This is a genomic window from Thermovenabulum gondwanense (genome assembly GCF_001601575.1).
GTDB classification, from domain to species: Bacteria; Bacillota; Thermosediminibacteria; order Thermosediminibacterales; family Thermosediminibacteraceae; genus Thermovenabulum; species Thermovenabulum gondwanense.
Genome location: NZ_LOHZ01000042.1, coordinates 57,672 through 158,811 on the forward strand (window position 1 = coordinate 57,672; position 101,140 = coordinate 158,811).

General features: G+C 34.6%; 111 protein-coding genes, 4 tRNA genes, 1 pseudogene and 3 riboswitches (1 of these 119 running past the window's edge). Of the genes and pseudogenes, 9 read left to right on the forward strand and 107 right to left on the reverse strand.

The annotated features are described in order from the left end of the window. The 24 genes from ATZ99_RS09710 to ATZ99_RS09825 all read right to left on the reverse strand — a co-directional run. Positions 1-390, reverse strand: partial view of a sigma-54-dependent Fis family transcriptional regulator gene (locus ATZ99_RS09710; protein WP_068749033.1) — the start only. It extends 1,521 nt beyond the left edge of the window; 390 of the gene's 1,911 nt are visible here — the first part of the coding sequence; the start codon lies at positions 388-390; its stop codon lies off the left edge, out of view. A 150-nt stretch (positions 391-540) separates the two neighbouring features. After that, the gene (locus tag ATZ99_RS09715; protein WP_068749034.1) at positions 541-1,734 is read right to left on the reverse strand and encodes an electron transfer flavoprotein subunit alpha; all 1,194 of its coding nucleotides are present in this window, start codon (positions 1,732-1,734) and stop codon (positions 541-543) included. A gap of 13 nt (positions 1,735-1,747) precedes the next feature. Further along, on the reverse strand, positions 1,748-2,548 hold the full coding sequence (locus tag ATZ99_RS09720) for an electron transfer flavoprotein subunit beta/FixA family protein (protein ID WP_068749035.1): 801 nt from the start codon (positions 2,546-2,548) through the stop codon (positions 1,748-1,750). A gap of 11 nt (positions 2,549-2,559) precedes the next feature. Then, positions 2,560-3,342 carry an enoyl-CoA hydratase/isomerase family protein gene (locus tag ATZ99_RS09725; protein ID WP_068749036.1) on the reverse strand — a complete coding sequence of 261 codons (783 nt, stop codon included), beginning with the start codon at positions 3,340-3,342 and terminating at the stop codon, positions 2,560-2,562. Positions 3,343-3,367: 25 nt separating this feature from the next. Next, the gene (locus ATZ99_RS09730; RefSeq protein ID WP_068749037.1) at positions 3,368-4,519 is read right to left on the reverse strand and encodes an acyl-CoA dehydrogenase family protein; all 1,152 of its coding nucleotides are present in this window, start codon (positions 4,517-4,519) and stop codon (positions 3,368-3,370) included. Positions 4,520-4,541: 22 nt separating this feature from the next. Continuing rightward, positions 4,542-5,399 (reverse strand): 3-hydroxyacyl-CoA dehydrogenase family protein, encoded by an 858-nt coding sequence (locus ATZ99_RS09735; RefSeq protein WP_068749038.1) that lies wholly within the window; start codon positions 5,397-5,399, stop codon positions 4,542-4,544. Positions 5,400-5,429: 30 nt separating this feature from the next. After that, on the reverse strand, positions 5,430-6,614 hold the full coding sequence (locus ATZ99_RS09740; protein ID WP_068749039.1) for a thiolase family protein: 1,185 nt from the start codon (positions 6,612-6,614) through the stop codon (positions 5,430-5,432). Positions 6,615-6,884: 270 nt separating this feature from the next. Next, entirely contained in the window at positions 6,885-7,088 is a 204-nt protein-coding gene (locus ATZ99_RS09750; protein WP_068749041.1) for an FmdB family zinc ribbon protein, read from the reverse strand. Between the two features lie 14 nt (positions 7,089-7,102). Next, positions 7,103-8,530 carry an adenylosuccinate lyase gene (gene purB, locus ATZ99_RS09755; protein WP_068749042.1) on the reverse strand — a complete coding sequence of 476 codons (1,428 nt, stop codon included), beginning with the start codon at positions 8,528-8,530 and terminating at the stop codon, positions 7,103-7,105. Between the two features lie 46 nt (positions 8,531-8,576). Then, positions 8,577-9,776 (reverse strand): pyridoxal phosphate-dependent aminotransferase, encoded by a 1,200-nt coding sequence (locus tag ATZ99_RS09760; protein ID WP_068749043.1) that lies wholly within the window; start codon positions 9,774-9,776, stop codon positions 8,577-8,579. A gap of 23 nt (positions 9,777-9,799) precedes the next feature. Further along, positions 9,800-10,528 carry a DUF6612 family protein gene (locus ATZ99_RS09765; RefSeq protein ID WP_068749044.1) on the reverse strand — a complete coding sequence of 243 codons (729 nt, stop codon included), beginning with the start codon at positions 10,526-10,528 and terminating at the stop codon, positions 9,800-9,802. Between the two features lie 106 nt (positions 10,529-10,634). Beyond that, positions 10,635-11,735 carry a hypothetical protein gene (locus ATZ99_RS09770; RefSeq protein WP_068749045.1) on the reverse strand — a complete coding sequence of 367 codons (1,101 nt, stop codon included), beginning with the start codon at positions 11,733-11,735 and terminating at the stop codon, positions 10,635-10,637. A 76-nt stretch (positions 11,736-11,811) separates the two neighbouring features. Further along, positions 11,812-11,973, reverse strand: coding sequence for a YpmA family protein (locus ATZ99_RS11705; RefSeq protein WP_083947456.1), 162 nt, complete (start codon positions 11,971-11,973; stop codon positions 11,812-11,814). 22 nt (positions 11,974-11,995) lie between these two features. After that, entirely contained in the window at positions 11,996-12,757 is a 762-nt protein-coding gene (gene surE / locus ATZ99_RS09775) for a 5'/3'-nucleotidase SurE (protein WP_068749046.1), read from the reverse strand. 14 nt (positions 12,758-12,771) lie between these two features. Then, positions 12,772-13,962, reverse strand: coding sequence for a tetratricopeptide repeat protein (locus ATZ99_RS09780; RefSeq protein ID WP_068749047.1), 1,191 nt, complete (start codon positions 13,960-13,962; stop codon positions 12,772-12,774). A gap of 124 nt (positions 13,963-14,086) precedes the next feature. Then, on the reverse strand, positions 14,087-14,392 hold the full coding sequence (locus ATZ99_RS09785) for a hypothetical protein (protein WP_068749048.1): 306 nt from the start codon (positions 14,390-14,392) through the stop codon (positions 14,087-14,089). A gap of 134 nt (positions 14,393-14,526) precedes the next feature. Beyond that, a complete protein-coding gene (locus ATZ99_RS09790; RefSeq protein ID WP_068749049.1) occupies positions 14,527-15,720 on the reverse strand; it encodes an aminotransferase-like domain-containing protein in 1,194 nt (397 codons plus the stop codon). Positions 15,721-15,738: 18 nt separating this feature from the next. Continuing rightward, positions 15,739-16,260, reverse strand: a complete 522-nt coding sequence (locus tag ATZ99_RS09795; RefSeq protein ID WP_068749050.1) for a 2-oxoacid:acceptor oxidoreductase family protein — start codon at positions 16,258-16,260, stop codon at positions 15,739-15,741. A 12-nt stretch (positions 16,261-16,272) separates the two neighbouring features. Next, positions 16,273-17,109 carry a thiamine pyrophosphate-dependent enzyme gene (locus tag ATZ99_RS09800; protein ID WP_068749051.1) on the reverse strand — a complete coding sequence of 279 codons (837 nt, stop codon included), beginning with the start codon at positions 17,107-17,109 and terminating at the stop codon, positions 16,273-16,275. A gap of 1 nt (position 17,110) precedes the next feature. Then, positions 17,111-18,238, reverse strand: coding sequence for a 2-oxoacid:acceptor oxidoreductase subunit alpha (locus ATZ99_RS09805; protein ID WP_068749052.1), 1,128 nt, complete (start codon positions 18,236-18,238; stop codon positions 17,111-17,113). Continuing rightward, positions 18,239-18,451 carry a 4Fe-4S dicluster domain-containing protein gene (locus ATZ99_RS09810; RefSeq protein WP_068749053.1) on the reverse strand — a complete coding sequence of 71 codons (213 nt, stop codon included), beginning with the start codon at positions 18,449-18,451 and terminating at the stop codon, positions 18,239-18,241. A gap of 148 nt (positions 18,452-18,599) precedes the next feature. Continuing rightward, entirely contained in the window at positions 18,600-19,577 is a 978-nt protein-coding gene (locus tag ATZ99_RS09815) for a M42 family metallopeptidase (RefSeq protein WP_068749054.1), read from the reverse strand. A gap of 1 nt (position 19,578) precedes the next feature. Continuing rightward, entirely contained in the window at positions 19,579-20,595 is a 1,017-nt protein-coding gene (locus tag ATZ99_RS09820) for a M42 family metallopeptidase (protein WP_068749055.1), read from the reverse strand. Next, on the reverse strand, positions 20,586-21,635 hold the full coding sequence (locus tag ATZ99_RS09825; RefSeq protein ID WP_068749056.1) for a M42 family metallopeptidase: 1,050 nt from the start codon (positions 21,633-21,635) through the stop codon (positions 20,586-20,588). The genes ATZ99_RS09820 and ATZ99_RS09825 overlap by 10 nt, the downstream gene beginning before the upstream one ends. Positions 21,636-21,764: 129 nt before the next feature. On the opposite strand from ATZ99_RS09825, the gene ATZ99_RS09830 reads away from it, so the two are divergent. From ATZ99_RS09830 to ATZ99_RS09855, 6 genes are all read left to right on the forward strand, one after another. Continuing rightward, positions 21,765-21,841, forward strand: a tRNA-Ile gene (locus ATZ99_RS09830). Between the two features lie 9 nt (positions 21,842-21,850). Further along, positions 21,851-21,926: transfer RNA gene (locus ATZ99_RS09835), tRNA-Thr, on the forward strand. Positions 21,927-21,936: 10 nt separating this feature from the next. Further along, a tRNA-Tyr gene (locus tag ATZ99_RS09840) sits at positions 21,937-22,022 on the forward strand. Between the two features lie 8 nt (positions 22,023-22,030). Further along, positions 22,031-22,106 (forward strand) — tRNA-Lys (locus tag ATZ99_RS09845). A 306-nt stretch (positions 22,107-22,412) separates the two neighbouring features. Next, entirely contained in the window at positions 22,413-22,997 is a 585-nt protein-coding gene (locus ATZ99_RS09850) for a LysM peptidoglycan-binding domain-containing protein (RefSeq protein WP_068749057.1), read from the forward strand. Between the two features lie 251 nt (positions 22,998-23,248). Next, complete coding sequence (locus ATZ99_RS09855; protein WP_068749058.1) at positions 23,249-24,676, forward strand: sigma-54 interaction domain-containing protein; 1,428 nt, start codon at positions 23,249-23,251, stop codon at positions 24,674-24,676. Here the strand turns inward: ATZ99_RS09855 and ATZ99_RS09860 are convergent. The 76 genes from ATZ99_RS09860 to cobO form a co-directional block, all read right to left on the reverse strand. Then, positions 24,671-25,444, reverse strand: coding sequence for a CheR family methyltransferase (locus ATZ99_RS09860; RefSeq protein WP_245641372.1), 774 nt, complete (start codon positions 25,442-25,444; stop codon positions 24,671-24,673). The genes ATZ99_RS09855 and ATZ99_RS09860 overlap by 6 nt on opposite strands. A 291-nt stretch (positions 25,445-25,735) precedes the next feature. Then, a complete protein-coding gene (speD, locus tag ATZ99_RS09865; RefSeq protein WP_068749060.1) occupies positions 25,736-26,110 on the reverse strand; it encodes an adenosylmethionine decarboxylase in 375 nt (124 codons plus the stop codon). A gap of 102 nt (positions 26,111-26,212) precedes the next feature. After that, positions 26,213-27,253 carry a type 2 isopentenyl-diphosphate Delta-isomerase gene (fni, locus tag ATZ99_RS09870; protein ID WP_068749061.1) on the reverse strand — a complete coding sequence of 347 codons (1,041 nt, stop codon included), beginning with the start codon at positions 27,251-27,253 and terminating at the stop codon, positions 26,213-26,215. Positions 27,254-27,308: 55 nt separating this feature from the next. Next, complete coding sequence (locus ATZ99_RS09875) at positions 27,309-29,300, reverse strand: bifunctional 4-hydroxy-3-methylbut-2-enyl diphosphate reductase/30S ribosomal protein S1 (RefSeq protein ID WP_068749062.1); 1,992 nt, start codon at positions 29,298-29,300, stop codon at positions 27,309-27,311. 31 nt (positions 29,301-29,331) lie between these two features. Then, positions 29,332-29,913, reverse strand: coding sequence for a lysophospholipid acyltransferase family protein (locus tag ATZ99_RS09880; protein WP_068749063.1), 582 nt, complete (start codon positions 29,911-29,913; stop codon positions 29,332-29,334). Between the two features lie 4 nt (positions 29,914-29,917). Next, positions 29,918-30,568, reverse strand: a complete 651-nt coding sequence (cmk, locus tag ATZ99_RS09885) for a (d)CMP kinase (RefSeq protein ID WP_068749064.1) — start codon at positions 30,566-30,568, stop codon at positions 29,918-29,920. Positions 30,569-30,580: 12 nt separating this feature from the next. Further along, complete coding sequence (aroH, locus tag ATZ99_RS09890) at positions 30,581-30,937, reverse strand: chorismate mutase (protein ID WP_068749065.1); 357 nt, start codon at positions 30,935-30,937, stop codon at positions 30,581-30,583. 8 nt (positions 30,938-30,945) lie between these two features. Next, the gene (locus ATZ99_RS09895) at positions 30,946-32,187 is read right to left on the reverse strand and encodes a BaiN/RdsA family NAD(P)/FAD-dependent oxidoreductase (protein ID WP_068749066.1); all 1,242 of its coding nucleotides are present in this window, start codon (positions 32,185-32,187) and stop codon (positions 30,946-30,948) included. Positions 32,188-32,212: 25 nt separating this feature from the next. Further along, a complete protein-coding gene (locus tag ATZ99_RS09900; RefSeq protein WP_068749067.1) occupies positions 32,213-32,674 on the reverse strand; it encodes a hypothetical protein in 462 nt (153 codons plus the stop codon). Positions 32,675-32,689: 15 nt separating this feature from the next. After that, the gene (locus ATZ99_RS09905) at positions 32,690-33,940 is read right to left on the reverse strand and encodes an ABC transporter ATP-binding protein (protein WP_068749140.1); all 1,251 of its coding nucleotides are present in this window, start codon (positions 33,938-33,940) and stop codon (positions 32,690-32,692) included. Positions 33,941-33,954: 14 nt separating this feature from the next. After that, on the reverse strand, positions 33,955-34,818 hold the full coding sequence (speB, locus tag ATZ99_RS09910) for an agmatinase (protein WP_068749068.1): 864 nt from the start codon (positions 34,816-34,818) through the stop codon (positions 33,955-33,957). Between the two features lie 14 nt (positions 34,819-34,832). Next, positions 34,833-35,657: a polyamine aminopropyltransferase gene (gene speE / locus ATZ99_RS09915; RefSeq protein ID WP_068749069.1), complete on the reverse strand. Its 825-nt coding sequence runs from the start codon at positions 35,655-35,657 to the stop codon at positions 34,833-34,835. 109 nt (positions 35,658-35,766) lie between these two features. Continuing rightward, the gene (locus ATZ99_RS09920; protein WP_068749070.1) at positions 35,767-36,225 is read right to left on the reverse strand and encodes a GNAT family N-acetyltransferase; all 459 of its coding nucleotides are present in this window, start codon (positions 36,223-36,225) and stop codon (positions 35,767-35,769) included. Positions 36,226-36,239: 14 nt separating this feature from the next. Beyond that, a complete protein-coding gene (locus ATZ99_RS09925) occupies positions 36,240-36,953 on the reverse strand; it encodes a pseudouridine synthase (protein ID WP_083947463.1) in 714 nt (237 codons plus the stop codon). Positions 36,954-36,984: 31 nt separating this feature from the next. After that, positions 36,985-38,265, reverse strand: coding sequence for an FAD-dependent oxidoreductase (locus ATZ99_RS09930; protein WP_068749071.1), 1,281 nt, complete (start codon positions 38,263-38,265; stop codon positions 36,985-36,987). Next, entirely contained in the window at positions 38,262-39,206 is a 945-nt protein-coding gene (locus ATZ99_RS09935) for a sulfide/dihydroorotate dehydrogenase-like FAD/NAD-binding protein (RefSeq protein WP_068749072.1), read from the reverse strand. The genes ATZ99_RS09930 and ATZ99_RS09935 overlap by 4 nt, the downstream gene beginning before the upstream one ends. 95 nt (positions 39,207-39,301) lie before the next feature. Further along, positions 39,302-40,390: a lysine 5,6-aminomutase reactivase subunit KamB gene (gene kamB, locus ATZ99_RS09940; protein ID WP_068749073.1), complete on the reverse strand. Its 1,089-nt coding sequence runs from the start codon at positions 40,388-40,390 to the stop codon at positions 39,302-39,304. 6 nt (positions 40,391-40,396) lie between these two features. Beyond that, a complete protein-coding gene (locus ATZ99_RS09945; protein ID WP_068749074.1) occupies positions 40,397-40,630 on the reverse strand; it encodes a hypothetical protein in 234 nt (77 codons plus the stop codon). 58 nt (positions 40,631-40,688) lie between these two features. Beyond that, positions 40,689-41,432 (reverse strand): FCD domain-containing protein, encoded by a 744-nt coding sequence (locus ATZ99_RS09950; RefSeq protein WP_068749075.1) that lies wholly within the window; start codon positions 41,430-41,432, stop codon positions 40,689-40,691. Between the two features lie 84 nt (positions 41,433-41,516). Beyond that, positions 41,517-42,641 carry a D-alanyl-D-alanine carboxypeptidase family protein gene (locus ATZ99_RS09955; protein ID WP_068749076.1) on the reverse strand — a complete coding sequence of 375 codons (1,125 nt, stop codon included), beginning with the start codon at positions 42,639-42,641 and terminating at the stop codon, positions 41,517-41,519. A gap of 79 nt (positions 42,642-42,720) precedes the next feature. Continuing rightward, positions 42,721-43,125: a nucleoside triphosphate pyrophosphohydrolase family protein gene (locus ATZ99_RS09960; protein WP_068749142.1), complete on the reverse strand. Its 405-nt coding sequence runs from the start codon at positions 43,123-43,125 to the stop codon at positions 42,721-42,723. Between the two features lie 76 nt (positions 43,126-43,201). Beyond that, positions 43,202-43,618, reverse strand: coding sequence for a GerW family sporulation protein (gene ytfJ / locus ATZ99_RS09965; protein WP_068749077.1), 417 nt, complete (start codon positions 43,616-43,618; stop codon positions 43,202-43,204). Continuing rightward, positions 43,599-44,219 carry a DUF2953 domain-containing protein gene (locus ATZ99_RS12380; protein ID WP_425428313.1) on the reverse strand — a complete coding sequence of 207 codons (621 nt, stop codon included), beginning with the start codon at positions 44,217-44,219 and terminating at the stop codon, positions 43,599-43,601. Before ATZ99_RS12380 ends, ytfJ begins: the two co-directional genes overlap by 20 nt. Positions 44,220-44,242: 23 nt before the next feature. Continuing rightward, the gene (scpB, locus tag ATZ99_RS09975; RefSeq protein ID WP_068749079.1) at positions 44,243-44,776 is read right to left on the reverse strand and encodes an SMC-Scp complex subunit ScpB; all 534 of its coding nucleotides are present in this window, start codon (positions 44,774-44,776) and stop codon (positions 44,243-44,245) included. Further along, on the reverse strand, positions 44,758-45,525 hold the full coding sequence (locus ATZ99_RS09980) for a segregation and condensation protein A (protein WP_068749080.1): 768 nt from the start codon (positions 45,523-45,525) through the stop codon (positions 44,758-44,760). The genes scpB and ATZ99_RS09980 overlap by 19 nt, the downstream gene beginning before the upstream one ends. Before the next feature lie 18 nt (positions 45,526-45,543). Beyond that, positions 45,544-46,530: a tryptophan--tRNA ligase gene (gene trpS, locus ATZ99_RS09985; protein ID WP_068749081.1), complete on the reverse strand. Its 987-nt coding sequence runs from the start codon at positions 46,528-46,530 to the stop codon at positions 45,544-45,546. Positions 46,531-46,556: 26 nt separating this feature from the next. Next, the gene (locus ATZ99_RS09990; RefSeq protein WP_068749082.1) at positions 46,557-47,168 is read right to left on the reverse strand and encodes a site-2 protease family protein; all 612 of its coding nucleotides are present in this window, start codon (positions 47,166-47,168) and stop codon (positions 46,557-46,559) included. A gap of 97 nt (positions 47,169-47,265) precedes the next feature. Next, on the reverse strand, positions 47,266-48,603 hold the full coding sequence (gene lysA / locus ATZ99_RS09995; RefSeq protein WP_068749083.1) for a diaminopimelate decarboxylase: 1,338 nt from the start codon (positions 48,601-48,603) through the stop codon (positions 47,266-47,268). Between the two features lie 130 nt (positions 48,604-48,733). Next, a riboswitch (Lysine riboswitch) is annotated at positions 48,734-48,923 on the reverse strand. 61 nt (positions 48,924-48,984) lie between these two features. After that, positions 48,985-50,016, reverse strand: a complete 1,032-nt coding sequence (locus tag ATZ99_RS10000) for an AI-2E family transporter (protein ID WP_083947459.1) — start codon at positions 50,014-50,016, stop codon at positions 48,985-48,987. Positions 50,017-50,060: 44 nt separating this feature from the next. Next, complete coding sequence (locus ATZ99_RS11940) at positions 50,061-50,237, reverse strand: hypothetical protein (protein WP_187694845.1); 177 nt, start codon at positions 50,235-50,237, stop codon at positions 50,061-50,063. A 120-nt stretch (positions 50,238-50,357) separates the two neighbouring features. Further along, the gene (mnmA, locus tag ATZ99_RS10005) at positions 50,358-51,434 is read right to left on the reverse strand and encodes a tRNA 2-thiouridine(34) synthase MnmA (protein ID WP_068749085.1); all 1,077 of its coding nucleotides are present in this window, start codon (positions 51,432-51,434) and stop codon (positions 50,358-50,360) included. A 3-nt stretch (positions 51,435-51,437) separates the two neighbouring features. Next, entirely contained in the window at positions 51,438-51,824 is a 387-nt protein-coding gene (gene nifU / locus ATZ99_RS11895; protein ID WP_068749086.1) for a Fe-S cluster assembly scaffold protein NifU, read from the reverse strand. 39 nt (positions 51,825-51,863) lie between these two features. Beyond that, a complete protein-coding gene (nifS, locus tag ATZ99_RS10015; protein ID WP_068749087.1) occupies positions 51,864-53,036 on the reverse strand; it encodes a cysteine desulfurase NifS in 1,173 nt (390 codons plus the stop codon). 290 nt (positions 53,037-53,326) lie between these two features. Further along, the gene (locus tag ATZ99_RS10020; protein WP_068749088.1) at positions 53,327-53,512 is read right to left on the reverse strand and encodes a hypothetical protein; all 186 of its coding nucleotides are present in this window, start codon (positions 53,510-53,512) and stop codon (positions 53,327-53,329) included. A gap of 26 nt (positions 53,513-53,538) precedes the next feature. Further along, positions 53,539-54,165 carry a sigma-70 family RNA polymerase sigma factor gene (locus ATZ99_RS10025; RefSeq protein ID WP_083947464.1) on the reverse strand — a complete coding sequence of 209 codons (627 nt, stop codon included), beginning with the start codon at positions 54,163-54,165 and terminating at the stop codon, positions 53,539-53,541. 54 nt (positions 54,166-54,219) lie between these two features. Further along, entirely contained in the window at positions 54,220-54,699 is a 480-nt protein-coding gene (locus ATZ99_RS10030) for a chemotaxis protein CheD (RefSeq protein WP_068749090.1), read from the reverse strand. After that, on the reverse strand, positions 54,677-55,309 hold the full coding sequence (locus tag ATZ99_RS10035) for a chemotaxis protein CheC (protein WP_068749091.1): 633 nt from the start codon (positions 55,307-55,309) through the stop codon (positions 54,677-54,679). Before ATZ99_RS10035 ends, ATZ99_RS10030 begins: the two co-directional genes overlap by 23 nt. 2 nt (positions 55,310-55,311) lie before the next feature. Further along, a complete protein-coding gene (locus ATZ99_RS10040) occupies positions 55,312-55,752 on the reverse strand; it encodes a chemotaxis protein CheW (RefSeq protein WP_068749092.1) in 441 nt (146 codons plus the stop codon). Between the two features lie 2 nt (positions 55,753-55,754). After that, positions 55,755-57,806: a chemotaxis protein CheA gene (locus tag ATZ99_RS10045; RefSeq protein WP_068749093.1), complete on the reverse strand. Its 2,052-nt coding sequence runs from the start codon at positions 57,804-57,806 to the stop codon at positions 55,755-55,757. A 22-nt stretch (positions 57,807-57,828) separates the two neighbouring features. Further along, entirely contained in the window at positions 57,829-58,464 is a 636-nt protein-coding gene (locus tag ATZ99_RS10050) for a flagellar brake protein (protein WP_068749094.1), read from the reverse strand. Beyond that, positions 58,465-59,340 (reverse strand): MinD/ParA family protein, encoded by an 876-nt coding sequence (locus ATZ99_RS10055; protein WP_068749095.1) that lies wholly within the window; start codon positions 59,338-59,340, stop codon positions 58,465-58,467. It lies immediately after the preceding gene. Further along, a complete protein-coding gene (gene flhF, locus ATZ99_RS10060) occupies positions 59,333-60,508 on the reverse strand; it encodes a flagellar biosynthesis GTPase FlhF (protein ID WP_068749096.1) in 1,176 nt (391 codons plus the stop codon). Before flhF ends, ATZ99_RS10055 begins: the two co-directional genes overlap by 8 nt. Then, on the reverse strand, positions 60,505-62,538 hold the full coding sequence (gene flhA, locus ATZ99_RS10065; RefSeq protein WP_068749097.1) for a flagellar biosynthesis protein FlhA: 2,034 nt from the start codon (positions 62,536-62,538) through the stop codon (positions 60,505-60,507). Before flhA ends, flhF begins: the two co-directional genes overlap by 4 nt. 3 nt (positions 62,539-62,541) lie before the next feature. Beyond that, a complete protein-coding gene (gene flhB / locus ATZ99_RS10070; RefSeq protein WP_068749098.1) occupies positions 62,542-63,612 on the reverse strand; it encodes a flagellar biosynthesis protein FlhB in 1,071 nt (356 codons plus the stop codon). Further along, entirely contained in the window at positions 63,609-64,394 is a 786-nt protein-coding gene (fliR, locus tag ATZ99_RS10075) for a flagellar biosynthetic protein FliR (RefSeq protein ID WP_068749099.1), read from the reverse strand. The genes flhB and fliR overlap by 4 nt, the downstream gene beginning before the upstream one ends. 21 nt (positions 64,395-64,415) lie before the next feature. After that, positions 64,416-64,685: a flagellar biosynthesis protein FliQ gene (fliQ, locus tag ATZ99_RS10080; protein ID WP_068749100.1), complete on the reverse strand. Its 270-nt coding sequence runs from the start codon at positions 64,683-64,685 to the stop codon at positions 64,416-64,418. A gap of 13 nt (positions 64,686-64,698) precedes the next feature. Beyond that, complete coding sequence (gene fliP, locus ATZ99_RS10085; protein WP_068749101.1) at positions 64,699-65,469, reverse strand: flagellar type III secretion system pore protein FliP; 771 nt, start codon at positions 65,467-65,469, stop codon at positions 64,699-64,701. Continuing rightward, entirely contained in the window at positions 65,466-66,011 is a 546-nt protein-coding gene (locus tag ATZ99_RS10090; protein WP_068749102.1) for a flagellar biosynthetic protein FliO, read from the reverse strand. Before ATZ99_RS10090 ends, fliP begins: the two co-directional genes overlap by 4 nt. 11 nt (positions 66,012-66,022) lie before the next feature. Beyond that, a complete protein-coding gene (locus ATZ99_RS10095) occupies positions 66,023-66,382 on the reverse strand; it encodes a response regulator (protein WP_281178185.1) in 360 nt (119 codons plus the stop codon). A gap of 20 nt (positions 66,383-66,402) precedes the next feature. Further along, positions 66,403-67,503 (reverse strand): flagellar motor switch phosphatase FliY, encoded by a 1,101-nt coding sequence (gene fliY / locus ATZ99_RS10100; RefSeq protein WP_245641373.1) that lies wholly within the window; start codon positions 67,501-67,503, stop codon positions 66,403-66,405. Next, positions 67,478-68,470 carry a flagellar motor switch protein FliM gene (gene fliM / locus ATZ99_RS10105; protein ID WP_068749105.1) on the reverse strand — a complete coding sequence of 331 codons (993 nt, stop codon included), beginning with the start codon at positions 68,468-68,470 and terminating at the stop codon, positions 67,478-67,480. The genes fliY and fliM overlap by 26 nt, the downstream gene beginning before the upstream one ends. Positions 68,471-68,484: 14 nt before the next feature. After that, positions 68,485-68,925: a flagellar basal body-associated FliL family protein gene (locus tag ATZ99_RS10110; protein WP_068749106.1), complete on the reverse strand. Its 441-nt coding sequence runs from the start codon at positions 68,923-68,925 to the stop codon at positions 68,485-68,487. Between the two features lie 24 nt (positions 68,926-68,949). Further along, positions 68,950-69,690, reverse strand: coding sequence for an OmpA/MotB family protein (locus ATZ99_RS10115; RefSeq protein WP_068749107.1), 741 nt, complete (start codon positions 69,688-69,690; stop codon positions 68,950-68,952). Continuing rightward, positions 69,662-70,480, reverse strand: coding sequence for a flagellar motor protein (locus ATZ99_RS10120; protein ID WP_068749108.1), 819 nt, complete (start codon positions 70,478-70,480; stop codon positions 69,662-69,664). The genes ATZ99_RS10115 and ATZ99_RS10120 overlap by 29 nt, the downstream gene beginning before the upstream one ends. Beyond that, positions 70,480-70,674, reverse strand: coding sequence for a flagellar FlbD family protein (locus ATZ99_RS10125; RefSeq protein WP_068749109.1), 195 nt, complete (start codon positions 70,672-70,674; stop codon positions 70,480-70,482). The genes ATZ99_RS10120 and ATZ99_RS10125 overlap by 1 nt, the downstream gene beginning before the upstream one ends. A 71-nt stretch (positions 70,675-70,745) precedes the next feature. Then, positions 70,746-71,963, reverse strand: coding sequence for a flagellar hook protein FlgE (locus ATZ99_RS10130; RefSeq protein WP_068749110.1), 1,218 nt, complete (start codon positions 71,961-71,963; stop codon positions 70,746-70,748). Between the two features lie 105 nt (positions 71,964-72,068). Continuing rightward, positions 72,069-72,470, reverse strand: a complete 402-nt coding sequence (locus tag ATZ99_RS10135) for a TIGR02530 family flagellar biosynthesis protein (protein WP_068749111.1) — start codon at positions 72,468-72,470, stop codon at positions 72,069-72,071. 19 nt (positions 72,471-72,489) lie between these two features. Next, the gene (locus tag ATZ99_RS10140) at positions 72,490-72,879 is read right to left on the reverse strand and encodes a flagellar hook assembly protein FlgD (RefSeq protein WP_068749112.1); all 390 of its coding nucleotides are present in this window, start codon (positions 72,877-72,879) and stop codon (positions 72,490-72,492) included. 15 nt (positions 72,880-72,894) lie between these two features. Continuing rightward, the gene (locus tag ATZ99_RS10145; RefSeq protein WP_068749113.1) at positions 72,895-74,148 is read right to left on the reverse strand and encodes a flagellar hook-length control protein FliK; all 1,254 of its coding nucleotides are present in this window, start codon (positions 74,146-74,148) and stop codon (positions 72,895-72,897) included. Positions 74,149-74,191: 43 nt separating this feature from the next. Beyond that, positions 74,192-74,758, reverse strand: coding sequence for a MotE family protein (locus ATZ99_RS10150; protein ID WP_068749114.1), 567 nt, complete (start codon positions 74,756-74,758; stop codon positions 74,192-74,194). Further along, positions 74,758-75,210 carry a flagellar export protein FliJ gene (fliJ, locus tag ATZ99_RS10155; protein WP_068749115.1) on the reverse strand — a complete coding sequence of 151 codons (453 nt, stop codon included), beginning with the start codon at positions 75,208-75,210 and terminating at the stop codon, positions 74,758-74,760. Before fliJ ends, ATZ99_RS10150 begins: the two co-directional genes overlap by 1 nt. Beyond that, positions 75,207-76,544 (reverse strand): flagellar protein export ATPase FliI, encoded by a 1,338-nt coding sequence (fliI, locus tag ATZ99_RS10160; RefSeq protein ID WP_068749116.1) that lies wholly within the window; start codon positions 76,542-76,544, stop codon positions 75,207-75,209. Before fliI ends, fliJ begins: the two co-directional genes overlap by 4 nt. After that, complete coding sequence (locus ATZ99_RS10165) at positions 76,537-77,322, reverse strand: FliH/SctL family protein (protein ID WP_068749117.1); 786 nt, start codon at positions 77,320-77,322, stop codon at positions 76,537-76,539. Before ATZ99_RS10165 ends, fliI begins: the two co-directional genes overlap by 8 nt. Next, complete coding sequence (fliG, locus tag ATZ99_RS10170; RefSeq protein WP_068749118.1) at positions 77,315-78,322, reverse strand: flagellar motor switch protein FliG; 1,008 nt, start codon at positions 78,320-78,322, stop codon at positions 77,315-77,317. Before fliG ends, ATZ99_RS10165 begins: the two co-directional genes overlap by 8 nt. Before the next feature lie 10 nt (positions 78,323-78,332). Continuing rightward, positions 78,333-79,889 carry a flagellar basal-body MS-ring/collar protein FliF gene (gene fliF, locus ATZ99_RS10175; RefSeq protein WP_068749119.1) on the reverse strand — a complete coding sequence of 519 codons (1,557 nt, stop codon included), beginning with the start codon at positions 79,887-79,889 and terminating at the stop codon, positions 78,333-78,335. A 19-nt stretch (positions 79,890-79,908) separates the two neighbouring features. Continuing rightward, positions 79,909-80,202: a flagellar hook-basal body complex protein FliE gene (fliE, locus tag ATZ99_RS10180; RefSeq protein WP_245641374.1), complete on the reverse strand. Its 294-nt coding sequence runs from the start codon at positions 80,200-80,202 to the stop codon at positions 79,909-79,911. Between the two features lie 24 nt (positions 80,203-80,226). After that, entirely contained in the window at positions 80,227-80,667 is a 441-nt protein-coding gene (gene flgC / locus ATZ99_RS10185) for a flagellar basal body rod protein FlgC (RefSeq protein ID WP_068749120.1), read from the reverse strand. A gap of 3 nt (positions 80,668-80,670) precedes the next feature. Then, positions 80,671-81,075, reverse strand: coding sequence for a flagellar basal body rod protein FlgB (flgB, locus tag ATZ99_RS10190; protein ID WP_068749121.1), 405 nt, complete (start codon positions 81,073-81,075; stop codon positions 80,671-80,673). Between the two features lie 227 nt (positions 81,076-81,302). Further along, positions 81,303-81,388: riboswitch (cyclic di-GMP riboswitch) on the reverse strand. 124 nt (positions 81,389-81,512) lie between these two features. Beyond that, positions 81,513-82,298 carry a GTP-sensing pleiotropic transcriptional regulator CodY gene (codY, locus tag ATZ99_RS10195; protein ID WP_068749122.1) on the reverse strand — a complete coding sequence of 262 codons (786 nt, stop codon included), beginning with the start codon at positions 82,296-82,298 and terminating at the stop codon, positions 81,513-81,515. Positions 82,299-82,318: 20 nt separating this feature from the next. After that, on the reverse strand, positions 82,319-83,719 hold the full coding sequence (gene hslU, locus ATZ99_RS10200) for an ATP-dependent protease ATPase subunit HslU (protein ID WP_068749123.1): 1,401 nt from the start codon (positions 83,717-83,719) through the stop codon (positions 82,319-82,321). 12 nt (positions 83,720-83,731) lie between these two features. Continuing rightward, positions 83,732-84,262 carry an ATP-dependent protease subunit HslV gene (gene hslV / locus ATZ99_RS10205; protein WP_068749124.1) on the reverse strand — a complete coding sequence of 177 codons (531 nt, stop codon included), beginning with the start codon at positions 84,260-84,262 and terminating at the stop codon, positions 83,732-83,734. Continuing rightward, positions 84,225-85,169 (reverse strand): tyrosine recombinase XerC, encoded by a 945-nt coding sequence (gene xerC, locus ATZ99_RS10210; protein WP_068749125.1) that lies wholly within the window; start codon positions 85,167-85,169, stop codon positions 84,225-84,227. Before xerC ends, hslV begins: the two co-directional genes overlap by 38 nt. Before the next feature lie 129 nt (positions 85,170-85,298). Next, the gene (trmFO, locus tag ATZ99_RS10215; RefSeq protein WP_068749144.1) at positions 85,299-86,609 is read right to left on the reverse strand and encodes an FADH(2)-oxidizing methylenetetrahydrofolate--tRNA-(uracil(54)-C(5))-methyltransferase TrmFO; all 1,311 of its coding nucleotides are present in this window, start codon (positions 86,607-86,609) and stop codon (positions 85,299-85,301) included. Next, a complete protein-coding gene (gene topA / locus ATZ99_RS10220; RefSeq protein ID WP_068749145.1) occupies positions 86,602-88,710 on the reverse strand; it encodes a type I DNA topoisomerase in 2,109 nt (702 codons plus the stop codon). Before topA ends, trmFO begins: the two co-directional genes overlap by 8 nt. Before the next feature lie 10 nt (positions 88,711-88,720). Next, positions 88,721-89,824 carry a DNA-processing protein DprA gene (gene dprA, locus ATZ99_RS10225; protein WP_068749126.1) on the reverse strand — a complete coding sequence of 368 codons (1,104 nt, stop codon included), beginning with the start codon at positions 89,822-89,824 and terminating at the stop codon, positions 88,721-88,723. 16 nt (positions 89,825-89,840) lie between these two features. Further along, complete coding sequence (cobO, locus tag ATZ99_RS10230) at positions 89,841-90,365, reverse strand: cob(I)yrinic acid a,c-diamide adenosyltransferase (protein ID WP_068749127.1); 525 nt, start codon at positions 90,363-90,365, stop codon at positions 89,841-89,843. A 240-nt stretch (positions 90,366-90,605) separates the two neighbouring features. Here cobO and ATZ99_RS10235 point away from each other — a divergent pair, with 240 nt between their 5' ends. Beyond that, positions 90,606-91,997, forward strand: a complete 1,392-nt coding sequence (locus tag ATZ99_RS10235) for an MBL fold metallo-hydrolase (RefSeq protein WP_068749128.1) — start codon at positions 90,606-90,608, stop codon at positions 91,995-91,997. Here the strand turns inward: ATZ99_RS10235 and ATZ99_RS10240 are convergent. Beyond that, positions 91,992-93,233, reverse strand: coding sequence for an MFS transporter (locus ATZ99_RS10240; protein ID WP_068749129.1), 1,242 nt, complete (start codon positions 93,231-93,233; stop codon positions 91,992-91,994). The two genes, ATZ99_RS10235 and ATZ99_RS10240, sit on opposite strands and share 6 nt — an antisense overlap. 154 nt (positions 93,234-93,387) lie before the next feature. Between ATZ99_RS10240 and ATZ99_RS10245 the strand changes: the two genes are divergently transcribed. Next, on the forward strand, positions 93,388-94,338 hold the full coding sequence (locus tag ATZ99_RS10245; protein ID WP_068749130.1) for an ROK family protein: 951 nt from the start codon (positions 93,388-93,390) through the stop codon (positions 94,336-94,338). A 13-nt stretch (positions 94,339-94,351) separates the two neighbouring features. Here ATZ99_RS10245 and thiM read toward each other — a convergent pair whose 3' ends face one another. The 5 genes from thiM to ATZ99_RS10270 all read right to left on the reverse strand — a co-directional run bounded on the left by thiM (position 94,352) and on the right by ATZ99_RS10270 (position 100,567). Beyond that, positions 94,352-95,146 carry a hydroxyethylthiazole kinase gene (gene thiM, locus ATZ99_RS10250; RefSeq protein ID WP_068749131.1) on the reverse strand — a complete coding sequence of 265 codons (795 nt, stop codon included), beginning with the start codon at positions 95,144-95,146 and terminating at the stop codon, positions 94,352-94,354. A 101-nt stretch (positions 95,147-95,247) separates the two neighbouring features. Then, positions 95,248-95,363: riboswitch (TPP riboswitch) on the reverse strand. A gap of 72 nt (positions 95,364-95,435) precedes the next feature. Then, positions 95,436-96,488, reverse strand: a complete 1,053-nt coding sequence (gene hydE / locus ATZ99_RS10255; RefSeq protein WP_068749132.1) for a [FeFe] hydrogenase H-cluster radical SAM maturase HydE — start codon at positions 96,486-96,488, stop codon at positions 95,436-95,438. A gap of 45 nt (positions 96,489-96,533) precedes the next feature. After that, on the reverse strand, positions 96,534-97,601 hold the full coding sequence (locus ATZ99_RS10260; RefSeq protein ID WP_083947461.1) for an alanine/ornithine racemase family PLP-dependent enzyme: 1,068 nt from the start codon (positions 97,599-97,601) through the stop codon (positions 96,534-96,536). A gap of 17 nt (positions 97,602-97,618) precedes the next feature. Then, positions 97,619-99,139 (reverse strand): YifB family Mg chelatase-like AAA ATPase, encoded by a 1,521-nt coding sequence (locus tag ATZ99_RS10265; RefSeq protein WP_068749133.1) that lies wholly within the window; start codon positions 99,137-99,139, stop codon positions 97,619-97,621. A gap of 63 nt (positions 99,140-99,202) precedes the next feature. Continuing rightward, the gene (locus ATZ99_RS10270; RefSeq protein ID WP_245641375.1) at positions 99,203-100,567 is read right to left on the reverse strand and encodes an ATP-binding protein; all 1,365 of its coding nucleotides are present in this window, start codon (positions 100,565-100,567) and stop codon (positions 99,203-99,205) included. Between the two features lie 168 nt (positions 100,568-100,735). Between ATZ99_RS10270 and ATZ99_RS10275 the strand changes: the two genes are divergently transcribed. Then, positions 100,736-100,915 carry a hypothetical protein gene (locus tag ATZ99_RS10275; protein ID WP_068749134.1) on the forward strand — a complete coding sequence of 60 codons (180 nt, stop codon included), beginning with the start codon at positions 100,736-100,738 and terminating at the stop codon, positions 100,913-100,915. A 25-nt stretch (positions 100,916-100,940) separates the two neighbouring features. On the opposite strand, the pseudogene ATZ99_RS10280 reads toward ATZ99_RS10275, so the two are convergent. After that, positions 100,941-101,140: pseudogene (locus tag ATZ99_RS10280) on the reverse strand (L-lysine 6-transaminase); the annotation flags it as partial.

Below are 101,140 nucleotides of genomic sequence, written 5' to 3' on the forward strand. Positions count from 1 at the left end.
TTCTGATTTATAATAAAAACAACTTATTTTTTTATTTAATATTTTTGAAAATAATTCAAAATCAAAATGTCCTTTTTTATAATCATATCCAAAAAAACCAATGTGATTAGAAAAAGGAGCCGCTTCATATAATGCTAAAAAGACGTCAAAATCTGTTATTTCGATACTAACGAAAGGAATGTCTATATTTTTTCTTATTAATGCACCCGTTGCTCCACGGCTTATTATTACATCCGCTTCCTTTTGATTTGAGAGCTTTTTGGCAATCTCTACTCCTTCCTCTAAGACTCCTTCATAAATATCTATATCCTCTCCTTGTGCCACCGAAATCCTTTTAGCGATATTTGTCAGTTCAGGATAAGGTGAAATAAGCGCAATTTTGCTCTTCAAAATGTTCACCTCTTTTATACACACTTTTATCTTCATTTAATAATTATTCGATTTTATTATTAAATAACCTGTTTTGCTAAAAATTTATTTTATAAATTATTAAAACATAAAAAAAGACCGCATAATGTGCGGTCTAAAAAATATTAGAAATTATTTTCCCTTCTTTTCTTTAATTTGTTTAATTATTTCCGGAACAACCTTGAAAAGGTCTCCTACAATTCCATAATTGGCAACTTTAAATATAGGGGCTTCAGGATCCTTATTTATAGCAACTATTACTTCTGAAGTCTGCATCCCCGCCAGATGCTGAATAGCACCTGAAATTCCACACGCAATATAGAGCTTTGGCCTGACGGTCCTTCCCGTTTGGCCTACCTGGTGAGCATATGGAATCCATCCGCTGTCCACCGCAGCACGGGAAGCTCCTACAGCTCCTCCAAGAAGCTCTGCAAGCTCAAAAAGCATATGAAAGTTCTCCGGCCCTTTCATACCTCTACCACCCGACACAATTATATCTGCTTCAGCGATATTTACTTTTCCAACCGTATCCGGCAAAAAATCTACTATTTCTAAATCCAAATCTTTGGGACCGGATACGGGTTGCAATTGTATAATTCTGCAATCTTTTCCAAACACTTTGTGAGGCATAGGCATGACCTTGGGTCTTACGGTTGCCATTTGAGGTCTTTTGTAAGGACAAATTATAGTGGCCATAATATTTCCACCAAAGGCAGGACGTGTTTGGAGTAACAGCCCTTTTTCTTTATCAATAGAGAGTTCCGTACAATCGGCAGTTAATCCCGTTTCCAGCCTTGTTGCCAGCGCACCGGCAAAATCTCTGCCAAGGGTCGTCGCTCCTATCAATACTATTTCGGGTTTCGAATGTTTTATAATACTTTCAGCTTCTAAAATAAAAGGTTTTGTCTGATAATCATATAACCATGGTGCGCTTACCGCATAAATTACATCTACTTCATAATTTTTTACCTCTTTTATTATTTCGTTAATGCTGTCACCTATCACCATAGCATAGACTGGCACTTTTAATTCATCGGCAATCTTTTTAGCCTTTCCCAATAGCTCAAAAGAAACAGAATGTATTTTTCCTAACTCGTGTTCTATAAATACCATTATTCCTCTGTAGTTTTGTTTTTCAGATTCCTGTATTTTTTCTTCCATATAAAGTGCCTCTACAGGACAGGAGTCTACGCACTGACCGCATAAAATACAATTTTCTGTAATTTCAGCAATTCCTTTTGAATCTAATCTTATTCCTTTATAAGCGCATGTTTCTACACAAATCCCGCATCCTGTGCAATTTTCTTTTTTTACAATTAGAGCCATTTATTATCCTCCTTCATATTTTAATTATTCCTTTAGTCGAGAGGATTTCTATTAGTTCTTTTACTGATTCTTTTACATCTTTATCAAATATCTTTCCGCCTTCTCTGGGAGGAGGTGTGAATATTTTTATTACCTGAGTAGGAGATCCATCAAAACCAAATTTATTTTTTTCTCCATCCAGGTCTTGAGGTCCCCATACAGGTATTTCCGCTTTAGCAGCTTTTTTAATTGAAAATACATTTGGGATGCGGGGTTGATTTATATCCTTTACTACCGTTAACAAAGCTGGCATTTTTGTTCTCACAACTTGTGTTCCATTGTCCAACAGCCGTTCCACAACTAATTCTTTATCTTCTATATTTATATGTCTTATCTTCGAAACATAAGTAATTTGAGAAAAATTAAGCCTCTGGGCCAGTCCCGGACCCACCTGAGCAGTATCACCATCCGTGGCCTGTTTTCCGCAAATTACAATATCTACATCTTTTATTTTTTTTATTGCCAGGGATAAAGTGTAACTGGTAGCGAGGGTATCCGAACCAGCAAAAGCTTTATCACTCAAAAGAATTGCTTTATCTGCACCCATCGCAAGAGCTGTTTTTAATGCTTCCTTAGCCTGTGGTGGCCCCATAGATATTACAATTACTTCTGCACCAAATTTTTCTTTTATTCTTATGCCTTCCTCAATAGCATATTCATCAAAGGGATTTATTATTGATTCCACTCCTTCTCTGATTAGCGTTCCTTTTACCGGATCCATTTTTACTTTTGCATCCGTGCTGGGAACCTGCTTTATACATACTACGACTCTCAAAGTTACACCCCCTATTTGCCCTTAAATTGAGGTTTTCTTTTTTCTAAAAAAGCAGTCACTCCTTCTTTTTTATCTTCAGTAGTACAGGACAGAGCATGCAGATAAGACTCATGAGCAAAGCCCATTTCTCTTCCTAAACTGTTCCCCCTGATAACCGCTTCTTTTGCATATTGAATAGCAAGTTTTGGAAGTGCCTTAATTTTCTCGGTCCATTCCTTAACTTCTATCATTAAACTTTCAAGAGGAACAACTTTATTTAAAAGACCTAATTTTAAAGCCTCTTGAGCATCTATCATTTCGCCCAGTAAAATCATTTCTAAAGCTTTTGTTCTTCCAATTACGTTCGTTAATCTTTGAGTACCGCCTGCTCCGGGTATAATACCCAGTTTTACTTCCGAGGCAGCAAATTTTGCATTTTCAGAAGCAATTCTAAAGGTACAAGCTAGAACAAGTTCCAATCCCGCTCCTACCGCTACACCATTTATTGCCGCTATCACAGGTATATCTAAATTTTCTATTCTATTAAAAAGTTCTTGTCGCCTTTTGGTCTGCTTTCTTCCTAAAATTGCATCTCTTTCTACCAATTCTTTTATGTCCGCACCTGCCATGAAAGCTTTATCACCGGACCCTGTTATAACTACAGCTCTTAAACTACCATCTTCTTCAATGCGGTCAAAAAGTTCATGCAATTGCTCAACCAATTTATTATTGAGGGCATTTCTAACTTCCGGCCTGTTTATAGTTATGTATGCGATATCTTCTTGAGTATTGAATAAGTATAAAACTTCACCCATTCGGGTACCTCCCCTGTACTAAATTTTAAAATGCAGATATACCCAATTCTCTATTTGCTATAATTAATTTTTGTATCTGACTTGTACCTTCATATAAAGTATTAATTCTTGCATCCCTGTAATACCTCTCAATTGGAAATTCCGATGAAAAACCATAACCACCAAATACCTGAAGAGCTTTATACGCTACGCGGTTTACCATCTCACTGCAGAAAAGTTTCGCCATTGATACTTCTCTTGTATGGGGCAGATGTTTATTTTTTAAATGTCCGGCTCTGTATACCAATAACCTCCCGGCTTCTATTTCAACAATCATGTCTGCAAAAAGCTCCTGAACCAGTTGATGTCCAGCAATTGGTTTGCCAAATTGAACCCTTTCCACTGCGTATTTTTTAGCAACGTCATAACAGCCCTGCGCAAGTCCTACGCAACCTGCTGCAACAGTATACCTCCCATTATCTAATGCACTCATAGCAACCTTAAATCCATCTCCTTCGTTTCCAAGAATATTTTCTTTTGGCACCCTCACATCCTGAAGTATTAATTCCGCTGTATTTGAAGCTCTAAGACCGAGTTTATTATGGATATCTTTCGATGAGAACCCATCTACCCCTTTTTCTACTATAAAAGCCGTAATTCCTTTATGCCCCATTGATTTATCGGTTTTAGCGAAGATTATTGCTATATCGGCAACTCCGCCATTTGTTATCCACATTTTATTTCCATTAAGTATATAATAATCCCCGTCTCTTACCGCACTGGATTGCATGCTAACCACATCGCTACCGGAATTTGGCTCTGTGAGGCCAAAGCATCCCAGAATTTCCCCGTTTGCCAATTTAGGTAAATACTTTTTCTTTTGTTCTTCTGTACCCCATTTAAGTATAGTAAGGGCTACAAGGGAAATTTGGACCGAATAAATTCCTCTTACCGAAGAGTCCACCCTGCCCAGTTCTTCCGCAACTATAGCATGGGAAATATAATCAAATCCGCCCCCTCCATATTCTTCAGGGATAACGGTACCGAATATTCCTAATTCTCCCATTTTCTTGACAATATCCCAGGGGAACTTTTCTTCCCTGTCATTTTCCGAAGCAAAAGGGGCTACTTCTTTATCTGCAAATTCCGTCATCATCTTTTTTATCATTACCTGTTCTTCAGTAAGATCAAAATTCATATCTATACCTCCTCGTATAAAATCATTGTTCGTAAATGTAAAATCCACGCCCGGTTTTTCTTCCTAAATGACCGGCTTTAACCATCTTTTTCAGAATATACGGTGGACGATATCGCGGATCCCCGTATTCTCTGTAAAGCGTTTCGGTTTTAGCCAGATGAATATCAACCCCTATCATATCTATTAGTTCCAGAGGACCCATCGGAAGATTTGCACCAAGCTTCATGGCGGTATCAATATCCTTTGCATCGGCAACTCCTTCTGAATATACCACAACCGCTTCGTTTAAAAGGGCGGCTAAAACCCTGCTGACAATTCCTGCAGGTGTTTCTATTTTTGTAACAACCGGAGTTTTATCCAGCATAAGTGCCATAGCTTTAGTTTTTTCAACAGTAGTTTCGTCTGTTTCAAGACCGGGAATTATTTCTACGAGCTTCATTATTACGGGTGGATTAAAAAAATGCATTCCTATTACCCTTTTTCTATTTCTGGTTGCCGTAGCTATTTCACTTATAGAACATGCGGTAGTATTAGTGGCTAAAACTACCTCTGGTTCAAAAATTTTATCCAATTTTTCAAAAACCTTTTTCTTAACTTCAACATCTTCAAAGACTGCTTCTATAACAAAATCAGCATCGGCAAAAGTTTCCATATCAGTTCCCACAGTAATCTTTTCTAAAACTTTTTCCGCTTCTTCTTTCGAAATTTTCCCTTTTTCCACCCTCTTCATCAGACCTTCTTTAATTTTTAAAAAAGCTTTCTCTACTATCTCTTTTTCCCTATCCACTAAATACGCTTCAAACCCCTGCTGAGCAACTAATTGGGCAATTCCATGCCCCATAGTTCCTGCTCCCACAACCAGTATTTTTTTTACTTCCATCTTGTTAACCCCCTTCAGAAAATTTAATTTTTAATCCAATCTTTCAATTATCATCGCTTCGCCTTGTCCTCCACCTACGCATAAAGTCACCATTCCAAAGGTCTTATTTTCATTTTTAAGCGCATGGATAAGGGTGGTTAAAAGTTTCGCTCCGGTAGCACCTATTGGATGACCAAGGCTAATGGCTCCGCCGTATATATTGGTTTTTTCTATATCAAGTCCAAGTTCCCTCATTACTGCTATAACCTGGCCTGCAAAAGCTTCATTTAATTCAATTAAATCAATATCTTTTAAAGTAAGCCCGGCTTTTTCAACAGCAATAGGTACTGCCTTAACAGGACCAAGTCCCATTAGCACCGGGTCTATTCCTCTTTGACCATGGGATAATATTTTAGCCAAAGGCTTCAAACCCAGCGCTTTTGCCTTTTCTTTATCCATTAATACTAACGCAGCCGCTCCATCACACAGGGCAGAACTTGTACCGGCAGTTATTGTCCCGTTTTCTCTAAATACCGGTGGAAGTTTGGATAAAGCCTCCAAGGAAATATCTCTTCTTGGTATCTCTTCGGTTTCAAAATATAAATTGGGATTTTTCTTATTTCCTATGTTAATTGGTATTATTTCTTCTTTAAATTTACCTTTATCTATAGCTTCAATTGCTCTTTTATGGCTGAGAAAAGCATATTCATCCTGCTCTCTCCTTGTAATACCGTACTTTTCAACCAATACTTCTGCAGTCGCTCCCATCATCATTCCGGCTAAGGGACACATGAATCCATCTTGATGTAGATGATCCTGTATTTCACCGGCACCCAAACGATACCCCCATCTTGCACCAGGTAAAAGATAGGGGGCACGGCTGGCCATTTCTGTACCACCGGCTATTATACAGTCTGCGTCGCCTGCTTTTATAGCCTGGACAGCTAAGGCTATAGCCTTTAATCCGGAAGCACACCTTTTGTTAATAGAAAAAGCAGAAACATCTACCGGAAGGCCACTTTTCACCGCAACTAATCTTCCGAGATTTGGTCCCACACCGGCCTGCCATGCATTTCCCCAGATTACTTCCTCCACCATATTTTTTTCTATACCTGCTCGTTTCACCGCTTCCTTAATTACTTCACTTCCCAATTCAACAGGGGATTTTTCAGATAAACTTCCGCCAAATTTTCCGCAGGCGGTGCGTACAGCACTTAGTATAACAACTTCACGCATTTTTACACCTCCTTCAAATAGTTAATTTCATAAAATTAGCAAATTTTATGCCATTGTATAATTCTCAGATAAATCGAGAAAAAATAATATATAACTATTGTTTTAACTTTATTGAATGATATGTGTTTAAAAATTAAACTTATTGATTTTATTAAATATACTAATTTTAAAAAGTCTTGTTCATTTTTTAAAGCATTATGTTCAATAATTAAACATAAAATATAAATAAAAAAGCTGGCTACAAAAATTATAGCCAGCATCTTATATTACTTATTTACATCCGCTACAAGAAGAACAGCTCCCGGCACATCCTCCCTGACCGGAGTCTCCCTTTCGGGTATAAACAAACCCTGTAAATCTTTGGGTAACGCTACCATTACATTTAGGACATTTTACTTTATCTTTGTCTTTAATATTTATAAATTCGCTGAATAAAAATCCACATTGATTACATATAAAATCATAGGTTGGCATTAAGATACCTCCTTTTATACTTTTAATTCGCTGGAAATACCGAGAAATTCACGGTACTTTTGTAAATACGGCATTACTTCTTCCTGAAGAAATTCCAAAACCTGAGATGGACTCCTGCCAATATAATTTTTAGGTTCAAGTATTTTAATAATCTCCTCTTTGCTGATTTTAAATCTTTTATCTTCTACAATTTTATTAATTAGATTGTTTTCCTTCCCTTGTTTTATTTCCTCCTGCGCTTCCCTGGAATAAATCCTTATTGCTTCATGAAGCTCCTGGCGATCTCCACCCTTTTTTACCGCTTCCATTAAAATATTTTCGGTAGCAATGAAAGGCAGTTCTTCTTTTACATGATTTTCGATGATTTTCTCATTAACGATAAGGCCCGCACTTACATTCAAATAAATGTTTAAAATTGCATCCGTAGCAAGAAACATTTCAGGAATAACAATTCTTCTATTTGCAGAATCATCCAGGGTTCTTTCAAACCATTGGCAGGATGCTGTAATATATGGATTTAATCCAGTTACAATTACAAATCTTGAAAGTGCGGTCATTCTTTCACATCTCATGGGATTTTTCTTATATGCCATTGCCGATGATCCTATTTGAGTTTTTTCAAAAGGTTCTTCTATCTCCTTTAATCCTGAAAGTAATCTTATATCATTTGCAAATTTATGTGCGCTCTCAGCAATCCCCTGTAAAACTCTCAATATAAAGCTATCAATTTTCCTTGTATATGTTTGCCCGGAAACAGGAACAGATTTTTCAAAGCCAAATTTATTAGCAATCATTCTGTCAAGTTTTTTTACCTTTTCTTCATCCCCGTCAAAAAGTTTCAAAAAGCTCGCCTGAGTGCCCGTTGTGCCTTTTACACCCCGTAATACCAAATTTTGTTCTGTATATTCAATATCCTTTAAATCCAAAATTAAATCGTATATCCAGAGGGTAGCCCTTTTCCCCACCGTAGTTAATTGGGCCGGTTGAAAATGTGTAAATCCCAGCGTGGGAAGGTCTTTAAATCTCATCGCAAATTCCGATAGATTGGAAATCACATTAATCAATTTTTTCTTTAAAATCCCAAGCCCATCTCTCATTAAGATTATATCGGCATTATCCCCTACGAAAGCACTGGTAGCACCCAGGTGAATAATTGGCTTTGCCTTGGGACACTGTTTACCATAGGCTAATACATGTGCCATTACATCATGTCTTGTAGATTTTTCGAATGCTTCTGCATCCTCAAAATTAATAATTTCAGCAAATTTTTTCATCTCTTCTATTTGTTCTTCTGTAATAGGAATTCCAAGTTCCTTCTCTGCTTCAGCAAGAGCAATCCACAATTTACGCCATAGGGAATATTTTTTTTGAGGTGAAAAGTTTTCCAGCATTTCTCTACTTGCATACCTATCTATTAAAGGATTTTCGAAAATATCCCTCAATGCCTTCACTCCTTTTCAAAAAAATAAGCAGGTCTTTACCTGCTTATTATACCAAGTCTCTAACAAAATTTTCAATTCGATCAATGCCTTTTTCAATATTTTTTAAAGAGGTGGCATACGATAACCGCACAAAATCCTCTGTTCCAAAAGCTATGCCCGGAACAACAGCTACCATATAATTTTCCAATAGCTTTTGAGCAAAATCGGTAGAATTATTTATTTCGAAACCTTTTATTTTCTTTCCAAAAGTCTTTGTAATATTCATCATTACATAAAAAGCTCCCTTAGGTTTTATGCATGAAAGCCCTGGTATTTGATTTATCCTTTCCACCATATAATCTCTTCTTTTGGAAAACTCTTCTACCATCGAAGATATAGCTTGCTTTCTCTCGGGATTTGTAAGTGCTTCTAAAGCAGCTTTTTGAGCAATAGAGTTGGGGTTTGATGTGGTATGGCTTTGAAAATCGGTCATAGCTTTCACAATTTCCTCGGGTCCCGCCGCATAACCTATCCTCCAACCGGTCATTGAATATGCCTTAGATACACCATTTACTATCAAAGTCCTATTAAAAACTTCTTTACCGAGGGTAGCTATACTTATATGTTTTTCACCATCGTATATAAGTTTATCGTAGATCTCGTCAGAAATAATAAATAAATTGTATCGTATTGCAAGCTCAGCAATATCTTCCAATTCTTTCTTTGAATATACACTACCCGTCGGATTATTGGGGCTATTTACAACAATCACCCTCGTTTTTGAAGTAATTAAAGGTTCAATTACATCCTTTTTCATTTTAAAATCATCTTTTTCATAAGTGGGTACAAAAACCGGAGTTCCCCCGCATAGTTTTACAAGCTCAGGATAGCTTACCCAATAAGGATGGGGTATTAATACTTCGTCTCCTGGATTCACAAGACAATAAAGAGCATTGTAAAGACATTGTTTAGCTCCATTAGAAACAATAATTTCACCGGGCTTATATGTAAGGCCCAACTCTTCGTTAAAAATATCAGCTATTGCCTTTTTTAATTCAGGAATACCTCCTACCGGGGTGTATTTTGTAAAACCTTCATTTATAGCTTTGATTGCCGAGGATTTAATAAAGGAAGGTGTGTCAAAATCCGGCTCTCCAGCTCCAAAACCGATCACATCATACCCTTCACTTTTCATTTGTTTAGCTTTGGAATCTACTGCCAAAGTAGGAGATGGACTTATACCTTTAGCTTTTTCCGAAAGAAACATAGCTTTTACCTCCTATTTAATAATTATTTAGGCAAATCGGTGGGAAAATTAACGACAACATCCTTTTTATTAAAATCAAATAAATCAACGGTCATATTCATAGCTCTGTTCCCGGAGGAATTATCTTTAATCAATATATCCACTTTCATTTTATAAATTAAGAAATCCTTTTTACCGACCCATAAAGTATAAACCGCCTGTACCTCATCCACATCTTCCGCATTAGTCCCTTCGATTAATAATTCCTTTATTTTTTCACTATTTGGAACAAATTTTATAACCTTGCAGTCTACTCCTTTTACTTTTTCATCATTTAGGTATTCAGCCTTTTCAATTATATCCTTAAGTTTTTCTAAGGTTTTTTCCGGGGTTTTAAGGATATCGTTCATTTCACCAAACGCAAAATCATCCGTTTTAACCCATTTACCATTTAGAGGATTTTTTATATAAAAACTGTTGTCTTTTTGATAAATATCAATGTTCATTCCCATTAAATCACCATTCAGGTGCATCATATTTGGGTTCTGTACTTCTCCTGTGAAAGAAAGTTTTTGGTCTACTTCTTTTATCGTAAAGACCGCTTCTATATTCATCCTATACGATTTTACTAATTTCAATTTTTCACTTGCTTTTATTATAGAATCTTTTGGTTGTAAATTGCTGAATTTATCTCCACAACTTATAACATATATTGCCGAAGTAATAACGATCATAATAATTATAAAATACAATTTAACTCTATTTAATCTCATTGTTTTCCTCCTAAAATTTACTTCCTTTATATTATTATTAATTATTCTTCATTTAATTTATTTTTCCTTTTTTGTAACAAAAAAGTAAAAAAGGGCTTAAAAAGCCCTATTCCTGATCAATATTTTTAATGATATCTTCATATACATCTTCTAATAATTTGTCTATTCTAGAAAAATTCATAGACTCTACATAGAATTTTTCTAAATCGTCATGCAGACGTTTTGCTTCTTTCATGCCTTCAACAGCTTCATCTAAAGCATTGATTATTTTATCGGAAACCAATTTAACAAATTTGTTTTGATATATCTTGCTGAACTCTAAATAGTCATCCAAATTCACAAGTTTGAAATTTCCTACCGGTTCAGAGTATAAATGAGGTTCTTTTGAAGTAACAAAACCCAGGCTTAATTCCGGTAATATTAAATGATCAATCTTCTCTGTAGTAACCGGGCAGTGGAATTCTTCTATATTATATCCCAACATTAATGCTCTGTCCCTAATAGCTTTCATAACCTCATTTACTAATTCCCCGGAGGTAGATGTAAAAATATATTTATATTCAAGGGGATCAAAAAGATTTTTGATAAAATTAACCTTTCCTTCGGGTGTTATTGAACTGGCGAACATTTTTCTTACCTTTGGAATTTTATGAAATGCTTGCTTATCTTTGAATACATCATGAATTAATTCATTTATAAACCTTTGAAACTCCAATTTTTTAATAGCTTTAAAGTAAATACTTTCCACCTCATCATAATAAGCCTTTGCAATTTTTAAATGAGTAAAAGCATGTAAATAACAATCCTTAATTTTCTCCTGCAGATTTATAATTTCATTCTTATTTTTCATTAGGTTATCTGCGTTCCAATAATCTCCTAAATTTATAATTACATCCACTGCTCCAGGGAAATTTGGGTCTATTACATGAGGAGCTGTCCCATCCAAAAGAGCAATACCTTCCTTAGCCAGGTAAATGCCATCTAAAGAATTGCTATCGGCTGAACAATGAAGGAATTCTACATCGTAACCTTCTTCCAATAATCTTTCCCCTAATTTTCTCAGGAAAGTGGACTTACCGGTTCCCGGACCGCCTTTTAAAACATAAATTTTTTGGGCTTCTTTCCACGATATCACATTACTAAAAAATGGCACATATCCGTAAGGAGTGCTGGTTCCAGGAAAATATTTTCTTTCTTTTCCTCTCATAAAAATTACCCCTCCTAAAATGACTTTAATACTTAGAATATTCAGGAGGGGTATAAAAGGTTCATTTATTATATGGTTAAGTTTCGTATACGGATATTATAGCTTTATCTTCCTTTTTTGTTATTCCGAAAATAAAACCTTTCTTTTTAAAGGTCTTATTTAAAAAATCCACCAATTTATATAATTCATCATTATAATTTAATTCCTTTTGCCCAATTAATTCCAACTTGTCTTCCATTAAATCCCCTTCTTAAAATAATTCAAAAATCTATTCTCCATGATTTTAACATATCCATAATTTCATACTTTGTCAAATCAAAGTGAATGGGAGTAATAGATATGTAACCATTATGAATCGCCCACACATCCGAATCCTCATCCATAAGATCTTCGACAACTTCCCCGGCTAACCAATAATAATCCTTTCCCCTTGGGTCACATCTTTTATGAAAGCAATTTTTATATTTTCTTGTCCCTAAGTGGGTTATCATTACCCCCTTTATTTTTTCCTTTGGCAAAGCAGGAATATTTATATTTAATAGTGAGTCCTTTGGAAATTCTTTATCTTTTATGTACTCGCACAGCTTTCTAATAACTTCTGCTGGATAATCGAAAATTACATCCTCATAAGAAGCTACTGAAACAGCAATAGCAGGAATACCATAGATTGATGCTTCTATTGCCGCAGATACTGTACCCGAATAAATTACATCTGTCCCTAAATTAGGTCCTTTGTTAATTCCCGAAATCACTAAATCCGGGGGTTCTCTAAGCAATGCATCCAAAGCTAATTTAACGCAATCCGAAGGCGTACCATTAACCTTAAAGGATGTTACTTCTGACCCAAAAATTTCCACTTTATCAACCCTTAAAGGTTTATGCATGGTTATAGCATGAGCAGTAGCACTTCTTTCCCTGTCGGGCGCTACTACAAAAACCTTTCCAATATTTTTTAGTTCTTTTACCAGTGCAAATATTCCTTCGGCATATATTCCGTCATCGTTTGATACAAGTATTTTCAAAATTTTCACCCCGCTTAAGCTGTTAACGCTTTATTATAAAATTCTACTGCCTTTTCCTTATCACCCATATTTTCGTAGCATATACCAATAATTGTCTTTATATTAAAATCTATTCTTTCAGGGTCTATTTTTTCATAGCATTCCGCAGCTTCCTTATACATACCCATTTTGAAAAGACAGTAGGCTTTATTTAATAATATATCATCTTTTGCCTTTTTTTGCAAAATCCTATTTAATATTTCCAATGCTTCTTTATAGCGTTTCAAAGATATCAGGCAATAAGCAATATTGTTTTGAAGGGTATAGTCTTCAGGGTTTATTTTCTCGGCCTGTTTAAAACATTCCATAGCCTTATTAATCATATTTTTTTTATACAGGCAATACCCTAAATTTATTAAAAGATCACTATTTTGACTATCAATTCTTAATCCTTTTTCACATAATTTTATTGCTTCATCATATCTTCCTAAACCTGCTAAAGCTGTAGTAAAGTTATTAAGCAATGTAATGTCCACATCATTTTTTTCATAAACATCTTTAAAAAGCTTTACTGCCTTTTTATAATCTTTCATCATCAATAAACATGTAGCAAGATTCTGTTTAACACTCAAATCGTTTTCCGAAATTTCCAGGGCTTTTTCAAAGCTCTTTTTGGCATCTTTAATATTCCCCGTTTTTAATAAACATAGCCCTTTATGGTTTAATAAGGACTTTAAATTTTCCCCTTCAGTAGAATCTATTATAAAATCGATAAGATTAATAGCCTCTTCATATTTTTCAAGTTTATATAAAATTTTTATTATATTGCAATAAGCTTTTAATTTCAATTCCGGAGTGGTCAAAGTAAGTTCATACTTTTCAATAGCTTTATCGTATTCGGACAATTCCTCATAAATTTTCCCCAAGAAATATTGTACAAAAGAGGAATTAGTAATTTTTTCTATTTCTCTGAAGTATTTCAATGCCTTTTTATAATCCTTTAATAAAAAAGAAAACAGACCCCCAAAAGCCAAAAGATATATATCCTGATACTTTTCTTTTTTTATTTTTTCTTCTATTTTATATAGCCCTTTGGAGTAGAGGCCAATATGGAACATAATTTTATAAACATATATTTCTATGTAAGATAAGGAATTTTGAACATATATTGTTCCTACACTTTCAATTATTTTACTAAAGATTTCCCAAGCTTCGGTTTTTAACATCTAAATTCCCCCCAAATTAAGTGAAAGCTTGCCTTAATAGAAACTATATATTAATTCTATAATCAAAAAAAATTTCCTTTATACAAATTTTCATAAGATTTTATATATATCGACATATTTTTATCTAAATTTCACGGTATTTGCAATTTAACAAGCAAAACTCTTCGGGCTCTTTAAAAATTACATTCATTAAAGTACAAATAAAGAATGTCTCGCTTACACCGCGTTTAATAAACTCTTTTTGTGGAATTAAGTTTATGCAAATTTTGTCGTTAAAATCTTTCACTTTACAACCTTTACAGGCCCATTTTTCATCTAAATCCTTTTCTTTTAATAGGGCATTCCCTAAAAGGCACTTGTAAATTTTAAGTTCGTTTTCTATAAGCGGTATTTTTTTGTGTAGTTTTAAAAATTTGCAATCGTATGTCAATACAATCCCCTCCAATGTTCTTAATCCCTTAAATTACTTTTATGATATTTTCCCGTATAATGTGAATCAAAATAAAAAACTGTCGGAAAGTAATTTCCAACAGTTTGAAATTAAATTCTAAAATTATTAACCTGTCAAAAAATCTCCGATAAAATTTCTATTCCTTTTTTTATATCATTTTTATTTACGGTGGCGAATGAAAGCCTCAAAGAAGACTTTAATTCTTTTTCTTCTCCCGGGCCAAAGGAAGAACCCGGAACGTAGACCACACCTCTTTCGATAGCTTTATATATAAACTCTTTGGTATCTATATCCTGTTTTAAAGTAATCCATGAAAAAAAACCGCCTTCGGGACTTGTAAAAATAATCCTGTTTCCAAAACATTCATTTACGGTTTTTACCATAATATCACACTTTTCACGATAATAAGGAACAATACGATCTAAATGAGATTTAAGTTTTCCCTGCTTCAAAAATTCCGCTATTATTGCCTGATTTAAGCTGCTGGTATGCAAGTCCATTCCCTGTTTTGCGATTATCATCTTTTTTATAATTTCTTTATCCGCTATCATCCATGCGACCCGTACTCCAGGACAAAAAATTTTAGAAAAGGAATTCATATATATTACAAAACCTTCCTCGTCATAGGACTTTATAGATTTAATGAACTTGCCGGAATATCTTAGCTTTGAATAGGGATCATCTTCAACTACAATTATTTCATATTTCTTTGCTATTTGTATAATATACTTTCTTCTCTCTTCAGATAATGTGGTCCCAGATGGATTTTGAAAAGTAGGAATAGTATAAATAAATTTAGGGATCTTACCTTTCATAGCCCTTTCTCTAATGATGTCTTCTAATAGATTTACGTTTATACCTTTTTCATCCACCGGCACCCCGGTTATTTTAGCCTTATAACTTCTTAAAGTATGAAGGCTCCCGGGATAAGTGGGTAATTCTACTATAACTTCATCTCCCGGGTTTAAAAGTATTTTGCACACTAAGTCCATACCCTGTTGAGAACCGGTAGTAATTAAAATATTATCCATCTCGCATTTTATTCCATCTTCTAAAGATAAAGATCGAACAGCTTCTATTAATTCAGATAATCCCTCGGTGGGGCTATATTGAAGTATTTTTTGTGGTTTTTCCCCCATTACTTTTTCAAAACATATTTTCAAATCCTCCACAGGAAAAGTATCCGGTGAAGGGTTACCTCCTGCTAAGGAAATTACACCGGGTCTTTGGGATACTTTTAAAAGCTCTCTTATAGGAGAGGGAGGCAGGCTAACAATCCCATCGGAAAAAATTTTATTGTAATCCATTTTTCCACCCCTTACAGTTTACAATACCATTTCAAAACCTTTATAAAACGCCCTAAGATTTTGGTCCCTGAACTGATCGGGAGAATTTTTTTTCAACGATTCAATTATTGCCTCCAAACTTACAATTCCCGATATCTTTACCAGAATACCCAATGCTATCATATTTAAAATTCTGATATTCTTTAATTCCACTGCAGCATTTGTCATCGAAAAACCATAATACTCATTGTTTTCACATTTTATCGTATTTTTATCGTAAATTAATATAGCTCCTTCCTTTATTCTTCCTTTGTAAATTTCAAAGGCCTGGGGTGAAAGACATACAATATAATCGGGGTCCATAGCTTCCGGAAAGGCAATTTCGTCTTCAGAAATTATTACCTCCGATTTGGAAAAGCCCCCTCTTGTAGCTACTCCATAGGCTGTAGTCTGCACGGCATTTTTTCCATCAAAAATTGCTGCTGCTTCACCTAAAATTTTACCGATCAATAACAATCCCTGTCCTCCAGAACCTGCAAGAACAACTTCTATTCTTCCCATGCTGATACCCTCCTACCTTGCACCAGAATCTTGCTCAAGGGAAAATATTTTTTCCTTAGCTTGTTTTTGAACCTCTAAGTACTTTGTGGAAAAATCCGGTTTCTCAATGTTCACAAATTCTCCCAGAGCAAACTTATTTGAGTTAATATCTCCTTCATTTTTATTAAATGTGCTATTATCCCTTAAAAACTCCATCATTTCCACAGAAGTCTTCAATTTATTAAGTCTTCCAAAATAAGTAGGGCATACATTAATTACATCCACCACCGAAAAACCTTTTTTCATTATGGCATTCTTTATATATTTTTCTAACAAGTTAACATGATATACGGTAGCCCTGGCCACATAACTTGCTCCTGCGGCAATTGCTAAATTAACTACATCAAAGGGAGGCTCAACGGAACCAAATCTCGATGTGCTGGTAATGCTTTTTTCCGGTGTGGTACCCGATACTTGCCCTCCGGTCATACCGTAATTGAAGTTATTTGAAATAATAGCGGTGATATCAATATTTCTTCTGGCTGCATGAATAAAATGATTACCTCCTATGGTTAACCCGTCTCCATCTCCCATTAAAGCTAAAACTTTCAAGTTGGGATTCACCAGTTTAACTCCCGTAGCAGCAGGAAGCGCTCTTCCATGAGTTACATGAAGGCTGTTAACCGATAAATAATCATCTGCCTTGCCCCAACATCCTATCCCGGTGACAACTACGATTTCACGCGGATCTAAATTTAAATCTGCAAATACCTTAGCAATAGTTTTCAATATTATTCCGTTACCACATCCTTCGCACCAAAAAAAAGGTAGTTTTTCTTCAATTATATAGTCAAATACGTTCCTTGCCACCTTATATAACCTCCTTAATCTTCTCAATTATTTCAAAGGGGGTTATTATTTCACTATTTACTTTGTTAACTCCTATAACAGGTATACCGTTGTTTAACACCCTTTGAACTTCTCCTATAATTTGCCCCAAGTTCATTTCCGGTACAACTACTATTTTCGCCCTATCAGCTAAATTTCTTACTTTTTCATCGGGAAAAGGCCACAGGGTATTTAATTGTAAAAGACCTGCTTTTTTACCCTGTTTTCTCAAAATATTAACAGCTTCCCTGGAACTTCTTGCAGATGCTCCAAAAGAAATAAACAGTATTTCAGCATCTTCAGTACAAAATTCCTTAGTAATTATTATATCTTCCTTATTTTGGTAAATCTTGTTATATAACCTCTTAACTACCTTTTCAGCATTTTGTGGAGAGTTGTTAGGAAAACCAGTTTCATCATGCATTGAGCTGGAAGCATGAAAGGTATACTCGCTTCCAAAGTAAGCCAAAGGTGGCACACCCGTTTTTTCTGGTTCATACGGTCTATATTTGCCTGGATCGATATTGGGCATTTTTCTTTGGACAATAGGTATATTATTATGCAATACGACTTTTTCTCGCATATGGCCTACAATCTCATCCGATAAAAATACAACCGGTGTTCTGTATTTTTCAGCAAAGTTAAAGGCATAAATTATTAAATCATAGCATTCCTGCACCGTCGCAGGTGCAAGTACAATTGCAGCATGGTCCCCATGAGTGCCCCACCTGGCTTGCATTACATCCGCTTGAGCTGGTTTTGTAGCAAGCCCCGTGCTCGGACCACTTCTTTGCACGTTTATTACGACACATGGTGCTTCGGTCATTATTGCAAGTCCAATATTTTCTTGCATAAGGGAAAATCCCGGGCCGCTGGTAGCTGTAAAAGCTTTCGCACCTGCAAAAGAAGCTCCTACCAAAGCTGCCATACTCGCTATTTCATCCTCCATTTGAATAAATACTCCCCCTTCTGCAGGAAGCCTTATTGATGCGAGCTCTGCTATCTCGGAAGAAGGAGTTATAGGATAACCAGCATAAAACCTTGCACCTGCCTTTAGGGCCCCTTCCACGCAGGCTTCGTTCCCTTGAAGAAATTTAATGTCTTCATGCATTTAAACCACCCCTTCGCCTTTTTCTTCTACAAAAATGGCAATATCCGGGCATCGCAAATAGCACAAATTACAACCTATGCATTCTTCTTCCTTATCTACAATAGGAAAAGTATTTATATCTATTCTTAGAACTTTTTTGGGACAAAATGCTACACAGATTCCACATTTTTTACACCTTTGTTCATTAATCTTAACTTTAAATCGTTTACTCAATTTGACCCCTCCAGAAAACTTATGATAATAAGTTAATTATATTATTTTCTAAGCTTTAATATTAATGCAATATTTATGCCATTTTACAATTTTTTGCCTTTTTATTTTAAAAAAATTTTTGTAAAGCATAAGGACTTTGATTTAACGGTTATTGCTCAATTAAAGCCAAAATTAGTTTTACTGTATTCTCTAAATCATCTAAATTAACCATTTCAGAGGGCGTATGAACATATCTTGTGGGTATTGCAATTCCGCCGGAAGGGACACCCTCCTTGGTAAGATGTATTGCTCCCGCATCAGTGCCACCCATATCCAATACTTCCTTCTGATATGGAATTTTATTTTTTTCTGCAGTATCAATTAAAAGCTGTTTTACTTCGGGATGGCTTAAAACACTCATATCTTTTATTTTAACAGCCGGTCCCTTGCCGAGTTCCACTGCCATTTTTTCTCCTTCAGGAGTATCTCCGCATAAGGTAACATCCACCGCAATTGCAAGATCCGGTTCAATTGCATAAGCCGAAGTTCTCGCACCTCTTGTGCCTACTTCTTCCTGAGTTGTAAATACGAAATATAAATCATATTTTGGATTTTTTACTTCTTTAAGCGCTTTTATAAGTACAGCACATCCGGCTCTATCATCTAAAGATTTTGCAGAAATACTTTTGCCAAGGAAAGTGCATTCCCGGTAGTAAGTTGCCATATCACCAATTTTAACTTTTTCCATTGCTTCTTCTTTCGATGATGCTCCTATATCAATAAAAAGTTTTTTCATCTTTAGCTCTTTAATATCCTCCAATTTTTCAACTCCAATTACCCCCACCGTACCGTTTTCAAATATTACCCTTTCTCCTAATAACACATAGGGAGATACTCCTCCTATATTTGAAAACCTTATAAAACCTTTCTCATCAATATTAGTTACTATTAATCCTATTTCATCCATATGAGCAGCAAACATTAATTTCTTTCCCGGGCCTTTTTTTCGAACAATCAAGTTGCCCATTGCATCTATTTTAATTTCATCCGAATAAGGCTCTACCAATTCTTTAATAACATTTCGAATTTTTTCTTCATTGCCTGAAGGACCGTAAGATTCGGTTAAATTCTTTAATAGATCTTTCACTTTATATTCCCCTTTCTTGAAAATCGTTTATTAAAGCATTAACCAAGGAAATCGTATTATTAATATCATTAAGATCAGCGATACTAACAGGTGAATGAATATACCTAGTAGGAACTGAAATAACTATTGTTTGTATTCCTTCTTCGATAGATTGTATTCTGCCCGCATCGGTACCTCCTAAATTTGTCCTTCTTGGCTGACATGGTATGTTATTTTTCTTTGCTATTTCAAATACCCTATCCCTTAAACGTTTATCGGCAATAAAGCTTCTATCCATTGTAGTTATCGCCGGTCCCCTGCCAAGTAAAGTATTGTATTCCTCTTCTTTCATACCAGGAACATCGGAAGCAAAAGTTCCCTCTACCACTATACAGACATCGGGCTTTAATTGGTAAGCTGCAACTCCGGAGCCTCTTAATCCAACCTCTTCTTGAACAGTAAAAGCTCCGCAAATTTCCACTTCATAATTCCTTTTTACTATTTCCGCTACCACAAAGCATCCGATTCTATCATCTAAAGCCTTTCCTTTTACAATATTGTTCTTAAATATTTCAAATTCCGTATTAAAGCAAGCGTAATCGCCAATTTTAACCTTTTTTTCCGCATCCTCCTGATCTTTTGCACCTATATCTATATAAAGATTTTTTATTTTTAATGCATTTTCCCTTTCCTTGGGTTCCTGCCTGTGAATGGGTTTTGCACCTATAACTCCGAAAACCTTATTTGGGCCTATTGTAACGATCTTTGAAACAAGTACCCGTTCATCAATTCCTCCCACAGTTTCAAACTTTAAAAACCCATTTTTTAGTATGGAGGTTATCATCAATCCCACTTCATCCATATGTGCTGCCAGCATTATTCTTGGTCTTTTGCCCTCATTCTTTTTTTCAAATATTAGATTTCCCAAAGCATCCGTTCTAATTTCTGCATATCCCTTTAATTCCTCCCTTAATATATCCCTCACTTCATTTTCATTTCCCGAAACACCTGCAGCTTCAGAAAGTCTCTTTAATAACATTTTAATCCCTCCACAAATTCCGTATCCACAGAAGCTATAAACAATGCAAGCAATCTTCCGATCAGTTTAATATCCTCAGTATTTAATGTTTCCACGGTAGTATGCATATATCTAAGAGGTATAGAAATTAGCCCTGTCGGAACACCGGCTCGAGTTATCTGTATTGACCAGGCATCCGTTCCAGTATAGGAAGGATTTGGGTCAATCTGATAAGGTAATTTATATTCATCGGCTAAGTTTTTTAATCTTTCATAAATTTTTGGATGAATATTGGGGCCTAAAGCTATGACAGGACCCTTTCCCAATTTAAAAGTTTCTTCTTCGGGCAAATCCGGAATATTTCCATGTCCGACATCTACTGCAATACCAATATCGGGATATATACCATAAGTCGAGGTTATTGCTCCTCTTAAACCCACTTCTTCCTGTACAGTAGCGACCCCATACACATCCGCGGAGAAAACTAATTTTTTTAGCTCCTCTATACAGCATAGTATTGCTGCTATACCGGCCTTATCATCCAGGGCATTAGAGGCAAAATGATTATTCAAAAGTTCCACAGGTTTTCTCTTAAAAGTAATGAAATCTCCAACGCTCACAATATCTTTAATTTGTTCGTAGGGAAGACCGGTATCAATAAATAAATCTTCTTTTTTCAAAGCTTTACTTTTTTCATCAGGTTCTTGCAAATGAGGTGGTTTACTTCCTATTATACCGTGGACAATTTCTTTGCCGTGTACTAAGACCTCTTGACCCAGTAAAATCCTTTGGTCAATTCCACCCACAAATGTAAATCTAATAAAGCCCCTTTCTTCAATTTTTGTGACCATCATGCCAATTTCATCCATATGTGCGGCAATCATAACTTTAAATTTTGAGTCCTTTCCCGTCTTTTTCCCTATGATATTTCCCAGTTTATCTACCTTAACTTCATCAAAAAATTTACCGAATAATTCTTTTACTTTAAAAGCAGCCTCCGGTTCCCTTCCGGAAGGAGAATGATCTGTTATTAATTCCTTTAATAAATCTTTAATATCCAATTTTTTTGCCTCCTTTCCAATATATAACTTCTACAACTATTATTAGTTTCCTTCAAATTTTATATCTAAAAATTTTATTTGTAAGTATTGACGAATTTTTTAATTTCATGTATACTATAAATTGCGTTCGGGCCCATAGCTCAATCGGTCAGAGCAACCGGCTCATAACCGGTCGGTTCTAGGTTCGAGTCCTAGTGGGCCCACCAAAATTTTATGCCGACGTAGCTCAATTGGCAGAGCAGCTGACTTGTAATCAGCAGGTTGCGGGTTCGAGTCCCATCGTCGGCTCCATTAAGTTAGTGGAGAGATTCCCGAGCTGGCCAAAGGGGGCAGACTGTAAATCTGCTGGCGATGCCTTCGGTGGTTCGAATCCACCTCTCTCCACCATTAAATGTGGGCCATTAGCTCAGTTGGTAGAGCACCTGACTCTTAATCAGGGTGTCGTGGGTTCGAAGCCTACATGGCCCACCATAAAAAAGCATTATACCTCCTGTAACGGAGGTTATTTTTGTGACCTAAATAAATGGAAATAGCTGTAAAAAGGTCACATTTTATGTCACATTATAAATAACCCTCCTAAACAAAAAATCCCCGGACCAACGCCGGGGGTTCTTGTTTGGTTTCCTCCTGCTGCGATGCTTTTGCCTTTCAATGATAACCTCGCCCTGCTGAGGATGTTGCTACTTGTTTAATTTCCCTTTAAACCTTTGTTTCAATTCTTATCATGGCAACATATTATATTATTACAAAGTAATTTTACTATACGGAGGTTTAACTATGTCAGATAAACAAGTCCGTAGAGTTCCTCGATCCTGTCCTCCCGCTTTTCAGGGCCGATATACCGTTCAGCCTGGAGATACCTTTTTTAATATAGCTCAGATGTTCAGAACACGCCTTGAAGCCCTTGCAGTAAATAACCGTCATATCAATGATCCTAATCTTATAAATGCCGGCGATGTACTTTGCGTGCCGGGTCTTATTCCCTACCCATGTTGTATCGTTCTAAGCTCCACGCTTCAATTTCGTTTGCCGTTTGGAACAGGAGCGGTGGCTTTTGTTAATTTTGCACCTCAAGGAGGTCAAGCAGTCAGCTTTTTGGCAACGCTACCTCAACCTTCCTCATTTGGTAATTTTGATAATTATGTAGGGGAAATTTATATTCCTGATATAGGAGGTTTTGGCAATCAATTGTTTCCAAGTATTCAAAATCCCCCTACCTGGGCTACCAGAATAGAACTTCCTACCTTCGCATCAATTGTTCCTAACTCCAGATTAGTAATACGTCCTGTTAATTCTAAAACCGGCATATCCGGTGATGTTATATTGTATGCAACGATACGCAGTGGTAGCTGTCATTTATAATTTTCAATTTTTGCTCATTTAATTTGTCTGCTACACACATGATATCTTTGGTAGTGTAGCCTTTTTTTGTTCATGAGTAAAATATTTTTCTTTCAATAAGGTTTTGGGGCATTGTTAGGAAATATAGCAAAATTTTGTCGTTTATTGTCTACGTTTTTTTAATACCGTCAAATATTGCTATGCCCCGGGAAATATTATACTTAAAGAAGGAAATAAATTAATAATATAGAAATATTTATTTGGTGATATATATGTACGATATTGAGAAACAGCTCTATAACATCTTTTCTTATGATTCAATTAAGAGGATATTTAACTCTCTTGATGAGGGGATAATAATTGTCGATAATAATTTCAAAATATTGTTCTACAACAAAATATTGGGAAAATTTGAAGGGATAGATCCCGATAAGGTTATTGGCAAAAACTTATTTGAGGTTTACCCTTCTTTATCTCCCGAAGAAAGCACAATATGCCAGGTACTAAAAACAGGAAAGCCTGTTTTAAAACGATATCAGCAATATCGGAGTTTTTTAGGAAACGAAATTAAAGCGGTCAATACTACCTTCCCTATTATCGAAAACGGTAGTATAATCGGAGCTTTTGAGGTATCAAGGGATATTACTAATATCTACCACCTTGCAGAAAAAGTGGTAGAGCTAAGACAAATAGCTTCGGGGGCAAAAACTTTAAAGGATAATAATATTTCCTTGAAATACAATTTTAGTTCTATAATCGGCGAAAATAAAAAAATAAAAGAATTGATAGCTTTTTCTAAAAAAGTATCTAAAACCTCTTCTTCAATTTTGATTTACGGAGAAACCGGTACAGGAAAAGAACTTTTTGCTCAAAGCATTCACGCAGAAAGCCCCAGGAAAGACGGTCCTTTTATCGCTCAAAACTGTGCAGCCTTACCCGAATCTTTATTAGAGGCCCTTCTTTTCGGCACTACCAAGGGAAGTTTTACCGGAGCAGAAAATAAACCGGGGTTATTTGAACAAGCGGATGGAGGAACCCTATTATTGGATGAAATTAACAGTATGGGTTTAAACCTTCAAAGTAAGCTATTAAGAGTACTGCAGGAAGGTGTAGTAAGGCGAATTGGTGCAGCATACGATATACCGGTTGATGTAAGGATTATAGCTACTACAAACGAAAAACCTGAAATTCTATTAAAAACTGGCCGTTTACGAAAGGACTTGTTTTTCAGGTTAAGCGTAATATATATAGAAATCCCTCCACTAAGAGAAAGAAAAGATGATATCATATTACTTTCGAACCATTTTATTGAAAAGTACAATAAAAAATTCGGTAAAAATGTAACAGGAATCGATAAAAGGCTGATGGATTTATTTTTACAATATTCGTGGCCCGGAAATATAAGAGAATTAGAGCACCTTATAGAAGGATTAATGAATTGTCAGGATGATGGAATAATTACTTTTGACTCTTTAAAATATGTAAGTTTCTATTTTTTAAATGAAGCTTTGATTAACAACACAACTTTTCAAAAAAGTAGTGCTTTAAAGCAATTGGATGATTTTGAAAGAAAATTAATAATTGACACTTTGCGGGAATGCCAGGGTAATATAACCCGGGCTGCAGAAAAATTGGGATTAAAAAGGCAATCCTTACAATATAGAATAAAAAAATACAGTATTCAAAAAGAAAATTTATGAAATTTTTCTATAAAAAAAGCTTTTTATGCTGGAAAAGCCAAATTTATGAGGCATTATTATTTGTTCAGTACTTCCTACGAACAAAATTCCGTCATCAGCTAAGGATTCATTAAACTTTTTATAAATCATTTCTTTTGCTTCTTCGGTAAAATATATTAAAACATTTCTGCATAAAATTAAATGGATCCCTTTAGGGAATGGATCGGTTAAAAGATTCAATTTTATAAATTTCACCATATTTTTTATGTCGTCAGATATTTCATATTCTTCTTTTCTTTTAATAAAGAATCTTCTTTTTAAATCTTCAGGTACATTTGTAATTATTTTTTCATTATAAAGTCCTTTTTTTGCTCTTTCCAAAGCATCCTCATCAATATCAGTAGCTATTATTTCTGCTTTGTCAAAATTTATCTTTCTTAACAAAAGAGCCACCGAATAAGGTTCTTCCCCGCTCGCACAAGCCGAACTCCAAATTTTCAATGAATTGTTGTTTGAAATTAAATTGGGGATAATATCTTTTTCTAATATATCCCATTGTGCGGGGTTTCTGAAAAATTCAGAAACGTTTATTGTAAGATAATTAAGGAACTCTCTTATCCTATTTTGGTCATCTTTGATAAACTTATAGTAATCATCGTATTCCTCAAAGCCATGCCTTCTGATAAAGGATTCTATACGCCTCTTCATCTGTTTTTCCTTGTATAATGAAAGGTTAATTCCTGTTATTTTATTAATTTTTTCAATAAATTCGTAATATTTATCCTGCAATAAAATCCCCTCACCCATTTTATAGTTCATTATATATTGTAATTATACATAATTAAATAAAAAAAAACCATGGTACACAACCAAAACAATAGTGTACCATGGGGGCTAATGTAAAGGGGGTCTATTCTAATTTTAACCAATCTTTATCATATTATTCATGCTAAAAATTAATTCTCTATAAAAACAGAAAAATGCGCGACATTCCGTCCCGCATTTTTCTACTTAATCAAACGCAAAATCAAAAAATATTGAGTTCTTATAAATCAACCTATCCCCTTCTTTCAGTCTCTTTTAAAAGTTTACCACTTTCACAGGTTTTTCAAAAACCCCTCTTTTTACTTCAGAAGCTGTCATATGCTTTGCCTGAAATTTTTCAGCTATATAGTTACAGGCATCCCACGGATTTACCTTGTCGCCACAGGTAAAAACATCTACCGCGGCATACCCAAGTTCTGGCCACGTATGAACGGTTAAATGTGATTCAGAAATTACTACCACACCGCTTACACCTTGCGGGCTAAATTTATGGAAGGCAACTTCCCTTACCTCGGCTCCCGCTTCAAGAGCAGCCTTTACCAAAATATCTTCGATTAAATCTCTGTCATTTAAAACAAAAGGATCGCAATCGTAAATTTCCGCTAAGATGTGACGGCCCAATGCTTTCATTTTACTATCACAGCCCCCTTTGCAAAAAAATTAATCAATCACATTAAATTGTAGCAAATTATTTTAGAATGTCAATAGATTTTCTTTAAAATCTGCGATTTTTTAGTAAATACCCCTAAATTTCAGCCATTTATACGTATTTCCACCTATATAAATAGGTCTTTCGCTTAATTCCTTCAAATTATTTGCTCCTGCCATTGCTAACGTTAATTTTAGTTCATAAATTATCTCATCTAAATAATTTAGTACCGATTTTTTACCATATTTTAAAAGCCGGTAGAGAATAGGGGCTGCAATCCCGCAAGCTTTTGCCCCCAAAGCAAGGGCCTTTGCTACATCAAGCCCATCCTTAATCCCTCCTGATGCAATAACTTCTGCTTTCCCTTCTGCAACAGATAATACTTCGATTAAACTAACAGCTGTGGGAATTCCCCAATTCTCAAATTTATACGGTTTTATTTTTTGTCTCATGCTTTCGATTTTTATAAAGTTGGTGCCGCCAAATCCTCCAATATCAATTATTTTTACCCCTGCTTTTAATATTCTTAATGCTTCTTCCCTGGCAATTCCGAAACCGACTTCCTTTACAATAACAGGAACATCTAAATTTTCAGCAATCTCCCGTATTCTCTCGCAGGTACCCCGGAAATCTCTTCTTCCCTCTTTCATAAATAGCTCTTGAGGCACATTTAGATGTAATTGTAAAGCATTTGCTTCTATCATTTTCACCGCTTCTTTAGCCTGATCCAAAGTACAATCGGTTCCAATATTTGCAAAAATTATGCCGTCTTTGTTTATTTTTCTAACAATTTTAAAGCTTTGCCGGGCATGTTTATATTTAAAAGCTATTTTTTGAGATCCTACAGCCAATGCCAGTTTTTTTTCTCTTGCGATTTCTGCAAGAGCTCCGTTTATGTAAAAACTTTCTTCGATTCCCCCGGTCATGGCGTTGATTATCAATGGAACATTTAATTTCGCACCAATTAGAGAAGAAGAAATATCCAATTCGTCAAAATATACCTCCGATAAGCAATTATGTATTATTGTAATATCTTTGAATACATCTCTTTTTATGTGTTTTTCCATCATAAGCGAATACTTGATATGTTCTTTTTTTCGTTTTAACCTTGTTATTATTGACAATTACACCTCTCCTTTTAAAGGGGAGGATTTGAATCCTCCCCTTTAAAAATTTTAATTATTGAATAGACTTTTTAAGAAGATCTCCAAAAATTTCTCCAATAGTAATTTTTAGACCTTCTTCCTTTACTTCTTCTTTCGGATCTTGTATTTTCCTTGAATCTTTATTTTCCTCTTCAAGAGCCTCTTTTATACTTAAACTTATCTTTTTTTCTTTTGGATTTATTTCTAATACCTTTACTTTTACCATATCCCCTACCTTAAAAACTTCCTGAGGATGTTTAATCTTTTGTTTTGAAATCTGGGATATATGAACCAGTCCTTCTACTCCCGGTTGTAATTCTACAAAAGCTCCAAAATTAGTTAATTTAACCACTTTGCCCTCAACCACATTCCCCTCATGTAATTTTTTATCAACTTCTGTCCACGGATCCTTTGCTAACTGCTTTAGCCCTAAGGATATTTTACCTTTTTCCTTATCAATCTTCAAAACTTTAACTTTTACCTCTTGCCCCGGAGTTAATATTTCCGAAGGATGTTTTACTTTGCCATAGGACAAATCAGAAATATGAATCATCCCATCATAGCCACCAATATCTACAAAAGCACCAAAATCAGCTATCCTTTTTACAGTACCCGTTATAATATCCCCTTCTTTAATTTTATCCCATATTTGATTCTTTGTTTTTTCTCTTTCTTCTTCTAAAAAAGCCTTACGGGACAAAACTATTCGTTTTTGCTCTTTATCAATTTCTATAATTTTAAACTTTAAGGTTTGACCAATGTAATCTGAAAGATCCTGAACATACTTAAAATCCATGTGGGAAGCCGGAATAAATGCCCTTATATTAAAAACCCTGGCAAGAGCACCACCTTTAACAATCTCTTCAACTGTCGCATCCACAGTTTCTTTTTCGTTATAGGCTTTTTCTACATTTTCCCACCCAACAATATAATCCGCCCTTTTCTTGGAAAGGATTAAATTCCCCTCTCTATCTTCGGGGTTCAATACAAATACCTTTATATGTTCTCCCTCTTTAACAACATCAAGAGGAGAATTTACGGGCTTATGAGATACTTCGTTTAATGGTATAATTCCGTCTTGCTTAGCCCCTATATCTACTATTACTTCTTTATCCGTAACTTTAACTACCCTTCCATCGAGAATTAGACCCTTCCTAATTTCCGTTTCATGATTTTCATCAAATTGTTTTGCTATTTCTTCCATTTTATTTACTACCTCCTTTATAATCCAATCAGGTGTTGAAGCACCTGCTGTTATACCCACTTTATCTGTTTCTTTAAACCAATCTTTTTTTATTTCCTCCGCGGTTTCAATATGGTAAACCCTTGCTCCCTCTTTTTCACAAATAACTGCAAGTTTATTTGTATTGGCACTGTTTTTCCCTCCTATTACGAGCATTACATCCACCATTTTTGCCAGTTTTTTTGCAGCATCCTGCCGTTTTGCGGTAGCGTCACACCGGGTATTATAAAATTCTACTATTTCTCCCTTTTGATTCAATATTTCCATTATTTTATCTACATTTTCCTGGGTTTGAGTAGTTTGAACCACTACAGCAGCCTTGTCAAAGTTATCCACTTTTTCAGCTTCACTTTTATTTTCCACCACAACACATTTTCCAAAGCAATGTCCTTTAATACCAATAACTTCTGGATGATCTTTTTCACCAATAATAATAAGCATAAGGCCTTTTTTAGAAATTTCCTCCGCGATTTTATGAACCCTCTTAACAAATGGGCAAGTAGCATCAATTACATTTATTACTTTATCTTTTAATAATTTTTCTAATCCCGGTTCTATTCCGTGGGTTCTGATGACAACATTTCTCTTTCTTTCGGAATCAAGATCATTTAGTTCTATTGGCTTTATCCCTTTTTGGGTAAAATACTCTACCACTTGAGGATTATGTATTATAGGCCCAAGTGTATAGGCCTCCTCTCCATTTTTTACCATATTCTCCAATATACCAACAGCCCTTTTTACTCCAAAACAAAATCCCGAATAATCAGCAATGTAAATTTTCATAATTTCACATCCCGAAATTTATTCTAATATTTTAAGACACAAGTAATTGCTCAACTTTTTTAAATAATTCAATACTTAATTCGTTAATTTTTTCCGAACTATATTTTTCATTTTTACTTTCAAAAACTATAGGCTCTCCAATAATAAGCTGAACTTTTGAAAAAAATTTGTAATTTCCTTTAATCGCCACAGGTACAAGTTTTAAGTTTTCCGTTTTTATGGCAAAAAGAGCTATACCCGGTTCGGGATCTTTTAACATACCATCTTTACTCCTGGTACCCTCCGGGAAAATACCCAGGACTTTTCCTTCTTTTAATACCTGTAGGGCTTTTCTAATTGCTTTTCTGTCCGGAGCCCCTCTATTTACGGGAAATGCGTACAAATTCCTCAGGATAAAACCAAAAACAGGATATTTAAAAAGTTCAATTTTTGCCATAAAATTTACCGTTCTATCCAGCATACAGCCTATTAAAATAGGATCCCAAAAACTTTTATGATTAGAATAAACGATAACAGGGCCATCCTTCGGAAAATTTTCTCTTCCCAAAACCTCAATTCGGAAAAAGATCAAAAGGATTATTTTACATAATAACTTTGCAATTCTATATAACATCCTTTTACCCCTTTTTAATATATTCCATCAATTCCTTAACCACCGTATTAATATCCTTATCCGTTGTGTCAATTTCTACCGCATCTTCTGCTTTCTTAAAAGGTGAGCATTCTCTTTCGGCATCATTTTTATCCCTTCTTATTATCTCCTCTTTGACCTCTTGAAAACTTTTAAAAACACCTTTTTTTAATAATTCATTGTATCTTCTTATCGCTCTTTCTTCAATGTTTGCGGTTAAAAAAAATTTATAATCGGCATCCGGAAGAACCACGGTGCCAATATCTCGACCGTCCATTACTACCCCCTGCTCGGCAGCCATTTTTCTTTGAAGCATTACTAATCTTTCTCTTACTTCAGGTATACTGGCTGTAATCGATACTTTTTCATCTATTTCAGGTTTTCTTATTTCCTCCGTCACATCCATTCCGTCCAGATAAATCCTGCCTTTATCGAATATTATTTGAGAGTTTTCTGCTATATCAATAATATCTTTTGTACTAAACCTTCCTGATTGTAAGGCCTTAAAAGTAATTGCTCTGTACATGGCACCCGTATCTATGTATAAGAGAGAGAGCTTTTCAGCTAAAATCTTGGCTATAGTACTTTTACCCGAGCCGGCGGGGCCATCTATAGCTATCTTTAAACTTTTACCCAAAACCTACCCCCCTTATAAATCCGGTCTTAACCTTTTTGCTTCTTTTAGATATACATGTTTTATTTCTTCTGGTTTTTTATCAGAATTAAATACCATTAATATGCGTATACATCTTTTTAAATCTTCCGGAACTTTCATATGAGAAAAATCCAACAATGGAACATATTTCATTCCCATTTCTCTTGCAGCTTGCGCCGGAAATGCTGCATCTAAATCATCAGTAGCACTAAAAAGTATAAAGCATATTTCTTCTATGTCCACCTGATTTTTTTCAATCATTTCTCTCAATAATTCCTTTGTTGAATTTATTATCTCTTCTTTTGAGTTTGAATTTACGGTAATGGCTCCTCTAATACCTCTAATCTTCATTTTCTCACCTAACCCTCTTTACAGGCATTAACACCTGCTAAATAGCCCGTAGAAAAAGCAGCCTGTAAATTAAATCCTCCTGTGTAACCATCTATATCAATTACTTCACCGGCAAAGTAAAGCCCTTTTACTAATTTGGATTCCATTGTTTTTGGATTTATTTCTTTTACACTAACTCCGCCTCGAGTAACTATGGCTTCTTTTTCCCGGCATCCTATAACTGTAAGTTTAAAGTTAGACAAAAGTTCTACCAGTTTCATTCTTTCTTCCTTGCTGATTTGATTGACAGGTTTTTCGGCTGAAATACCCGAAAGTTTAATAATTATCGGAATGAGCTTTTTGGGTAAAAGATCGTCTAAGGAATTTTTGTAAAGCTTCCTGCTATATTTTTCAAAGTCCCTACAAACTCTTTCATAGATTTTTTCCGAAGTTAAAGCTGGCTTCAAATTAATGGAAATAATCACTTCTTTATTCTCTTTTAAATAATCTACTATTTCTCGGCTAATTGTTAAAATTACAGGGCCCGATACTCCGTAATGAGTAAATAACATTTCTCCAAATTCAGAATTAATTTTTATTCCATTATAGAAAGAAGTAACTTCAACATTTTTAAGACTAAGCCCCTGTAAATCTTTTACCCAATTCTCCTTTGTTATAAGGGGAACCAGCGAAGGTCTTAAATCCACAATGGTGTGACCCAACCTTCTTGCGATTTCATAGCCATCCCCGGTGGAACCGGTAGAAGGATAAGAAAGTCCTCCCGTTGCTATAATTACTGCATCAAAGGGAATATATTCCTCTTTTTCATATAATTCTATTCCCGAAACTTTGCCGTTTGAAACTTTTACTTCCTTTACCCTTGAATTTAATCTTAAAACGACGCCTTTTTTTTCTAAGGCTCCTTTTAAAGCCACCACCACATCCTCAGATTTATCCGAAACAGGAAAAACTCTTCCACCTCTTTCAACCTTTGTTTTGACACCGAGTTTTTCCATAAAATTTATTAAATCGATATTGGAAAAACTATTGAGGGCACTGTATAAAAATTTACCGTTTCCGGGTATGTTTTCAATAATTTCTCTTACATCCTTAATATTCGTTAAATTACACCGACCTTTGCCGGAAATTAATATCTTCCTTCCTAAATTATGGTTTCTTTCAAATAAAGTCACATCAGTATTTATTGTTTTGGCAAAATAAGCTGCTATTAGCCCAGCAGCTCCTCCTCCAACTACAGCTATCTTTTTCATTTTTTTTACCGTCCATACAGTATAATCACTTTTTTAATCTTTTTGCAAAATAAATGAGTTGGGACCTGAACTCCTCTCCCATCTTAAAGAGGATTCTTTCCAAATCCTTATTGGTTATAATCATCTGCGGAGGTTCAAGTATTTCTATTTTCCGAAACTCTTCCCTCATAATAAATTTAACCATATCTTCGATGGAATCGGCCGTAATAGTTAGAATAGCTGGAGCATATGCCACCTTTTCACCTATTAAATCATCAAAAATTACATATGGTTCTGCAGAAATATCATAGTCTTCTAAAATGATTCCCTGCATAGGCATATTCTTTAAAAGCGTAACCTGTTCTTCTCGTATCATCTGGGCAACCTGTTCTACGGGACGACTACCAAATAGAAATCTACCGGGTTTATACTCACCTCTAAAGTCTAATCGGACTTTGAATCTTATTTTACTTTGCACCACTTCATCTCCCAGCATTATCTTAACCATATAAACCTCCGACTTTTAAAAATAATAATTAAGTTCTTCAACAGAATTAACTAAAATACTCTTTTCTTTCATCCTATTATATATTTCCTCTGCTTTTCCGCTGGTAAAATCTCTTTCCTTTATCGGAGTTTCTTCAACTATAAAGATCTTCTTTTCTTTTTCGATTAATTTTTCAAGGAGTTGAAGGTTTTTCAAATTCCCAGATCCAAAAGGTGTATTGACCAGAATAATTGCATCTGCTTTCATCATTAATTCCAAATTGAGTTTTGCATTTTTCTCCGATATGGGTGAAAAGGGAGTTTCTTCTACTACTTGAATATTTAATGCTTTTGCAATCTTCCAATCGCTATCTCCAATATTAAGTACCCCGCAGGATATATCATAATTTTTTTTCTCCAACAACATCATTACCTTTTCTCCGGTTCCTCCGCCGCAGATAACGTGCACTCTTTTCATCGGGCTCTTTTTTCCCTGATTTTCTATAACTTTTCCATAAGTTATAAGAAGCGGAGCACCTTTTTCAGTAAAACCTGAAACGAAGGACTCTACTCCAAATACTTCTTTTATATTTTCTGCAGTTATTACTTCCTTAGGAGTTCCGAATTTAAATATCTTACCTTCTTTTAAAATTAGTATTTTATCGCAGAAAGTTGAAGCAATATTTATATCATGCAAAGTTGCAATTATAATAATATTTCTCGTTTTAGAAATATCCTTTAAAATCCCCATTACTTCCCATTTATATTTAATATCCAGATGAGATACGGGTTCATCCAAAAGAAGAATTTTCGGTTGCTGAGTTAATGCTCTGGCTATCAAAACCCTTTGTCTTTCTCCACCGCTTAAATGGGTAATAAAATTATGCTTTAAATTATAAACTCCTACGGCCTCCATCGATTTTTCAGCAATAAAATAATCTTCTTCTTTTTCCCTTTCCAGTGCTTTAAGATAAGGAGTTCTTCCCATTAAAACTATTTCTTCTACGGTAAAGTCATAATTTATTTGGGTATCTTGTGGAACCGTTGCTATTATCTTTGCAAGGGATTGAATCGATAACTTTTTTATATTTTCGTTATCAATAAAAATGCAACCTTTTTGGGGTAAAAGCCAACGGTTAAGGTTTTTTAATAAAGTAGTTTTACCTGAGCCGTTTGGCCCCAAAATACCTATAAACTCCCCCGGATATACTTCAAAATTTATTTCTTCCAATATTTTTTTATCTTCATAATAAAAGGATAAATTATCCACCTTTAATTTATATTTCATACTTTCACCCGCATTTAACATATACAAAGAAGCACTTCTCTTAAAATCTTTGCAGCAAGCAGGGAAGTCCTTTCAGATAAATCGTTGATGGGAGATACCTCCACAATATCGAAACCTACAATATTTAACTTTTTAAAGTAGGGGATTAGATCAAAGAAATCCTTCGAGGTACAGCCCCCGGGCTCTGGTGTTCCGGTACCGGGAGCATAGGAAGGATCAAATACATCTATGTCCAATGTAATGTATAAAGGATAATTTTTGAATTCATCAAATTTATTCATGAATCCTTCCTTCACTTCTGCAAAGCTTAAAAAACCGTGCTGTTTTATATATTCGAACTCTTCTTTTATTCCTGATCTGATTCCAAATTGATAAAGTCTTTTATCTTTGAGATGCTCGCATGCACGTCTTAATACGGTAGCATGGGAAAATTTTTCTCCAAAAAACTCGTCTCTGAGGTCTGCATGAGCGTCAAAATGTAAAACTGCAAGTTCCGGATATTTCTCCGCAACCTTTTTTATTAAAGGAAAACTAATTAAATGTTCTCCTCCTAAAAACACGGGAATTTTGTTGTCCTCCAAAATATTTTCCGCCGATTTCTCGATTATTTTTAAACTTTTTTCTACATTACCAAAGGGTAAATCCAAATCTCCCGCATCAAAGTAATTTTTATTATTTAAAGATTCATCAAGGTAAGGGCTGTAATCTTCCAACCCGTATGATACTTCTCTTATTTTTCTTGGTCCCATCCTGGTGCCGGGCCTGAAACTTACCGTAAAATCCATCGGGACTCCCACAATTACAGCCTTACTTTTCTCATAATCTTCTTTAGCTCTAAGAAATCCCGAGGTCTTGAGATAAAGTTCCTTTTGGAGCAACTTACTCTCCCCTTTTAACCGGAAATTATCTTTTTTACAAATGCCGGAAGAACAAAAGCTGCCTTATGAATTTCCGGTGTATAATATTTAGTGTCAAAATCAATTTTATCAACGGTTCTTTCTAAAGGATTAATCTTTTTAGAACCCATTGTAAAAGTCCAAAGAGCTCCGGGATATGTAGGAATGGTAGCAATATAAACATTTGTATATTTAAAAATTGAGGATACATCTTTATATATTCTCTTTAATAATTCACTGAAAAAGAAAGGTGATTCAGTCTGAGCGACAAAAATTCCATCTTCTGTAAGCGCTTCATACACGTTGTTGTAAAACTCTTTTGCAAAAAGTCCCACAGCAGGGCCAATAGGGTCGGTAGAATCGATAATTATTATATCGTAAAAGTTTTTCTTGTCTTTAATAAAAGCTATACCATCTTCACAAAAAATTTTTGCACGTTCATCCTTAAAGGCTACACTCAATTCGGGAAAATAATTTTTGGCAGCTTCGATTACCCCTTCGTCAATTTCCACAAGGTGAGCTTCTTCCACCGGGTGCTTTAAAATTTCCCTTAAAGTACCTCCATCTCCTCCGCCTATAACCAATACCTTTTTTGCATTTCCATGAGTAAATAAAGGAACGTGAGACATCATTTCATGGTATACAAATTCGTCTTTCATCGTTAGCTGGACCACATCGTCCAGTATCAACATTCTTCCGCAGTCCTCACTGTCAAAAACTGCCAACTCCTGAAATTTTGTTTTTTCCCTGTGTAACTGCATCCTAATCCTGTAACTCATTTTAACATTTTTTGATTGATATTCACTGAACCAGAATTCCAATTCCTTTCACTCCTTTTTATATTGCTTCTTTTATATCGGAAAAATTATACCAAATATGGAGAAAATATTCAAATAGGTTTAAATTACTAAATTTATCCTGTAAAAAGACCTACTTACATTTAATATTTTCAAAAAACTCATTAATATTTAATCGCATAGGAATGAAACTGAGGGGACAGCTTGAAAGCTGTTTTGATTCGGGACAATTTTCCTGAATTTCACTTCTGTTTGTTTTTCTAAATCCCACTCTCTCAAAAAAGTTTACAGCCTTATCCGTAAAAAGAAATAAAGTTTTAATTCCCATTCTATCAGCCAAATTAATTAGAGATCTAACAAGGCCGTCTCCGATACCATGATTTCTAAAATCAGGCAATACCGCTACCGAACAGAGAATTCCATATTCACCATAGTTTTCAATCCCTCCCGTTCCTATGACATTCCCGTCTTCTTCAGCAACCATGAAATTGTTTAACCATCTTTCCAGATCACAATCACATAATCCGCAATCTTTTATAATTTGTTTTATTTTCTCAAAATCCTCCACTTTTGCCCTTCTGAAGATTAACAACAGAAACCCCTCCTTTATAAATTTTTTAAGTACTCTATTTCTTTTTTAGTTAAATACCTCCATTCTCCGGCCTTCAAGCCTTTTAAAGTTAAATCTCCAATTTTTATTCTTTTTAAATTTATTACAGGATGTCCAACTTTTTCGCACATCCTTCTAATCTGCCTTTTTTTACCTTCATGTATTGTTATTTCTAAAATACTATAATCGTTTTCTTTTCTTAATACCCTCACCTTTGCAGGTAAAGTTTTCCCCTCTTCTAATATTACACCTTTTTCCAGATTATCAATAGCCTTTCTGGAAATATTTCCTTTTACCTTTACAATATAGGTCTTTTCTATTCCGTGTTTTGGATGCGTAAGCTTATACGCTAATTCTCCATCATTAGTCAAAAGCAATAACCCTTCGGTATCTTTGTCAAGTCTACCCACTGGAAAAACCCTGGTACCTACGCCCTTAATCAACTCCCATACTGTGGGACGACCGAAGGGGTCATAAAGAGTAGTTATATACCCCTTCGGTTTATTTAACAGAATATAAACATTGGAATTCTTTAATTTGCAAAGCTCTCCATCCACCTGGACGATATCTTTTTCGGTATCCACTTTTACTCCCGGTTTTGTTACCGTAATACCATTAACTTTAACCCTCTTTTGCAAGATCATTTCTTCCGCTCTCCGCCTTGAAGTTACACCAGCCATAGAAAGAAATTTTTGCAATCTTACTTCCAAAGAAATTCTCCTCCCGTTTATAATCCAGGGTTTATAATATTCGTTTATCAAAAATTCCAGTTAGACCTTCTTTATTCACTCTTTCACTGATCTGCTTCTTATTTGTGGAATATAAACCTATTTGTTTCATACGTTCGAAATAAGTGGAACCGGCAAAGGTAAATCTTTGATAAAGACCATCGGGTTTTTTTATTTCCTCATTTACATAGCTTATTATATCACCTATGGCAGTAGTTTCGGGTAATTTTATTAAATCCTTTTTTGTTGCCTTCCTTACCGCATTAAGCCCCGCTAATAACCCGGTAACTATGGCTTCTGTATGACCCACAAATGGACCCGCTTTTTCACCGGCACAGAAAAGGTTATCCATACCCATTACCTTCATGAAATCATCCCTGGGAGCCATTGACATATACCTTATAGAATTTCCCTTGCTTGCTGCAAAGGGCCCTTCGTACATTACATTTTCAAACCCTTCTATTTTTCTTAAGTCTTCCAGATTAAAAAATGGAGACATTAATTTAATATGACCGGTATCCAAGAGGATAATATTTTCAGCATATTCATTTATTGCATACTGTTGACAAACCTTCATTTTCAGCTTTTCCTTATTTATTAATGACTCAGGTAGTTTAATTACCGCCACCCCTTCTTCATCCAGCATTTTTTGCAGTTCACTGCTTAGAGAATCCTTATTAATATCGCAGGAACCGCTCATTGCACCAAATAAATCCGCAGACCTTTTCCCAATTAAATCATTAACACCTGCCTTTTGACTTATGCTGACTCTTGGGCCGAAAGCTGGACATTTTTGTGCACACATTACACAACCATTGCCATATTTTAAACAATTACCCATCGGTCCCGAGGACCCGGTAGTTTCGATAAATACATCTCCTGATATTTTTTCGCCATCATCCAATATTATACCTTTAATTATATTTTTTTTCATTTCTACTTCTACGGCTCTTTTCATGAACTTTATTTCAACACCTATTTCTCTTAAAAACCTTCTTACTATTGGCTCTATTTTTGTAATATCGTATAAAGTTGCGTGATTATGACCGGGAAAATTTACGTTTACATGTTTTGCAGTTCTATCAATAATCTCAAAAAGCTCTCCGCCGCCCATTTCAATTGCTTCTTCAGCAGCGGTATATCTCCCATTATTTCTCATGATACCTCCGAAAAGACCGCATCCCAATAACAGATCGGTCTTTTCTATAATTAATACATCTGCTCCGGCCTTTTTTGCAGCAAGAGCAGCTCCGCAACCTGCCCATCCTCCACCTATTATAACTACCCTTATCATAACAAACCCTCCTGCAACGCCCTTTCCGCATCTATCTGTGCTTTACAAAAGCGAACCATTTCTCCATCTAAATTTAATGCACAGCTCCCGCAGACACCTTCTCCACAGCATATTTGAAAATTATTAGATATTGCAAGTTTTACATCCAAACAATTTTTCCTGATTAAATCAAATATAAATTTATGTTGAGAATTTGATCCGGCGCTGAAGATTAATTCAAACTTGCCTTTTAAAATTAAATCTCTAAGGCCTTCTTCCTCATAGGGTCTTACCAAAAAGCCGTATTTTTTTAAAATTTCCTCTGCAATATTAAACATTACAGCCCCTGGATTTAACATAGCAATAATCCTGTTATTTCCTCTATTTAACGCTTTTGCTACCATCACCAACGAAGCCTGACCTATGCCTCTCCCGATAAGCATGCAGTTTTTCGATATAGATGATTTAATATATTTTAATCCTAAAATCCCGTTATAATAAGGCCCTCTCAAGACGATTCTTTCATTTTCATTAAAAAGATTTTTAGTTTTTGGACCTAATACCTGGATTGCAAAAAACATTAGATTGTTTTCTTCATCAATATCCATTACACATATCGGGACCTCATAAAAATTCGGAGAATCCTGGGGTTTTATGAAAACAAAGGTTCCAGCCTGACCGAAATCGATTGCCTGTGTATCCTGCGGTAATTTAATAGTAAGGGTAAACAGGTTTTCGCTGTATATTTTTTTTTCTATTATTTTTGCCTTTATAAAGTTCCTCATATTAGCCTTTTTTCGACCATTCCACAAAAATTCCTGATAAATGCAAATTTTCGGCCAGCGGCAATCACAATTATTATCACCTCTTAAAATGGGACATACTATGCAATCTCCTGTTTCAGCTAAATAACACGGACAATAATTCGATGCTGTATCAATACAGCTATAATCCAATTTCATTGAAAAGGTCCCTCCCAAGAACAAAAATATTATTTCTATTACCATATGTTTTATAAAAGATTTTTGTGAATAAAAAATCCCTGTAAGGTATTGCCTTACAGGGGAATTAACCTGCTGTATTTAAAGCTTTCTATAATATTTATTAATTTTTGCGGACCATCTTTTTTAATATTGATTACGGGAACGCTGGTTTTCGCCAGCATGCTCTCTTTTAGTTTTAATTCATCAATGTAAGCTTCTTTATAGACATTCTCAAGAGGGTTGTATAATGGGTAATATGGATTTATTGTAAAAGCAAGAAGAGAAATTTTATCCAAATATTTACAATATATCCCATTTAAAACTGCTTTATATATCACTTCCATCGTTTTTTCCGGAGCCCCTGCCAGCAATAATCTTACGGGATTTTTAAAGATAATTGTAGTCCTGAAGCTCTTTTCAATCAATTTATTTAACAATTCTTCCAGTAAGTAATTTATGCAAAGACCCGGTATATAAATAATATCGTTCTTTTCAATTTTCCCTAATATTTCATCCAAATTTTCATAATCTAAAAAGGAATTGAAAGACATTTTAATGAAATCGTTTTCTTTAAAAATGGTTACTCTATCAACGCCTTCTAAAATTTCTGCTATTTCATCTTGAACTCTATCGATATCATTAAATATATAGGATATAGCTCTGGCATTATCACTGATTCTCTCAATATCCGTATTCATTGCTGCACCCGTAGCTATAATTATAGCATCCGTGTTTTCCATCGGTGCGATCCTATTTAAGGCTCCGTCAATTAACATATATTTTATTCCCATATTGTAAAATAATTTTTTTATTTTCTCAATTTCGCTTCCTTTATTGGGTCCGGCTACAACAAAAAGCCCTTCTTTTCTAACCCTTACCACTTTTACCTTCCCTAAGGGGGTAGGGATTTCGGTATTATAAATCTCCTCATAAATACCGTTTATTTTCTTTAAAGTTTTATTTGCTGTAGCTAAAATAATACCCTCTTTTAATTTATACCTGGGTTTAAAAAGACCCGTAACATTATCAATTTCTTCCCCATCATAGCCTATACTTGTCAATGCAATTTTTTCATTATTTCTATAAAGCTCATCAATTATTGACGATAAAGTAGTAGTTTTCCCTGTATTTTTTGCTGTTCCAGCAATTCCAAGCGTTATCAATCTCTTTTATTCCTCCTCGCTTATTAACCATTTATATTGATCACCAGGTTTATATACATATCCCCTCAAGCGTACACGAACACCCGCTCCCTGAAATTGAATGAAAACCAAATCCACATCTTTGAATCCCAATTCTCTCATTAACGATAATGCCGCTTTTCTCCCTTCTTCTTCATTTTCAGCAACAATAAAAGTTTCAAGGTCAACGGCATCCATAACCTTTTCTAACATTTTTGACATACAGATCCTCCTTCTCATCATAGATGAGTAGTATTTTCTAAAAAAATTAAAAAATATTTTATCTTTTGACTTCCTGCCCCGAATACAGTTCATCCCAGTATTTTTCCACATCTTTCATTAAGTTTTCTATATGTTCAATCATTGCAGCCTCAGCTGCTTTTTCATCCCTTTTTTCTATTGCCTCATATATTTTATTGTGATCGGAAAGCATTTTACCCTTTACTTGTAATCGGATATATTCAAGTATTGGTGAAAGCTGTCCGTATTGTCGTATTAGATCCAGGGCAGCATCCAATACACGGTTTCTTGCCGCTTGAGCTATTAGCTTATGAAATTTTACATCTTCCTCGGCAATAGAAATTCCTTCTTCCACATGTTTTTTTTGAACTTCTAACACTTCTTTCATTTCCTTAAGTTCCTTGGAAGTAACATTCTTTGCCGCAAGTTTTGCCATCTGACTCTCTATTGCTTTTCTTGCGACTAAAATGTCCAGAAGCTCCTGTCTTCCCGTAGCCTTAATCACTTTTTTAAGTTCATTGCTGTACGCGTTAATTTTCTGTTCGCTTTCTAATTCTTTTAGTTTTTGTAATCCAAATGAGGTTAATATCCTTCCTTTAAAGCCTATTTTTTCTGTATATCCCTCGGTATCTAACTGTCTTAAAATTCGCCCACAGGTGGCTTCGCTCAGGTCAATGCCTTTTAATCTGAGGTTTTCTCTAACATATCCCGAACCTACTGGTCCCGGATTTTCAGCAATCATTTTTAAAATTGAAAAAATTACCTCCTCTTTTCTATGAACCATCCTACCTCTCCTTATATAAAATATACCATAATGGATTTATAATTCTATAATTATATTAAAAAATCCTCTTTTATATCTAAATTTTTAAAATCCGGTCAACTCTGTAAGTAAAAGCTTGAAAACATCAAACATACTTTTTTTTCTTACATCGAAGGCAGCTTTGAGCTTTACATTACACAATGGCTTACCGTCAATAAAAATTTGTAAGGTTCCTATTTCCTCATCTTTTTTTACGGGCGCAGTTATTTCCTGAGGTACTTCGCTTTTAATTTCAACATTTTCATCATTTCTTATTAGGGCAATTATCTCTTTTGCCGGAATTAAATCTACTGTGTCGAATATTCCATTTTTTACTCGGATAGTTGTATATACGTTATTATCCTTTAACAATTCCAAAGGATGATAATTTTTTATTCCATAATTCAATAATTTAATTGTTTCTGCAAAATGATCCTTAGAATTAAGAACCACCGAAATAATGTTAAGATTATTTAATTCAGCAGAAGCCACCAAACATTTTCCCGCTTTACCGGTGTACCCGGTTTTTACACCATTTACATAATCTAAAATTCTTAACAGCCTGTTGGTATTATTAATCTTTTTTTTAAAATCCCCATCAACTATTTCTATTTCTTTAGTAGCAACTATTTCACAAAATACGGGATTTTCAAGGGCATATTTAGTAATTAATGCCAGATCTTTTGCTGTGGTATAGTGTTCCGGGTTATCAAGGCCATGCGGGTTTGCAAAGTGAGTATTTTTTGCCCCTATTTCATAAGCTTTTATATTCATCATATTGACAAAATTTTCTACATTCCCTCCTATATGTTCTGCAATAGCAATTGCCGCATCATTTCCGGAACATAATAATAGTCCGTAAAGCAAATTTTTTAAAGTAATCTGTTGACCCTCTTTAATGTTAAATTTTGAACCGCTAATTCTTGTAGCCCTTTTGCTGACAAATACTTTATCGTTTAAATCTCCTTTTTCTAAAGCAACTATTGCGGTCATTATCTTCGTAGTACTCGCCATGGGAAGTTTCATATCCTCATTTTTACTAATAAGTATTCTTCCGGAAGTTCTATCCATTAACACAAATGCTTTCGCATTGATGTACGGCTTTTCTATTTGGGCAAGACAAATATTTTGAAAACAAAAAATCACCCACAAAATAAAAAAAGTGGAAAAATATTTTTTATATCTATTCATCAAAAATCCCTCCATATTTCTATTCTGAGTAAGTGAAAGTTAAAAAATTCTGCTAAAATATGGAGGGATTTAACATTCACTATTTTTCTTCGTAAATTATATGACAGCCAAACTCTTTTGCAATTTTTTCAGCTTCTTTAATATCTTCTTCACATCCCAGTGACCATCCGCCCTTTAGTTCCCCATCCACATATATTTCGACCCTATCCCTTTTGAAGATCATCGTTCTACCCTGTCTCTTTCTCATCTGAGCTATTTGTCTATTTACCGCTTCTTCAGGGTCAATCTCCATTACTCTTAGAGCAATAAACAAGCAGGACAAAGCATCTTCCAGCTCTCTTTTTGCTTTAGACGTCTCCCCCCTCATTAAAGCTTTAAGAGATTCGGCCACCTCTTCATTAAGGTGACTTATGGCTTCTTTTGGATCCTGTGTTTCATATTTTCGATTTTCCCAGATAAGTTCCATAGCTTTTTTCAATTCCACTTCTACCACCCTTTTAATAAATAATAAATTGTAATATTTATCCTTTGTTAATATTATCAAATAAAAAAAGCCCGGTCTATAAGGGCTGAACACTCTTTTCCTCTGATTTTTTAAAAATAGTCTTTATCTGCTCTAAAATTTGAGGAGAAACATCTAAAATTCTCTCCCACATAGCATTTTGGTAAACCGGAAGAAGTTTTACCTGTCCTCCCCCTACTATTAAAAAAGCTATTGGTTGAAGGCTTATCCCTGCACCTGTTCCTCCTCCAAAAGGTAATGCTTTTTCCTCTTTTTTTTCTTTATCCTGGACATTCTTTTGTGATGAAAATTCACTGCCTCCCGCAGCAAAACCAAAGGTAACCTTGGAAACAGGAATAATAACGTTCCCATCCATACTTTCCACCGGATCTCCTACGATTGTATTGACATCTATCATTTCCTTTAAACTTGCCATTACAGTTTTCATCAAGCTCTCAATAGGATGTGTATCCATATTGCTTCGCCCCTCTTTTTTTTCTAAAAATTTTTATCAAATAATAACATACTGCAGTAATAATAATATTACCTAACTTTATGGATATTATACTTTCAAAAATTACCTTTAATTGATTATTCAGGAAATCAGGTTCAATAAAAACAGATGAGCTTTTTTTATCAAGGTCAAGAAATATATCAAAAAAAGAATATAATATAAATAAAATAGACCAAGCGATACCTATAATAACTGCAAGAAAGGCCGGATCATTATATCCTATCCTGCAGTAAAAATTTAATTTTTTTATTTTTATGTACCGGGATAAATTATTAACAAAATCAAATATTTCCTTTATACCAATTTGTGAAATTCTCCTGTTTTTCATTACCTTAGATTTTGTTTTTCTCTTCGAAGCAAATACGGTAAATTCTAAAAAAGGAAAAAAAATCCTCGTTTGTATTTTATTTAAAACAGGATCATAATTTATAGTAATTCCCAAAAAATTTAATAAAACAATAAACCCTGAATTATTGTAATGAAAATAAATACGAACAGTTAAGGGGAAAATAAAAAAAAACCCCATCAAAAATACTAAAACAATCAGTATAGTATAAAACATTTTTAATGCCACTCGAAATCCCCTTAATTAGTTTCTGCATTTTTCCTGTTTTCATATTCATCTTTTAATTTTTCTATTGATTCCAATCCAAAATATTCAAGGCAATAATCAGTAATACCGTAAAGTATGGGCTTACCCGGTGCATCCAATCTATCAACTTCTTTTATCAATCCCTTTTCAATGAGGCTGTTTAGGGTCTTCTCTACATTTACTCCTCTTATCATTTCAATTTCTGTTTTTGTAATAGGCTGCTTAAACATTATTATTGCAAGGGTTTCTAAAGCTGCTCTTTTTAACTTCACTTTTGTTTTTTGTTTAAATAATTTTTCAAGATATGGAAATACTTCAGGTTTAGTGGTAAGACGTATTTTTTCACCTATTATAGATAGAAATATGCCCCTGCTTATTTTTTCGTATTCCATTTTTAAATTTTCTATAGTATTAATTATTTCCTCTTGACTTATTCCCAGAGCATTTGAAATTTCCTTGATAGAAACAGGCTCTCCTGAAGAAAAGGCAATAGCTTCTATCACTGCCATTAAAAATTCTCCATCCACCGATTTTCTCCCCTTATTTTTAAGAAAATATAAATATCATCAAAAGGTTTTTCTTGAATAATATCTATTTTATTCAACTTATACAACTCCAAAATCGCAAGAAATGTTACAATAATTTCCATTCTTGTGCAGGTTTTATTAAAAAGGTCTGCAAATACCGCTTTTTTCTTTTTAAAAATTTGTTTGTAGACATTTTTGATTTTTTGTTTTAATGGAATGCTGTCTTTCAATTCAAACTTTATTTCAAAATCTTTCTTATTTTTACTTTCCTTCATTAAAGAATAATAAATATTAATAATATCTTTTAACGTAATTTTTGGGAGGATAAATTCATCCTCCCAAAAATTACTAAAATCTTCTGGCTTCCTTTTTATTAAAAGCATTTCTTTTTCTTCCCTTTCCCTCAAAAGAGAAGCAATTTCTTTATATTTTCTATACTCCAGTAACCTTTCTACCAGCTCTGCTCTGGGATCTTCATCAATGGCAGAGCATATTTCCATCTGTGAATCAATGCTTTTTCTTGATTGAGGTAAAAGCATTTTGGATTTTATGCTTAAAAGAGTGGAAGCCATTAGTAAAAACTGGCTGGCAATTTCTATGTCCATATTTTCTAAATTATAAAGATAGGAAATATACTGTTCGGTAATTTCCGATATAGGAATATCGTAAATATTTATTTTATTTTTTTCTATCAAATGTAAGAGAAGATCTAACGGCCCTTCAAAAGCATCCAATTTTACACTTATCAAAGTTTTCACCCTTCGCTTTTATATCTTCATAGCTTCCCTTACCTCTTCAAGAGTTTTCGAAGCTACTTCCCTTGCTTTCTTCGCACCTGTATTTAGGATATCATTAACCAATTCGGGATTTTTTTCTAAGGAAATTCTTCTTTCGCGAATGGGTTCCATAAACTTTACCAGCAGGTCCGCTAATCTCTTCTTGCATTCCACGCAGCCTATTTTAGCATTTTTACAGGATTCCTCCAGTTCTTTAACCCTTTCCTCTTCAGCAAAAACTTTATTAAAAGCGTATACCGTACAAATTTCCGGATGACCCGGATCGGATTTTTTTATCCTTGCGGGGTCCGTAACCATCATCATTACCTTTTGACGTATTTCCTCAGGAGTAGCCGAAATTGCAATATAATTGTCGTAACTTTTGCTCATTTTCCTTCCATCAATACCCGGAAGAACCTTAGCTTCTGTATACAAAGCTTCAGGCTCGGGAAATACCGGCTTATAAAGATAATTAAAACGACGTACAATTTCCCTTGCTAATTCTAAATGAGGGGCTTGATCTTCTCCCACAGGCACCAGGTCAGCTTTGTAAGCTAATATATCAGCGGTCATAAGAACCGGATAGCCTAAAAATCCGTAAGTATTTATTTCCCTTCCCTCTAACTGCCGTAGCTGTTCTTTATAGGTAGGACACCTTTCCAGCCAGGAAAGTGGAGTTATCATGGAAAGTAATAGATGAAGTTCTGCATGTTCCTTTATTTGTGATTGAACAAAAATATTGCACTTTTCCGGGTCAAGTCCTACGCTCAGCCAATCAATTACCATTTCTCTTATATAGCCCTTTAAACCCGAGGTATCATTATATCCCGTCGTCAATGCATGCCAATCAACTATAGAATAAAAACATTCGTACTCATCCTGAAGTTTGACCCAGTTCATTAAAGCTCCCATCATATTTCCTAAATGAAGCTTTGCAGTTGGTCTCATTCCACTCATTATTCTGTGATTTTTTGACATTGCTATCACTCCTTAAAAATACTTACTTAAATGAATATCCCGACCATTGTGGATAATAATTTGTAAACAAGGGATATCAATGGATTTAAAATAATGTCGATTACATTAAAATATACAAGAAGAATAAGAATAAATGGACCGAATTGTTCTAACTTATAAAAAAATTCATTATTGGCGCCGGGCATTATCCCCATTAAAATTTTGGAACCATCTAAAGGCGGGATGGGGATCAAATTAAAAACAGATAATATCAGATTATATGAAAACAAAACATATAAAAAACTTTCCAAAATTCCTTCTGTAATACCCAATTTTAATATAAAAAAACTTATAAAAGCAAGTAGAAAATTTGATAAGGGTCCCGCAAAAGCGACGGCAGTTAAACCCAATTTTCTATTTTTATAATAAAATGGATTAACCGGAACGGGCTTGGCCCATCCAAAACGAAATATCCACAACATCAAAAGCCCAATAGGGTCAAGATGGGCAAAAGGATTCAACGTTAGCCTTCCACTCCATCGAGGTGTGGGATCACCAAACATTTGAGAAGTTATTGCGTGAGAATATTCATGAACCGTAATAGCAATTAACAGTGCAGGAATTCTTAACAACATTTCTGGACCAAAAAATGCTGGCATAGAAAACATCCTCTCTATTGGCAAAAAATATTAATATTTATATAAGCATTATATCATATTTTTATGAAAAGAAAAAAGTGCGCTTCTGGCGCACCTTTTAAACAGTATGTTCAAAAAATGATACCGTTTTACCCTTATCTTCAAATAATTCATTTTTGATTAAATCTTCATAGGTTTCTCTTTTTATTACCAGCCTTGCTTTTTTATTATAAATAAATACCACAGCAGGACGAGGAAGCATATTGTAATTGCTGGACATAGAATGATGATAGGCACCTGTTGAGAATACAGCGAGAATATCTCCCGGCTCCACTTTTGGAAGATTTATATCCCATATTAACATATCTCCTGACTCACAGCATTTTCCCGCTATTGAAACAACTTCTTCTAAAGGTTTCGAAGCTTTATTGGCAATCACCGCTTCATATTTTGCATTATACAAAGCTGGTCTTATATTATCGCTCATTCCTCCATCTACGCTTACATATTTTCTAACCCCGGGGATATTTTTTATTGCCCCTACGGTATATAACGTCATTCCCGCCGGTCCTACAATGGCTCGTCCCGGTTCTATTAGTAGTTTTGGAAGTTTCAATCCATGTTCTTTTGCTTTTTCTCTAATCGAAAGAACTAACGCTTCAAGATATTCTTTTACGGGGAGGGGTTTATCATCTTTTGTATATTTAATGCCAAAGCCTCCGCCAAAATCCAGTTCTTCTATATCGTAATTAAACTCATCTTTAATAGTCTTTACGAGTTCCATCATTATAATTCCGGCATCTTTAAAAGGTTGTGTTTCGAAAATTTGAGACCCAATATGACAATGAAGCCCTACAAGATTTACTGTCTTCATTTTTACAGCAGTCTTCACGGCTATTAACGCATGTCCATTTTCAAGCCCGAAGCCAAATTTAGAGTCAATTTGTCCTGTTTTTATATAATCATGAGTATGGGCTTCTATACCGGGGGTTATTCTCAGTAAAATATCCACCGTTTTTTTCATTTTCTTGCAAATATCATTAATCAATTCAATTTCGTAAAAATTATCTACAACAATCCTCCCTACGCCATATTGTATTGCCATTTTTAATTCCTGAAACGATTTATTATTTCCGTGAAAAAATATCCTGCTGGCAGGAAAATTGGCTTTTAAAGCTGTATACAATTCTCCCCCGGAAACTACATCCAGATAAAGGCCTTCCTCTTCTACAATTTTTGCCATGTTCATTGTCATAAAAGCTTTTCCAGCATAGATAACCCCACTGTTCTCATATAAATTTGCTAATTCTTTTTTAAACTTCCTGCAATTTTCCCTTATTAATCCCTCATCAAAAACGTATAATGGTGTTCCAAAGGTACTTGCAAGTTCTACCGCATCCACACCTGCAATTTCTAAATGTCCCTTTTCATTAATAGAAAGATTTTCATGAAGCATAAATAATCCTCCCCTTTTAGATTTTTTTTGTTTTTCGGGGAGATATTTGCCAATTAATAAAAAAAGACACCCGGTGTATTTGCCGGCTGTCTTTCGTACGAAAACAAGGCAAATACCCCACTCTCCCCGAATTTGAAGTAGCGCTCCACCAAAAAACTGGGGGTTTTTTGGTGACAGTCCTATACCTATTCGGCATAGGCCCAGTACAACCTATCCGGAATATAGGCTGTACTTCGGCGGTAGCCCCTTTCCTTTTACGCCATCGGCTTTCCGTGCCTTTTGTAAAAGTACTATTGACTTACCGCGCCTCTACCTCAACTCATATCGAGATGAGGTATTAATATTCATTTTTTATATATTAACATGATAAATTATTCGCTGTCAATAAAATTTTTTATTATATGAGTTTATCAAAAGCTTTAGAACAGCAGCCATTGGAATCGAAAGAATTAGACCCCATATCCCAAAAAAAGTACCTCCTACCATTAGAGAAAATATAACGGTTAATGGATGGAGGTTAAGATTTTCTCCCATTATCCAGGGAGAAATAATCCCACTCTCTACTTGCTGAATAATAAATAAAGATAATAAAACCCAGGGTATTTTTTGAGGACATTTCATTAAAGCAATTATAACCGCTGGTAAAGCTCCTATTATTGGTCCAAAATATGGTATTATGTTTGTCACTCCTGCCAAAATTCCTATTAAAAGAGCAAATTCAATTTTAAAAATATACAATATTAAAGTTGTTAATACTCCGATAAAGAAACACACTATTAGTTGCCCTCTAATATATTTTCCTAAAGCAAAGTCAATTTTATTTAAAAAGGGAAATATCAATAACCTGTATTTTTCAGGTAAAATATCTTCAATGTTTTTCTTTATTTTCTTGAAATCTTTCAGTAAATAAAATCCTATAATAGGTCCTAATATTATCGAGCTGAAAAAGCTCGAAATTCCATGAATTAACAGGTTTACGGTGTTTTGCAAAAATAGTGCTAACCCTGATTCAAGTTTAAATATTTGTCCTTCTATTGTGCTTTTAATATTTGAAGGGATACTATCTCCCAGGCTAACTCTAATTGTATTAATAAAATTATCCACAATTTTTGAATATATAGGTAATAATTCTACTATTTTATTTATTTCATTTATCATAACCGGGATTATGTAAAATAATGTCACGATGCTATATCCTATTAAAATAAAATAAATTATAGAAATTGCTACCGTTCTATGTAAGCCTTTCTTCCCGAGATAATCAACCACCGGATTTAATATATAAGCAATAATCCCCCCGATAAAAAATGGTAAAATTATTGATTTTATTTTTTTGCGATAAATAAATATTATAAAAACTCCTACTATGATTGGAATATAGTAAAATAATTTTTTACTATTAAATTTTAATATATTATTAACTTTTGTTTCCCCCTTGCTTACTCATTTATATTAATTTAAATTTCTGCAGTACATAATTTTTCCATGTATGGTATAAGGGATCCATCATCGGCTACTTCGTAAACTACAATTTTGTTATTATTCACCGAAAATTCCATTAAACATTCCCAGCAAAAATATTGATTAGTGCCTACCTTTCCGATCTCATTTTTGCCACATATTGGGCAGTTCATAACATCACCTTCCAAAATTTATCTTTTTTATTATTTTCCCCAGAATTTATTTTTTATTCATAAAAAAAGAACCTGTTTACTGTCAGGTTCTTTTCCTTTTTAATATTATTTTTTTAATTGTTATTCTATTATGCCACCACCTACCACCACATCTTCTTCATAAAATACAGCAGATTGCCCGGGAGTGATAGATTTTTGGGGTTCATCAAAAACTACTTTTACCCTTCCATCCTCTAATGGATAAATAATTCCCGGTTTTTCATCAAAGTTGTATCTTATTTTTATATTAACTTTCTTTTCCCATTGCAGTTTTTCAATTGAAATCCAGTTTAAATTATTAACAGTAAACTCCTTTTGATAAAGCTCTTCTTCACCTCCAACCACGATAGAATTATTTTCAGGATTTATTCTAACTACATAAAGAGGTCTATTTGAGGATATACCCAAACCCCGTCTTTGACCAATGGTATAAAAAGCTATACCTTTATGTTTTCCCAATATATTACCTTTTGTATCTATAAAATACCCGGGTTTTATTTTATCCGGTACCCTATTTTTTACAAACTCCTTGTAATCCCCATCAACAAAACAAATCTCCTGGCTTTCCTGCTTTTGCGCAACTGGAAGCCCCGCTTTTTGCGCAATATGTCTAATTTCACTTTTTGTGTAATCACCAAGAGGGAATATAATATGTTCTAACTCAAATTGAGTTAAATTATAAAGGGCATATGATTGATCCTTATTCCTATCCCTTCCTTTTTTTAGTAAAAACCTTTTACTTTTTTTATCATATTCAACTTTTGCGTAATGACCTGTAGCAAGATAAAAAGAATCCATTTCTAATGCTTTTTTTAAAAGTAGATCAAATTTCATTACTTTATTACAAACGATACATGGATTTGGAGTTTTACCCGATACATATTCTGACAAAAAATAATCTATCACATTTTTTTTGAAATCTTCTTTAAAATTTACCACATAATAAGGAATATCCAACTTATCGGCAACTTTCCTTGCATCGTAAACTGCAGCTATTGAGCAACAACCGCCTTCCTTTAATATATAATCATTATCGGGGTCCTGCCATATTTGCATTGTAATTCCAATAACTTCATACCCTTTTTCTTTTAAAAGGTATGCTGCAGTAGAGCTATCCACTCCACCGCTCATGGCAACTACAACCTTATTTTTATTCATATATTATTCCCTGCCCGATTTTTCAGCTTTTTTTCTCTCGTAATCCTTTATTGCAGCGTGAAGGGCATCAGCAGCAAGATTTGAACAGTGCATTTTTATTGGGGGAAGTCCACCCAGAGCTTCTGCCACCGCTTTATTTGTAACTTGTAAAGCCTCTTCCAACGTTTTGCCTTTTACCATTTCTGTTACCATGCTGCTGGTCGCAATAGCAGCTCCGCAACCAAAAGTTTTAAATTTTATATCTTCGATAATATTATTTTTTACTTTAATATATATTTTCATCATATCGCCGCATACCGGGTTTCCAACTTCACCTATTCCATCAGCATCGGGTATTTCACCCACATTTCTCGGATTGGTAAAATGATCCATTACCTTTTCGTTATACATTCAAACTTTCCCCTTTCAAACTTTACAGATTATCTTTACTTATTTCTTCTGATTGTACAGCGGAGACATTTGTCTCAATTTCTCTACAATTTCTTTAATCGCGTCAACCACATAATCAATTTCTTCTTCAGTATTATCTCTTCCAAGGGTAAGCCTCAACGACCCATGAGCAATTTCATGCGGAAGACCGATTGCTAAAAGTACATGGGAAGGTTCCAAAGAACCCGATGTGCAAGCTGAACCGCTGGAAGCACAGATCCCTTTTAGATCCAGGTTCAGAAGTAACGACTCACCCTCAATATATTTAAAACATAGGTTTACATTATGCGGCAATCTATCTACTGGATGGCCATTTAAAATAACATCTGAAATATTCTCCATAATACCTTTTATTAATTTATCTCTGAGGTAAGATAGCTTTTTTTGTTGCTCTTCTAATTCCGAGGCAATAAGCTCAGCAGCTTTTCCAAATCCCACAATGCCAGAGACATTCTCCGTTCCGGCTCTTTTTCCAAATTCCTGGCCTCCACCCGTCATAAAAGATTGGATTTTGGTCCCTTTCTTTATATAGAGTGCGCCAACACCCTTAGGACCGTATATTTTATGGGAAGAAATACTCAATAGATCTACGTTTAATTTATTTACATCCACAGGTATCTTCCCAACCGTTTGCACTGCATCGGTATGGAAGTAAATTTTTCTATCCAAATTCTTTAATACTTGCCCAATCTCTTCAATCGGTTCTATTGTTCCAATTTCATTATTTGCATGCATTATCGATATTAATATTGTTTTATCATTAATAGCATTAATTACATCTTCAACCCTGACCCTTCCATATTTATCTACCGGAAGATAAGTAACTTTGAAACCTTTTTTTTCTAAATCTTCACAGGTATGAAGAACTGCATGATGCTCGATAGCTGTTGTTATAATGTGATTACCTTTTTCCTTATTGGCGTAAGCTATTCCCCGTAAGGCCCAGTTATCCGCTTCCGTTCCACCCGATGTAAAATAAACTTCTTTCGGATCCGCTCCGATTAATGCGGCTACCTTTTCTCTCGCTTCCTCTACAGCCTTTCTTGCTTCTCTGCCATAGGAATAAACCGTAGAAGCATTGCCAAACTTTTCAGTAAAATAGGGTAGCATAGCCTCTACAACTTCTTTTCTTACAGGTGTCGTCCCTGCATGATCCATATATATTCTCTTCATATGTTCATCTCCCATCCTTTTGATAAATTTTTTAAACTAAAATTATATTTCCACATTTTATTTTGCATAATTCCTACTAATTTAGTAGGATTTTAATTATAATATATATTTTTGTTCGAAAGATGTCAAGAAATAATTCTATTTTATTTAAAAATATTATACTCGTATATCTATATGAGATGTCTTTTTAATACTACTATTTACTTTTTTATCTTCATTACTTGCATCTATATCTTGATTTTTTTTATCCTTTTTCCCCTCATCCTTAGCACGATTATTTTTTTCTTTTTCTATTTAACTCCACCGGTATTTTCAGATACATTAACTTTTCTCTTTGAGATTTCTACCTCATTTTTAACATTACTTGCTATGATCATCATCTTATTTTCGGTTGCTGCTTTAATATTATGCTCTACTCTTGAAGTTTCGTAAGTACGGGGAATAGTAATTTGAAAGTCTATGGGTTTTGTTGACATATCCCTTCACCCCGGTTTTCTATTATCTATAAATACTTCTTTTTTCTGCTCAAATATCCTCTCAATCTGCGAATAGCCTTTGAATGAAGCTGCGATATTCGGGCTGGGGTTAAGTCCAATACCCGAGATATTTCTTTTAAAGTTAGGCCATCATAATAGTACAGTGATACCACAATCTTTTCCTTCTCCGGGAGTCTTCCGATAGCTTCTGCTAAAACCTTTTTTGTCTCTGAAAGTTCCAGTTCATACTGGGGATCATTTATAAGATCCTTGTTGATGTTAATTAAATCCCACAGCATAACCCCGTAATGTTCTTCACCCTCACTGATATACTCATCGGATGAAATTTCTTCAAAATTAGAAAAAAAAGAGGTGTTTTTATTTCTTATCGGATTCATTTTTCTTAATCCATCGGTAATTGCTCCCTTAATTCTGTAAAAAGCAAAGGTCTCAAATTTTACCCCCTTTGCCGGGTCAAATCGTTCTAAAGCCTGCAATAAACCGTACATACCAAGGCTAACCAGATCATCATAATCGATAAAAGAAGGCAGACCGATGGCCAACCTACCTGCAATATATTTTACCAGCGGGATATACAATTCTATCAGCTTTTCCAGAGAATCTTTGCTTTTTTGTGTTTTGTATTCATTAATTAATTTTTCCGTTAGCTCCTCTTCCCGCACTTTACCACCTCAAGCGTTAAATTTTTATATTATTTTAATACCTCGTCCTACAGATTTAACCGTCAATAAACCCGTATCGCAGTTGAATTCTATTGACCTGCCGAAATTCCCCTCTACATCCTCCGCCACTATCTTTATATTAAATTGAGAAAGCGCTTTTCTAACAGCCTCCACGTTTCTTTTCCCGATCTTCATCATTTCCATTTGGGATTTAATCTCGAACATTTGAGCACCACCGGCAATCTTAGCAATTATTCTTTTTCGGTTTGCCCCCAATTCTTCCATATCATAGATTAATAAAGGTATGGCAGTGTCCGCAAATTTTCCGGGATTAAAATTATTAGTAGTGCTTAAATTGCTATCCGGGAGCATTATGTGAGCAAGCCCTCCCACCTTGGTAAATTCGTCCCAAAGACATATTCCCACACAGGAACCAAGACCCAGTGTTGAGATAACGGCAGGAGCTTTTGCAGATTTAAATTCACCTATTCCAACTCGTATCATCGTCAAAAATATCCACTCCAATTGCTTTTAGAAGTTTTTTAAAAGATTTATCATCATCCGGGATTAAATAAAAATCTATTAAGACTCCATCGGAATCCCCGTAAAATTCTGTTGAGAGCAATAAAGCAGTGTCCCCCATTATCCCGTATATAGTCAGCGGAAAACTAAGAATAGCCGCTGCCATATCCAATGCTAAACTGGGAACGGAAATCTTTAGATTTAGCTTTGTAAAATCTGAAAGTGCGGAAACAAAAGAACTCACCAGTATGTTTCCTACTTCCTTTAAGGCAGATTGTTCCATATCATTCAATGTTAACAAATCTTTTACATCTTCTTTTAAAAGAAGCTTTAGAAGGTTTTTTGTCTCTTTTTCAGGAATAATTAAAACACAGTTACTCTCAAGTTCGCCTTCTATCCGGAAAAAAATCCCGGTTACAAAACCTTCGGGATCCTTCATTACATCGATTACTTCATTGAATGGTAAAATTATAACCTCGGGTATTTTTATCAATACTTTCTCGGAAATAATTATTGAAAGCGCAGTTGCAGCATTTCCAGCGCCAATATTACCAATTTCTTTTAAAACATCCAGTTCAAAGTTTGAATACATTGTTAACTTACCCTCACATTTGCAATTAATTTTTCTAAATTTAAGATAATAAGTAATCTATCTTCTTCCAATTTACCCACGCCTTCAATAAAATCAGAATTTATTCCTACTTTAATTGAATTGGCAGGCTCTATAGAATCTTGTGTAAGTTGAATAACTTCCGTAGCAGAATCTACTATCATTCCTATTGTTATATCAGCAACACAAACTATTATTATTCTTGCTTCCGGAGTTAATTCTTCTTCCTTTAAATCGAATTTCTTTTTTAAATCTATTACAGGTATTATCTCGCCCCTTAAATTTATTACACCTTTAACATAATGGGGTGCTCTGGGGATACGAGTAATGGGTAAAACTTTCTCAATCGTTTTTACCTGTAAAATATCAATCCCATATTCCTCGTCTCCCAATTTAAATACCACATATTGCTTTACCAAATCCATTATTATTCCTCCTCAAATAATGAATTAATATCTAGAATTAAAGCCACCTGACCATCACCTAAAATAGTTGCACCCGCAATAAATTTGAGATTTTTCAAGTAATTCCCCAGGCTTTTAATAACTATTTCCTGTTCACCTATTAAATCATCAACTATTATACCAATATCTTTTTCTCCTTTTTTAACAACTACCACAATTATCTTTTCGTTAATATATCCTTTCTTGCTTGTTTCAAGGACTTCATGAAGACTAATCAACGGAATCACTTTTCCTCTTAAAACAATAACATCCTTTTTGTAAACTTTTTTTATCTCATTAGTAGAAACGATAACGGTTTCTCTTATTGTGTTTAGAGGTATTGCATACTTTTCCTCATCCACCTTAATCATTAGTGCTTGAATAATAGCAAGGGTAAGGGGTAATCTTATTAAAAATTTTGTACCTTCTCCCTTTTTGGTATAGACCTCCACATTACCCCCCAGGGATTCTATTTTTGATTTTACCACATCAAGGCCTACTCCCCGGCCGGAAATGTCCGTTATTTTTTCGCTTGTACTAAACCCGGGCTCGAAAATTAGAGATAAAAGTTCCGTTTCCTTCATTCTCAAAGCTTTTGCTTCATCTACAATACCTTTTTCTACAGCCTTTCTTGCAATACGTTCACAGTCTATTCCAGCACCATCATCGTTTATTTCAATTACTACATTATTACCGTCATGATAAGCTTTCATTCTCAGAGTGCCTTCTTCGGGTTTCCCTCTTTTTACTCTTTCATCTGGCCTTTCAATTCCATGATCAATGGCATTTCTAACAATATGAAGTAAAGGATCTCCGATTTCATCAATTACCGTCCTATCAAGCTCGGTTTCAGCACCTTCAATAATTAAATTGACTTTTTTATTGAGCTCTTTTGACAAATCGTATACAATTCTCGGAAATCTATTGAAAACATTTTCAATTGGCACCATTCGTACTTTCATAACCGCATCATGCAGGTTCGAAGTAATCCTTGAAAGGTATTCTATCGCTTCCCTTTTATCTTGATCTTTATCTAAATCTCCCTCTATCTCTTCCAGTCTTGTTTTAATAATTATCAATTCGCTCACAAGGTTCATTAAATTATCAAGTCGCTCAATATCTACTCTTAACGTCTTGCCCGATTTCTTTTTCATGTCCTTTGTATCTTTTTCTTCCCCAGATTTATTAATTTCTTTCGAGCCGTTTTCTGTGGTTGCACTAACTTTTTCATCTGAATTACCGGAGTTTTGAGAGTTGAAAAATATGCCGTATTTTTGGGCGATATTTTCAAAACGAATTTCAGTTATAATAACTTCACTTATTTCGGAAATAGATTCAATGGATTTTTGAATTTTGTCCTGATTCGTATTTGAAATCAAGTAAATATAAAATTCTCTATCAAATTTTTCATCTTCAATCTCCCTGACTTCAGGTATTGTTTTTATTACTTCTCCAAAATTTTCGATGGCTTTAAATACCAGAAAAGCCCTGGCAGATTTTAGGAGGCAATCTTGATGCAAAATAACTTTTATTTGAAAAATATTCATGTTTTTCCTAAAAGCTTCTTCAAAAATTTTTAATTCATATTCATTGAAGGGATGCTCAATTTTATTTTCCTTTTCTTCAATCAAATTTTTGTCATTTTTCGCCCCATTCACATTATTATTTTTTATCAGTTTTTTTACTTTTTCTAAGATTTTTGAAATATCCCTATTTCCTTCCTGTCCGTGATCAGCAATCTCCTCTACGAACTCCTGTAGAATGTCAACCCCTTCTAACAATACATCTACTACTTCTGAACTTATTTTAATATTCCCTGACCTTATAGCGTCCAGCAAATCCTCTAATTGATGGGATAGTTCTGTAAATTTCTCAAATCCCATAGTTCCTGCCATACCCTTAAGAGTATGCATATAACGAAATATCTCATCTACGTTTCTATCTCTGTTTTTTTCCAATTCCAGTAGTTCAATGTTCAGTTTTTGAATATATTCATTTGATTCTTCAATAAATACATTTAAATATTTATTATCCATAATAACACCCCTGCCTTAAAATTTAGAAATAACCCTTTTTTCTTAATTTTCTTTGTTCCTGCATAATAAATTTTATTATTTTATCTCTATCTTTCTCAGAAATATCATAATATTCCACCGCAATTTCAAAGGGATTAATATACCGCATTATATTCTTTTCCACCCTGACAACCCGTGCTTTAACCTCAAGGATTTCTTTATCAATCGGAATGCGCAATTCCAATATATCATTTTTATTGCATTCCAGATAGGTATGTAATAGTGCCCCACCACCGCTAATATTTTTTATATAAGCCACACACCAATTTATTGAATTAATATTTTTTGCCTTTATCTTCAATGTAACAGGAATCCTGAAAAAATTTCTTCTTTGTATTCTTTTAGGTCCTTCTAAAATTTCTACTTCTATTACAGGGAGGGGGATATAACTTTTGTCTATAACTTTTCCCTTTAAAAAATAAAACAAATCGTTGATCGAATAATATATGTTAACTTCTTCTAAAAGATTTATAAAAAAATAATTCCCCTTATATATTGGCATTCCGAGTATTAAAGATTTTTCTTTTATTTCTTCAATTTTGGTCAAAAAATTTAAGTTTTCTTCCGCCCGTTGTATTTCTATTTCTATCTTCATTCCTACCATTAATTTCTCTTTCATCTATTTTCCCCCTGAAGGAATAAAATTGGAAATTAATTTTTCAAACCATGCAGCAAAAGAAGGTTCAATTTTGGGAAGATCCAATTCTTCATATATAAGTTTTTTACCAATATTTAATATACACTTGGAAGAAAGACTATCTTTGTATTTTATATAAAAAGGGACCTGTTCTTTATTTGCTTTAGACACAATTTTATCCTCCAGGATATATCCTAAGTATTCCAGATCCACATTCAAAAACTTTTTTGCCGCATTGGAAATTTTTCCTGCAGTTAAATCCGCTTCTTTATAATTATCAACTCTGTTTACCACCAAATATATCTTTTTGACATCTTTAAATATTAATTTTATTACGGCATAAGCGTCGGTTATAGCAGAAGGTTCAGGGGTTGTTATTACAATTACTTCATTGGAAGACCGGAGGAGATTAACCACGTTTTTATGAATACCCGCACCGGTATCAATGATTACAAAATCAAAATCATATTTAATTGCTTCAAAGGCATTCATCAGGTTTTCCAAATCTTCCTCCGATAAATTCGCCATCTCGTAAAGTCCTGTAGCTCCAGGAATTATTTTTATTCCTGAAGGTCCATTAAAAATTATATCTTTTATTTTTTTCTCTTTATTAATCACGTGGGATAAGTTGTATTTCGGGAAAATACCGGATATTACATCTACATTTGCAAGGCCAAAATCAGCATCAATCAATAAAACCTTTTTCCCCAGCTCCTTTAAAATAATCGCCAGGTTAACGGAGAAATTTGTTTTTCCGACTCCTCCCTTACCGCTGGAAACCGCTATTATTCTCAACTGTTTTGAAGATTTTTCTTTACTTTTTATTAATTCTCTCAATCTATATGCCTGATCAAGCATTATCACTCTCTCCCAGTAAAAGGTTTGCTATTTTTACGGGGGATGCTACTTCGATATCATCCGGAACATTTTGTCCCGTAGTAATATATGAAAGACAGCATTTCGAATAATAAACAGCATTTAATATGAGTCCATAAATGTTGGTTTCATCAATTTTTGTAAACAGTAGCTTGTTATAATTTAAATCCTTATAATTTTCTAAAATATTCTCGACTTCACTTGTTTTTGTCGTAGCGCTAATCACCATATGGAGTTCCGTCGGCTCTATTGCTTCTATAATATTCTTTATCTTCTTCAAAAATATTTTGTTTTTTGGGCTCGTGCCAAGGGTATCGTAAAAAATAATCTCGTAACCGTTCAATTTTTTTAATATATTAGATGCTTCCTTTGGCTCATAAAGTATTTCTACAGGAATTTCGAGAAGTTCCCCATATGTTTTTAACTGGCTTACCGCCCCTACTCTATATGTATCGGAAGTAATTAATGCCACTTTTTTCCCTTCATTGAGAGAATAATGTGCGGCTAATTTTGCTATAGTTGTAGTTTTACCTACCCCGGTGGGGCCAATTAAAGCTATTTTAGCAGGAGTCTCTTTAATCTTTATTGGTTCTGGCTGATTTATCATTTTAATTATCTCATTCTTAGCATTTTCCATAAGAATTTTTGAATTATTGCCACTTGAATCCTTTTTAATATTATCTATAATTACTTTTATTACTTCATCCTTTACCTCCATGGAAGTTAACCTTTCAATTAGCGTTTGAAAACTTTTTGCCTTTTTTAATCCAGTTTTGCTCGAAGAATCTTTATTATCATAAATTTCTTTTATTAGTCGTTTTACTTCCTGTAACTCATTTTTAATGCCTTCAATTTGATTTTCTTCAATAGAGGATTTTGTAGGATTAATATTTTCCGCATAATTAAACATGCTTTCGGAGGCCTTCATATTAATTCTTGGCAAGGTTAAATTTATTGAAGATTCAATGGATTTTTTAGGTTCTAATTCACAGGCTGCTATGACCTCCACCTTCGTTTTACCAAATAACCCAAAGATGCCTCCGGTTTTAATTTTTCTTGTTTGCAAAATTATCGCATCTCTTCCCATCTCACTTTTTACCTTATACAAAGCTTCCTGAACATTATCTGCAATATAAGTTTTTATTTTCACTGTAATTTCACCATCCCAATGGCCTTAATTTCCACGTTTGGATCCAATTCGGCGTAGGATAAGACCGGAATATTTTTTATATTGTTTTCGATTATGTTTTTAAAATATCTTCTCACCAGAGGGCTTGTTAGAATTAATGGCTGAATGCCCAGTTTATAAGCCTTTTTTACGTTTTCAGCAGTTGAATTCAATATTTTTTGCAATATTTGAGGTTCTAAAGATAAATATACTCCGCTTTCTGTTTTTGAAAGAGCATCTAAAATCAAATCTTCCACCTGTTTATCTAAGGTGATCACGCTTCCTCTTTTTTCCGGAAAAAATTTATTCGTAATTACCCTTTTCAGCCTTTGCCTTACGTATTCGGTAAGGGTATCCGGATCTTTTGTTAGAACCGCATAATCTCCCAAGGTTTCTAATATCGTCACCATATCTCTAATAGGAATACTTTCTTTTAAAAGATTTGATAGGACCTTTTGGATTTCACCCAAACTCAAGATTTTTGGAGTTAATTCTTCAATTATAGATGGTGAATGCTCTTTTACGGCATCCAGAAGGTTTTTTACTTCCTGCCTGCCGATAAGTTCATGGGCATAGTCCTTGATAACCTCTGTTAAATGGGTGGTAATTACCGAAGAAGCATCAACTACCGTATAGCCCAACAGTTCCGCCCTTTCACGTTTTTCCTGTGGTATCCATTTTGCCGGTAATCCAAAAGCAGGCTCTCTGGTATCAATACCATCCACTTCAATAGGACCACCGGTTGGATTCATAACAAGATAGTGGTCTATTTTAATTTCTCCTCTTGCAGCTTCAACCCCTTTAATTTTTATTACATACTCTCCCGGATTTAATTGTATATTATCCCTTAATCTTATCATGGGTACTACGAAGCCCAGCTCTAAAGCACATTGCCTCCTTAACATTACAATTCTATCCATTAAGTCCCCGCCCTGATTCTTATCAGCAAGAGGAATTAAACTATAACCAAACTCTACTTCAATGGGATCTACTTGAAGCAAAGAGTAAATGTTTTCCGGTTTTCGCATCTCTTCAAATTCCTTTACTTTCTCAACTTCCTTTTCCTTTATAGATTCTCTTTTATAAGCATTCTGGAGAGAAAAGCCCAAATAGCCGAATATCCCCGCTAAAATTATGAAAGGAATATGGGGAAGACCGGGTATTACTGCGAAAAAAGCTAATAGCCCTGAGGCAATTAGAAGTATTTTGGGATAAGCTGTAAGCTGATTTACTAAATCGTTCCCCAAATTACCTTCTCCAGCTGCTTTGGTGACTATGATACCGGTAGCTGTAGAAATAAGCAATGCAGGAATCTGACTTACAAGACCATCTCCGACGGTCAATAAAGCATATCTTTTAATCGCATCGGAAAAATTCATTTGTTGAAATACCATACCGGTAATAAGGCCGCCGACAATATTGATTGCCGTTATAATTATTCCTGCTATTGCATCTCCTTTTACAAATTTACTGGCACCATCCATTGCTCCGTAAAAATCTGCTTCTCTTTGTATTTCCTGACGCCTTCTTCGAGCCTCCGATTCATTTATTAATCCCGCGTTCAGGTCCGCATCTATGCTCATTTGTTTTCCAGGCATTGCATCCAAAGTGAATCTGGCTGCCACTTCCGCTACCCGCTCCGCTCCACGGGTAATAACAATAAATTGAATAATAACAATAATTAAAAATATTATAAGTCCTACAAGAACATTTCCTTTAATAACAAAATTACCAAAAGCCTCTATTACCCTCCCCGCATAGCCGTAAAGCAATATAAGTCTTGTTGAAGAGATATTTAATGAAAGTCTGAATAATGTGGCTAACAATAAAAGTGTGGGGAAAACGGAAAAATTTAGCGGTTTTTCTGTATTCATTGATACCAGTAATATCACCAGTGAAAGGGTTATATTCAGCGAAAGTAAAATATCCAGTAAAGCAGAAGGAAGGGGAATCACCATCATTACTACTACGAGGACGGATATCAAAGCTACCGCAATATCTCCGATTTTCATCCTTTAAATTCTCCTTCCCTTCAGACTATAAATGTATGCTAATATTTCAGCAACTGCTTGATAAAGCTCTTCGGGAATAGTTTCACCTATTTCTACTGATTTGTATAAAGTACGGGCAAGTGAAGGATTTTCTACAATAGGTATATTTTCCTCTACCGCTACTTGCTTTATTTTTAACGCAATTTCCCCCATTCCTTTAGCAATAACTACAGGTGCATCGTGTTTGTTCGAATCATAGGAAAGAGCTACAGCTAAGTGAGTGGGGTTTGTAATAACCACATCCGCTTTCTTTAAATCCTGCATCATTCGCCTTCTAGCTAATTGCCTTTGTATCTGCCTTATTCTCGCTTTAATTTGAGGATTACCCTCAATTTCTTTTAATTCTTCTTTTATATCTTCTTTTGACATCCTGAGACTTTTTTCATATTCATACCACTGGTAAAGATAATCCAATACGGCCAGAATAAGTAAAGCCAAGGAAATTTTTAAAACCACTTTAAATAAAACATCTGAAAAAAAACTTAGAATTTGTTCCATGCTCATATCCATCATTTCATCAATTCCATCTTTAACGGTTATTACGCCGTTATAGGAAAATATAGATATAACAGTGACTTTTATTATTACTTTCAAAAGCTCAATCAAACTTTTTGTAGAAAATACTCTCTTTAATCCTTCAATAGGATTTATTCTTTCAAATTTTGGAATTATGAGCTCCAAATTAAATATTAAGCCTGTCTGTAAAACATTGACAATAATTCCGGTGATAAAAGTTCCAAATGCCAGAGGAACAATTACATATAAAAACAAAGTCAAGGATTGAATAAATATATGAGAAAGATTTTGTACCGTTAATTCCAGATTGAAGAAATTGCTATAGCTTTCAATCATAAACTTCATAACGCCATTGATGACGCCTATTAAATAATATTTGAAAATAAAGATTGAAGCAATTAACATTAAGGCTGTAGTCAAATCTCTGCTTGAAAAAACTTGCCCTTTTTGCCGTGCCTTTTGTCGCTTTCTGGGAGTTGCCTTTTCAGTTTTTTCCTGAGCAAAAAGTTGTAAATTCATTCTGAGGTCATCATTCCCCTCAATACACTAAATAAACCATCGTAAATACCATTGAAAATTCCATCAAGTGCAATAATAAAAGAGGGGATAACTATAATTATGGCAAAAACTCCAATCAATATTTTAAGCGGAAGACCTACTATGAAAACATTAATTTGAGGAGCTATTTTTGCTATTATAGCAAGAATAAAGTCCACTATTAATATCATAGTAATTACCGGTAAACTCATTTTAATGCCAGTAATGACCATGTATTTAAAAATATTTAAAATTGCATTTAATAAATTATAGGAGGCAAAACTTCCCTTCCCTATTGGAACAAGATCGTAACTTTTTATCAAAGACCCAATCAAAATATGATGCCCGTTAACTGTCAAAAAAATTAATGTTGCCAAAATATAATAAAAATTCCCCATTAACGGAATTTGGGTATTACTTTGCGGGTCAATAACATTTACTATCCCAAATCCCATTTGTAAATCTATCATTTGTCCTGTAATATAAAATAGCGAAAAAATAGCAAAAACGCAAAAGCCCATAATTAAGCCGGTAAGAATTTCTTTCAAAGTATAATAAATAAACTCAATAAAATTGTAATTAAAACCCTGATTTTCGATAAAAGGAAAAATAATTATTGCCATAAGCATTGAAAAACCGATTTTTATTTGAATTGGCGTTTCCCTTCTCCCAAACACAGGAGCAACGGTCATAAAACTGATAATCCTTATAAATATGTATAAAAATTTTAAGAAGTCCTGTAAAACCATCGAAAAATTAATCATTTTGTTTCCCTATCTTCCCATTCACTTGATAAAATATGGAAGTTGTAAAAACATAGTTTCAGTAAAATGCAACAAAGTGCTTAACATCCATGGCCCAAAAATCAAAAGAGCTATAACCGCAGCAATTATCTTTGGTAAAAAGGTTAATGTTTGTTCATGAATTTGAGTGGTTGCTTGTAATATACTAACGATCAAACCGATTATCATTGAAAATCCTAATATCGGAGCTGAAACAAGAATAGCTACGCCAAGGGCTTCCTTAGCTAAATAAATAACGGTTTCCTGACTCATTTTTATCCCATCCTTAATGAAATCCCGCTATTAAAGATTTTATCACTAAATCCCAACCATCCACCATAACAAACAGTAATATTTTAAAGGGTAAGGAAATCATAATTGGAGGCAGCATTAGCATTCCCATTGACATTAATGTACTCGCAACAATCATATCTATAACAAGAAAGGGGAGAAAAATTATAAAACCCATTTGAAAGGCTGTCTTAAGTTCGCTTATTATAAAGGATGGTATTAAAACATATGTAGGAACATCATCAAGGGAATTTACCGGTTTTTGCAATTTTGCATAATGAAGAAACAATGCTAAGTCTTTTTCCCTTGTCTGTTTAAACATGAAATCCCGTAAAGGTTTTTCTGCCCTCTTAAAAGCTTCTTCCGTGGAAATTTGTTGATTTAAATAAGGCATTACCGCATTTTTATTTATGTCGCTAAAAACAGGAGCCATTATAAAAAAGGTAATAAATAGAGCAAGGCCTATTAACACCTGATTAGGCGGAACCTGCTGCATACCCATACCGTTTCTCACAAAGGAAAGTACTATAATTATTCTAATAAAGGAAGTCATCATTATTAAAATTGAAGGTGCAAGCGAGAGAACTGTTAAGGCAATTAATATTTGAAGGGTAGTGGCGGTTTCAGCAGGAGTCCCTGATGGTTTTATAAAATTCAATACCGGTAAATTATTTTCCGGTGCCGCGAGAAGTAAGGTACAATCTATGGTAAATTTCCCTACCAGGAATATGAAAATTATAGCAATTTTATTAATGAATCTTTTCATTTATTTTCATCTCCATTTTTTGCTCCAAATGATTTCGCTGCTCTTTTGATGAATAAATCCAACTGGAAGGCAAATTTTTTCCCCACTTCCCCGCTTAGATTTTCAGCTTCTTTTATCAATTCAATTTCCCTTTCATCTAATTGACTTATTACAGAAATTCCTTTTTCATTATTTCCAAGAATATAATAGCCGGAGGGAAGTTTAACTATATATAAGCTGGTTTTATTGCCTAAGGATAAAACATCGATAATTTCCATGTACTTACTTTTTTGAAAAAAGGATTTATTAAGAGATAAAAAGCGCGTAAAGTAAAAGGCCAAATAACATACGATCGAAAAAAGAATAATAAAAACCAAAAGATTTACAGCAGAGTAAAATGGAGAATAGGAAGTTTTTTGAGGATCCGGGTAATCAAAATTATACTTTTCCAAATTTTTTAGATCATAATTTTGACCGCCATTTGGTAAAGCGATTATTTGATGATAACTATAAGAAAGTACGGTTAATATTAAAAACAGAACAATTATAAACTTTCTTTTCATCTTTTATCTCCTTATCCCATCGCTTTTCTTACCGCCTCTACAACTCTATCCGGCTGGAATGGCTTTACAATAAAATCCTTTGCACCTGCTTGAATAGCTTCTATTACCATAGCTTGCTGTCCCATAGCGGAGCACATAATTATTTTTGCCTGAGGGTCAAGGGATCTGATTCTTTTTACTGCTTCAATCCCATCCATTTCAGGCATTGTAATATCCATAATTACCAATCCGGGTTTTAATTCTTTGTATTTCTCAATAGCCACCAGACCGTTTTCGGCTTCTCCCACAACCTGAAACCCATTTTTTGATAATATATCTTTTATCATCATTCTCATGAAGGCTGCATCGTCGACTATCAAAATCCCAGACATAATTTATCATCCTCCCAATCTTATTGAATAAGGCTCGCCCTTTCAGAAGAATTTAATATCTCGGTAATTCTTACGCCGAAATTTTCATCAATTACTACTACTTCCCCTTTTGCAATAAGTTTTCCATTAACAAGAATATCTACCGGTTCCCCGGCTAACTTATCTAATTCTATAATAGAACCCGGGCCTAAGCCAAGTATTTCTTTGATTTTTTTCACTGCCTTCCCAAGCTGAACCGAAATTTCCAAAGGAACATCCATTATGAGTTCAATGCTTGCCTTTTGGTATGAACCCTCTTCAGAAGAAAATTCCTCTAACTCCACAGGTTTTACAACTATTTTTTCTTTCTTATCCATAGACGATTGCTTTTGCCCTTCATATTCCATATCCGGTATTGTTTTCGCATCTTTCTTAATATCTTCATCAATTACCGATGAATCCAACGTAAAGGAAGTTAACTCTTTTACCAGGGATTTAGCAAACTCTATCTTCATAAGGAGCATTATTTCACTTTTTATTAATTCTCCCACTTCCATTATAAAAGAAATCCTAACAATCGGTTCGTCTTCTTTAAAATAACTTTCTAAGGAATCTTCTGAAAGCAAAATTCTTTTTACTCTGGGGGGCGAAATATTTATAGGTTTTTTAAGCATGGTTGATAGAGAAGTAGCTGATGATCCCATCATTTGATTCATTGCTTCTCCAACAGCGCTCAACCTAATTTCATCAAGTTCAAAATTAATATTCCTTCCATCCCCTCCCATCATTAAATCGGCGATTATTTTTGCATCTTCTTCTTTGATAATTAAAATATTACTGCCCTCAAGCCCTTCGGTATAATCTACCATTACGGCTATAAAGGGTATTGAATAAATCTCTTTCAATTTATTTATAGTAGTAATCATGACTTCGGGAGTCGTTATTACTACTTTATGTCTCAAAATAGTATAAAGAGTGGTGGCTGAAGTGCCGATTGAAATATTGCCAAATTCGCCTAAAATATCCTTCTCTTCCCTTGATAAATCCTTAATTTCAGAAGGTGTATTCATTCTCGCTATTAATTCATTTATTTCATCCTGTGAAAGCATCCTGTTTTCATCCATAATTCTCATTCCTTTCATCAACAAACCTGGTAACCTTTACAGCGGTTTTTTCGTTTTTCTTCCCTATTATGCCTTTAAATTTTAAATTTCCTTTCACGTAAATATCGATTTCCTGCTTTATATTTTTATCCAGCTGAATAACATCACCGACCTCTAAATTCAAAAAATCCCTTACAGAAATTGTGGCTTTACCAAGTTCCGCTCTTATTTCCACAGATACATCTTCAATCTTTTTATTTAATTTTTTCGAAAAAATATCTGACACTTCCTTTGAAGATGATAGCCATGCTTTTGTAGAAAGTTTGGGCATAATCGGTTCAATTACAATAAAGGGTAAACATAAATTAATCAATCCTTCTGTTTTTCCCACTTTTATATTAAATGTAATCAAAGCTGTAGCTTCATTTGGAGACACTAACTGAATATACTGGGGATTTGTTTCTATTTTTTCTAAAGTCGGGTGTACCTCAAAAACATCTTTCCAGGTTTCTTCTATTAATTTAAGTATTCTTGAAAAAACCTTTATAATCAAGTTTAATTCTATCTCGGTAGGCTCTCTCGGCTTATCCTTGTATTCTCCAATGCCTCCAAGCATTCTATCAATAATTGCATATGCAAGTTCCACACTCGTAACCATCAACACCGATCCTTTAAGAGGAGAAAAATCCACTATCCCTATTATGGAGGGGTTAGGAATTGACGAAGAAAACTCGGCAAAAGGCATTTGATCCACATGAGAACCGCTCATCTGGACCAAAGTCCTAAGCTGGGTAGTTAGATAGTTTATTAAATGCCTTCCAAAATTCTCATGAATCACTTTTATTGAATTTAATTGTTCCTTTGAAAATTTATTTGGCTTTCTGAAATCGTAAATTTTTACCTTTTTTTCCTGGGATTCCTTCTTTATCTCATCGGCTTTTATTTCTCCTGTAGTAAGAGCTGCAATTAAGGCATCTATTTCACTCTGGGATAAAATATCTGACAACCTTTTCCCCCTCCTTAATTCACAATAATACTATTAAAATACACATCCACAATCTTTGCTTTCTCCAATAATTTATTTATATTATTCTTGATTTCTCCCCTTAATACCTCCATGCCATTGCTGTTTTTTACTGATTCAAAGGTTTTTGCCCGAAGAATAGAATAAATCCTGTCGTTTATTTCGTATTCTCTCTGTTTTAATTCCTTTTCCGCATCTTTACCTTCTAATAAAAAAACAAGAGAAATTTTTATATACCCGTGATCGGCAAGATTTGTTAGAAATTCACCGGCCTGATAAGGTGCAAGAACTTTTTTTTCTTCTTTTGCTTTATCCTGAAATAAAAAGTTTTTTGTTAAAAAATACGCCATAAAGGCAGAAACAATCATTAAAATAACAACAATAAAAACTATTATAAGAATTCTCCTCATTCCTTTTTTTTGCGCCATTTCTGCCATTTATAACTCCTCCAACTCTTTATCTTAATTCGGTTCTTGCATTTCTAAACTGGATTTTAGAATAATTATATCCACCCTTCGATTTAAAGCCCTATTTTTGTCGGTATCGTTGGGTACAACAGGTCTATATTCGCCGTACCCTGCAGCTGAAATCTTTTTTGGGTTTATCCCGTGAACTTCAATAAAATATCTTACCACATTTACCGCTCTTGCAGTAGACAATTCCCAGTTTGAAGGAAATTCCCTCGTATGTATAGGGACATTATCGGTGTGTCCCTCTACCCTTATATGATGATTGCTATCTTTTAGTATCGGGGCTATCTTATCTAAAATCTCCTTAGAGTTATCCTTTATAACCGCTTTACCCGAATCAAATAAAGCCCCCTCTAAAAAACGTATAGTTAATCCTCTTTCATCCAAATCTACCTTAATACCTCTTAAATTATTGGACTCAATTATTTTTTCTATCTCGGTCCCTATCTTTTCAAGTTCGGTTTTTTCTCGTTCTGCAACGTAATTTTGTCCCGTACCGCTTTCAATGAATTCTTGTTTATAATATGTCTTTCCCCCTTGTAAAATCCCCAAAGAGCCCTGGAGAGAAGTCATAGCTAAATCGAATTTTTTTGTATCTATACTTGATAAAGAATAAAGCAGTACAAAAAATATAAGTATTTGTGTAATAAGATCGCCATAAGTGGTCATCCACAAAGGGGATCCAGGACCCTTATCGTTTTCTTCAGATCTTCGCCGTCTGCCTGCTGGCATTAATCTCACCGCTTTCCGGAGCTTTCTTAACATTTATATTTTTTCTCATCTTTGGTGCCAAAAAGGCCTTTAGTTTCTCTTCAATAATTCTCGGATTTTCCCCCGCTTGAATGGAAAGTACTCCTTCAATCATTACCTCTTTAATTAAAATTTCCTGTTTACTTCGAACTTTTAATTTGGCCGCTATTGGAAGGAATAAAAGATTGGCCAATATGGAACCATAAAAAGTCGTAATTAATGCAGTGGCCATACCCGGACCTACTGCGCTGGGATCGTCAAGTCTTTTCAACATATTTATCAGTCCAATAATCGTTCCAATCATACCGAATGCCGGTGCTAAAGCACCCATTGTTTCAAATAAACTCTGTCCTTCTTTATGCCTTTCTTCCAGAAAAGAAAGTTCTGTTTCCAGAATATTTTTAACCAGTTCCGGATCTGTTCCATCCACCACAAGTAAAATCCCTCTTTTTAAAAAATCATCCTTTAACTGGGATGCGCTGTCTTCAAGAGCAAGCAACCCCTCTTTTCTTGCTATATCCGCTAAATTTACAATAGTTGAAATAACTTCCTCTGCTTCCAGCTGTTTCTCAAAAAACACTATTTTTAAAATCTTTGAAGTTTCTATAACCTTTGAAAAGGGAAAGCTTATAAAAACAGCCCCAATTACACCTCCAAACACTATTAAAAAAGATGGAATATCTACATATGCCGATAAACTTCCTCCCATGTAAATTCCCCAGGTAAGAACCGCAATACCTCCGATCATCCCAAGCAAAGTAGCCCGGTCCATCAATATTCACATCCTTTTAATATTTTTCTTTTATATTCAATAATCTTTGAAATAATTACCATGGGAGGTTCTTCCACCAAATAAGTTTTATCATTGGTAAGCTTTATTACCGTATCGGGGGTGGATTCCACCGTTTCAATCAATTCGGCGTTTATATAAAATTTTTTACCATTAAGCCTTGTTACTTCAATCAAAAGTTCGCACCTCTTTTCCGAAAGGCCCGGGCCATTTTTGGTCCAGGCCCTTTTATAAATCAGTTAAATTTTTATCTTTTTAGATTTACCAAATCCTGAAGCATCTCATCGGAAGCGGTAATTATCCTTGAATTTGCCTGAAACCCTCTCTGGGTAATTATCATCTGGGTAAATTCTTCGGCTAAATCCACATTGGACATTTCTAAAGAACCGGGAGAAATGGAACCCCTGCCTCCGGTGCCGGGCAAACCGATCTGGGGCACACCCGAGTTTGCCGATTCTCTAAACATATTTTTCCCGGCTTTCATAAGACCCGAAGGATTATCAAAATTGCACAGTGCAATTTGGGCCAACTCTTGATTTATACCGTTATCAAAGATCCCGGTAATGGTTCCCGATGAATCAATCGCAATACCCAAAAGTGTTCCCGCAGCATAACCATCCTGATAGGAAAGATCTACCGTCGTTTCCCTTGCATATTGAGTAACACTTGAAAAATCCAGTGTGATTTCGGAAACACCGGATATGCCGGTAATTTCTAATTGATAAGAATTATTTGAATTTAATATTCCATTTTCATTAAACTGCAATTGACCTGTATTGTTAGGAACGTTTATATTATTATTTGGATCAACATTAATTGCAAAATCCCAGGTATTAGGAGTATTGGTTTTTGTAAAGGTTATGGTTAAATTGTGAAGATTTCCCAGTGAATCATAAACTTTAAACGGTATTACATAGCTGGTATTTTCAGGATCGGCGGCATTCAGGTTCTTGGAAAAAGATATCTTGCTCGTGGCTTTAGCCTGCATCATCATGCCTTTTTTAATATTTATAGTAGATATATTTTGGGGAGTTTTTGATTGAGCGTTCTGCCAGCCCATTACTTTATAACCGGTAGAAGTGTTTACAAAATTTCCTTCTTCATCAAATCCAAAATTTCCAGCCCTGGTATAATATCTTTCCTGTCCATCGGTAACTACAAAAAATCCATCTCCTTCAATTGCTAAATCGGTCATATTGCCCGTAGTTTCAAGGCTTGAGGGAGAATGAATTGTTTCTATTGCTCCTATAGCCATCCCAAGGCCTACCTGCAAGGGGTTTGTTCCTCCTCTTGCATTTTGAGGTGCTGAAGCCCCTCTCATGGTTTGCGCCAGAGCTTCCTGAAAGGTTACCCGGCTTTTTTTATAACCTACCGTATTTACATTGGCAATATTGTTGCCAATTACATCCATTTTGATTTGATGATTTCTGAGGCCGGTTACACCGGCAAACATTGACCGCATCATGACATATTACCTCCGTATAATTTATTTTCAATTACCTAAGTTTCTTCAGTGCCGGAAACCCCTCGGTCTATCGGAGTTTCATGAGCCTCCATAACGCGGTCCAGCTCATATTATCACGGCACCGTCGATGTTAGTAAAAACATTTTCTTTTAGATTTTCCTCATCTATTGCAGTAATTACAGTTTTATTTTTTATGCTGACTATGAAAGCCATTTTATCCATGATTATCAATGACTCCTTAACTCCTTTTTCTTCAGCTTTACTTACAGCATTTTTAAGTTTATCCCATTGCTCCTGGCTCAAATTCATGTTTCGCAATTTCATTCTCATAGCTGCATGACCTGAAATTTTTAAATCCAGTTTTAATTTTTCTTCTAATATTTCTTTAAATTTGCCATCGGATTTTACCTTTTCTTGTTTTTCAACGGTGTATCTGTTTTTATCAACTTTTTCGATAATTGTACTTGATGGAGTCATTAAGTCCGAAATTTTTATGAAATCACTCATTTTCTCATCTCCAAAAGACCTATTTTATTACTTTTACACCGGATAATGGTACTTTTACTTCTTCATCTCCTATAAGTAAACCTATTTCATTATTATCAACAACTATTCCCCTTACCTCTCCGGAGTACTCCTTTTCTTCATATACAGCTTTTACTTTATTTCCTATCAAAGAAATGCTCGATAAAAAGCTCAATTCTCTTCTCATTTCCTGAATCTGTTCTACTTGAGTAAAAGTAGCCAGCTGTGCTATATATTCCTTACTATCTAAAGGTTCCAGAGGATTTTGATTTTTTAATTCGGTAATCAAAAGCTTTAAAAATTCATCCTTCCCCAGGTTTTTTGTAACTGAATCCCTTTTACTTACCGAGGTATTCATAACCTGGTAAGGAGTATAAATTTGTTCTACCAAATAAATCACCTCCCATTAAACAAAATAATCTATGTTGCTTTGGCTTAAACTCCAAAAATATAAATTTTTACTACCTTTGGTAATACCTGTAACATCGAAAGGCTCTTTTGTATCTTCAATTTTAAAATTATTCTTATGTTTAGTTGCTTTGTAAAACCAGTCCCTTCCCCTGCCGGAAAAGTCGTTGTAAAATCCCATTTCATTTTTAATATTCACTAATTCTATGTTTACATCCTCAAAACCCCGTTTCACTATTTGGCTTTTTAAATTATTAAGCCCTGCCTCTAAATCTTTTCTAACAAAGGGATTTTCTACAAAGATTTGAGCCTTTAAATTTTTTTCTTCATTTATTACTTTTATTATCATTTCTCCTAAATGATCGGGTTTTAACCTGATATGAAGCTCTTTTGATTTGTCCTTAGCAATAACCGATATTTTTTCTATCAGTTCTTCAAAAAAGTTAGAATCAATTTTATCTTTTTCTCCCCTTACAAGTATTTCATCTTTATTCACCGGTTCCAAAGAAGTAGTTAAAATTCCTATGTCTTCCTTACTGAGCACCGGCAAGACTGTAGATTCTTCTATTCTTAAATCTTCGGAAAAAATCTTTCTATAATTTGAAGAACCGGGGAATATTTCTTTTAATATTTTTATAACATTATTTTTGTCACTGCTATCCGTGAATTCAAGTTTATCATGATATCCCGGGGTGATTTCTACCGGTCCATCCCTTTCGCTTTTTTCTCTACTCATTTTTTCAAGAAATCCTAAGCTTTCTTTGTGAACATATTCATTAAATTTCTCTTTTATTGCGGCTTTTTCTACATCCTCAACACCCAAAATATCTAAAAACCGGTTAAATTTTTCATCAAAATCTTTTTTGGTTTTGCAATCCGAAATTATATCCTTCAGTAAAAGCCAAATTTTTTCTTCAATTTCTTTACCTTCATCTTCGCTATTTAATTGTAAATGAGTAATATTTTCTGGTATTTTTACCTCATCCTGAATAATATTAATATCCTGACCTTTAGAGGCTTCAGGAAAAAAATTCAAATAATAAGATGAAAGTAACATCCAAAGTATGTTTTCTTCCTGACCATTGATTTCGCTTTCCTCATTAATGAGACCTATTTTCTGTTTAAGTTCAACTTCCATCAATTTATTGAAAAATTTACTATTGTTACTCTTAATCTTATCTATCTTCAGACTAACAGGATTAATTTTCTGCTTGTTCGGATTGCAATTAATACAAACCACTGTTTTATCCATTTTCTCACCTCCTTTCTCTAACTGAATTATTTAAAAAGAAACTCTATAAATTTCCCAGTTTTTTGGTAATCTCCGCAGCTTTTTTGGGTTGAATAGAGGATAAGATACTGGAAACCGATTCCTTTTTCATATTAGATAATATTTTTGTCACTTGATCCACGGACATTTCTTCAAATATTTTGGCAGCACTCGAAGGATCCATTAATTCATAATAGGAAGCAATGTCTTTCATTGCCTTTTTGTTATTCTCCAATTTATTATTTTCTTCCTCTATATACGCTTGAAGTTTTTTTAGTTCCTCTTCTTTTTTTGACAATTCTTCTTCCTTTTTCAAAATTTCTTCTTCTTTCTGCTTTAACAGCTCTTCCTTACTTTTTAGCTCATCTTCTTTCTGTTTTAAAAGATCTTCCTTCGAAAGCAGGGTACTATTCGAGTTAGTTTCCTTAATTAAGTTCTTGGTAAACGGGAGTTTCTCCAAAATTGACAGAACCTTAGGATTTAATTTTGAAGGATCAGCAGATTTTACGATGAAATATAAGGTAAAAAGAAAGGTAATTATAAACAATATTAATAAAATAAAAACTGTAATTTTAAATTTATTTGAAGACATTAATTCGATTCATCCCTTCTTGAAAAAACAATTATAGCATGCTCATCCAGATTCTTTTGCGCCTGTTTCCCGTATTCTTCCAGAAAAAGCTTGAATCTCTTTTCTTTTAAAATTTCCAGAATCCTTCTTTCCCTTTTTGCATTCAAAAATTCATTTAAAGCACAATCGTACATTCTTTGCGCTTCTTCTACCTTTTTTCTCTGCTTATACGTCAATTCAGATAATTTTCTATAAAAATTATCAAGATTAATTAACTCGTAAGCTTTTATAGAATCTACTTGTCTCGAGGTGCTTTGGAGTAAAATTTCGCCTTTAATACCTTCCAGATAATCTAAAACATATCTTTCTTCTTCCAACCTCTTTTTTGCTTTAAAAAGTTCTTCTTTTTTTAAATTTTCTATAACCATTTTAGCATTTAAAAGTTTTTCCAATTTAAATTTAAATTTTTTCATTCTATTTCATCCCCGGAAAAAATATCTTTTAAAAGCGCAAAGGTTTCTTCAAAGGTTGATTTTTCATTTATTTCCTGTTTCAAGAAATTATTCACCCTATCAATATATCTTAAAGCTTCGTCTATCTTAGGATTAGTGCCTTTTTTATATGCACCTATGTTTATTAATTCTTCCGCTTCCTTATATACCGAAAGGATGTTTTTTACCCTTAAAGACAATCTTCTGTGCTCTTCCGTTATCACTTCATCCATTAATCTGCTAATACTTGATAAAACGTCAATTGCAGGATAAAAATTCATGTTTGCGAGAGTTCTTGAAAGAACAATATGGCCATCCAAAATCCCTCTTACGGCATCAGAAATAGGTTCATTAAAGTCATCCCCATCTACAAGAACGGTATAAATACCAGTAATGGAGCCCACCTTTCCCCTGCCCGCTCTTTCCAGTAATTTGGGAAGTACGGCAAAAACCGAAGGCGTATAACCCCTACTAACCGGTGGCTCGCCCGCTGAAAGTCCAACTTCCCTTTGAGCCATTGCAAATCTCGTAATAGAATCCATCATAAGCATTACATCCATCCCCTGATCCCTGAAATACTCAGCTATGGCAGTAGCGGTAAAAGCTCCTTTCGTTCTTATCAGAGGAGGGTTATCGGAAGTTGCCACTACAACTACCGAGCGTCTTAAACCTTCTTCTCCCAGGTCCTTTTGAATAAAACTATTAAGTTCTCTACCTCTCTCGCCTATCAGGGCTATAACATTAATATCTGCCTTAGAGTTCCTCGCTATCATCCCAAGAAGCGTACTTTTTCCTACTCCACTTCCTGCAAATATCCCTATTCTTTGTCCCTTACCACAGGTTAAAAGTGCATCAATGGCTCTTACTCCTAATGTCAAAGGCTCTTTTATAGGTTTTCTATCAACGGGATTAGGGGGATTATTATTCAGAGGATACTTTGTTAGATTCTTGATTGGACCCTTACCATCTATAGGATTGCCTAACCCATCTAATATTCTTCCCAGCAGGTTTTCCCCTACCGGAACCGAAAGCTTTTCCCCTAAGGCAATCACATCCCAACCCGGACCAATAGATTCTATATCCGCTAAAGGCATTAATATAATTTTATCTTCGTTGAATCCCACTACCTCCGCTAAAATACTTTTACCACTTTCCTTCGAATAATAAGGGGATATTTCACAAAGCTCCCCAATTTCAGCAATAGGACCCTCCGCTTCCATAGTAAGTCCAACAATTTTCGAAATTTTACCCTTTGGTCTTATCGTTTCTGTGTTTGCTATAATTTTTCTATAAAATTCAAAGTTTTCTTCAATCATATATCAGCTCCATCTCTTTCAATTTTTTTTCTATTATATTTAGCTGGGTTTTTATGCCCGCATCAATGGTAAACCCGGAATTTTCCAATATAAGGTCTCCCTTTTGTAAAGTAGGATCGCTTATAATTGAAATTTTTTTGTAACCTGTTTCTCCTTTTATTTGTTCTAACTTATCCTTCAAAATATCATAATCAGAGGGCGATAATCGAATTAATATCTCCCGATCTTCCCTTGCTTTTTTTAAACCCTTTTCTATAAGTCCTTTTATATAATCGCCGTCAATTTCGATAATTTTCCCGAGAATTTTTTCTGCAATGTACAGGGATAATTTTAAAGCCTGCTTTTCGATTTGTTCTAATTTTTCCTGGTAATCCAAAAATAAATTCTTTTCTAATTCTTTGAATTGATTAAGATAAACGGAAAAAAGCTCTTCCCCTTTTTTCCTACCCTCATATATTCCTTTATTATAGCCTTCATGGAAACCTTTTTCATAAGCAGATTTTAAAATTTGTTCTTTTTCATTTTCTGCTTTAGTTAATATTTCCTCGGCTTCTTTTTTAGCTTGAGAAATTATTCTTTCCTTTTCCTCCTCAGCTGATTGTATGAGTTGCTTTTTTAAAATCTCCTGTTCAAAGGGATCAATAATGTCTTCTTGTCTTTGATGAACCGGTAATTCCGCAAGGTTCTCACGATTATGTACTTCAAATAAAAATGTTTTACCGTTTTCCAATTTTACCGGATTATCGTAAAGTACAATCCTTTTCAATACCTTAGACAATTATCTCATCTCCTCCGCCGCGGGAAATTATAATTTCACCCGCATCCTCGAGCTTTCTTATAATAGCAACTATCTTTTGCTGTGCCTCTTCTACATCCCTCAATCTTACCGGTCCCATGTACTGTAAATCTTCCTGTATCATTTCAGCCTGGCGCTTTGAAACGTTAGAGAATATTTTGTTTTTGACCTCCTCGCTGGAACCTTTCAAAGCAAGAACCAGATCCTGATTATCCACTTCACGGAGTATTCTTTGAATAGTTTTATTGTCAAGGGCAATAATATCTTCAAAAACAAACATTCTGCGTTTTATTTCGTCAGCAAGTTCCGGGTTTTCCATTTCAAGCACTTCAAGGATATTTTTTTCTGTGGTTCTATCAACGTTATTTAATATATTTACTATAGCCTGTACACCACCCGCATTGGTAAAATCCTCCATGACTACCGAGGCTAATTGTTTTTCCAATACTTTTTCAATTTCAAAAATAACCTCAGGAGAAGTTCTGTCCATCATTGCTATCCTCTTGGCAATCTCCACTTGCTTTTCCGGAGGTAAATTTGAAAGTATTTTTGCCGCCTGTTCAGGATGAAGGTATGTTAAAACAAGAGCTATGGTCTGTACGTTTTCATTTTGCAGGAAGTTCACAAGTTGAGCCGGATCGGCTTTTCGTATAAAATCAAAAGGTCTAACCTGTAGAGAGGAAGTGAGTTTGTTTATAATTTCAAAGGCTTTTTGCGTACCCAGGGCTTTTTCTAAAATTTCCTTGGCATAATCTATTCCACCCTGAGTGATATAGTCGCTGGCAACAAACATGGTTTTAAAATCATCAAAAACAGATTTTTTTTCTTCATCGGTCACTTTCCGCAAACTCGCGATATCTAATGTCAATTGCTCGATTTCTTCTTCCTTTAAATATTTATAGACATTTGCCGCGAGTTCAGGCCCAAGGGAAGCGATAAATATTGCTGCTTTTTGTCTCCCTGTAAGGCGGCTTATAGGCATATCAAACACCTCACTCTTCATTCAGCCAGGATCGAATTATCTTGGCAACATCTTCCGGCCTATTTCTTACCAGCATTTCTATATCTCTCGTTCTATTTTTTTCTTCAAGGATATTTAAATCTTCTTTTTCCTTTGAAGAAGTTGCAGCTTGTTGTAAGATAAGTTGCTGGGCTAGCTTTTCTTCCATTGCCCTTTTTCTCGCTGTCAATAAACGCCTTGCAATCACAAAAACTAATATTAATGCAATAGCAGAAATTACTAAAATATATAACCTCTGCCTTGCCTGACTTTTCTTATCTTCTTCCATTTGCTTGGCCAGGGATTCTGTTAATGATCTTTCAAAAGTCATTCCTTCAACTGTAATAATATCTCTATTACTGTCAAAGCCTATTGCACTTCCCACTAAGGAAGCTATTTTATTTTTCTCTTCATCGGTCAAATTCCTGTTAATAACCACAGATACCGTTAATTTTTTAACCGCTCCAGGTGCAATGGTAATATTTTCAATAGACTCATTTAATTCGTAATTTTTTACCGTATCCGTTTTTTGATAACTTGATGAGCCACCTTGATTTTGTTGCCCTTGATAACCGGGTATTTGTGAAGTTGTTCCGGGGACACCCACCGGGGAAGAAGAATTCCCGCTAAAATACTCCTTAATTTCCTGGACGCTTCGTAATATTCCTTCTCCGGACTCTGGATTCGGCGAGGTAAACAATTTGTTTTCTACTACCTTTTTATCAAAATTCAATTGAGCATTTACTCTAACAGCAACGTTCCCGGGACCAAATATTTGTTCCAAAAGGGATTGAACCTTTGATTGTAAATCATTTTGAAACTTGTATTGTACGGCAAATTGAGAGTCTACAATTTGCCTTGAATTATCCTCCGAGAGGGATATATTGGAAAGTACTCTCCCATACTCGTCCACAATTGTTACGTTTTCAGGTTTCAAACCTTCAACTGAATGGGAAATTAAATTTATAATACCCTTTACCTCTTCTTCTTCCAGTTTTTCTCCAGGTTTTAATTTTAAGAATACCGCAGCCGACGCTTCCTTTTGGCCGGATGGATCGATAAAAAGAGTTTTCTGGGGTATAACAAGATGCACCCTTGCCTCTTCTACCTGATTTAATTCTTTTATGGTTCTTGTTAATTCTCCCTGAAGTGCCTGATTATATCTCACCTGTTTTTCCCACTCTGTCATGCCGAGATTCATTTTCCCAAAAATATCATTAAATCCAATCTCTCCACCACTTGGAAGTCCTTCTTGAGCAAGAGAAAGACGAATTTTATAGACATCCTTAGATTCAACTTCAATAGTTTTTCCAGAATCAATAAGTCTGTATTTAACCTTCATTGCATCAAGCCTTTTTACTATTTCGCCCGCATCTTTGGTATCCAAATTGGAATATAAAACGGCATACTGGGGTTTTGTAATAAAATAAAAAAGTAAAAAAACGGAAAGCAATACTATAATCGTTCCGCTTATAAATCTAATTTTTTGAGTTTTACTTTTACTTTCCCAGAATTCTATGATTCTTGTTTTAATTTCTTCAAAATTCATTTATTTTCCACCTTTACCCTTATATCTGCATTCTCATTATTTCCTGATATGCTTCAATAGCTTTATTCCTGATTTGTACGGTAAGCTCCAGAGAAAGTTTTGCCTTTTCCGCAGATATCATCAGATTGTGGACATTTACATCATTACCCAGTAAAAAGTCATTTGCCTTATTTTCATAATCCTTTTGCAAATCGTTTACCCGGTTTAATGCTTCTTTTAAGAAATTAACAAATTCTGAAGAAGAATTTTCTTCCTTTCGTTGATTTAAACCTATTGGATTTAAAGATACCTTTTCTATTCTATTTATTTCCAATTATTTCTCCTCCCATATAATTTTTTATCCTTTTCCAATTTCCAGTGCTTTACTTATCATATTCTTGGTGGAATTTATCGCGGTAACATTAGCTTCATAACTTCTTGTTGCAGAAATCATATCAACCATTTCTTCTACAATGTTTACATTGGGCATTCTTACATATCCCTTTTCATCCGCATCAGGATGAGCTGGGTCATATACTATTTTAAATGGCCTTTGGTCTTCTATAATGGCCGCAACCCTCACACCTTTTCCGCTATAATTTATCTTATCCCTTAATATTTCATTAAAATCCGAACTTTCATTCATTTCTTGAAAAACTACCATTTTTCTCCTGTAGGGTTCACCCTTCTCCGTCCTCGTAGTATCCACATTGGCTATATTGCTGGATATTACATCAAGCCTTAATCTTTGAGCTGTCAAAGCCGAAGCACTTATTTCCATTGATTTAAAAATACTCAATTATTATTTCCTCCCTTCATTTATAGCAGTCCTTAACAAGGAAAACTCTTTTGAAACCTGCTCCACCAGTACATTATAAGACAGGCTGTTTTCTGCGAGTTCCACCATTTCTTTTTCCACATCTACATTGTTACCATCTTCTCTGTATGCGGTATTTTCCTCACGATAAAGTACAGGCTTCAAGGTTAAAGGGGAATAGATCTTTTTAATATGTCTCTCGTTTGTAGTAGATAAAGAAATTTTATTGTTTTTACTTAAAAAATCCCTTAAATAATCTTCGAAAATCACCTTTGTTTTTTTAAAATTTGGTGTATCCGCATTTGCTATATTATTAGCGATTACCTCATTTCTCAGCCATTTTGCATCTAAAGCCTTTTCCATTAAGGAAATATTCTCGAAAATTCCCATAATCTGCACCTCTTTTAAAAACTAAATACACTATATCCCTAAATTAAAAAATTACTACTTTTTTTTGCAATTTCCTGCAACATCAAGAAAATATATAAAAAATTTGTAAAAAAATGCAATAAATTCGTTTATAAAATATTATATCATAACAAATTTTTCTTTTATACGACAAAATTATTAATAAAAAAACAACCTACCGTGGAAAATAGGCTGCCTTTTAAAAATTATTCGGCAGCCTGGCAGCCATAGCATGATATGCCTTAGGCCCATAGCTTTGCGTCCCTGCCTTTCGACAGGTTTGCCCTTTTCGACATTTTTCTATAATGTTTTCCTTAATTAAATTATATTATTATAAATTTAATTGTAAATAATTTTATTTATTTCCATAAATAAACTTAAATTAATCATAAAAAAATGCGTGAATTGCTTCACGCATTTTATGAACGCATCTTTTTCAATTCATCAATAAGTTTATCGTTGAGCACTTTAATATATGTTCCCTTCATTCCAAGAGATCTCGACTCTATAACCCCTGCACTTTCAAACTTCCTTAAAGCGTTGACTATAACAGAACGGGTAATCCCGACCCTATCCGCTATTTTACTGGCTACCAATAAGCCTTCATTTCCATCCAATTCCTCAAATATATGCTGAACAGCTTCTAACTCCGAGAAGGAAAGAGTTCCAATTGCCAGTTGAACCACTGCTCTTTTTCTCGCTTCTTCCTCAATTTCTTCTGTCTTAGAACGTAAAATCTCCATTCCAACTACGGTGGCACTGTATTCTGCCAGAACTAAATCCTCATCTGTAAATTCTTCGCCAAATCTCGCAAGTACAAGTGTTCCGAGCCTTTCTCCTCCACCATTAATGGGAACAATTGTAACAAGTTTTTCGGGATGAGGGCATTTTACTTCTCTATCGAATACGCATTCAATTTCCTCCTGGGGTATATTAGAACGAGTTTCATGAATTTCAAGAAGTTTATCATTGTATTCCTTTGGAAACATTTTTTCTTCAATTATTTTGTTTTGTATGACATCACAATCATAATTTTCGAGAATTGAATAACCTAAGACTTTCCCTTTTCTACTGGCTACATAAGCATTGGCATTTAATACCTCAGTTAAAATTTTACAAACCTCACTAAAATCAACCGGGTACCCTGCAGACCTCTGCAGCAATTTATTGATTCTCCTGGTTTTTTCTAATAATTCTTTACTCATTATATCTCCTCCTTTAGATTTTATAAGATATACATACTTAAATCTTTATCTTCGATTATGTCACTTAATTTTTTTCTCACATAATCGGCATTTATATTAATTTCTTTTTCAATCACATCCGGTGCTTCAAAAGAAATATCTTCTAATAATTTTTCCATAATTGTATGTAAGCGTCTTGCTCCTATATTCTCCATATGTTCATTCACATAGGCGGCTATTTTTACTATCTCATCTATAGCATCTTCAGAAAATTCTATTTTTATTCCTTCAGTTTCCAATAATGCCTTATATTGTTTAATAAGGGAATTTTTAGGTTCAATAAGTATTCTTTTTAGATCCTCTTTAGAAAGGCTCTTTAATTCTACTCTTATTGGAAAACGCCCCTGCAATTCAGGTATTAGATCCGAAGGTTTTGAAATATGAAAGGCTCCTGCTGCAATAAACAAAATGTGATCGGTTTTAACAGGTCCGTATTTGGTTACAACGGTGCATCCTTCAACAATAGGTAGAATGTCCCTTTGCACCCCTTCTCTGGAAACATCAGGTCCATAACCTTTTTCCCTGCCCGCTATTTTATCGATTTCATCTATGAAGATAATACCGGTTTCTTCAGCCCTCGAAATTGCTTCATTTATTACTTCATCCATATCAATCAGTTTTTGAGCTTCTTCTTGAATCAATATTCTCCTTGCATTCTCCACCGTAATTTTCTTCTTTTTTTTCTTTTTGGGAAATATGTTCCCGAATAAATCCTGAAAATTTATACCCATATCCTCGGCACCGGCAAAAGAGAAAACTTCTAAAAAAGGTGTCTTATTGTCATCCACTTCAATTTCGATTAATTCTTTGTCAAATTCTCCCGCTTTAATCCTTTCTAAAATATCCTTCCTTTTCTTCCTGGCTTCATTAAGCCTTCTCTCAAATTCTTCATCATCCTCATATGTATTTTTCTGAAAAGTGCCAAAAACCATTTCAAAAGGATTTTTAATGTTAGAGGTTCTGGAAGGATCGGGCTCTAAAATTTCTGCAATTCTTAATTCTGCCAATTCCTTGGCTTTATCTTTAACTTTTTCAATCTTTTCCACTTTAACCATCCTGATGGAGGTTTCCACAAGGTCTCTCACCATAGAGTCCACGTCTCTTCCCACATATCCGACTTCGGTAAATTTTGTAGCTTCTACTTTCACAAAAGGAGCGTTAACTAATTTAGCAAGTCTTCTTGCAATCTCGGTTTTCCCTACCCCTGTTGGGCCAATCATTAAGATATTTTTCGGAATAATATCTTCCTGCATTTCCGGAGGTAACTTTTGTCTCCTTATCCTATTGCGAAGAGCAATTGCTACACATTTTTTGGCTTCATCCTGTCCTACAATATACTTGTTCAATTCTTCTACTATTTTTTTTGGTGTAAAATCTTCCATATGCTCACCTCCTTATAGTTCTTCAACACTTATATAATCATTGGTATAAACACATATTTCAGAAGCTATTTTCAAGGATTCTTCTACTATTTTTTTCGGTTCAAGCTCTGTATATTTTGATAAAGCTCTTGCAGCAGCCAAGGCATAAGGGCCACCGGAACCAATCGCAGCTATCCCATCATCCGGTTCAATTACTTCACCGTTCCCCGAAATAATCAGTATGTGTTCTCTATCCAGAGCTATTAAAAGTGCTTCCAATCTTCTCAGCATTTTATCGGTACGCCATTCCTTGGCAAGTTCTACCGCAGCTCTTAGTAAATGTCCGTGAAACTCTTCCAGTTTTCCTTCAAATTTTTCAAATAAAGTAACAGCATCAGCCACTGAACCTGCAAATCCTGCCAGTACCTTCCCATTGTACAGTTTTCTGATTTTTTTTGCATGATGTTTCATAATGGTATGCTCACCAAAAGTAATCTGCCCATCGCCCGCTATAGCAGCACCTTTTTTATTCACCATCGCCACTATAGTGGTAGCTCTCATCATTTATAAAATCACTCCTTTTTTTATGAGGAAATGCTTTCTCGTAGACCTCTTTAAGCCTTTCTTTTGTCACGTGTGTATATATCTGAGTGGTAGAAAGGCTCGTATGTCCCAAAAGTTCCTGTACGGTCCTCAAATCTGCACCATTTTCCAAAAGATGTGTAGCAAAAGTATGCCTTAGTGTATGAGGAGTAACCTTTTTAATAAAGGAGAGTTTCTTCACATATTTTTCTACAATACGCCTTATACTCCTGTCCGTTAATCGGGTCCCATTTTTATTCAAAAATAAATGTTCCTCTTCCCCGCTCTTTAAAAGAACCGGTCTTGAAATTTTTAAGTAAGTTTCAAGGGATTCTTTTGCTTTTTCACCAAAAAAAACAAGCCGTTCTTTTGACCCCTTTCCAAATACAAACAAAATTTTATTGACCAAATCTAAATCTTTAAGTTTAATATTAGTCATTTCTCCAACCCTGATCCCGGTCGCATACAGTAATTCTAATATGGCTTTATCCCTTATTCCCAAATAAGAATTATCCGGTAAATTCAATAGTTCATTAATCTCATTTGGATATAAAAACTCGGGCAGTTTTTTAGGTAATTTCATACCCTGGATGTGCACCGTCGGATCATTTTTAACTACTTCTTCTTTCAAAAGGTATTTGTAAAAAGCTCTTATTGCAGATATTTTCCTTGCAACAGTTCTTTTCTCCAATCCTTTTTCCCTCAAGTTTGCAAGAAAACCTCTTATCAAAACATAGTCAATTTTGTTTAAAGATTCAATATCAGATATTTTTTTTTCTTTTAAATATTCCATAAACTGTAAAAGGTCTTCGGCATAGGCTTTAAGTGTATTCTCGGAACGATTTTTCCCCTTTAAAAAACTCAAAAAACTATCTATCAGGTATTCCATCCTTATCGCCTCGATTTGAAAAGAGCCTATATTATACTACCATATGAAAGTATATAATGCAATATTAAATTCTAAATTATTTTTAAATTCTTTGTTAATTTTTTTTGAAAAATACATTAAAATTTTGAACTATATTACATTATTTTCCATAATGAAATTTTTTAATACATTGATTGCTCTTTCGCCCAATTTTTCATATTTTATTTTCTTATTTTTAATTTTTTCACTTAAAGGCGGAAGTATTCCAAAATTTGCCTTCATGGGTTGAAAATTTTTTGCATCTGCCGTTGTAATATAATCTAACAATGCACCAATAACTGTTTCCTTTGGAAATACAAGAAGTTCCATACCAATTATATAACGTAAGACATTTATCCCCGCAACGATACCCGATGCCGCTGATTCTATATATCCTTCGACTCCAGTTATTTGCCCTGCAAGAAAAATACCTTTCTTTATTTTTAATTCCAAGGTGGGGTTTAAAAATTTGGGGCTTAAAATAAATGTATTTCTGTGAATAAAACCATATCTCACAAATTCAGGATCCTTCAATCCCGGTATTTTGCTAAAAACCCTTTTTTGTTCCGGCCATTTCAAACTCGTTTGAAAACCTACTATATTAAATAAAGTCCCCTCTCTATTTTCTTTACGTAACTGAACTACTGCAAAAGGTTGTTCTCCCGTTCTCGGGTTTACGATTCCTACAGGTTTTAAAGGCCCAAAAAGAAGAGTTTGAGGACCTCTCTTTGCCATTACCTCTATTGGCATACACCCTTCAAAATATTGGGGCTTTTCAAATTCCTTAAGTTCAACCACTTCGGCATTAATAAGCTCATTGTAAAAATTGTAATATTCTTCCTCGGTCATCGGTAAATTTACGTAATCTTCATAGCCTTTACCATACCTGGATCCCCAAAAGGCAATATTCCAATCTATTGAATCTGCAGTAATTATAGGTGCTGCTGCATCATAAAAATACAGATATTTACTACCTAAAAGTTCCATCAGTGCATAGGATAAATTTTCGGAAGTTAAGGGACCTGTAGCCAATACTGCAGGAGGATCGGGAATTTGAGTAACTTCTTCCCTTATTAGCTCAATATTTGGGTGGTTTTGTATTTCAAGGGTAATTGCATTGGAAAATTTTTCTCTATCTACTGCTAAGGCTGAACCGGCAGGAACGCTGTAATCATGGGCTTTTTGTATTATTATAGAAGAAAGCAATCGCATTTCTTCTTTTAAAACTCCTGCTGCAGTAGTAATTTCCTGAGATCGCAGGGAGTTACTGCATACTAATTCCGCTAATTTATCTGTATGATGAGCGGGGGTCATTTTTTTGGGCCGCATTTCGTAGAGTTTTACTTTAACTCCGTGGTTGGCCAGATACCATGCAGCTTCACATCCTGCAAGTCCTCCACCTACTACCTTTACCTCATACATTTTTTCCACCCTCTTTATCAGGAAAAATTTCTTCATGATTGCATTCTTTGTTGGTACAAACAGCTTTATGATGCCCTTTCACTGATTTTAAAACCATCAAATTTCCACATTTAGGACATGGGATGCCGGCAGGGGGATACCAGGAAACAAAATTGCATTCGGGATAATTCTCACATCCATAAAATTTTTTGCCTTTTTTTGTTTTTCTTACTAAAATTTTGCCTCCGCATAAGGGGCAATTTACTCCGGTATCCTCAACTATAGGTTTAGTGTTTTTACATTCGGGAAAACCCGAACATGCTAAAAATTTCCCATATCTGCCCCGTTTTACTACCATCTTTCTCCCGCAATATTCGCATATTTCTTCGGTTTCCTCATCCTCTTTTAGTTGTATCTTTCCTATCTCTTTTTCAGCAATCCTTAGTTTTTTTTCAAAAGGTTTATAAAAACTTTCAACGATTTTACGCCAGTCTTCATCTCCGGTTTCGATTTTATCTAATTGCTCCTCCATTTCTGCTGTAAAACCTATATCGACTATATCGCTAAAGTATTCTTTTAATAGCTCCGTTACTATTTCTCCCAGTTCCGTAGGTTTAAACCTTCCTTTTTCCTTTTCCACATAGCCCCTCTTTGTAATGGTATCGATTATTGGCGCATAGGTGCTTGGACGACCTATGCCTTTTTCTTCCAGGGTCTTTACCAGCATGGCTTCGGTGAACCTCGGAGGTGGCTGAGTAAAATGCTGCTCGGCCTTTAAGTCTTTTAAAGCCAGCTCCTGCCCTTCAATTAAATCTGGAAGCATCGTTTCTTCTTTTTCCTGTTCCTCATCGGCTCCTTCTATATAGACTACCATAAAGCCTTTAAACTTCATATGAGAACCTGTGGCTTTAAAAATATATTCTCCCGCTTTAATATCCACAGAAACATAATCATATATGGCGGGTGCCATCTGGCTGGCTAAAAACCTTTCCCAAATAAGTTTATAAAGCTTATACTGGTCTTCTGACAGGGAATCCTTTATCTTTTCAGGGGTTCTATAAACGGACGTGGGTCTTATAGCTTCGTGGGCATCCTGTATATTCTTTTTCTGTTTTTGCTGAATCGGAGAATCATTAATAAAATCCTTGCCAAAATTTTCGGCAATGTACTTCTTTGCTTCTAACTGGGCTTGTTCAGATATTCTTGTAGAATCCGTTCGGATATAAGTAACAAGACCCACCGTACCCTCATCTTTTATATCAAGTCCCTCATAAAGCTGTTGGGCAATCATCATGGTTTTTTTAGCGGTAAATCCCAACTTTCGTGAAGCTTCTTGCTGCATTGTACTTGTTGTAAAAGGCAATGAAGGATTTCTCTTTCTTTCTCCTTTTTTAACTTCCAAAACCGTGAATTTTTCTTCCTTTAAGTCATTTACTATTTTTTCCGCTTGTTCCTTATTATTAATAGAAATTTTTTCGCCCTTTTTCGAAAATAGCTTGGCTAAAAAAGTTGATTTGGAAATCTCTTCCATTAATTCTGCATCAATTGTCCAGTATTCTTCTGGCACAAAATTCCTGATCTCATTTTCTCTATCGCATATTAGCCTGACGGCTACCGATTGTACCCTTCCGGCACTTAAACCTCTTTTTATTTTTTTCCATAATATGGGGCTAATCATATAACCCACAAGTCTATCTAAAACACGCCTGGCTTGCTGAGCATTCACAAGATTTTTATTTATTGTTCGTGGGGATTTGATTGAATTAGTTACGGCATTTTTGGTAATTTCGTGGAATTCCACCCGGCAAGGCAAATCCTGTGGGATTCCTAAAAGTTGAGCTAAATGCCAGGAAATAGCTTCTCCTTCCCGATCAGGGTCGGTTGCAAGATATATTTTTTCTACTTTTGAGGCTTCCCTTTTAAGATTATCAATTATAGAACCCTTTCCTCTAATTGTGATATATTTTGGTTCAAAGCCATCTTCTAAATCTATTCCCAATTGACTTTTGGGCAGATCTCTAACATGTCCCATGGATGCAGCCACTTTAAAATTTTTACCCAAAAATTTACTTATTGTCTTTGCCTTTGCCGGAGATTCAACAATAATAAGTGATTTGGCCACAATAACCACCTCAATTCCTTATTACATATCCTCCTGCGATTTGAGAAATTATTCCTTTTAACTGCAATTTTGTTAATATTTCATTAATCTTAGCCGGAGAATAATTAGTTTTAATTCCCAGAATTTCTTTATGTATCGGAGTAAAATCGATAATTTTTAGAATTTCCCTTTCTTCTTTAGATAAACTTAATTCCTCTTTTTTTACACTTGTAGAGTTTTTCCCACTATAAAAATTATTTCCAATATTTAATTCCATTAAAACATCTTCTTCATTTTCTACTAATTTTGCTCCCTGCTTTATAAGCTTATGAGGTCCCTTGCTCATCGGGCTGTAAATCATTCCGGGAACTGCAAAAACCTCTCTCCCCTGTTCTAAAGCAAAATCTGCAGTTATCAATGCACCGCTCCTTTCTCCCGCCTCTACTACTACTACTCCCAGAGATAAACCGCTGATTATTCTATTTCTCGCAGGAAAGTTATAATGAAGTGGTTCGGTGCCTACGGGAAAACTTGTTATGATTGCTCCTTTCTCCGCAATCTCTTGAAATAATTTATTATTTTCGGGAGGGTAAATTATGTCAATTCCCGTTCCTAAGACTGCAACCGTAATACCTTCTACCTTTAATGCTCCTTTATGGGCAAAAGAATCTATACCTTTTGCCAGTCCGCTTATGATATTAAGATTTCTTTCCGCCAATTTTGCAGCTAGATCCTCTGCAACCTTTTTACCGTATTCGGTGGGTTTTCTCGTACCTACAATTGCAATACCTTCTTTTTTTAGAAACTCTTTTTTACCTTTTACATAGATAACCAAAGGTGGGTCGTAGATCTCTTTTAATCTTTGAGGATAATCCTTATCGTCGATTGTTATAATTTTACAACCCATTTTTTCAGCTTTTTCTATTTCTTTTAGAGGATTGAATTCTTTTAAACCAAATAATATTTTTCCTGCTATTTTATCCGAGATATTGGGAATTTTCAAAAGCTCCTCTTTATTTGCTTTTCTCAATTCTTTTAAGCTATTGTACACACTTAAAATACTTTTTGCTCTAATATAACCAATATTCTCTATAAGGTTTAAAAAAATAATAATTTCTTTTCTCTCTTCAATCATTTTAATTCTCCAGTATTTAAAATTCAATTCCTTCCTGTGCAGGTACTCCCTTTTCATAATGGTGTTTTATTTCTCTTACTTCACTAACCATATCCGCCATTGATATCAATTTTTCGGTGGCATATCTTCCTGTTAAAACCAATGTGGTATGAGGTTTTTTTAAATTTATCAGACTTAATACATCTTCTTCTTTTAAAAGCCCAAAATCTACAGATACATTTATTTCATCAAGGATTACCAAATCATGTTCTCCTTTTTGCAAAACCTCTTTTGCAAGCTCAAGTCCCTCTTCTGCAAGCTTTATATCCAATGGGTCAGGATTACCTTTTTTTACAAACTTATCTTGCCCCTTCTGTATGATAGTAAAGTTCGGTAGATATTTCGAGGCTTGTATTTCCCCATAATTAGAATTACCTTTCATAAACTGTATCATGAATACCTTTTGACCATGGCCTATGGCTCTTAAAGCAAGGCCTAATGCAGCAGTAGTTTTACCCTTACCATTGCCCGTATATAAAAGCAACAACCCTCTTCTTGACATATTTTTCACTCCTATTTACAATTTGTATCATTTTCTTTTTAATAACAGGTTAACCAAAAAAACCTAAGCAAAATAATATCATTCTGAAAAGTTTACTTCAACAGTTTTATTATATTTCTTTTAATATTTAAAAAATCTTTTCATCTATTATTTTTTAGAGTTATTATTTTATTTATTTAACAGAACTGATAACTTTAGAAAAAACAAATATGCTATAATTATCAAAAAGGGGGTAACAAAATGAGAATAAGCTTTTGCGGTGCTGCAAAACTGGTAACAGGCTCCTGTTATTACATTGAAACAGAAAATAGAAAATTTTTAATAGATTGCGGAATGTTTCAGGGTGAGAAAAGCGAATTAAACTTTGAACCCTTCCCTTTCGATCCACGTGATTTGGATTTTGTAATAATTACCCATTCACATATTGATCATATAGGAAGATTACCCTTACTTTTTAAAAATGGTTTTAACGGTAGTATATTTGCCACTTCCGCAACTGCCGATTTAATGGAAATTATGTTAAAAGATAGTGCTCACATCCAGGAGCTGGAAAGCAAATGGCAAAATAAAAAAAGACAGAGAAAAGGGCTGGTCCCAATCAAGCCATTATATACCGTAGAAGACACCCTGCGAATACCGGAATATATAATTAAGTCCCCCTACGACAGGTGGATTGTTATTGATGAAAATATTCATGTAATGTTTAAGGATGCCGGACATTTATTGGGTTCTTCGATAATAATTTTAAAAATCAAAGAAAAAAATAATGAAATTCTTATAACTTTTTCTGGTGATTTAGGAAATTATAATATACCAATAATTAGAGATTATGAATATATTGATTATACCGATTATTTAATAATAGAATCAACTTATGGAGATAGGTTGCACGATAAAACCGAAGAAATAAAAAAATTATATGATATTATAATTAACACGGTAAAAAAAGGCGGAAATGTAATTATTCCAGCCTTTTCAGTAGGGCGAGCTCAGGAAATCTTATATTTACTGAACTATTATATAGACATTGAAAAGAGAAAAGAACTTTCCAATATGGAAATATACCTTGATAGCCCACTTGCAAAGGAAGCCCTCGAAATTTACGAAAAGCATAAAGAATGTTACGATGAAGAAGCTATTAACCTTCTTGGACAGGATATAGATATTTTAAGATTCAACAACCTGTATACTACTTCCAGTGCAGAAGAATCAATGGCATTAAACGATAAAAACGGCATTGTAATTATCTCATCCAGCGGGATGTGTGAAGCAGGAAGAATAAAACATCACCTGAAACACAACATCTGGAAAGATACCACATCCATAGTATTCGTAGGTTATCAGGCTGAAGGAACCCTTGGCAGGAAAATACTGGATAATGCAAAAAAAGTCAGAATTTTCGGCGAAGAGATGGTAGTAAAAGCAAAGGTTTATAATCTTACCGGCCTTTCCGGACATGCCGATATAGCAGGACTTATTAACTGGGTAAAAAATATAAAAAACGGAGTCTCGAAAAAAATATTTATAACTCATGGAGAAGAAAAGGCTTCTGAAAATTTTAAAAAAGAAATGGAGAAATTATTTAATGTCAGCGTATTAATACCCGATCTTTTTGAAAAAGTAGAGCTATAAATCATCTACCCTTTTTAAATTAATTCTTTTGTTGTTATTTATGGCAAAAAAGTACAGGGAAAATAATATAGTACAGCTTAACCCTAAGGCAATAAACGCTTTATCTATGTTTAGAATCTGGGCAAAAGAACCTGATATTAAACTGCCCAAAGGTGTTGTACCTGCAAAAATCATAGTGTACAAGCTCATAACTCTCCCTCGATATTCGTCAGAAGAAGAAAGCTGCAGAGATGAATTAGCGGTAGTTGTAAAAAGAATTGCAGAAAACCCCGCTAACATGAACAAAATTGATGAAAAATGGTAATTTTTATTGATCCCAATTAAAACAAATATTAATGAGTAAAATATCAAAGAAAAATAAAGAGTTTTTATATTAGGCCTTTTATTACTTTTAACTGCTACAAAAAGTGCCCCTAATAGAGCACCGATTCCCATTGAGGAAAGCAGAAAACCGTATCCTGCTTCATCTTTATGCAAAACATATTTTGTATACAGGGGAATTAATACGTTAAAATTCATTATAAACACATTCATTATAAAGAGTAATATTATTGTTTGCAAAATAATTTTATTTCTTCTGGTATATTTTAAGCCTTCCCAAATATCTATGAGCATTTTATTGTTTTTCTTTGTATTCATAGGCTTTATGCCCACATCAATTAAAAAAAGACCTATTAATACTGCAATAAAACTTAATCCATTTAACAAAAAACAAATACTCATTCCGACATTTTTAAGAAGGATTCCCGCAATTGCAGGACCTATTATCCTTGCAAGATTAAAATTCATAGAATTTAGCGCAACAGCATTATAAAGTAATTCCTGGCCGGCCAATTCTATAACGAAAGATTGTCTAACAGGCATATCGAAAGTATTTACTATCCCGATCAATAAACCAAAAATTAGTAGGATGTAGTAATTAATTATTTTCTTCCAGGTCAAAACTGATAACAAAAAGGCTAATAGCATTAATAAACTCTGGGTAAATATCAATAACTTTTTCTTTGGTAAATGATCGGCTATAGTTCCTGCCAAAAGGGACAAAAATAATTGGGGTGTAAATTGAACCGCATTATAGAACCCCACCAAAAAGGCAGAATTTGTTAACGTTAGAACAAGCCAGGAAAGCGCTGTATTCTGAAGCCAGGTACCAATAAGGGAAATGCACTGTCCCATCCAAAAATATTTAAAATTCTTAGATTTAAAAGCTTCAAAAGGATTTCTTATGCCGCTCATTTCTATATCATACTCCCGATTTTAATATTAGGCTTATCCTATTACGATTAATTATTTTATCATTTTTTATAGAAATTTAAAACAAATTTTACACTAAAATATTTCTATATTAAAACATATTATTATAAAATTTACCAATAGAAGGTGAAAAATTATGGAAAATTTTTCGTTGGGTATTGACCTTGGAGGGACAAAAATTGCAACCTGTATTATCGATAATAACGGTAATATTTTTGCCAGGGTTGAAATGCCCACTTTAGCAAAAGAAGGACCCGAAAAAGTAATTTCAAGAATGAAAAAAAGTGTTTATGATGTTTTAAGTCAAATAAATTTATCATTGAATGAAATTGCAGGAATAGGTATCGGAGTTCCTGGTCCTATAGACGTAGAAAAGGGAACCATTCAGAATCCGCCAAATCTCCCGGGATGGAAGGATATCCCTTTATGTTCAATTATGTTTAGGGAATTTAATACAAAAATAATTATAGAAAATGATGCTAATTCAGCTGCTCTTGGAGAATTTTTATTCGGAGCCGGAAAGGGAGTTAAAAATTTTATTTACATAACAATAAGCACAGGTATAGGAGCGGGAATCTTTATCGATGGCAAACTCTTCAAAGGTATAGGAAGAAATGCTGGAGAGGTAGGCCATATGACTATCAATTTTGAAGGTCCTATATGCGGATGCACAAACTCGGGATGCTGGGAAGCCTATGCTTCGGGCACTGCTTTGTCAAGGTTCGCCAAAGAAGGAATTTTATCAGGGATAAAAACAAAAATAATTGAAAAAGCCCGGAATGAAGAAATTACGGCGGAACACGTTTTTTCAGCCGCAAGAAAAGGTGATAATTTTGCTTTAACCCTCGTGGAAAATGAGGGATATTATCTTGGAGTGGGGCTTGCTAATCTAATAAATATCTTCAATCCCGGGCTCATTGCCATCGGAGGGGGGCTTACTCAATGCTGGGATATGTTCTATTCAAAGATGATGAAAACCATTAAAGAAAGATCTCTACCTGCTAACCTTAAACACCTTGAAATCGTAAAAGCCAAATTGGATAAAGATGCAGGTGCAATAGGCGCGGCATCATTGGCTTTTTTATAAGGTTAACTTCTAATTATTCTACCTTGTATTTTGAACCTTCAATTATTTTTTCTTCAGTTATATTATAAAGTTCATCAAAAAAATTTATTTTGAAACTTGCCGGACCGTAAATATTAGATTTTTTTGCCGCAAGTTCACCGCTAAGACCAAAAACTACTAAAGCTGCAACGGCAGCTCTAAAATAATCTTTTTCTACTCCACAAAAACTACCAATAACCGACGATAACATGCATCCAGTACCAGTAATCGTCCCCATTAAATAGTGACCATTATTGACAAAGGCTATTCGTTCTCCATCTGTAACTATATCCGTGGCACCTGATACCACAACTACAGTATTTAATCTTTTGGCCAGTTCCTTGGAAGCAGGCAAAAGATTTTCACTGCTTTTTACCGCTTCCACTCCCTTTATTTCTCCTCCTGCACCGGCAAGGGTACCTATTTCCGCACTATTACCTTTTATTACTGAAACTTTCACTTCGTTAAGTATTCTCCAGGTACTTTTTGTCCGTAAAGGTGTTGCCCCTGCTCCTACAGGATCAAGCACAACGGGTATCCCCAGCTGATTCGCTTTTTCCCCGGCTTTTATCATCGCGTCTACCTGCTCTTTCGTAAGTGTACCTATATTGAGGACTAAGCACGAAGCAGCTTTTACCATATCCTCTACTTCTTCAAGGGCATGAGCCATAACAGGTAGTGCTCCCACTGCCAGTGTAACATTTGCACAGTCATTTACGGTCACCATATTAGTAATATGGTGTATAAGAGGTTTATTTTCCCTGACTTTTTTTAAAATGCCGGAAATCATTTTTATACCTCCGTTATTTTATGATGTTTTTAATTAGTTTAAAATGCGTAGAATAAATAAAAAATATAGAACAAATAAAAAATCGTACCCAGCGGTACGATTTCACACTTTTACTACCTTCCCTCCGCTGGCATTACCCAAACAGGTTCAAGGGTTCGGGAAAATTTCCCGTCTCAGCCGCTTAAGCAGTACTTAAGCAGCACCCCCGGTAGTCTAATAATCTATTTTTTTGATATTTTACCCTGAAATAATCCTGCTGTCAATGCAATAAGATTGCTTTTTTATACACTTAACCATTTTCTCGTTTTTTTAAAGAATGTCCGTAATCAGTTCCTATTACCCTTCCTATGGAGTAAATTCTTCTTTTTATACACGAATTGCACTGCAGTGCACTTTCATTTATACAAATTTTGTTGGGATATAAAGTATAATGTTCCCGGTATTTCAGAGGAGTTACATTGGGCATAATAACGTTTGCACCAGCCATCAGAGCTTTTTCCCTGCCATCCTCCGGTCTCAAAGTAGCAAGAGCTGTAGTTGCCGGAATATGAGTATTTTTCGTTACTATCCTTGTCAAAGCAATTACTTTTAGTGTCATTTCGGCAGTCCCACCGGGATTGCCTGCAAGAGGTGTATCGGGGTGACAAATATAAGGGCCTACCCCTATCATATCGAGATCAAGTTTCTTAAACATTAATATATCCTCAGCCAGGTCTTCAATGGTTTGACCGGGTAATCCTATCATTACTCCCGAACCGGTTTGGTATCCTATTTGTTTTAGCCACTTCAAAATATTAATACGATTTTCAAAGCTTGAATCCGGATGAAGCTTAGCATAAAGCTCGGGATTTGATGTCTCAAATCTCATTAAATATCTATCAGCTCCAGCCTCATAAAGTTTTTCATACTCTTCATAGGACCGCTCACCGATGCTCAGCGTAATGGCAATATCCATATCATTTTTTATCCTTTTTATAAGTTCTGTAAGCTTATCCAGAGTATAGTACATATCTTCCCCTGATTGCAGCACAACAGTTTTATAACCCAATCTTGAAGCCAATGATACGGTTTCAAAAATCTCATCAATCTCCATTCGATAACGTCTTACCTTCTTATTATCCCTGCGTATTCCGCAATAAAGGCAATTATTCCTGCAATAATTTGAAAACTCAATCAGTCCTCTAAGATGAACCTCATCTCCAACATACTTTTTTCTTATTTTATCAGCTTTCTGATAAAGAATTTCTAACTTTTCCGGGTCTTCTAAAGAAAGAATATAGCAGAGTTCTTGCTTATTAAGCTCCACTTCCGAATCTATTTTTTCCCATATTTCATTTAGCATATAAATTCCTCCCAAAAATATGTCTTATTAATTTTAAAAGTTAAACTATACCACAATTTTTTCCACATAAGGGGAGGTTATAAGTCCTAACATTGTGCCATAATTCATTTTGAAGTCAATTATTGACCCAACTCTTATTTCTTTAAGTGAATTTGTTACATCAAGAATAAGGTGATCACTGCTGGCCCCGAGGATATTTATATGATCCTCATCTGGAATTAATCCTTCTATCCTGCAATCCTGTTTTCCCAGAGCTACTATTGCTCTTTTCATTGGGCCTTTATCTTCGAAAACAGGAATGTTACCAAAAGCATCCCTTCCTATTTCTCCAATAGGTTTTGAAGGCTTTGTTTTGACTTCTATTACTTGCGCTTTAAGGATCACCGTATTCTGATAAGTGTTAGGGATCTTTCGAAAGTTTGTTGAATCCGTACCCAAAAGAATAGCTTCACCAATCCTTAATTGATTAATGCGGCGGGGCAAAACCCCTTCTTCAACCATTTTTAAAGTAGCGGTATTACCTCCCGAAATGGTTTTTACTCGAATTCCATAAAATTTTTCCAATTCCTCAGCTATTTCCACCAAAATTGAGGTATTTTCTATTGAAGGGAGTACTCCTCCATAACACCCCACATTGGTACCTATTCCCTCAAACTCTATTCCGGGAAGTTCTAAAATCTTTCCTACTAAGTCCTTAACATCTTCCGGCATGACTCCTTCCCTTAAATCCCCTACATCAACCATTAATATAATTTTATGTACTTTACCATTTTCAACTGCTTTTTGAGAAATCAATTTTATTACTTCAAATTCCGAATTAAAACTACCATCCGCAAAATTTACTACATCGTTTATTTCGGAGGGCATAGGAATCCGGATTAGGTAAACAGGTAAATTTACACCGAAACTTTTTAATTTTACTATATTTTTTATACGTGAATCCCCCAGTTTTTTTACTCCTCCTTCGATCATCGTTTGCACTACTGGTTCCAAAGCACAGACGCCCTTTGTAATTCCCATCACTTCTATACCGTATTTGTAACACAGTTCTACGATATTCATCGCATTCTTTTTTATCAAAGATAAATTTATTTCTACTCTTGGATAGGTCAAAATACCACCTCCGAAAACTATAGCCCGTAGTATTTTTCCAAGTTTCTGTACTGTAATGCTTCAGCAATATGCTTTTCACTTATTCTTTCTTCTCCCTCTAAATCAGCTATGGTACGGGATACTTTTAATATCCTGTTTAAAGCTCTTGCACTTAATTTTAATTTTTCAAAAGCTTCTTTTAAAAGAAGTTTTTCTGTTTTCCCAATTGAGCAGAATTTATTTATTAAAGCACCACTCAGTTCTGAATTATATAAAATCCCATAATTTTTATATCTTTCAATTTGAATGTATCTTGCGTTTTCCACTTTTTTCCTTATAGTTAAGGAATCGGTGGATTTTGTATCCTCAAAATCTGAGAATTTCACAGAAGCTACTTCAATTTGCAGGTCAATTCTGTCCAGCAAAGGCCCTTTTATTTTCCCGAGATATTTCTGAATTTTCCCGGGATTGCACGAACACTCATGGAATGGGTCAAGGTAATAACCGCACGGACAGGGGTTCATTGCTGCAATTAACATAAATTTGGATGGAAATATTATTTTAGCATTATTTCTCACAATGGAAACACAACCGTCTTCCATTGGTTGTCTTAATAGCTCCAACACTTCTCTGTCAAATTCAGGAATTTCATCAAGAAATAACACCCCGTAATGGCAGAGGGTAACTTCTCCCGGTTTTGGGACCCTCCCTCCTCCTATCATACCCACAGGGGTAATACTGTGATGGGGTGCCCTGAATGGCCTTTTTCTAATTAATGAGCTATTCTTGGGCAAAATTCCGGAAATACTGTAAATTTTAGTAAGTTCAAGGGATTCTTCCTGAGTAAGTTCCGGAAGAACAGTGGGAACTCTTCGAGCAATCATCGTTTTTCCGGTACCCGGTGGCCCTATCATCAACAAGTTGTGATGACCGGCTGCTGCAATTTCGATTGCCCTTTTTACACCTTCTTGCCCTTTTACTTCTGAAAAATCCACATCATAAAACGGTATATTATCACTTATTTCTTCGATTTTATTCTCTATTTTCAGTTCTCCATTTAAAAATTCTATTGCATCTTTTAAAGTATTTACCGGTATTATCTCTATTCCTTTTATAACTTCCGCTTCCCTTTTATTTTCAAAGGGTAGTATAATCCCTTTCAATCTTTCTTCCTTCGCCTTTATAGCCATAGGCAATATCCCATTTACAGGCCTTACAAACCCATCTAAGGAAAGTTCACCTACTACCAGGTAGCTCGAGATAGAATCTTCTTTTACTCTTTTATTTGCCGCAAGGATGCCAATGGCTATTGGAAGATCAAATTGCGGCCCTTCTTTTTTTATATCCGCAGGTGCAAGGTTTACCGTAATTCGCTTAATCGGAAACTCAAAACCCTGATTTTTTATAGCCGCCCTAACTCTTTCCTTTGATTCTCTAACCGCTGTATCGGGTAGACCTACAATATCCAAGCACGGTAGCCCATTGGACAAATCCACTTCTACTTCTACTATAAAGCTTTCGATACCGTATATAGTGGAGCTTTTCAATTTTGATATCATATTTCCTCCTGTAAAATAAAAATTACAAATGACTATTTCAATAAAAAAAATAAAATTCCTTCTTTAATTTTTTATTCCCATTCTTCCCATTAAGTCGTCAATAAATTGTTTTGCGGTTCTTCCCGAACGCTGATTATTCCACAACTCCCATTGTATAGCCATTTTCCTTAATACTGCTGAATCGATGGAAAGCCCCCTGTTTTTAGCAATTCCTTCAACGATTTTTAAGTAATCTTCCTGATTCGGAGCATTAAATAAAACAGTTATTCCAAATCGATCGGATAAGGACAATTTTTCTTCTAACGTTTCATTTGCCCTTTTTTCTTCCTCCCGTCTATCATTAAAAAATTCTCTAATTAAATGACGTCTATTTGATGTAGCATAAATTACTACATTACCAGGAGTAGATTCCAAACTTCCTTCCAGTATAGATTTTAGATATTTATAATCTGTCTCAAATTCTTCAAAAGACAGGTCGTCAATAAAAATGATAAAACGCTGAGGTCTATTTTTCAGCAGAGATATAATTTCCGGAAGGTATTTAAATTGGTCTTTTAAAACCTCAACAATTCTAAGCCCATCCTTCCCGAATTCATGAATAAGGGCTTTAACCGTAGAAGATTTTCCCGTACCTCGATCACCGTAAAGCAATACATTATTTGCTTTAAACCCCTTCACAAACTGTTTTGTATTCCTGTAAATTTCCCTCTTTTGCTCTTCATAACCTATAATTTCGTGTAGTTTAACAGGATCAGGATCTGCAATTCCTTCCAATCTTCCGCCCTCATCTGTTTGTATCCACTTAAATGCCCAGTACCTACCGAAATTCCCACATCCCACCTTTTTATAAAAATGAGCGAGATCCCTAATATTTTTATCCCAATCATCTGAATTATGTAATTTTTCTTTTATATCTTCTTTTTCAATATAATAATATTCAGGATAAGGATATTCATTTTTTAATCCCATGTATTTATAATCGGGAAAAGATAATATGTAACCTAATTGTAATTTTTTCATTAATAAATCTTTAATTATATTTATATCAAATTCGTACGCCTTTTTTAAATAATGTAAATCATGGCTTACCATCGCTTTAAGGTGGTAGTTTATACTTTCATATTCAAATAACTCGCATTGTTGACTGAAACAGTTATCATCTCCCAATATAAGTTCTAATAGGTACTCCTGCCATATATTTCCTGAAAAATATGTGTTATTTTTTTCTCTTTCCTCTACCAGACGCCCTATAAATTCATGGTATTTTTCAAAAGCTTCAAGAAGATTATCATCGTTTAAAAGCATTTTTAAAATCTGGCAAAAAATTTTAATTACAGGGTCATTTGAAATATTTCTATAAACAACTAAGCGTTCAATGGCAAGAAGCATATCGTATACCTCTTTACCTTCATTATCTATTGGTGCCATTCTACATTACCCCTTTTTTAAATTACTTGATAATTAATTTACAAAAAAAAACCGGCTTTATCAAGGTGTAATTTTATGAGAACTTTTTCACTCAAATTTTTGAATAATATCCGTCATTTTCAAAAAATAATAAAAGAAAAGGTAATTATATAATTGGAGGGATAGAAATTGGTATTCAAAATGCTTAAAAAAAAGGATAGGGCTTTGGACAAGTACTTCATAAAACCCCAGGATTTAGGCTACAAAATGGAATTTTCTGGTGAAATTTTCCCACAGGAAAATAAAGCTACTAAAGTTGAAAATGAAAATATAACAAGACCCAATCTTATGATTTATCCGGGAGAATAAAGTAAACGGGGCGCTTTTGCCCCGTTTATGCATTTTCTTTCTTTATCCTCATTAAAGCCTTTTTCATGCGGTTATACCCTTCCATCAAATCTTCTTCCGTTACCGTGAGAATCGGCCTGAACCTTACTCCCTTTACACCCGTCGCCAATACCAGCATCCGCTCTTCAAAGCAATATTTCAAAAATTTACCCCTAAGTTCCTGATCGGGAAAATCAAAGGCCGCCA

What these genes read in the sequence shown, in the direction of transcription:
- fliJ (WP_068749115.1), bottom strand. Translation starts at nt 75,210, where the DNA reads ATGAAAAAATTTAAATTTAAATTGGAAAAACTTTTAAATGCTAAAATG.
- ATZ99_RS09770 (WP_068749045.1), bottom strand. Translation starts at nt 11,735, where the DNA reads ATGAGAGGAAAAGAAAGAAAATATTTTCCTGGAACCAGCACTCCTTAC.
- ATZ99_RS09855 (WP_068749058.1), top strand. Translation starts at nt 23,249, where the DNA reads ATGTACGATATTGAGAAACAGCTCTATAACATCTTTTCTTATGATTCA.
- dprA (WP_068749126.1), bottom strand. Translation starts at nt 89,824, where the DNA reads ATGATTGAAGAGAGAAAAGAAATTATTATTTTTTTAAACCTTATAGAG.
- flgB (WP_068749121.1), bottom strand. Translation starts at nt 81,075, where the DNA reads ATGGGAATTTTCGAGAATATTTCCTTAATGGAAAAGGCTTTAGATGCA.
- cobO (WP_068749127.1), bottom strand. Translation starts at nt 90,365, where the DNA reads ATGTCAAGAAGAGGGTTGTTGCTTTTATATACGGGCAATGGTAAGGGT.
- hslV (WP_068749124.1), bottom strand. Translation starts at nt 84,262, where the DNA reads ATGATGAGAGCTACCACTATAGTGGCGATGGTGAATAAAAAAGGTGCT.
- ATZ99_RS09950 (WP_068749075.1), bottom strand. Translation starts at nt 41,432, where the DNA reads ATGGTTCATAGAAAAGAGGAGGTAATTTTTTCAATTTTAAAAATGATT.
- ATZ99_RS09750 (WP_068749041.1), bottom strand. Translation starts at nt 7,088, where the DNA reads ATGCCAACCTATGATTTTATATGTAATCAATGTGGATTTTTATTCAGC.
- fliR (WP_068749099.1), bottom strand. Translation starts at nt 64,394, where the DNA reads ATGATTAATTTTTCGATGGTTTTACAGGACTTCTTAAAATTTTTATAC.
- ATZ99_RS09955 (WP_068749076.1), bottom strand. Translation starts at nt 42,641, where the DNA reads ATGAATAGATATAAAAAATATTTTTCCACTTTTTTTATTTTGTGGGTG.
- lysA (WP_068749083.1), bottom strand. Translation starts at nt 48,603, where the DNA reads ATGCTTCATGAAAATCTTTCTATTAATGAAAAGGGACATTTAGAAATT.
- ATZ99_RS10110 (WP_068749106.1), bottom strand. Translation starts at nt 68,925, where the DNA reads ATGGCAGAAATGGCGCAAAAAAAAGGAATGAGGAGAATTCTTATAATA.
- ATZ99_RS09895 (WP_068749066.1), bottom strand. Translation starts at nt 32,187, where the DNA reads ATGAAAAAGATAGCTGTAGTTGGAGGAGGAGCTGCTGGGCTAATAGCA.
- ATZ99_RS09820 (WP_068749055.1), bottom strand. Translation starts at nt 20,595, where the DNA reads ATGTTATTAAAGAGACTTTCTGAAGCTGCAGGTGTTTCGGGAAATGAA.
- codY (WP_068749122.1), bottom strand. Translation starts at nt 82,298, where the DNA reads ATGAGTAAAGAATTATTAGAAAAAACCAGGAGAATCAATAAATTGCTG.
- ATZ99_RS10050 (WP_068749094.1), bottom strand. Translation starts at nt 58,464, where the DNA reads ATGAAAGAGAAATTAATGGTAGGAATGAAGATAGAAATAGAAATACAA.
- ATZ99_RS10135 (WP_068749111.1), bottom strand. Translation starts at nt 72,470, where the DNA reads ATGAGTGATTTCATAAAAATTTCGGACTTAATGACTCCATCAAGTACA.
- ATZ99_RS09725 (WP_068749036.1), bottom strand. Translation starts at nt 3,342, where the DNA reads ATGGGTGAAGTTTTATACTTATTCAATACTCAAGAAGATATCGCATAC.
- ATZ99_RS09735 (WP_068749038.1), bottom strand. Translation starts at nt 5,399, where the DNA reads ATGGAAGTAAAAAAAATACTGGTTGTGGGAGCAGGAACTATGGGGCAT.
- ATZ99_RS10045 (WP_068749093.1), bottom strand. Translation starts at nt 57,806, where the DNA reads ATGGATAATAAATATTTAAATGTATTTATTGAAGAATCAAATGAATAT.
- ATZ99_RS09765 (WP_068749044.1), bottom strand. Translation starts at nt 10,528, where the DNA reads ATGAGATTAAATAGAGTTAAATTGTATTTTATAATTATTATGATCGTT.
- fliQ (WP_068749100.1), bottom strand. Translation starts at nt 64,685, where the DNA reads ATGAGTCAGGAAACCGTTATTTATTTAGCTAAGGAAGCCCTTGGCGTA.
- ATZ99_RS10245 (WP_068749130.1), top strand. Translation starts at nt 93,388, where the DNA reads ATGGAAAATTTTTCGTTGGGTATTGACCTTGGAGGGACAAAAATTGCA.
- trmFO (WP_068749144.1), bottom strand. Translation starts at nt 86,609, where the DNA reads ATGTATGAGGTAAAGGTAGTAGGTGGAGGACTTGCAGGATGTGAAGCT.
- fliG (WP_068749118.1), bottom strand. Translation starts at nt 78,322, where the DNA reads ATGCCTATAAGCCGCCTTACAGGGAGACAAAAAGCAGCAATATTTATC.
- ATZ99_RS10240 (WP_068749129.1), bottom strand. Translation starts at nt 93,233, where the DNA reads ATGAGCGGCATAAGAAATCCTTTTGAAGCTTTTAAATCTAAGAATTTT.
- ATZ99_RS10235 (WP_068749128.1), top strand. Translation starts at nt 90,606, where the DNA reads ATGAGAATAAGCTTTTGCGGTGCTGCAAAACTGGTAACAGGCTCCTGT.
- ATZ99_RS09905 (WP_068749140.1), bottom strand. Translation starts at nt 33,940, where the DNA reads ATGAAATATAAATTAAAGGTGGATAATTTATCCTTTTATTATGAAGAT.
- fliY (WP_245641373.1), bottom strand. Translation starts at nt 67,503, where the DNA reads ATGAAAGGAATGAGAATTATGGATGAAAACAGGATGCTTTCACAGGAT.
- fliI (WP_068749116.1), bottom strand. Translation starts at nt 76,544, where the DNA reads ATGATTGAAGAAAACTTTGAATTTTATAGAAAAATTATAGCAAACACA.
- hydE (WP_068749132.1), bottom strand. Translation starts at nt 96,488, where the DNA reads ATGCTAAATGAAATATGGGAAAAAATAGATTCGGAAGTGGAGCTTAAT.
- nifU (WP_068749086.1), bottom strand. Translation starts at nt 51,824, where the DNA reads ATGTATAACGAAAAGGTAATGGATCATTTTACCAATCCGAGAAATGTG.
- hslU (WP_068749123.1), bottom strand. Translation starts at nt 83,719, where the DNA reads ATGGAAGATTTTACACCAAAAAAAATAGTAGAAGAATTGAACAAGTAT.
- xerC (WP_068749125.1), bottom strand. Translation starts at nt 85,169, where the DNA reads ATGGAATACCTGATAGATAGTTTTTTGAGTTTTTTAAAGGGGAAAAAT.
- ATZ99_RS09880 (WP_068749063.1), bottom strand. Translation starts at nt 29,913, where the DNA reads ATGTTATATAGAATTGCAAAGTTATTATGTAAAATAATCCTTTTGATC.
- ATZ99_RS09850 (WP_068749057.1), top strand. Translation starts at nt 22,413, where the DNA reads ATGTCAGATAAACAAGTCCGTAGAGTTCCTCGATCCTGTCCTCCCGCT.
- ATZ99_RS09790 (WP_068749049.1), bottom strand. Translation starts at nt 15,720, where the DNA reads ATGGATTACAATAAAATTTTTTCCGATGGGATTGTTAGCCTGCCTCCC.
- ATZ99_RS10130 (WP_068749110.1), bottom strand. Translation starts at nt 71,963, where the DNA reads ATGATGCGGTCAATGTTTGCCGGTGTAACCGGCCTCAGAAATCATCAA.
- ATZ99_RS11705 (WP_083947456.1), bottom strand. Translation starts at nt 11,973, where the DNA reads ATGGAAGACAAGTTGGAATTAATTGGGCAAAAGGAATTAAATTATAAT.
- ATZ99_RS10090 (WP_068749102.1), bottom strand. Translation starts at nt 66,011, where the DNA reads ATGAAAAGAAAGTTTATAATTGTTCTGTTTTTAATATTAACCGTACTT.
- ATZ99_RS09780 (WP_068749047.1), bottom strand. Translation starts at nt 13,962, where the DNA reads ATGTTAAAAACCGAAGCTTGGGAAATCTTTAGTAAAATAATTGAAAGT.
- fliF (WP_068749119.1), bottom strand. Translation starts at nt 79,889, where the DNA reads ATGAATTTTGAAGAAATTAAAACAAGAATCATAGAATTCTGGGAAAGT.
- ATZ99_RS10040 (WP_068749092.1), bottom strand. Translation starts at nt 55,752, where the DNA reads ATGGATTTGGTAAAGCAATATGTGGTATTTAAATTGGGAGACGAGGAA.
- ATZ99_RS10265 (WP_068749133.1), bottom strand. Translation starts at nt 99,139, where the DNA reads ATGATATCAAAATTGAAAAGCTCCACTATATACGGTATCGAAAGCTTT.
- ATZ99_RS09740 (WP_068749039.1), bottom strand. Translation starts at nt 6,614, where the DNA reads ATGCGTGAAGTTGTTATACTAAGTGCTGTACGCACCGCCTGCGGAAAA.
- ATZ99_RS10150 (WP_068749114.1), bottom strand. Translation starts at nt 74,758, where the DNA reads ATGTCTTCAAATAAATTTAAAATTACAGTTTTTATTTTATTAATATTG.
- mnmA (WP_068749085.1), bottom strand. Translation starts at nt 51,434, where the DNA reads ATGAATAAAAATAAGGTTGTAGTTGCCATGAGCGGTGGAGTGGATAGC.
- nifS (WP_068749087.1), bottom strand. Translation starts at nt 53,036, where the DNA reads ATGAAGAGAATATATATGGATCATGCAGGGACGACACCTGTAAGAAAA.
- ATZ99_RS11940 (WP_187694845.1), bottom strand. Translation starts at nt 50,237, where the DNA reads ATGAACTGCCCAATATGTGGCAAAAATGAGATCGGAAAGGTAGGCACT.
- ATZ99_RS09935 (WP_068749072.1), bottom strand. Translation starts at nt 39,206, where the DNA reads ATGAAATTGGATTATAGCTGTATTGATACAGCATCGAATTATTGTCCG.
- ATZ99_RS10120 (WP_068749108.1), bottom strand. Translation starts at nt 70,480, where the DNA reads ATGGACCGGGCTACTTTGCTTGGGATGATCGGAGGTATTGCGGTTCTT.
- ATZ99_RS12380 (WP_425428313.1), bottom strand. Translation starts at nt 44,219, where the DNA reads ATGTTTTATACTATACTGATTGTTTTAGTATTTTTGATGGGGTTTTTT.
- flhA (WP_068749097.1), bottom strand. Translation starts at nt 62,538, where the DNA reads ATGAAAATCGGAGATATTGCGGTAGCTTTGATATCCGTCCTCGTAGTA.
- ATZ99_RS10115 (WP_068749107.1), bottom strand. Translation starts at nt 69,690, where the DNA reads ATGCCAGCAGGCAGACGGCGAAGATCTGAAGAAAACGATAAGGGTCCT.
- ATZ99_RS09760 (WP_068749043.1), bottom strand. Translation starts at nt 9,776, where the DNA reads ATGTTTCTTTCGGAAAAAGCTAAAGGTATAAGTCCATCTCCTACTTTG.
- thiM (WP_068749131.1), bottom strand. Translation starts at nt 95,146, where the DNA reads ATGATTTCCGGCATTTTAAAAAAAGTCAGGGAAAATAAACCTCTTATA.
- trpS (WP_068749081.1), bottom strand. Translation starts at nt 46,530, where the DNA reads ATGTCAAAAAATCACAGAATAATGAGTGGAATGAGACCAACTGCAAAG.
- flhB (WP_068749098.1), bottom strand. Translation starts at nt 63,612, where the DNA reads ATGAATTTACAACTTTTTGCTCAGGAAAAAACTGAAAAGGCAACTCCC.
- ytfJ (WP_068749077.1), bottom strand. Translation starts at nt 43,618, where the DNA reads ATGGATACACATCCTATTGAGAGCTTGATGAAAACTGTAATGGCAAGT.
- ATZ99_RS10270 (WP_245641375.1), bottom strand. Translation starts at nt 100,567, where the DNA reads ATGGCACCAATAGATAATGAAGGTAAAGAGGTATACGATATGCTTCTT.
- ATZ99_RS09990 (WP_068749082.1), bottom strand. Translation starts at nt 47,168, where the DNA reads ATGCCAGCATTTTTTGGTCCAGAAATGTTGTTAAGAATTCCTGCACTG.
- ATZ99_RS10030 (WP_068749090.1), bottom strand. Translation starts at nt 54,699, where the DNA reads ATGATACGAGTTGGAATAGGTGAATTTAAATCTGCAAAAGCTCCTGCC.
- speD (WP_068749060.1), bottom strand. Translation starts at nt 26,110, where the DNA reads ATGAAAGCATTGGGCCGTCACATCTTAGCGGAAATTTACGATTGCGAT.
- ATZ99_RS09900 (WP_068749067.1), bottom strand. Translation starts at nt 32,674, where the DNA reads ATGGTTAAGATAATGCTGGGAGATGAAGTGGTGCAAAGTAAAATAAGA.
- ATZ99_RS09715 (WP_068749034.1), bottom strand. Translation starts at nt 1,734, where the DNA reads ATGGCTCTAATTGTAAAAAAAGAAAATTGCACAGGATGCGGGATTTGT.
- ATZ99_RS09795 (WP_068749050.1), bottom strand. Translation starts at nt 16,260, where the DNA reads ATGGGAAGAATAGAAGTTGTTCTTGCAGGTTCTGGAGGACAGGGATTG.
- ATZ99_RS10055 (WP_068749095.1), bottom strand. Translation starts at nt 59,340, where the DNA reads ATGCTTGATCAGGCATATAGATTGAGAGAATTAATAAAAAGTAAAGAA.
- aroH (WP_068749065.1), bottom strand. Translation starts at nt 30,937, where the DNA reads ATGAAGATTAGAGGTATTAGAGGAGCCATTACCGTAAATTCAAACTCA.
- ATZ99_RS09930 (WP_068749071.1), bottom strand. Translation starts at nt 38,265, where the DNA reads ATGATAAGGGTAGTTATAATAGGTGGAGGATGGGCAGGTTGCGGAGCT.
- ATZ99_RS09730 (WP_068749037.1), bottom strand. Translation starts at nt 4,519, where the DNA reads ATGAATTTTGATCTTACTGAAGAACAGGTAATGATAAAAAAGATGATG.
- ATZ99_RS09805 (WP_068749052.1), bottom strand. Translation starts at nt 18,238, where the DNA reads ATGCATGAAGACATTAAATTTCTTCAAGGGAACGAAGCCTGCGTGGAA.
- ATZ99_RS09875 (WP_068749062.1), bottom strand. Translation starts at nt 29,300, where the DNA reads ATGAAAATTTACATTGCTGATTATTCGGGATTTTGTTTTGGAGTAAAA.
- ATZ99_RS10145 (WP_068749113.1), bottom strand. Translation starts at nt 74,148, where the DNA reads ATGGATAAAACAGTGGTTTGTATTAATTGCAATCCGAACAAGCAGAAA.
- ATZ99_RS10020 (WP_068749088.1), bottom strand. Translation starts at nt 53,512, where the DNA reads ATGTCAACAAAACCCATAGACTTTCAAATTACTATTCCCCGTACTTAC.
- fliP (WP_068749101.1), bottom strand. Translation starts at nt 65,469, where the DNA reads ATGAAAAGATTCATTAATAAAATTGCTATAATTTTCATATTCCTGGTA.
- ATZ99_RS10035 (WP_068749091.1), bottom strand. Translation starts at nt 55,309, where the DNA reads ATGTATTCAAACTTTGAACTGGATGTTTTAAAAGAAATTGGTAATATT.
- ATZ99_RS09945 (WP_068749074.1), bottom strand. Translation starts at nt 40,630, where the DNA reads ATGTCAAAAATGTTAGAAAAGGTTATGGATGCCGTTGACCTTGAAACT.
- ATZ99_RS10095 (WP_281178185.1), bottom strand. Translation starts at nt 66,382, where the DNA reads ATGTCTGGGATTTTGATAGTCGACGATGCAGCCTTCATGAGAATGATG.